This is a genomic window from Vibrio sp. L5-1 (genome assembly GCF_021728315.1).
Classification (GTDB): Bacteria; Pseudomonadota; Gammaproteobacteria; order Enterobacterales; family Vibrionaceae; genus Vibrio; species Vibrio splendidus_K.
The window spans coordinates 5343-120164 of record NZ_JAKKCQ010000004.1; the positions used below are offsets into that span (position 1 = coordinate 5343).

At 44.8% G+C, this 114822-nt stretch carries 107 protein-coding genes, 13 tRNA genes and 1 other RNA gene; 73 read left to right on the top strand and 48 right to left on the bottom strand.

All coding sequences use genetic code 11. From position 1 onward, the window contains the following. Positions 1-37: 37 nt before the first annotated feature. The 8 genes from L3V35_RS16230 to mutY all read right to left on the bottom strand — a co-directional run bounded on the left by L3V35_RS16230 (position 38) and on the right by mutY (position 3293). Positions 38-113 (bottom strand) — tRNA-Thr (locus L3V35_RS16230). A 70-nt stretch (positions 114-183) separates the two neighbouring features. Continuing rightward, positions 184-259: transfer RNA gene (locus L3V35_RS16235), tRNA-Asn, on the bottom strand. A 56-nt stretch (positions 260-315) separates the two neighbouring features. Continuing rightward, a tRNA-Phe gene (locus L3V35_RS16240) sits at positions 316-391 on the bottom strand. A gap of 7 nt (positions 392-398) precedes the next feature. Then, positions 399-474 (bottom strand) — tRNA-Thr (locus L3V35_RS16245). Positions 475-548: 74 nt separating this feature from the next. Next, positions 549-624, bottom strand: a tRNA-Phe gene (locus tag L3V35_RS16250). Positions 625-727: 103 nt separating this feature from the next. Continuing rightward, positions 728-1861, bottom strand: coding sequence for a membrane-bound lytic murein transglycosylase MltC (gene mltC / locus L3V35_RS16255; protein ID WP_017084369.1), 1134 nt, complete (start codon positions 1859-1861; stop codon positions 728-730). Positions 1862-1930: 69 nt separating this feature from the next. Then, complete coding sequence (locus tag L3V35_RS16260) at positions 1931-2203, bottom strand: oxidative damage protection protein (RefSeq protein WP_004735465.1); 273 nt, start codon at positions 2201-2203, stop codon at positions 1931-1933. Positions 2204-2231: 28 nt separating this feature from the next. Continuing rightward, complete coding sequence (gene mutY / locus L3V35_RS16265) at positions 2232-3293, bottom strand: A/G-specific adenine glycosylase (protein ID WP_237300291.1); 1062 nt, start codon at positions 3291-3293, stop codon at positions 2232-2234. Between the two features lie 165 nt (positions 3294-3458). Here mutY and trmB point away from each other — a divergent pair, with 165 nt between their 5' ends. Both trmB and glsB read left to right on the top strand, forming a co-directional pair. Continuing rightward, positions 3459-4178, top strand: a complete 720-nt coding sequence (gene trmB, locus L3V35_RS16270) for a tRNA (guanosine(46)-N7)-methyltransferase TrmB (protein ID WP_004735468.1) — start codon at positions 3459-3461, stop codon at positions 4176-4178. Positions 4179-4365: 187 nt separating this feature from the next. Beyond that, the gene (gene glsB / locus L3V35_RS16275; protein WP_004735469.1) at positions 4366-5286 is read left to right on the top strand and encodes a glutaminase B; all 921 of its coding nucleotides are present in this window, start codon (positions 4366-4368) and stop codon (positions 5284-5286) included. Positions 5287-5409: 123 nt separating this feature from the next. Here the strand turns inward: glsB and hemW are convergent, their stop codons facing one another. The 7 genes from hemW to L3V35_RS16310 form a co-directional block, all read right to left on the bottom strand. After that, positions 5410-6597: a radical SAM family heme chaperone HemW gene (gene hemW / locus L3V35_RS16280; protein ID WP_237300292.1), complete on the bottom strand. Its 1188-nt coding sequence runs from the start codon at positions 6595-6597 to the stop codon at positions 5410-5412. Further along, a complete protein-coding gene (locus L3V35_RS16285; RefSeq protein WP_237300293.1) occupies positions 6597-7196 on the bottom strand; it encodes an XTP/dITP diphosphatase in 600 nt (199 codons plus the stop codon). Before L3V35_RS16285 ends, hemW begins: the two co-directional genes overlap by 1 nt. A 48-nt stretch (positions 7197-7244) precedes the next feature. Continuing rightward, positions 7245-7676 (bottom strand): DUF4426 domain-containing protein, encoded by a 432-nt coding sequence (locus L3V35_RS16290; RefSeq protein WP_004735472.1) that lies wholly within the window; start codon positions 7674-7676, stop codon positions 7245-7247. 28 nt (positions 7677-7704) lie between these two features. Further along, entirely contained in the window at positions 7705-7995 is a 291-nt protein-coding gene (yggU, locus tag L3V35_RS16295; RefSeq protein ID WP_009847703.1) for a DUF167 family protein YggU, read from the bottom strand. A gap of 29 nt (positions 7996-8024) precedes the next feature. Next, positions 8025-8582, bottom strand: coding sequence for a YggT family protein (locus tag L3V35_RS16300; protein ID WP_004735475.1), 558 nt, complete (start codon positions 8580-8582; stop codon positions 8025-8027). 75 nt (positions 8583-8657) lie between these two features. After that, positions 8658-9476: a pyrroline-5-carboxylate reductase gene (proC, locus tag L3V35_RS16305; RefSeq protein ID WP_237300294.1), complete on the bottom strand. Its 819-nt coding sequence runs from the start codon at positions 9474-9476 to the stop codon at positions 8658-8660. A gap of 84 nt (positions 9477-9560) precedes the next feature. After that, positions 9561-10265: a YggS family pyridoxal phosphate-dependent enzyme gene (locus L3V35_RS16310; RefSeq protein WP_017077775.1), complete on the bottom strand. Its 705-nt coding sequence runs from the start codon at positions 10263-10265 to the stop codon at positions 9561-9563. A gap of 26 nt (positions 10266-10291) precedes the next feature. On the opposite strand from L3V35_RS16310, the gene L3V35_RS16315 reads away from it, so the two are divergent. Further along, positions 10292-11329 (top strand): type IV pilus twitching motility protein PilT, encoded by a 1038-nt coding sequence (locus tag L3V35_RS16315; RefSeq protein ID WP_004735478.1) that lies wholly within the window; start codon positions 10292-10294, stop codon positions 11327-11329. Positions 11330-11343: 14 nt separating this feature from the next. Then, entirely contained in the window at positions 11344-12453 is a 1110-nt protein-coding gene (locus L3V35_RS16320) for a PilT/PilU family type 4a pilus ATPase (RefSeq protein WP_237300295.1), read from the top strand. A 76-nt stretch (positions 12454-12529) separates the two neighbouring features. On the opposite strand, the gene L3V35_RS16325 is transcribed toward L3V35_RS16320, so the two are convergent. From L3V35_RS16325 to metK, 9 genes are all read right to left on the bottom strand, one after another. Continuing rightward, positions 12530-12700: a hypothetical protein gene (locus tag L3V35_RS16325; protein WP_237300296.1), complete on the bottom strand. Its 171-nt coding sequence runs from the start codon at positions 12698-12700 to the stop codon at positions 12530-12532. Positions 12701-12799: 99 nt separating this feature from the next. After that, positions 12800-13222: a Holliday junction resolvase RuvX gene (gene ruvX, locus L3V35_RS16330; RefSeq protein ID WP_237300297.1), complete on the bottom strand. Its 423-nt coding sequence runs from the start codon at positions 13220-13222 to the stop codon at positions 12800-12802. A 60-nt stretch (positions 13223-13282) separates the two neighbouring features. Beyond that, positions 13283-13846 carry a YqgE/AlgH family protein gene (locus L3V35_RS16335; protein ID WP_054547449.1) on the bottom strand — a complete coding sequence of 188 codons (564 nt, stop codon included), beginning with the start codon at positions 13844-13846 and terminating at the stop codon, positions 13283-13285. 116 nt (positions 13847-13962) lie between these two features. Then, the gene (gshB, locus tag L3V35_RS16340) at positions 13963-14913 is read right to left on the bottom strand and encodes a glutathione synthase (protein WP_004735482.1); all 951 of its coding nucleotides are present in this window, start codon (positions 14911-14913) and stop codon (positions 13963-13965) included. Between the two features lie 9 nt (positions 14914-14922). After that, the gene (rsmE, locus tag L3V35_RS16345) at positions 14923-15654 is read right to left on the bottom strand and encodes a 16S rRNA (uracil(1498)-N(3))-methyltransferase (protein WP_237300298.1); all 732 of its coding nucleotides are present in this window, start codon (positions 15652-15654) and stop codon (positions 14923-14925) included. Between the two features lie 159 nt (positions 15655-15813). Further along, positions 15814-16545: an endonuclease gene (locus tag L3V35_RS16350; protein WP_054547452.1), complete on the bottom strand. Its 732-nt coding sequence runs from the start codon at positions 16543-16545 to the stop codon at positions 15814-15816. 97 nt (positions 16546-16642) lie between these two features. Continuing rightward, positions 16643-17143, bottom strand: a complete 501-nt coding sequence (locus L3V35_RS16355) for a SprT family zinc-dependent metalloprotease (RefSeq protein ID WP_004735485.1) — start codon at positions 17141-17143, stop codon at positions 16643-16645. 79 nt (positions 17144-17222) lie between these two features. Further along, complete coding sequence (locus L3V35_RS16360; RefSeq protein ID WP_054547453.1) at positions 17223-18020, bottom strand: DUF2189 domain-containing protein; 798 nt, start codon at positions 18018-18020, stop codon at positions 17223-17225. A 368-nt stretch (positions 18021-18388) separates the two neighbouring features. Then, positions 18389-19543 (bottom strand): methionine adenosyltransferase, encoded by a 1155-nt coding sequence (metK, locus tag L3V35_RS16365; protein ID WP_004735487.1) that lies wholly within the window; start codon positions 19541-19543, stop codon positions 18389-18391. Between the two features lie 377 nt (positions 19544-19920). Here metK and tkt point away from each other — a divergent pair, with 377 nt between their 5' ends. The 5 genes from tkt to mscS all read left to right on the top strand — a co-directional run bounded on the left by tkt (position 19921) and on the right by mscS (position 26987). Beyond that, the gene (gene tkt, locus L3V35_RS16370; protein WP_237300299.1) at positions 19921-21915 is read left to right on the top strand and encodes a transketolase; all 1995 of its coding nucleotides are present in this window, start codon (positions 19921-19923) and stop codon (positions 21913-21915) included. A gap of 215 nt (positions 21916-22130) precedes the next feature. Further along, positions 22131-23180 (top strand): erythrose-4-phosphate dehydrogenase, encoded by a 1050-nt coding sequence (epd, locus tag L3V35_RS16375; protein ID WP_032545991.1) that lies wholly within the window; start codon positions 22131-22133, stop codon positions 23178-23180. Between the two features lie 166 nt (positions 23181-23346). Then, on the top strand, positions 23347-24510 hold the full coding sequence (locus L3V35_RS16380) for a phosphoglycerate kinase (protein WP_004735491.1): 1164 nt from the start codon (positions 23347-23349) through the stop codon (positions 24508-24510). A gap of 155 nt (positions 24511-24665) precedes the next feature. Further along, the gene (gene fbaA / locus L3V35_RS16385) at positions 24666-25742 is read left to right on the top strand and encodes a class II fructose-bisphosphate aldolase (protein ID WP_004735492.1); all 1077 of its coding nucleotides are present in this window, start codon (positions 24666-24668) and stop codon (positions 25740-25742) included. A 378-nt stretch (positions 25743-26120) separates the two neighbouring features. Beyond that, complete coding sequence (gene mscS / locus L3V35_RS16390) at positions 26121-26987, top strand: small-conductance mechanosensitive channel MscS (RefSeq protein ID WP_054547455.1); 867 nt, start codon at positions 26121-26123, stop codon at positions 26985-26987. A gap of 111 nt (positions 26988-27098) precedes the next feature. Here the strand turns inward: mscS and L3V35_RS16395 are convergent, their stop codons facing one another. After that, positions 27099-27728 (bottom strand): LysE/ArgO family amino acid transporter, encoded by a 630-nt coding sequence (locus L3V35_RS16395; RefSeq protein ID WP_054547456.1) that lies wholly within the window; start codon positions 27726-27728, stop codon positions 27099-27101. A 142-nt stretch (positions 27729-27870) separates the two neighbouring features. Here L3V35_RS16395 and L3V35_RS16400 point away from each other — a divergent pair, with 142 nt between their 5' ends. Together L3V35_RS16400 and L3V35_RS16405 are read left to right on the top strand one after the other, a co-directional pair. Then, positions 27871-28767 carry a LysR family transcriptional regulator ArgP gene (locus tag L3V35_RS16400; protein WP_054547457.1) on the top strand — a complete coding sequence of 299 codons (897 nt, stop codon included), beginning with the start codon at positions 27871-27873 and terminating at the stop codon, positions 28765-28767. Positions 28768-28877: 110 nt separating this feature from the next. After that, positions 28878-29591: an oxidative stress defense protein gene (locus tag L3V35_RS16405; RefSeq protein ID WP_054547458.1), complete on the top strand. Its 714-nt coding sequence runs from the start codon at positions 28878-28880 to the stop codon at positions 29589-29591. A 120-nt stretch (positions 29592-29711) separates the two neighbouring features. Here L3V35_RS16405 and serA read toward each other — a convergent pair whose 3' ends face one another. From serA to zapA, 5 genes are all read right to left on the bottom strand, one after another. Then, on the bottom strand, positions 29712-30941 hold the full coding sequence (gene serA, locus L3V35_RS16410; protein ID WP_017077788.1) for a phosphoglycerate dehydrogenase: 1230 nt from the start codon (positions 30939-30941) through the stop codon (positions 29712-29714). Positions 30942-31202: 261 nt separating this feature from the next. After that, a complete protein-coding gene (rpiA, locus tag L3V35_RS16415) occupies positions 31203-31859 on the bottom strand; it encodes a ribose-5-phosphate isomerase RpiA (RefSeq protein WP_237300300.1) in 657 nt (218 codons plus the stop codon). Between the two features lie 102 nt (positions 31860-31961). Next, positions 31962-32561: a 5-formyltetrahydrofolate cyclo-ligase gene (locus tag L3V35_RS16420; protein ID WP_108111742.1), complete on the bottom strand. Its 600-nt coding sequence runs from the start codon at positions 32559-32561 to the stop codon at positions 31962-31964. Between the two features lie 6 nt (positions 32562-32567). After that, positions 32568-32750, bottom strand: a non-coding RNA gene (ssrS, locus tag L3V35_RS16425) — 6S RNA. 11 nt (positions 32751-32761) lie between these two features. Further along, positions 32762-33070: a cell division protein ZapA gene (zapA, locus tag L3V35_RS16430; RefSeq protein WP_004735366.1), complete on the bottom strand. Its 309-nt coding sequence runs from the start codon at positions 33068-33070 to the stop codon at positions 32762-32764. 307 nt (positions 33071-33377) lie between these two features. Between zapA and L3V35_RS16435 the strand changes: the two genes are divergently transcribed. From L3V35_RS16435 to L3V35_RS16445, 3 genes are read left to right on the top strand one after another with little or no spacing between them, the layout of a single operon-like run. After that, positions 33378-33953, top strand: coding sequence for a YecA family protein (locus tag L3V35_RS16435; protein WP_054547461.1), 576 nt, complete (start codon positions 33378-33380; stop codon positions 33951-33953). Positions 33954-33977: 24 nt separating this feature from the next. After that, complete coding sequence (ubiH, locus tag L3V35_RS16440) at positions 33978-35156, top strand: 2-octaprenyl-6-methoxyphenyl hydroxylase (protein WP_237300301.1); 1179 nt, start codon at positions 33978-33980, stop codon at positions 35154-35156. 12 nt (positions 35157-35168) lie between these two features. Next, a complete protein-coding gene (locus L3V35_RS16445; protein WP_171313214.1) occupies positions 35169-36392 on the top strand; it encodes an FAD-dependent 2-octaprenylphenol hydroxylase in 1224 nt (407 codons plus the stop codon). A gap of 141 nt (positions 36393-36533) precedes the next feature. On the opposite strand, the gene L3V35_RS16450 is transcribed toward L3V35_RS16445, so the two are convergent. From L3V35_RS16450 to ygfZ, 3 genes are all read right to left on the bottom strand, one after another. Beyond that, positions 36534-36740, bottom strand: coding sequence for a DUF1107 domain-containing protein (locus L3V35_RS16450; protein WP_004735370.1), 207 nt, complete (start codon positions 36738-36740; stop codon positions 36534-36536). A 561-nt stretch (positions 36741-37301) separates the two neighbouring features. Beyond that, positions 37302-37763: a YbaK/EbsC family protein gene (locus L3V35_RS16455; protein WP_054547646.1), complete on the bottom strand. Its 462-nt coding sequence runs from the start codon at positions 37761-37763 to the stop codon at positions 37302-37304. 4 nt (positions 37764-37767) lie between these two features. Next, positions 37768-38739, bottom strand: coding sequence for a tRNA-modifying protein YgfZ (gene ygfZ, locus L3V35_RS16460; protein ID WP_054547464.1), 972 nt, complete (start codon positions 38737-38739; stop codon positions 37768-37770). A 167-nt stretch (positions 38740-38906) separates the two neighbouring features. Here ygfZ and L3V35_RS16465 point away from each other — a divergent pair, with 167 nt between their 5' ends. Continuing rightward, positions 38907-39167: a succinate dehydrogenase assembly factor 2 gene (locus tag L3V35_RS16465; RefSeq protein WP_004735374.1), complete on the top strand. Its 261-nt coding sequence runs from the start codon at positions 38907-38909 to the stop codon at positions 39165-39167. Beyond that, a complete protein-coding gene (locus tag L3V35_RS25550) occupies positions 39115-39555 on the top strand; it encodes a protein YgfX (protein WP_327196887.1) in 441 nt (146 codons plus the stop codon). Before L3V35_RS16465 ends, L3V35_RS25550 begins: the two co-directional genes overlap by 53 nt. A gap of 73 nt (positions 39556-39628) precedes the next feature. Here the strand turns inward: L3V35_RS25550 and nadB are convergent, their stop codons facing one another. Further along, complete coding sequence (nadB, locus tag L3V35_RS16470; RefSeq protein WP_017084322.1) at positions 39629-41245, bottom strand: L-aspartate oxidase; 1617 nt, start codon at positions 41243-41245, stop codon at positions 39629-39631. Between the two features lie 389 nt (positions 41246-41634). On the opposite strand from nadB, the gene rpoE reads away from it, so the two are divergent. The 11 genes from rpoE to acpS all read left to right on the top strand — a co-directional run bounded on the left by rpoE (position 41635) and on the right by acpS (position 50923). Then, positions 41635-42213: an RNA polymerase sigma factor RpoE gene (rpoE, locus tag L3V35_RS16475; RefSeq protein ID WP_004735377.1), complete on the top strand. Its 579-nt coding sequence runs from the start codon at positions 41635-41637 to the stop codon at positions 42211-42213. 26 nt (positions 42214-42239) lie between these two features. Continuing rightward, positions 42240-42863, top strand: a complete 624-nt coding sequence (locus L3V35_RS16480) for a sigma-E factor negative regulatory protein (RefSeq protein ID WP_114634015.1) — start codon at positions 42240-42242, stop codon at positions 42861-42863. Then, positions 42860-43822, top strand: a complete 963-nt coding sequence (gene rseB / locus L3V35_RS16485) for a sigma-E factor regulatory protein RseB (protein ID WP_114634014.1) — start codon at positions 42860-42862, stop codon at positions 43820-43822. Before L3V35_RS16480 ends, rseB begins: the two co-directional genes overlap by 4 nt. Further along, positions 43819-44289: a SoxR reducing system RseC family protein gene (locus L3V35_RS16490; RefSeq protein WP_017084321.1), complete on the top strand. Its 471-nt coding sequence runs from the start codon at positions 43819-43821 to the stop codon at positions 44287-44289. The genes rseB and L3V35_RS16490 overlap by 4 nt, the downstream gene beginning before the upstream one ends. A 137-nt stretch (positions 44290-44426) precedes the next feature. Continuing rightward, a complete protein-coding gene (lepA, locus tag L3V35_RS16495) occupies positions 44427-46220 on the top strand; it encodes a translation elongation factor 4 (protein WP_171313216.1) in 1794 nt (597 codons plus the stop codon). A gap of 97 nt (positions 46221-46317) precedes the next feature. After that, positions 46318-47214, top strand: a complete 897-nt coding sequence (gene lepB / locus L3V35_RS16500; RefSeq protein WP_017077797.1) for a signal peptidase I — start codon at positions 46318-46320, stop codon at positions 47212-47214. A gap of 26 nt (positions 47215-47240) precedes the next feature. Next, complete coding sequence (gene rnc, locus L3V35_RS16505; RefSeq protein WP_004735383.1) at positions 47241-47918, top strand: ribonuclease III; 678 nt, start codon at positions 47241-47243, stop codon at positions 47916-47918. Then, positions 47911-48882, top strand: a complete 972-nt coding sequence (era, locus tag L3V35_RS16510) for a GTPase Era (RefSeq protein WP_004735384.1) — start codon at positions 47911-47913, stop codon at positions 48880-48882. Before rnc ends, era begins: the two co-directional genes overlap by 8 nt. Before the next feature lie 102 nt (positions 48883-48984). Further along, a complete protein-coding gene (recO, locus tag L3V35_RS16515; protein ID WP_012604785.1) occupies positions 48985-49713 on the top strand; it encodes a DNA repair protein RecO in 729 nt (242 codons plus the stop codon). Further along, the gene (gene pdxJ, locus L3V35_RS16520) at positions 49710-50447 is read left to right on the top strand and encodes a pyridoxine 5'-phosphate synthase (RefSeq protein ID WP_009847651.1); all 738 of its coding nucleotides are present in this window, start codon (positions 49710-49712) and stop codon (positions 50445-50447) included. Before recO ends, pdxJ begins: the two co-directional genes overlap by 4 nt. A gap of 95 nt (positions 50448-50542) precedes the next feature. Continuing rightward, on the top strand, positions 50543-50923 hold the full coding sequence (acpS, locus tag L3V35_RS16525) for a holo-ACP synthase (protein WP_017077798.1): 381 nt from the start codon (positions 50543-50545) through the stop codon (positions 50921-50923). 125 nt (positions 50924-51048) lie between these two features. Here acpS and barA read toward each other — a convergent pair whose 3' ends face one another. Next, the gene (barA, locus tag L3V35_RS16530) at positions 51049-53862 is read right to left on the bottom strand and encodes a two-component sensor histidine kinase BarA (RefSeq protein WP_237300302.1); all 2814 of its coding nucleotides are present in this window, start codon (positions 53860-53862) and stop codon (positions 51049-51051) included. Positions 53863-54027: 165 nt separating this feature from the next. On the opposite strand from barA, the gene rlmD reads away from it, so the two are divergent. The 13 genes from rlmD to rpoS all read left to right on the top strand — a co-directional run bounded on the left by rlmD (position 54028) and on the right by rpoS (position 68509). Next, complete coding sequence (gene rlmD, locus L3V35_RS16535; RefSeq protein WP_054547467.1) at positions 54028-55347, top strand: 23S rRNA (uracil(1939)-C(5))-methyltransferase RlmD; 1320 nt, start codon at positions 54028-54030, stop codon at positions 55345-55347. A gap of 136 nt (positions 55348-55483) precedes the next feature. Continuing rightward, entirely contained in the window at positions 55484-57709 is a 2226-nt protein-coding gene (gene relA / locus L3V35_RS16540) for a GTP diphosphokinase (RefSeq protein WP_004735390.1), read from the top strand. Between the two features lie 247 nt (positions 57710-57956). Further along, positions 57957-58772 (top strand): nucleoside triphosphate pyrophosphohydrolase, encoded by an 816-nt coding sequence (mazG, locus tag L3V35_RS16545; RefSeq protein WP_004735391.1) that lies wholly within the window; start codon positions 57957-57959, stop codon positions 58770-58772. 132 nt (positions 58773-58904) lie between these two features. Beyond that, positions 58905-60545, top strand: a complete 1641-nt coding sequence (locus L3V35_RS16550; RefSeq protein ID WP_017095250.1) for a CTP synthase — start codon at positions 58905-58907, stop codon at positions 60543-60545. A gap of 81 nt (positions 60546-60626) precedes the next feature. Beyond that, positions 60627-61925 carry a phosphopyruvate hydratase gene (gene eno, locus L3V35_RS16555; protein ID WP_029405988.1) on the top strand — a complete coding sequence of 433 codons (1299 nt, stop codon included), beginning with the start codon at positions 60627-60629 and terminating at the stop codon, positions 61923-61925. A gap of 575 nt (positions 61926-62500) precedes the next feature. Then, on the top strand, positions 62501-62782 hold the full coding sequence (gene ftsB / locus L3V35_RS16560; protein WP_004735394.1) for a cell division protein FtsB: 282 nt from the start codon (positions 62501-62503) through the stop codon (positions 62780-62782). After that, complete coding sequence (ispD, locus tag L3V35_RS16565; protein ID WP_017090808.1) at positions 62782-63483, top strand: 2-C-methyl-D-erythritol 4-phosphate cytidylyltransferase; 702 nt, start codon at positions 62782-62784, stop codon at positions 63481-63483. The genes ftsB and ispD overlap by 1 nt, the downstream gene beginning before the upstream one ends. 2 nt (positions 63484-63485) lie before the next feature. After that, positions 63486-63965, top strand: coding sequence for a 2-C-methyl-D-erythritol 2,4-cyclodiphosphate synthase (gene ispF / locus L3V35_RS16570; protein ID WP_004735397.1), 480 nt, complete (start codon positions 63486-63488; stop codon positions 63963-63965). A gap of 22 nt (positions 63966-63987) precedes the next feature. Continuing rightward, positions 63988-65034: a tRNA pseudouridine(13) synthase TruD gene (gene truD, locus L3V35_RS16575; protein ID WP_029405000.1), complete on the top strand. Its 1047-nt coding sequence runs from the start codon at positions 63988-63990 to the stop codon at positions 65032-65034. Positions 65035-65110: 76 nt separating this feature from the next. Then, entirely contained in the window at positions 65111-65854 is a 744-nt protein-coding gene (surE, locus tag L3V35_RS16580; protein WP_004735400.1) for a 5'/3'-nucleotidase SurE, read from the top strand. Further along, positions 65855-66481, top strand: a complete 627-nt coding sequence (locus L3V35_RS16585; protein ID WP_004735402.1) for a protein-L-isoaspartate(D-aspartate) O-methyltransferase — start codon at positions 65855-65857, stop codon at positions 66479-66481. 34 nt (positions 66482-66515) lie between these two features. Further along, positions 66516-67430 (top strand): murein hydrolase activator NlpD, encoded by a 915-nt coding sequence (gene nlpD / locus L3V35_RS16590; RefSeq protein ID WP_029222472.1) that lies wholly within the window; start codon positions 66516-66518, stop codon positions 67428-67430. A 98-nt stretch (positions 67431-67528) separates the two neighbouring features. Continuing rightward, positions 67529-68509 (top strand): RNA polymerase sigma factor RpoS, encoded by a 981-nt coding sequence (gene rpoS / locus L3V35_RS16595; RefSeq protein WP_004735404.1) that lies wholly within the window; start codon positions 67529-67531, stop codon positions 68507-68509. A 157-nt stretch (positions 68510-68666) separates the two neighbouring features. On the opposite strand, the gene mutS is transcribed toward rpoS, so the two are convergent. Beyond that, entirely contained in the window at positions 68667-71228 is a 2562-nt protein-coding gene (gene mutS / locus L3V35_RS16600; RefSeq protein WP_237300303.1) for a DNA mismatch repair protein MutS, read from the bottom strand. Between the two features lie 123 nt (positions 71229-71351). Here mutS and pncC point away from each other — a divergent pair, with 123 nt between their 5' ends. From pncC to luxS, 22 genes are all read left to right on the top strand, one after another. Next, positions 71352-71846 (top strand): nicotinamide-nucleotide amidase, encoded by a 495-nt coding sequence (gene pncC / locus L3V35_RS16605; protein ID WP_029222254.1) that lies wholly within the window; start codon positions 71352-71354, stop codon positions 71844-71846. Positions 71847-71985: 139 nt separating this feature from the next. Beyond that, positions 71986-73026 (top strand): recombinase RecA, encoded by a 1041-nt coding sequence (gene recA / locus L3V35_RS16610; protein WP_004735435.1) that lies wholly within the window; start codon positions 71986-71988, stop codon positions 73024-73026. A gap of 343 nt (positions 73027-73369) precedes the next feature. Further along, entirely contained in the window at positions 73370-75952 is a 2583-nt protein-coding gene (gene alaS, locus L3V35_RS16615) for an alanine--tRNA ligase (RefSeq protein WP_102504443.1), read from the top strand. Between the two features lie 220 nt (positions 75953-76172). Then, a complete protein-coding gene (locus L3V35_RS16620; protein ID WP_237300356.1) occupies positions 76173-77354 on the top strand; it encodes an aspartate kinase in 1182 nt (393 codons plus the stop codon). A 92-nt stretch (positions 77355-77446) separates the two neighbouring features. After that, positions 77447-77644: a carbon storage regulator CsrA gene (gene csrA / locus L3V35_RS16625; protein WP_004415691.1), complete on the top strand. Its 198-nt coding sequence runs from the start codon at positions 77447-77449 to the stop codon at positions 77642-77644. A gap of 477 nt (positions 77645-78121) precedes the next feature. Then, positions 78122-78214 (top strand) — tRNA-Ser (locus L3V35_RS16630). A 46-nt stretch (positions 78215-78260) separates the two neighbouring features. Beyond that, positions 78261-78337, top strand: a tRNA-Arg gene (locus L3V35_RS16635). Between the two features lie 48 nt (positions 78338-78385). Continuing rightward, positions 78386-78478, top strand: a tRNA-Ser gene (locus tag L3V35_RS16640). 85 nt (positions 78479-78563) lie between these two features. Continuing rightward, positions 78564-78640 (top strand) — tRNA-Arg (locus L3V35_RS16645). 101 nt (positions 78641-78741) lie between these two features. Further along, positions 78742-78818, top strand: a tRNA-Arg gene (locus L3V35_RS16650). 92 nt (positions 78819-78910) lie between these two features. Next, positions 78911-78987, top strand: a tRNA-Arg gene (locus L3V35_RS16655). A gap of 84 nt (positions 78988-79071) precedes the next feature. Beyond that, positions 79072-79148, top strand: a tRNA-Arg gene (locus L3V35_RS16660). 101 nt (positions 79149-79249) lie between these two features. After that, a tRNA-Arg gene (locus tag L3V35_RS16665) sits at positions 79250-79326 on the top strand. Positions 79327-79701: 375 nt separating this feature from the next. After that, positions 79702-79959, top strand: a complete 258-nt coding sequence (locus L3V35_RS16670) for an oxaloacetate decarboxylase subunit gamma (protein WP_010435831.1) — start codon at positions 79702-79704, stop codon at positions 79957-79959. A gap of 31 nt (positions 79960-79990) precedes the next feature. Next, a complete protein-coding gene (gene oadA / locus L3V35_RS16675; protein ID WP_237300304.1) occupies positions 79991-81772 on the top strand; it encodes a sodium-extruding oxaloacetate decarboxylase subunit alpha in 1782 nt (593 codons plus the stop codon). Positions 81773-81781: 9 nt separating this feature from the next. Then, positions 81782-82912, top strand: coding sequence for a sodium ion-translocating decarboxylase subunit beta (locus tag L3V35_RS16680; protein ID WP_004735495.1), 1131 nt, complete (start codon positions 81782-81784; stop codon positions 82910-82912). Positions 82913-83075: 163 nt separating this feature from the next. Continuing rightward, a complete protein-coding gene (locus L3V35_RS16685) occupies positions 83076-84029 on the top strand; it encodes an NADP-dependent oxidoreductase (protein WP_004735496.1) in 954 nt (317 codons plus the stop codon). A gap of 6 nt (positions 84030-84035) precedes the next feature. Next, positions 84036-84497, top strand: coding sequence for a YqaA family protein (locus tag L3V35_RS16690; RefSeq protein ID WP_004735497.1), 462 nt, complete (start codon positions 84036-84038; stop codon positions 84495-84497). A gap of 9 nt (positions 84498-84506) precedes the next feature. Next, positions 84507-87365, top strand: coding sequence for a pitrilysin family protein (locus L3V35_RS16695; protein ID WP_237300305.1), 2859 nt, complete (start codon positions 84507-84509; stop codon positions 87363-87365). Positions 87366-87463: 98 nt separating this feature from the next. After that, complete coding sequence (gene gshA, locus L3V35_RS16700) at positions 87464-89032, top strand: glutamate--cysteine ligase (RefSeq protein ID WP_102448381.1); 1569 nt, start codon at positions 87464-87466, stop codon at positions 89030-89032. 10 nt (positions 89033-89042) lie between these two features. Further along, positions 89043-89693, top strand: a complete 651-nt coding sequence (locus L3V35_RS16705) for a hypothetical protein (protein WP_054547482.1) — start codon at positions 89043-89045, stop codon at positions 89691-89693. A gap of 24 nt (positions 89694-89717) precedes the next feature. Next, complete coding sequence (gene luxS, locus L3V35_RS16710; RefSeq protein WP_017079953.1) at positions 89718-90236, top strand: S-ribosylhomocysteine lyase; 519 nt, start codon at positions 89718-89720, stop codon at positions 90234-90236. 188 nt (positions 90237-90424) lie between these two features. Here luxS and L3V35_RS16715 read toward each other — a convergent pair whose 3' ends face one another. Further along, positions 90425-91696 (bottom strand): CNNM domain-containing protein, encoded by a 1272-nt coding sequence (locus L3V35_RS16715; RefSeq protein ID WP_004735502.1) that lies wholly within the window; start codon positions 91694-91696, stop codon positions 90425-90427. Between the two features lie 127 nt (positions 91697-91823). Further along, positions 91824-92618, bottom strand: coding sequence for an inner membrane protein YpjD (locus L3V35_RS16720; protein ID WP_017079954.1), 795 nt, complete (start codon positions 92616-92618; stop codon positions 91824-91826). A 200-nt stretch (positions 92619-92818) separates the two neighbouring features. On the opposite strand from L3V35_RS16720, the gene ffh reads away from it, so the two are divergent. From ffh to rplS, 5 genes are all read left to right on the top strand, one after another. After that, a complete protein-coding gene (gene ffh / locus L3V35_RS16725; RefSeq protein ID WP_004735506.1) occupies positions 92819-94213 on the top strand; it encodes a signal recognition particle protein in 1395 nt (464 codons plus the stop codon). Positions 94214-94425: 212 nt separating this feature from the next. Next, positions 94426-94674 (top strand): 30S ribosomal protein S16, encoded by a 249-nt coding sequence (gene rpsP, locus L3V35_RS16730; RefSeq protein WP_004735508.1) that lies wholly within the window; start codon positions 94426-94428, stop codon positions 94672-94674. Positions 94675-94698: 24 nt separating this feature from the next. Further along, positions 94699-95253 carry a ribosome maturation factor RimM gene (rimM, locus tag L3V35_RS16735; RefSeq protein WP_004735510.1) on the top strand — a complete coding sequence of 185 codons (555 nt, stop codon included), beginning with the start codon at positions 94699-94701 and terminating at the stop codon, positions 95251-95253. 26 nt (positions 95254-95279) lie between these two features. Beyond that, positions 95280-96020 carry a tRNA (guanosine(37)-N1)-methyltransferase TrmD gene (gene trmD, locus L3V35_RS16740; protein ID WP_004735512.1) on the top strand — a complete coding sequence of 247 codons (741 nt, stop codon included), beginning with the start codon at positions 95280-95282 and terminating at the stop codon, positions 96018-96020. A 59-nt stretch (positions 96021-96079) separates the two neighbouring features. Then, complete coding sequence (gene rplS / locus L3V35_RS16745) at positions 96080-96433, top strand: 50S ribosomal protein L19 (protein WP_004735514.1); 354 nt, start codon at positions 96080-96082, stop codon at positions 96431-96433. A 332-nt stretch (positions 96434-96765) separates the two neighbouring features. Here rplS and yacG read toward each other — a convergent pair whose 3' ends face one another. The 8 genes from yacG to nadC all read right to left on the bottom strand — a co-directional run bounded on the left by yacG (position 96766) and on the right by nadC (position 103914). Continuing rightward, positions 96766-96963 carry a DNA gyrase inhibitor YacG gene (gene yacG / locus L3V35_RS16750; protein WP_004735515.1) on the bottom strand — a complete coding sequence of 66 codons (198 nt, stop codon included), beginning with the start codon at positions 96961-96963 and terminating at the stop codon, positions 96766-96768. Positions 96964-97044: 81 nt separating this feature from the next. Further along, entirely contained in the window at positions 97045-97785 is a 741-nt protein-coding gene (gene zapD / locus L3V35_RS16755) for a cell division protein ZapD (protein ID WP_017087400.1), read from the bottom strand. 26 nt (positions 97786-97811) lie between these two features. Further along, entirely contained in the window at positions 97812-98426 is a 615-nt protein-coding gene (coaE, locus tag L3V35_RS16760) for a dephospho-CoA kinase (protein WP_054547484.1), read from the bottom strand. 2 nt (positions 98427-98428) lie between these two features. Continuing rightward, entirely contained in the window at positions 98429-99298 is an 870-nt protein-coding gene (locus L3V35_RS16765; RefSeq protein WP_004735439.1) for an A24 family peptidase, read from the bottom strand. A 67-nt stretch (positions 99299-99365) separates the two neighbouring features. Beyond that, complete coding sequence (locus L3V35_RS16770) at positions 99366-100595, bottom strand: type II secretion system F family protein (protein WP_054547485.1); 1230 nt, start codon at positions 100593-100595, stop codon at positions 99366-99368. Between the two features lie 14 nt (positions 100596-100609). Further along, positions 100610-102295, bottom strand: a complete 1686-nt coding sequence (pilB, locus tag L3V35_RS16775) for a type IV-A pilus assembly ATPase PilB (RefSeq protein ID WP_237300306.1) — start codon at positions 102293-102295, stop codon at positions 100610-100612. Then, entirely contained in the window at positions 102295-102768 is a 474-nt protein-coding gene (locus L3V35_RS16780; protein ID WP_054547487.1) for a prepilin-type N-terminal cleavage/methylation domain-containing protein, read from the bottom strand. Before L3V35_RS16780 ends, pilB begins: the two co-directional genes overlap by 1 nt. Positions 102769-103023: 255 nt before the next feature. Beyond that, on the bottom strand, positions 103024-103914 hold the full coding sequence (nadC, locus tag L3V35_RS16785; RefSeq protein WP_114633999.1) for a carboxylating nicotinate-nucleotide diphosphorylase: 891 nt from the start codon (positions 103912-103914) through the stop codon (positions 103024-103026). 135 nt (positions 103915-104049) lie between these two features. On the opposite strand from nadC, the gene ampD reads away from it, so the two are divergent. The 5 genes from ampD (at position 104050) to lpdA (ending at position 112146) form a co-directional block, all read left to right on the top strand. Then, positions 104050-104598 carry a 1,6-anhydro-N-acetylmuramyl-L-alanine amidase AmpD gene (ampD, locus tag L3V35_RS16790; RefSeq protein ID WP_114633998.1) on the top strand — a complete coding sequence of 183 codons (549 nt, stop codon included), beginning with the start codon at positions 104050-104052 and terminating at the stop codon, positions 104596-104598. A gap of 480 nt (positions 104599-105078) precedes the next feature. Beyond that, positions 105079-105840, top strand: coding sequence for a pyruvate dehydrogenase complex transcriptional repressor PdhR (gene pdhR / locus L3V35_RS16795; protein WP_017629813.1), 762 nt, complete (start codon positions 105079-105081; stop codon positions 105838-105840). A 62-nt stretch (positions 105841-105902) separates the two neighbouring features. Beyond that, the gene (gene aceE, locus L3V35_RS16800) at positions 105903-108566 is read left to right on the top strand and encodes a pyruvate dehydrogenase (acetyl-transferring), homodimeric type (RefSeq protein WP_054547490.1); all 2664 of its coding nucleotides are present in this window, start codon (positions 105903-105905) and stop codon (positions 108564-108566) included. A gap of 26 nt (positions 108567-108592) precedes the next feature. Further along, on the top strand, positions 108593-110476 hold the full coding sequence (aceF, locus tag L3V35_RS16805) for a pyruvate dehydrogenase complex dihydrolipoyllysine-residue acetyltransferase (RefSeq protein WP_054547491.1): 1884 nt from the start codon (positions 108593-108595) through the stop codon (positions 110474-110476). 242 nt (positions 110477-110718) lie between these two features. Beyond that, complete coding sequence (gene lpdA, locus L3V35_RS16810) at positions 110719-112146, top strand: dihydrolipoyl dehydrogenase (protein ID WP_017106891.1); 1428 nt, start codon at positions 110719-110721, stop codon at positions 112144-112146. 190 nt (positions 112147-112336) lie between these two features. Here the strand turns inward: lpdA and L3V35_RS16815 are convergent, their stop codons facing one another. Then, positions 112337-112942, bottom strand: a complete 606-nt coding sequence (locus tag L3V35_RS16815) for a LuxR/HapR/OpaR family quorum-sensing transcriptional regulator (protein WP_054547492.1) — start codon at positions 112940-112942, stop codon at positions 112337-112339. Between the two features lie 337 nt (positions 112943-113279). Between L3V35_RS16815 and hpt the strand changes: the two genes are divergently transcribed. Then, on the top strand, positions 113280-113810 hold the full coding sequence (hpt, locus tag L3V35_RS16820; RefSeq protein WP_004735452.1) for a hypoxanthine phosphoribosyltransferase: 531 nt from the start codon (positions 113280-113282) through the stop codon (positions 113808-113810). Positions 113811-113939: 129 nt separating this feature from the next. Here hpt and can read toward each other — a convergent pair whose 3' ends face one another. Then, the gene (can, locus tag L3V35_RS16825) at positions 113940-114599 is read right to left on the bottom strand and encodes a carbonate dehydratase (RefSeq protein ID WP_004735453.1); all 660 of its coding nucleotides are present in this window, start codon (positions 114597-114599) and stop codon (positions 113940-113942) included. Between the last annotated feature and the right edge of the window lie 223 nt (positions 114600-114822).

The following is a 114822-nucleotide window of genomic DNA, read 5'->3' on the forward strand; positions in this document are numbered from 1 at the left end:
CCGCTGCTCTACCGACTGAGCTATCGAGGCAAAAGAATGGTGCCGACTACCGGAGTCGAACTGGTGACCTACTGATTACAAGTCAGTTGCTCTACCTACTGAGCTAAGTCGGCACACTAAATTCTTTGCTTTAGAGAGTTTACTCTCTAATTAAAACCTCACATAAAATGAAGTTCTTTAAAATGGCTCCCCTTGCAAGACTTGAACTTGCGACATACGGATTAACAGTCCGCCGTTCTACCAACTGAACTAAAGGGGAATTACTTGTCTCAACATCAGGTCTATAAAGACCATTATTTGTTAAGTACCAAATAATGGTGCCTCGAGGCGGAATCGAACCACCGACACGCGGATTTTCAATCCGCTGCTCTACCGACTGAGCTATCGAGGCAAAAGAATGGTGCCGACTACCGGAGTCGAACTGGTGACCTACTGATTACAAGTCAGTTGCTCTACCTACTGAGCTAAGTCGGCACACTAAATTCTTTATGCTTTTGTTCGTGTTGCTACTCCCTGTTAAAGAGTAATGACACCAACAAATCAAATTGTGGTGCCCGGAGGCGGAATCGAACCACCGACACGAGGATTTTCAATCCTCTGCTCTACCGACTGAGCTATCCGGGCAACGGAGCGCTATTAAACGGATTTTCTGCATAACCGTCAACACCTTTTTTGAAAATAATTAAAAAAAACGTTCGTTAGTTGTTTTTTTATTCAAAAGTGAGGCTTACGTTTTACCTTGGTTAAAATCTTTCTTGAATTTTGTTACTTTTTCTAAGTATCGACGCGACTCTTTGTTTGGGTGTTTCTTTGTCAGTGCCCAGTAAGCTTGACTAGGTTGCAATGAATTTAAGTCACGCATTGCTCGCTTTCGGTCTTTGCTGAAGGTATTTAGTACCCCACCAGTGCCACCGTTGTATGCTGAGATCATGCTGTACTCAAGCGTTGTTGGGTGCTGCACGTCCTTCAAATAACGATTTTTAAGGATGTAAAAGTACGCAGTGCCAGCATCAATGTTGTTTTCTGGATTGAATAAGTACTCAGGACTTGGTTCTCCAGGTTTCTTTTTGACAAGCTTAAAGACATCTCGACCTGCGGTTTTTGGGACTACCTGCATAAGACCATAAGCGTTCGCCCAACTCACAGCGTATGGGTTAAAACTACTCTCTGTTTTGATGATCGCGTAAATCAAGTCTTCAGGGATGTCATAACGTTGGGATGCGCGACGAACGATATCGGCGTACTTATAGCTTCTTTTGCTGGCGTGATCGGCCACCATTGGGATTTCGACGTAGTAAGCTTTTTTAAAGTCGACTTCCTTGGTTTTTAAGTTATTAGCGATCAAGTAATCGGCAAACTTGTTCGCGCGCCATGTCCATTGGATTGGCTTCTTATCTTGATCAACGACTTGGTTATAAAGGAAAGGTTGACCTTCTAACTTGATGCTTTTGGAAGAGAATAGATCGACATTCGCAGGATCATCTGGCGTCAAAAGTGTCGTCATTATTGCATTTTTGAGGTGCTTTTTAGGATCCGTTGAGGAGACGGTTTCAACTGTGATCAGGCCTTGGCTAAAGTTTACTTCTGAACGACTCAGGTAATTATCTATGTATTTCACATAGTTACTCTTACCTGCCATCTTTACTTCACTGCTGCCCCAACGTTTTTGGATATTGCCAGAAAAGCTATTAATTAAAGAATCTAACGCCCCAGTGTCTTTTTCAAATTGACCGGGTAGCTCCGCTAAATTACTGACAAATCGGTTGGTTGGTTCGTAATTAACATCATAAATGCTTTCGACAAATTCACGACTGCAGCCAGTTAACAACATGGCTGTTAGGAAGTAACTTAGCTTTTTCATAGTTCCTCATACAAAAATGACATCGCAGCGTTAACCATGATGTCATTAAAATTTGCTTAAATAAATGTCTTATTCGCTTGGTGGAGTGTAGCCATCAATAACGACATCTTTACCTTCGAAAAGGAAGTTAACCATCTCAGTTTCAAGAAGTTTACGATGTTCAGGATCCATCATATTTAGCTTCTTCTCATTGATAAGCATGGTTTGCTTGCTTTGCCATTGTCCCCAAGCTTCTTTAGAGATGTTGTCAAAGATACGCTTACCTAAGTCACCTGGGTAAAGTTGAAAATCTAGGCCTTCAGCATCTTTTTGAAGGCGAGCACAAAATACAGTGCGGCTCATAGTGGTTCCTCTTATCGCGTTCGTTGATTCAAACGTCGTCGTTCAGTTCAAAGGGTAGGCTCTCAATAAGCTGCTTTACAGGAGCGGCTAGGCCAATTTCTTCCGGTTTTGATAAGTTATACCAGAGACCTTTAGTCCCTTCCATTATCAAATCTGGTTGTTTATCTAATTTTACTAATACAGGTGTGATATCTAAGTGGTAGTGGCTGAAAGTATGTCGAAACGCAATCATGGTCTTGATCGAATCGGTTTCGTTGTCTTTGATCGAACGAAGATCTAATTGATGTTCGATCTCTGCGTTTTCATTTTGAGGGAAACAGAACAGTCCTCCCCAGATACCAGACTGAGGGCGTTGTTCGAGCCATACTTGATTATCGTGGTACAGAATCACAAACCATGTTTCTTTTATTGGCTTTTCTTTCTTAGGCTTTTTGCCAGGGAAATCGAGCTGTCTATCGAGTTTCTTAGCTTCGCATATGCTTTCAATCGGGCACAACGTACATTTGGGCTTGCTACGAGTACAAACCATCGCACCCATATCCATCATGGCTTGATTGTACTTATCAACATCTTGATTGGGAGTGTGTGTTTCTGCGTGTTCCCAAAGCTGGTTCTCGACTTTCTTTTGCCCCGGCCAACCTTCTACTGCAAAGCTTCTCGCCAAGGTGCGCTTGACGTTGCCATCAAGAATCGCATGAGGGAGTTTATGCACAGAGGACAGCACTGCAGCGGCAGTAGAGCGTCCAATACCCGGTAGCGCGTTCATTTCTTCGATAGAAAGCGGAAATTCACCACCGTATTGCTCGGCAACAATCTTGGCAGCCTTGTGCAAGTTACGAGCTCGCGCGTAATAGCCAAGCCCTGTCCATAAGTGCAGCACCTCATCTTGTTCGGCGTTCGCTAGGTCAATAACCGTTGGAAAGCGTTCTAAGAAGCGCTGGTAGTATGGAATCACCGTGGCGACTTGAGTCTGCTGAAGCATGATTTCAGATAGCCAAACGGTGTAGGCGGTTTTGTTTTGTTGCCAAGGTAATTCTTTACGCCCAAAGGCGTCATACCACTTTAATATGGCGGTTGCGAAAGGAGTCACGACATGCTCTATGCTTTGCTATTATTAGGAGTGAAATTGCACCACACTTACGGTTGGATGTAAAACAGACAAATTGTGTGGGAATTTATCCACGGAAAGACTTGCACCGGAGGCAATTCTTTGGATAATCCCCGCTTTGATTAATCAATGTGCAGGCAAAAATCAATGAGTGAAGTGACCACTAACGAATATACTGAAGACGGCAAACTGGTTCGTAAGATCCGTAGTTTTGTTCGCCGCGAAGGCCGCTTAACAAAAGGCCAAGAAAACGCGATGAACGAATGTTGGCCAACAATGGGTATCGACTACAACCCAGAACTTCTTAATTGGAAAGAAGTGTTTGGCAACGACAACCCTGTTGTACTAGAAATTGGCTTCGGTATGGGTGCATCACTGGTTGAAATGGCAAAGAATGCGCCTGAGAAAAACTTCTTAGGTATTGAAGTTCACAGCCCAGGTGTTGGTGCGTGTTTAGGTACAGCTCGCGATGCTGGCGTAACTAACCTGCGTGTAATGTGTCACGATGCAGTAGAAGTATTTGAACACATGATCCCAGACAGCAGCCTGCATACACTGCAACTGTTCTTCCCTGACCCATGGCATAAAGCTCGTCACCACAAACGTCGTATCGTTAAGGCTGAGTTTGCAGAGATGGTTCGCGGCAAGCTTCAACTTGATACTGGTATTTTCCACATGGCAACAGACTGGGAAAACTACGCAGAACATATGATTGAAGTGATGAACGTAGCTCCAGGTTTCGAGAATATCGCTGAAGATGGTGATTACATTCCTCGTCCAGACGAGCGTCCACTAACTAAGTTTGAAGCGCGTGGCCACCGTTTAGGTCATGGTGTTTGGGACATTAAGTTTAAGCGTACTAAGTAATTCTGAATCAAATTAAGTGAAGGTGAATCCGACTTAGGATTAAACCCTACACTTTATGGGATTGATTAAAGCCAACATTATTGTAATGTTGGCTTTTTTGCCCTTAGGCTTTTATTGCGATAAAGGTTTAAGGACAGAAAGTAATGTCACACCCCCTACAAAAATAACAATAAAGAAGTAAGCAAACATGAAACCAACTCAAGCTATTTTGGCCGAGATTTTAGATGAAGTTCGCCCTTTAATTGGTCAGGGAAAGGTCGCTGATTATATTCCTGCATTGGCTCGTGTATCTAATCAGAAACTGGCGATTGCGGTATACACCAATGAAGGTGAAGTTATTCAAGCTGGCGATGCCGATGAAGCCTTTTCTGTGCAATCAATCTCTAAAGCTTTAAGTCTGACGTTGGCGATGGTGTTGTATAAGCCTGAAGAGATTTGGCAACGCGTAGGCAAAGAGCCTTCCGGCCAAGCCTTTAACTCGATGATTCAGCTTGAGATGGAGCACGGCATCCCTCGTAACCCGTTTATTAATGCTGGCGCTATTATCGTTGCTGACTTATTGCAAAGCCGTCTATCTGCACCTAGACACCGTTTATTGGAGTTTGTGCGTCAGCTATCGGGCGATACTCATATTGTGTATGACAAGGTTGTGGCGGCTTCTGAGATGATGCACAGCGATCGCAACGCTGCCATCGCGTATTTGATGCGTTCATTTGGTAACTTTGAGAACGATGTTATCCCCGTACTCAACAATTACTTCCATGCTTGTGCGCTTAAAATGACGTGTGTTGATTTGGCAAAAACCTTTAGCTACTTGGCAAACAAAGGTGTGTCGGTTCAGACCAAGAAAGAGATCATCACGCCAGTTCAAACCAAACAGCTGAATGCTTTGCTTGCGACATGTGGTTTGTACGATGGGGCGGGAGAGTTTGCTTATCGTGTTGGTATGCCCGGAAAATCTGGTGTCGGTGGCGGGATTATTGCGATTGTTCCTGGCGAAATGACGATCGCGGTGTGGTCTCCGGAACTGGATGCGTCGGGTAATTCACTGGCGGGCACTCAGGCTTTAGAATTGCTCTCTGAGCGCATTGGTCGTTCTATTTTTTAGAAGAAAGATGCGAGATGCGAGCACGGACTTCGTCCTATAGAGCGCTTCGCTTCGAGAAAGGTTCTTACAATAAAAAGGGTGACCCTAAAGCCAACCCTTATGCAATACTTCTCGAATCTCGCTCTATTCGTCTTCTTCTGCCATAAAGGCTTCAAGCAGATCATTTAGGAACAGCTTTCCTTTTTCAGTGATCTGCCAATGGCTGTCGGTTTCATTAAGATAACCGAGCTCTTTGGCCCACTCTATCGTTGGCTGAATCGAATCAAACTCTAACCCAGTCGTATCAATGAAGTCTTGTTTTGGACACGCTTCCATTAGCCTGAAGCGGTTCATGAAGAACTCGAAAGGGCGGTCCTCATTAGGTACTTCAAGTTCATCCGACAAATAGGGTTTCACCAGATTCTGATACGCGGCTAGGTAGCCTCTAGGGTGTTTAACCTTAGTGGTGCGAACAATACGTCCATCTGCAAAGCTTAGCTTGCCATGAGAGCCACAGCCGATACCTAGGTAGTCACCAAAGCACCAGTAGTTGAGATTATGCTGACACTGATATCCCGGCTTGCTGTAGCCTGAAATTTCGTATTGTACATAACCTGCGTCTGCGAGCTTCTTATGGCCTAAGTCGAAGATATCCCAAAGGTCATCATCGTCAGGTAGCTTTGGCGTTTTGTAATAGAACATGGTGTTAGGTTCTATTGTTAGCTGATACCAAGACAAATGTGGAGGATTGAGCTCGATCGCTTTGTCCAAATCAGCCAAAGCCTGATCAATGCTTTGATCGGGCAAGCCGTGCATTAGATCTAGGTTGAAGCTATTCAATCCAATCTTATGCGCTAAATGAGCCGCATTCACTGCTTCATCTTGACCATGAATACGGCCAAGCCTTTCCAGTTTCTCTTGCTCAAAACTTTGTACGCCTACTGAGATTCGTGTGATGCCTGCCTTTTGGTAACCTGCGAAACGTTCAGCCTCTATGGTGCCTGGGTTGGCTTCCATGGTGATTTCTATTTCAGGTTTGAACGGGATGCGTTGTTCAATACCTTGTAGTAATCGACCTATTCCTTCTGGAGAAAATAGACTCGGCGTGCCGCCACCAATAAAGATCGAATGCAATGGGCGAGGTGCGCCATTGAGTTGGTATTTTTCGATATCGGTATCGAGATCCTCAAGCAGTGCATCGATGTACTCTTTTTCAGGAATCTCGGCTTTGAGAGCGTGAGAGTTAAAATCACAATACGGACACTTTTGTACACACCATGGGATGTGGACATAAAGGCTAAGTGCGGGTGGTATAAGCGCTGCATTGTGCATTACAGAGCTTGCTCCTTGAGAGTCTTAAATAATGACGTGAGGGCTTTACCACGGTGTGACAGTTGCTTCTTACGTGATGATTCAAGCTCTGCTGAGGCGCAGTTATCTTCTGGTACAAAGAACACAGGATCGTAGCCAAAGCCATTATCACCGTGTTCTTCAGTCAGAATACGACCTTCCCATTTACCGTGACACACCAATGGTGTTGGATCGTTTTCGTGACGCATTAGCACCAACACACAGTGGAAACGGGCGGTACGCTTTTCAGTAGCCACACCTTGCATGGCATCTAACAGCTTTTCGATGTTCTGCTTATCACTCGCCCCTTCACTAGAGTAACGCGCTGAGTAGATACCGGGTGCACCATTAAGGTAATCAACTTCTAAGCCAGAATCGTCAGCAATGGCTGGTAGCCCCGTTGCTTTCGCAGCGTGGCGAGCTTTGATGATGGCATTTTCAATGAAAGTTGTTCCCGTTTCAGCGACTTCTGAAACGTTAAACTCACTTTGCGCGACAACGTCGAAACCAAACTCAGACAGAATATCTGCCATCTCGCGAACTTTGCCTTGGTTGCCTGTTGCTAAAACAATCTTACTCATGGGGATGTGGCTCTAATAAGTTAATGACTAGAAAAGTGAGCTTTGAAGCTACTCTTCTATATAGAATTTTTGTGTGAAACGTAGTGGACCTGTGCCTTTCAAACCTGCGTTAACATCAATATTAAAAGTGATGTTTTCTTCGTGAGTGATAGGGAACTCTGCAAGGTAATAAATCGCATCGCCTTCCTTTATTTCACGGAAGTTAAGCGTGCGAGTGTTACCTACTAGGTTTCGTGCGGTTCCCGTAATTTTAGCCGTTGTTGCAGGCTTGCCTAGGGAAGCGTTGTCTAGCACGCTGATATTTAGAATCGCTGAGTATCCGTTTCGTTTCAGCTTATATTGCTTAGCAACCTGCGCAGTTAAAAACGTGGAATTGAAAGCCGAGTAATGAACCTCGACATCCTTGATACTTTTAAACTGTCCTGCCGAGCTTGGTAGGGCAATCAGAGCGGTGAGTAGTGCTGTTATCCATAGACGCATAATGACTCCAATAAATAGCAAAAAGCCATCATAGGATGGCTTTGACTTCAGTTGGGATCTGGCTTGGTGAGCATATTCGAACTTGTTTATGCCGACCGAGCTCTCCCTTTTCTATCTTAATTTGCCCTTTAGCGACCTTAAATTGTTTCGCAAGGTATTTCGCTAAGTGAGCATTTGCTTTGCCATCAACCGGTGGTGCAGTAATGGCAATTTTCAGTTCCTCTCCGTGCAAGCCGACAATCTTGTCTCGGCTTGCTTTGGGTTGGATATAGAGCCTAAGAAGAATATCGTCTTCTTCGGCCCAAACTGCTTTTGGCATCGTCAAAGTACCTGATGTTCGTACTTAAATTATAGCTGATACCAAATAGGACCGATCATGTCGCCCATTAGGAAGTTCGCAAATTGTAGAACAATGAACAGAACAAGCACACTTAGGTCGAAGCCACCCATATCAGGAAGGATACGGCGAATCGGCGTTAGCATTGGTTCTGTTAACTGGTGGAATACGTATTCGATTGGGCTACGGCCTTGGCTAACCCAGCTCAGGATTGCACGGATTAGCAGAACCCAGAAAATTAACCCACCAGCCGCTTTTAGCAGAGATAGTGCGCCAAAGATCAGGAAGCTGATATCAAATACAGCCGCACCGCCAGAGATAATCAAGTTTAGAGCGACGAACTTAAGTACACACAGCACATAAGCGAAAACAACTGTCGCCAGGTCAAGGCTGCCTATTGATGGAATCACTCGGCGTAGTGGGGCAACAACCGGTTGTGTCGCTTTTACGATAAATTGTGAGAATGGGTTGTAGAAATCTGCACGTGATGCTTGTAGCCAGATACGCAAGATCACAACCATGATGTAAAGATCAAAAACGGTCGAGATCAGAAAGCTCATCGAATTCATATTGTTTCCTTTTTCGGATTTACTTGCCGCTAGGTATAACCCGAACGGCACAATGCTTTTGTACTGTAACGAGTATTAAAACAGTTTTTCCATCTCTTCAGCTCGAGCAACCGCCGCTTGCATGGCTTTCGCTACGATGTCTGATAGTTGATGGTCGTTAAACGTGCGCAATGCTTCTGCGGTCGTTCCGCCTTTTGAAGTCACTTGCTCACGCAGTGTTGATAATTCAGTATTTGGATTTGCTACTACCATCTCTGCCGCGCCTAATGCAGATTGCTGCACTAATTTACGAGCGGTTTCTTGGTCAAAACCTTGGTTAATTGCTTCAGCTTGCATCGCTTCCATAAACAGGAAGAAGTAAGCCGGAGCACTCCCCGCCGCCGCAATGATGTTGTTGATGCCAGACTCTTGTTCAACCCAGCTTACCTCACCTACGGCTTGCATTAGCTGAGAAGCGAACTCTTTATCGCCCTGACTAACCGTTGAGTCAGCATAAAGGCCACTCATCCCTTTACCAAGCAGTGATGGCGTGTTTGGCATAACACGTACAAGGTTCAGTTGGCAGTTTAACATCTCATTGAGTCGATTCGCATTAATACCCGCTGCAATTGAGATAACCAGTTTGTTGCTAAAGTCGATGCTTTGTAAGGGTTTGCATACATCCGCCATCATTTGTGGCTTCACTGATAGCACCACAACGTCTGCTTGTTCTGTTGCGGCCAGATTATCGCTGGTGGTATTGATGCCGTACTCTTGCTCTAACGGCAGCCTTCTGGTGTCTGAAGGTGCTGTTGCAGTAATCTTTTGCGCTGGGTAACCACTCGCTACTAAGCCCGCTACAATCGAGCGAACCATGTTTCCCGCCCCAATAAAGGCGATGTTCTTATGTTCCATATATAAAATCCTGAGCGTGTCGCTGCGCAGTTAAAGCGAAGCGATATCAATACTTATCATCGACTTTTGGTCGCTAACTATTTGCTATTTCGCGTAATCACGAGCACCGAAAATAGCCGTTCCAATACGAACCATTGTGCTACCAGCCTCAACTGCTGCATCCATATCACCACTCATACCCATCGAAAGGGTATCGATGTTTGGATACTTCGCGGCTAGCTTGTCTTTAAGCTCTGCCAGTTGAGAAAATGCATTAAGCTGAGATTGATAGTCAGATACGTTTGCAGGAATCGACATCAATCCTCTTAACGTGAGGTTAGGAAGCGACGAAATCAACTCCGCGAGTGCAAAAACTGTTTCTTCTGACGTTCCAGACTTGGATTCTTCACCACTGGTGTTTACCTGAATCAAAACTTGCAAAGGTGGAAGTTCGCTTGGTCGTTGATCACTAAGTCTTTGTGCGATCTTATCGCGTTCAACAGAATGCACCCATTGGAAGCTTTCTGCGATTGGGCGGGTTTTATTGGATTGAATTGGGCCAATAAAATGCCACTCTAAATTTAGGTTAGAATGTTGTTCTGAAAAGTGTTTTACTTTATCAACACCTTCTTGAACATAGTTTTCACCAAAGGCAACTTGGCCTCCGAGTGCGGCTTCTAGAATCGCATCAATAGGTTTAGTTTTGCTGACGGCTAAAAGTTGCACGGACTCTGGAGCTCGTCCGCACTTTTGCTCAGCACTACGTATCTGTGAGGTGATTTGTTCGATATTTTGTTGAATACTACTCATAGCTGACTTTACTTAAGGGAAAATAAATGGATATCACTGAGTTACTAGATTTTAGTGTAAAGCATAACGCGTCAGATCTACATCTTTCTGCGGGTGTATCTCCAATGGTACGTATAGATGGTGAAGTAAGGAAGCTTGGAATACCAGCTTTGAGTCATGCCGATGTGCATCGTTTGGTTTTTGAGATCATGAGTGATTCACAACGTGGTGAGTTCGAAGAAAAACTGGAAGTCGACTTCTCTTTTGAATTACCCAATGTTGGTCGTTTCCGTGTTAATGCTTTTAACCAATCTCGTGGCTGCTCTGCTGTGTTTCGTACCATTCCAGTAGAGATTCCCACCCTTGAACAGCTAGGGGCTCCTGAGATATTTGAAAGAATATCTAATTACGAAAAAGGTCTAGTATTGGTCACTGGACCCACTGGTTCAGGTAAGTCGACAACTTTGGCTGCGATGGTGGACTATGTTAACCGTAACCATAATAAGCATATATTGACGATTGAAGATCCGATCGAATTTGTTCATACCAACAACAAATGCCTAATCAACCAACGAGAAGTGCACCGCGACACTCACAGCTTCAAAGCGGCGTTGCGTAGTGCGTTACGTGAAGATCCAGACGTAATCCTTGTTGGTGAGCTTCGTGACCAAGAGACGATCAGCTTAGCGTTAACCGCTGCAGAAACAGGTCACTTAGTTTTTGGTACCTTGCATACTAGCTCTGCTGCAAAAACCATAGATCGTATTATCGATGTATTCCCGGGTAGCGACAAAGATATGGTGCGTTCAATGCTGTCTGAATCGTTACGTTCAGTGATTGCTCAGAAGCTGTTAAAGCGTGTAGGTGGTGGTCGTGTGGCTTGTCATGAAATCATGATGGCGACACCTGCGATTAGAAACTTGATCCGCGAAGACAAGGTCGCGCAGATGTATTCGATAATTCAAACGGGCGCGGCACATGGTATGCAGACCATGGAGCAAAATGCGAAGCAGTTGATGGCTCAAGGCCTGGTTGATTCAGAAGAGGTCGAGAAAAAGATCGAAATTGAAACCTCAATGTTTTAATCAAGGTGAACAAAATGGAATTGAATCAAATCCTTGAGGGGATGCTTTCTCAAAAGGCTTCGGATCTTTATATCACTGTCGATGCTCCAATCCTGTTTCGTGTGGATGGTGAACTTCGCCCTCAAGGAGATAAGCTGAATTCGGCTCAGGTCGCACAGTTGCTTGACGCGATGATGGATCAAGACCGACGTGATGAATATCAGCAAACGCGTGAGGCTAATTTTGCCATCGTGCGTGATTTTGGCCGTTTTCGTGTTAGCGCATTCTTTCAACGAGAGCTACCAGGAGCGGTCATTCGTCGTATCGAGACTAACATCCCAACCTTTGAGCAATTAAAGCTTCCTGATGTACTGCAAGACCTGTCAATTGCAAAGCGTGGGCTTGTGCTGGTGGTTGGGGCGACGGGCTCTGGTAAATCAACCTCGATGGCTGCGATGACGGGTTATCGCAATACCAATCGTTCAGGGCATATTTTGACGGTTGAAGACCCGATTGAATTTGTTCACGAACATAAAAAGTGCATCGTGACTCAACGTGAGGTTGGGCTCGACACCGAGAGTTATGAAGTTGCGCTTAAGAACTCTTTGCGTCAAGCACCTGATATGATCTTGATTGGCGAAATCCGTAGCAGTGAAACCATGGAATACGCGATGACCTTTGCTGAAACGGGTCATTTGTGTATGGCAACCTTGCACGCCAATAACGCTAACCAAGCGTTAGAACGTATTCTCCACTTGGTGCCTAAAGAGCAGAAAGAACAGTTCTTGTTTGATCTGTCGATGAACCTACGTGGTGTGGTCGCTCAGCAATTAATCCGAGATAAGAATGGCAGCGGTCGTCATGGTGTGTTTGAGATTCTACTCAACAGCCCACGAGTGTCTGACTTGATTCGCCGTGGTGAGTTACATGAGCTAAAAGCAACGATGGCGAAATCGAAAGAGATTGGGATGCAGACCTTTGACCAAGCTTTGTATGATTTGGTGCTTGCAGGCAAGATTAGCGAAGAAGATGCGTTCCACAGTGCAGATTCAGCCAATGACTTGCGCTTGATGTTGAAAACAAGACGTGGCGATGATGACTACGGGACTGGCGCTTTGTCTGGTGTGCAGATAGATATGGGGTAGATCAGACTCGAGTTTGAATAAAAAAGCCAGAGCCCGCTTAAGCAGAGCTCTGGCATTGCATTGTTTAATACTTTTCTTAATTGTTACTCAAAGAGCCGTGATTTCTTCGGCTGTCGTCGTAATATATGTTGTCGCTGTTGAAGCTAGAATTAGTTTTACCATCATTCATGTAACTAGCGCTACTTGAGCCAGTAGAACTGCATGCTGAAATGGTTAGAGCGGCGAAGATTACTAGAAAAATTTTCATGTGAACTCCCACGTTCTTATTTTTGAATTGCATCGACATTACGATGTGAAATTCGAGTGGGATCACAAGTTAGCTTACATTTTGCTCACTTATTTTTCGTTATGAATATTGTGCTTCAAACCAGCTCTCTAAAATGACGACTGCAGACTGGTTATCGACATTACCTTTGCTTAGCGCTTTATAGCCACCCATTTCAAAAAGGTCGGCCCTTGCTTCTGTCGTAGAAAGTCTTTCATCATGCAGTTCAACCTCCACACCAAAGCGTCCTTTAAGACGGTTAGCGAACTTCTTCGCTCTGGGTGTAATGGCTGCTAGATCTTTACCATGAAGGTCGGTAGGAAGGCCAACCACAATAAGATTTGGCTGCCATTCCTTAATTTGCTTCTCGATATCGTCCCAGTTTGGGATGCCATCTTTGGCTTTAAAGGCTTTTAAAGGGCTTGCTGTACCTGTGATTTCTTGTCCTATCGCACTGCCGATACTTTTTGTACCGTAGTCAAATGCCATAATTGTTCGTGACATGGGGCTTCCAAATTAATCTGTGTTTGAGAGTGTCTGTTTATTCTATTGAGCTGAGTCGGGCTAGGCGTGGCCAGCGTCCGCTGAAAGCTGAGCCGCATTGATGCCTAACATTTGAACGGCGACTTTCCAGCGATCCGAAATTGGCGTGTCGAAGATAACCTTTGGATCGGCCTCAACGGTTAGCCATGAGTTTTCAGTCAGCTCGGTTTCCAGTTGTCCTGGTTCCCATCCTGCATAACCAAGTGCGACCAGATAATGCATAGGTTCATCTTCTGTACCTAACACCATCAGAATATCTTTCGAGGTTGTTACCGAGATTTGATCCGTCATGTTGATGCTGGATTGATAACTGCCTTTGGGTTTGTGCAAAATAAACCCACGGTCTTCTGCGACTGGCCCACCATTAAGTACTGGCTTATCAAGGCTTGCTTGGTTGGGTTTTGGCTGTTCAGAATCAACCTCAACTTGCTTAAGCATGCTGCCGACAGTGACATCGATAGGAGCGTTGATCATCAAACCCATCGCACCTTCGTCATTGTGCTCACAAAGATAGATCACCGAATTCTGAAAGTATGGGTCTTTCATTCCGGGCATAGCGACCAGAAAGTGGTTCGTTAAATTCATAGAGCCTCCTGCCAGTGTGTTCCCAGTAAAGGAAAAAGAGCGGCGTAAAGCCGCTCATTGTTCTTTGCCTAGATATTTTTGTGTTTTCGAATAGCTAAGGCTTTCTTTAGTTTAGGCTATTTAGCGTTAACGCGACGTTCGATTGCATCCATTAATTTACCCGTTACCGAAATATCAAAAGCAGCTTCAATTTCACGGATACAAGTAGGGCTTGTCACGTTGATTTCAGTCAGCTTGTCGCCGATAACATCAAGTCCTACAAAGATTAAGCCTTTCTCTTTTAGTGCAGGTGCAACCGCTCTTGCGATAGCCCAGTCTGTTTCACTCAGCGGGCGAGCTTCACCTGTACCGCCAGCAGCAAGGTTACCTCGAGTTTCCCCTTTTGCAGGAATACGCGCTAGACAGTAAGGCATTGGTTCACCGTCAACCACAAGAATACGCTTATCACCATTGCTGATGTCTGGAACAAAGGTTTGTGCCATTGCGTAGTTTTGACCATGGTTAGTCAATGTCTCAATGATCACTGATACGTTTGGATCGCCTTCTTTTACTCGGAAGATAGACGCGCCGCCCATGCCATCAAGTGGTTTTAGGATCACGTCACCGTGCTCTTCTCGGAACGCTTTAATCTTTTCAGCTTTACGAGTCACGATGGTGGTTGGTGTCAGTTCAGGGAACCAAGCCGTGAATAGCTTCTCGTTACAGTCACGTAAGCTTTGTGGCTTGTTAACGATCAGTGCACCGTTCTCTTCAGCACGCTCAAGAATGTAAGTTGCGTAGATGTACTCAGTATCAAACGGAGGATCTTTACGCATCAGTACCGCATCTAAATCGGATAGCGCGATAGTCTGTTCTGATTTGAACTCGTACCAACCGTTTGGATCTTCTTTTAGTTCAACAACCTTAGTGTCAGCAATGGCTACGCCTTGATCTAAATGTAGATCATCCATTTCCATGTAATGGATTTCGTAACCACGACGCTGAGCTTCAAGCATCATGGCAAAGCTAGAGTCTTTTTTGATGTTAATGGATGAAATTGGATCCATTACGATGCCAAGTTTGATCATTTTTTTCTCCTAGCCTAGATCGCCAAAACGGACTTGTAAGGCAGTAATTGCGGTTAGAGCTGCTGTCTCGGTACGAAGTACACGTGGGCCGAGTAGCGTCTCTTCAAATTTGTATTGTTCTGTCATGCCGATCTCTTCAGCTGACAAACCACCTTCAGGACCGATCAATAGGCGCACCTTACTGATGGGTTCTGGAAGGGTGTTAATTGAGTATTTTGCACGAGGATGCAGGTTTAGCTTTAACGCTTCACTTGGTTCGCTGCACCACTCTTCAAGTTGCATGATTGGGCGAATAACCGGAACCGTATTACGGCCAGACTGTTCACATGCTGCGATAGCAATCTTTTGCCACTGCGCGAGCTTTTTCTCGAAGCGTTTAATATCAAGCTTAACGCCACAGCGCTCTGAAATCAGCGGGGTAATGGTATTCACACCAAGCTCAACCGATTTCTGAATCGTGAATTCCATTTTGTCGCCACGTGAAATCACTTGGCCTAAATGTAAGTCTAACGGAGATTCGCTGCTACGCTCGATACGTTCAGTAACATTAACTGTGACGTTCTTTTTTGATACTTCAGCAATTGTCGCTGGGAATTCAGCGCCACTGCCATCAAATAGAAGAACATCTTGACCTTCTTTCATACGAAGGACTCGACCAACATGACCCGCGGCATCTTCGCCTAAAGCGAGTGAACCTAACTGATGAATGCATTCTGGGTGATGGATACGAGGGATTCTCATGCTGGTAAACCTATAAATAGTGTCATTTGGGTATTTTGTCTCTGCCTAACATGGATGCTTTTAGTTGAAAAAACAAGGGTAGAACAAGAGTTTCAGGGGCAATTCTGAAACTCTTGTTTGAGATGGAGGCAATTGGAGATGTTGGTTGCCTGAGTCGTGTTATTTACAAGCAGGGAAAACAAATGGGTTGTGATTCCCCTGGATGGCATAGATTCGCTCATCACGGGTACATTCCCACTTATCGACAGGGAATTGCTTGTTCCACGCCATCATCAGGTTAGTCTGCTGCTTAGATAGCTTGAAACCATACTCTTGGCTCATATAAAGATAAGTACGCGCGATAGAACCTTTTGCTCTGTCGGGTGGCATCACTTTACGTTGTTTGAAGTTGACCTGCATTTCACACTGACCATAGCTCACGCCATCCATTCCATTCCACTGACTGAAATTGTAATTGGAGCGATCACCGTTAACCTCACCAATTGCCGGAGTTAGATTATGAAGGTCGGCTTCCATCGATTTAAATATTTTGTCATTGCGAGTGCAGTTCTTACGTCCGCCATCTTGCCAGCACTGACGCTGGTGGCCAAATTGCCAAGCTGGAACTACGTGTTCCCACTCAATGCGGGAAGCGCGCTTTTGCTGTTTTCTCACTTGATAACCACAGCCGTCGAGGTCGGGGATACCTTTCTTTTTGTCTTTCCAAGTAATGTCACAACCACAATAAAATGAAGTCGGATGATCGAGATAAATCTTCACTGCTTCTTTTTTAGCTTTAGAGAATGAGCTTGGTGGAGCGGCGAAAACGCTTTGAGTTACCAGTAGGCCAAATACTATTGATAAGTAGAAAGGCACCGATAGGCCAAATGCTTTTTGAGTGGTTTTTTGCATGGAAAAAGACTGATGAAAGTATGATAAACAACAGTCTAGCACTCAAATGTTAGTTCTCTCTATTACATTTATTCGCGTTACCTTGTGAGATTAAGATTTAGCTCAATTGAAGGCCGGTAAAAGCTAAGGTTTGCTGACATTGTTGGCAACGATACGTTGATTGGTTACGGATGACTTTGTTGTGTCTTCTAATCGACAGGGGATAAGTAGTGCAATCACAGCGGTACTCAAAGGTTTTTCCCTGAACTGAGGTGATCTCCAAGCTGTGGGTGGTTCTGGCCGGTACATTGAATACCTTTTCCATCACGTATTTCCACTCATTCCCGTGGGGCCTAACTCGTCCGAAGACCTGATGTGTGATCAGATGTGCGAGTTCATGAGGCACGACTTCGCTAATAAAGGCGTCTTCATTTTCGCTGAATAGTACTTGGTTGAGTTTTATCTCGTTTAACTGGAGGTAGGCTTTTCCCGCTGCCTTTCCTCTTAACTTGTAAGTGACGGTTGGGCATGGAAATTCACGAGAAAAGTGTTGATTAGCAATAGCTAGGCATTCGCCCAGTTTCTTATTTACTCGATGTTGTTGCGGGGTGTAAGACAAGCGTTGTTAACTCCAAAAAAAAGCCTCAGCGTTTAAGCTAAGGCCTCATCATAACATTGCTCATCGATCGTGAAACGATTTAAGCGTGATGTTTCTTTTTGATGACTTCGTGGTAAGCATGCCATGTTCCGTAACCAAGTAATGGCATCGTTACAATCATACCGACACCGTAGGTCGCGAAGCCGACTAAGATACCTGTACCAATGATACCAGCCCAAACGACCATCGCAGGGATGTTTGATTTAACAGCGTTGAAGCTAGTAAAAATGGCACTCATTACATCTACACGTCTTTCCATCATTAATGGAATCGAAAATGCTGAGATGCTAAATATCAGGCTAGCGATAACCAACCCAATCACTGAACCCGTAATCAGGAATGGTGCAAACTCGCTTAATGGTGCTCCTTGTACGGAAGGGTAGAGCGCATGCAATAACGCAGCAATCCGCATCCAAAAGATCATTGCAACCATTAACACAATCGCAAAGGCCCATTGGTGGGTGGAGTTGCGAGTAATTGCTTTCATTGAGTGGAACAAACTTGGGGAATGTCCTTTCTCTCTTTCCCAGCTTGCGTCATATAGGCCTAGAGCAAGAAAGGGTCCTATCAACATATAGACTATCAAGCTTGGCATGACGACTAGGTGTGTTCCTTGCCATTGGACTAGTTGCACGATGGCGATGGCCGCAGCCATGAAACACAATCCGTAAAATGCGCTGATTATTGGCATTTTCACTAAGTCATGCAGTGCAAGCGATAACCAGTGGAATGGGGCGGATATGCTTACTTGGTTACAAGGAATGGTGCGAGCGTAATCCTGATCGCTGACCTTGTGTTTCTTATCGTTTAGTTCGGATGGGTGCACGGTACGAGGCATAGATCCCCCTAGTTAAATAACGTCCTAGTTATAATTCCACAAGGCTCTGAAGTATCTCTTACGAGAGCGTTATGGTGTTGAGCTAAACTGCTCTTTGTCATCCCAGTTATTGTTCTTGCGTACATTTAACGAGCGTTATCAGACTGAATTAATTTGAGTTAAATGTGAGCTTGATCGCCTAGGAGTTACCTTAACTATTGTCAGTAGTGCTAGAAAACACAAATTATCAGCGGATTTTTATACTAAGTGGTTAACGGTAAAGAAGACTTGGACAGGGTGTTCTAGCGGGGGAAGGTTTGGTAAGTACATAAAAATAAAGCCCTTACTAAGAAGTAAGGGCTTTAAAGAAACAAATCGCAGTGGCTAAATTATTTTAGGCCAGCGAAGTCCGCAAGGATTGCTGCTTTGTCCGTCGCTTCCCAAGGGAACTCTTCGCGACCGAAGTGACCGTATGCAGCCGTCTTTTTGTAGATAGGCTGAAGAAGGTTCAGCATCTCTTGAAGACCGTATGGACGTAGGTCGAAGTTTTGACGAACTGCTTCAATGATGATTTCGTGAGCTACTTTCTCAGTACCAAACGTTTCAACCATGATAGATGTTGGATCCGCAACACCGATAGCGTAAGACAGTTGAATCTCACAACGGTCAGCCATGCCAGCAGCAACGATGTTTTTCGCAACGTAACGCGCTGCGTAAGCTGCAGAACGGTCAACTTTTGATGGATCTTTACCAGAGAATGCACCGCCACCGTGACGAGCTGCGCCGCCGTAGGTATCAACGATGATCTTACGACCTGTTAGACCACAGTCACCCATTGGGCCACCGATTACGAAACGGCCGGTTGGGTTGATGAAAAAGTTAGTGTCTTTATTGATCCACTCAGCAGGAAGTACTGGCTTGATGATCTCTTCCATTACCGCTTCACGTAGGTCAGGTGTTGTTACTGAATCACAGTGTTGAGTTGAAAGAACAACTGCGTCGATACCAACAATCTTACCTTGGTCGTATTGGAACGTAACTTGAGATTTCGCATCTGGACGAAGGAAGTCAAGCTTGCCGCTCTTACGTACTTCAGCTTGCTTCTTAACAAGAAGGTGAGAGTAAGTAATTGGAGCTGGCATTAGGATTGGTGTTTCGTTAGTCGCGTAACCAAACATGATACCTTGGTCGCCTGCGCCTTGATCTTTAGGATCGGCTTTATCAACACCTTGGTTGATGTCTGGAGACTGCTTACCAATTGTGTTTAGTACAGCACAAGAGTCTGCGTCAAAGCCCATATCAGAATGAACGTAACCAATTTCACGAACTGTTTCACGAGTGATTTCTTCGATATCAACCCATGCAGACGTTGTTACTTCACCGCCAACCATAACCATGCCGGTTTTAACGTAAGTCTCACAAGCAACACGTGCTTTTGGATCTTGTTCCAAGATGGCATCAAGAACAGCATCAGAGATTTGGTCTGCAATTTTATCTGGATGGCCTTCTGAAACAGATTCAGAAGTGAATAGGTGCTTAGCCATGAGAGCTCCACTTTTAGTTTAGTTTTTAGTTGCAAATAGTTAAATGCAAATAATTTTAGGCGTCGCAAGCTAGGAAGCGCCGCCATTAAATACAGTATATTTTGTAGGTGTTTCTACATCTAGACGGCTATTCTAAATTCCAGCGGTCGAATTACAAGCTCTTTTTTATGATATGTCATAACTAATCGTTTGCGTATCGGTCGAGATAACACATTGCTAAGTGATGTAAATGTTCGAAAATTGCGAAAAGTGACCGTTAAAATGCCAGTAAAACGTTTGCAGTCGCTAAAGTCGTTTGAGAGAATACCCGCGCTAATAAAAATGAAAACTTTAGCATCAATCTATTTTTTAAATCGCTTATGTACTCAGGAGCAGACATGCCTTCTCGTAAAGATCTAGCCAATGCAATTCGCGCACTTAGCATGGATGGCGTTCAACAAGCAAATTCAGGCCACCCTGGCGCACCTATGGGTATGGCTGACATCGCTGAAGTTCTTTGGCGTGGTCACTTGAACCACAACCCAGCAAACCCAGAGTGGGCTGACCGCGACCGTTTTATTCTGTCTAACGGGCATGGTTCAATGTTGATTTACTCTCTGCTTCATCTTGCAGGTTACGAGCTTTCAATTGAAGACCTTAAGAACTTCCGTCAACTGCACTCTAAGACTCCTGGTCACCCAGAGTACGGTTACGCTCCTGGTATCGAAACAACGACTGGTCCTCTAGGTCAAGGCATCACTAACGCTGTTGGTATGGCGATGGCTGAGAAAGCATTGGCTGCACAGTTCAACAAAGAAGGCCACGACATCGTCGATCACTTCACTTATGCATTCATGGGTGATGGTTGTCTGATGGAAGGTATCTCTCACGAAGCATGTTCTTTAGCAGGTACGCTAGGTCTTGGTAAGCTGGTTGCTTTCTGGGATGACAACGGCATCTCTATCGATGGCGAAGTTGAAGGTTGGTTCTCTGACGATACACCTAAGCGTTTTGAAGCTTACGGCTGGCACGTAATCCCGGCCGTTGACGGTCACGACTCTGATGCTATCAACGCGGCTATCGAAGCAGCTAAAGCGGATCCTCGTCCAACGCTTATCTGTACTAAAACTATTATCGGTTTTGGTTCTCCAAACAAAGCGGGTACGCACGACTGTCACGGTGCTCCACTAGGCGCTGATGAAATCACAGCAACTAAAGCGGCACTTGGTTGGGAACACGGTCCTTTCGAAATTCCAGCTGATATCGCAGCTGAGTGGAATGCGAAAGAAGCGGGCGCAGCGAAAGAAGCGGCTTGGAATGCTAAGTTTGACGCATACGCAGCGGCTCACCCAGAGCTAGCAGCAGAATTTAAACGTCGTACTAACGGCGAGCTTCCAGCTGAATGGGAAGAGAAAGCAAACGCAATCATTGCTGACCTTCAAGCTAACCCAGCAAACATCGCATCACGTAAAGCATCTCAAAATGCGCTAGAAGCGTTCGGCGCTATGCTACCTGAATTCATGGGCGGCTCTGCTGACCTTGCGCCTTCTAACCTGACTATGTGGTCTGGTTCTAAGTCTCTTGAAGCGAACGATTTCTCAGGTAACTACATCCACTACGGTGTACGTGAATTCGGTATGACGGCTATCATGAACGGTATCGCTCTGCACGGTGGTTTCGTACCATACGGTGCAACGTTCTTAATGTTCATGGAATACGCGCGTAACGCAATGCGTATGGCGGCTCTGATGAAAATTCAGAACATTCAAGTTTACACGCACGATTCTATCGGCCTAGGCGAAGATGGTCCTACTCACCAACCGGTTGAGCAGATCGCATCTCTACGTCTGACTCCAAACATGAGCACATGGCGCCCATGTGACCAAGTTGAGTCTGCTGTTGCTTGGAAACTGGCAATCGAGCGTAAAGATGGTCCTTCTGCACTTATCTTCTCTCGTCAAAACCTTGCACAACAAGATCGTGACGCTGAGCAAGTAGCTAACATCGCTAAGGGTGGTTACATCCTGAAAGATTGTGCTGGTAAGCCAGAGCTAATCATCATTGCTACAGGTTCTGAAGTTGAGCTTGCTGTTGAAGCAGCAGCGCAACTAACAGCTGAAGGTAAAGCAGTACGCGTAGTCTCTATGCCTGCAACTGACGCGTTTGATAAGCAAGACGCTGAATACCGTGAATCTGTACTTCCATCTAACGTAACAGCACGTATCGCTGTAGAAGCTGGCATCGCTGACTTCTGGTACAAGTACGTTGGTTTCGGTGGCAAGATCATCGGTATGACAACGTTCGGCGAATCTGCACCCGCGGGTGAGCTATTCAAGATGTTCGGTTTCACTACTGAAAATGTAGTAAACACAGCGAAAGAGCTTCTTGCTTAATCATTGACTGATGGCCTTGTGCTAACAGTTAAATGAAGGAAAAAACCGAGCGCTGAGCTCGGTTTTTTTGTATCTGGGGTTTGTTATCACTTAGACTAAGGCTTACAAGCAACAGATCAATCTGTCATAAGTAAGCTGAGTTATTCAAGTAATGCCTTTTAGGTAGGATTCAGTTATCATCTGTTGCACGAAATTTTGGTTAGATGTACGGAACTATGCTAAAAGTCGCGATAAATGGATTTGGACGAATAGGGCGCAATGTATTGCGCGCTGTCTATGAAAGTGGCAAAAGCCAACAAATCAAAGTAGTAGCGGTCAATGAGCTTGCTCAGCCTGACGCTATGGCTCACCTATTGCAGTACGACACCAGTCACGGCCGCTTCGGCAAGAAAATCTCAAACGATCAAGAGCACATCTATGTTCATCATGGCATTGGTGCTGAAGATAAAGGAGAGTTTGATACCATTCGTATCTTACACTTGGCTGATATTGAACTGCTGCCTTGGCGTGACCTTGAAGTCGATATTGTTCTCGATTGTACCGGTGTTTACGGTTGCCGAGATGACGGCTTAGCACACATCGCTGCTGGAGCGAAAAAGGTGCTGTTCTCGCATCCTGGTGCTAATGACCTTGATAACACCATTATCTATGGTGTGAATCACGAGACTATCGAAGCCGATCATCGAATCGTTTCCAATGGTTCATGTACCACCAATTGTATTGTCCCTATCATCAAGGTGCTTGATGATGCCTTTGGTATTGAGTCCGGTACGATTACGACCATTCACTCTTCTATGAATGACCAGCAAGTGATCGATGCGTACCACAGCGACCTTCGTCGAACTCGAGCAGCAAGCCAATCAATCATTCCTGTCGATACCAAATTGCATAAAGGTATTGAAAGAATCTTCCCGAAATTTTCTAACAAATTTGAAGCGATATCTGTGCGTGTGCCAACGGTAAACGTCACTGCGATGGATTTAAGTGTCACAATTAATGCAAATGTGAAAGTTAATGACGTAAATCAAACCATTGTTAATGCATCCCAGTGTACATTACACAATATAGTTGACTATACTGAAGCGCCGCTCGTTTCCATCGACTTTAATCACGATCCCCATAGCGCAATTGTTGATGGTTCACAAACTCGAGTGAGCAACGGCCACTTAGTAAAAATGCTTGTGTGGTGTGACAATGAATGGGGCTTTGCGAACCGGATGCTGGATACGGTTCTTGCAATGCAAGCTTCTGAAGGCAAGAAGTAAGACCTAGAAGCAAATGTGTGGATTATTTATTTTTTAGCTTGAAATAAATGCTAAGTGTCCACATATTATGAGTAGTTAAAGAATTACCAGTTGAATAATTTATAGGCTTAGCAGGGTTGCTGAGTTTCCAAAACTTTATTTTTATTTAAATTTGAGAGGACAAATCATGTCTGTGATCAAGATGACTGACCTAGAACTTGCAGGTAAACGCGTATTCATCCGTGCTGACCTAAACGTACCAGTAAAAGACGGTAAAGTAACTTCAGATGCACGTATCCTTGCATCTCTACCAACTATCAAACTTTGCCTAGAAGCTGGCGCAAAAGTTATGGTTACTTCTCACCTTGGTCGTCCTACTGAAGGCGAATACAACGAAGAGTTCTCTCTAGCTCCTGTAGTTAACTACCTAAACGACGCACTAGACTGCGACGTTAAACTAGCGAAAGATTACGTAAATGGTCTTGAGCTAAACGCTGGTGAACTAACTGTTCTTGAAAACGTTCGCTTTAACAAAGGCGAGAAGAAGAACGAAGAAGCACTTTCTAAGCAATACGCTGCACTATGTGACATCTTCGTGATGGACGCATTCGGTACAGCTCACCGTGCTCAAGCTTCTACACACGGCGTTGGTACTTACGCTCCTGTAGCATGTGCTGGCCCTCTTCTAGCTGCTGAGCTTGAAGCTCTTGGTAAAGCAATGGACAACCCAGCTCGCCCACTAGTGGCTATCGTTGGTGGTTCTAAAGTTTCTACTAAACTAACCGTTCTAGAATCTCTTTCTAAAATCGCTGACCAACTTGTTGTTGGTGGTGGTATCGCGAACACGTTCATCGCTGCTGAAGGCCACAACGTAGGTAAGTCTCTATACGAAGCTGACCTAGTTGAAACGGCTAAGAAGCTAATGAAAGAGTGTGCTATCCCAGTAGCGACTGACGTTGCATGTGCTAAAGCATTCGACGAAAACGCAGAAGCTGAAATTAAGCACGTTTCTGAAGTTCAAGACGACGACATGATCTTCGACCTTGGCCCAGATTCAACTGCAGCTCTAGCTGAAATCATCGGCAACGCAAAAACGATTCTTTGGAACGGCCCTGTAGGCGTATTCGAATTCAAAAACTTCGAAGCGGGTACTGCTGGTATTTCTAAAGCAATCGCGGACTCTGAAGGTTTCTCTGTAGCAGGCGGTGGTGACACGCTAGCGGCTATCGACAAGTTCGGTATCAAAGCAGATGTTTCTTACATCTCTACTGGCGGCGGCGCTTTCCTTGAGTTTGTTGAAGGTAAAGTACTTCCTGCAGTAGCAATGCTTGAAGAGCGCGCTAAAGCGTAATTGATTTAGAAAGGCGAGATGTGAATCTCGCCTTTTAACGTTTGCTGCATATCACACTTTTTTGCTAGAATGGCATAAGTTGTGAGCAAACGATTGCAAATTTTTAAACTTAAGTTTTTTAATCTTAAAACGATAGAATAAATAGGACTATTTCCATGTCTAAGATCTTCGATTTTGTAAAACCTGGTGTGATTTCTGGCGATGACGTACAGAAAGTATTTGAAGTAGCAAAAGCAAACAAATTTGCTCTTCCTGCAGTAAACGTAATCAACACTGATACTATCAACGCTGTTCTTGAAGCTGCTGCTAAAGCAAAAGCTCCAGTTGTTGTTCAGTTCTCTAACGGCGGTGCTGGTTTCTTCGCTGGTAAAGGCGTTAAACTTGAAGGTCAAGGCGCACAAATTCTTGGCGCTGTAGCTGGTGCAAAATACGTTCACGCAGTAGCAGAATCTTACGGTGTTCCAGTTATTCTTCATACTGACCACGCTGCTAAGAAACTTCTTCCATGGATCGACGGTCTACTAGACGCTGGTGAAGAGTTCTTCGCACAAACTGGTAAGCCACTATTCTCTTCTCACATGCTAGACCTTTCTGAAGAGTCTCTAGAAGAGAACATCGAAACATGTGCAGCTTACCTAGCTCGCATGGCTAAACTAAACATGACAATCGAGATCGAACTTGGTTGTACTGGTGGTGAAGAAGACGGCGTTGATAACTCTGATATGGACGCATCTGAGCTTTACACTTCTCCTGAAGATGTTGCATACGCATACGAGAAACTAAACGCAGTTAGCCCACGTTTCACTATCGCAGCTTCTTTCGGTAACGTACACGGTGTTTACCAAGCTGGTAACGTTGTACTTACTCCAACTATCCTGCGTGACTCTCAAGCATACTGTGCTGAGAAGTTTGGCATTGCAGCTGACGCTCTTAACTTCGTATTCCACGGTGGTTCTGGTTCTTCTGAAGCAGAAATCCAAGAGTCTATCGGTTACGGCGTTATCAAAATGAACATCGATACTGATACTCAGTGGGCTTCATGGGATGGCGTTCGTACTTACGAAGCTGAGAACCGTGATTTCCTACAAGGTCAAATCGGTAACCCAACTGGCGAAGCTGCTCCAAACAAGAAGTTCTACGATCCACGCGTATGGCTACGTGCTGGTCAGTCTTCAATGGTTACTCGTCTTGAGAAAGCATTCGCTGACCTTAACGCTGTAGACGTACTATAATTCTTTGAATTAAGTACTCTTTAAGTTTTAAAAGCCCGCTCATTGAGCGGGTTTTTTTATGTCTGATAAAAACTTGTACTAAATATGTGAAAAACCTAGCGTGCGGTGAATAAATTTCGTAGTCTTTTAGTTATCGGTATTTGTGTTTATTGGTAAGTTTTATTAATTCAAAAGCTTACATAAATATGACTTTGCAATCTGTCAAAGATAGGATATCGTGCCGAAAAATTGAACTTGGTTCAGTTTATAAAAAAGGACTTGGCTTTAATTTACTTTTAACACAACGACTTAACGTGAAATATACGGTTTATTTTGTTGTTGGGTAAGTTTGGCTTAAGGCAGTTTAGCTCATAGCATATTATATAGAGGATGCACATTATGGCTGATAGTTCGACAGCGATTGAGACTCCACTTGTGGATGGTCTGTCTCACGCAGAACAGTGGTTAACAAATAACTCAGATCTGTTTATTCAATACGGTGTAAACATTATCTCAGCACTGATAATTCTATTTATTGGTAACCTTATTGTTAAAGCAGTAGCGAATAGCGTGTCTAAGGTTCTTCAGAAGAAGAAAATGGACCGAGCAGTTGTGGAGTTCGTCCATGGTTTAGTTCGTTACTTGTTGTTTGTTATTGTTTTAATTGCTGCACTTGGTCGTCTAGGCGTTCAAACTGCATCTGTGGTTGCTGTTATTGGTGCGGCTGGTTTAGCGGTAGGCTTAGCGTTACAAGGCTCACTATCTAACTTTGCAGCTGGTGTACTTATCGTTGCATTCCGTCCATTCAAGTCTGGTGACTACGTGGAAATTGGTGGTGTAGCAGGTTCGGTTGATTCAATTCAAATCTTCCAAACCGTTCTAACAACGCCAGACAACAAGATGGTTGTAGTACCGAACGGTAGCGTTATTGGTAGCCCAATTACTAACTACTCTCGTCATGATACGCGTCGTATTGATCTAATGATTGGTGTTTCTTACAACGCTGATCTTCAAAAGACAAAAGCGCTACTGACTAAGATCTGTGAATCTGATGAGCGTGTACTGAAAGAGCCTGGCGTTCAAGTTGGTGTTCACACACTAGCGGATTCCTCAGTTAACTTTGTCGTTCGTCCATGGGTTAGCACTGCAGAGTACTGGAATGTTTACTTCGACCTGATGCAAGCAATCAAAGAAGGCTTGGATAATGAAGGTATCGAAATCCCATTCCCGCAAGTGGATGTACACATGAATAAGGTAGAAGCTTAATTTCTAGTTAGTTTTTCTAGCTATAAGCTTTTATAAAGAAAGGCGGATAACTTAGGTTATCCGCCTTTTTTTTGATGAGTTAAGTTTGTGGATGACTCAATATGAACGGATTTAGCTGTACTGCTCAATGAGTCCATTGGCGAGTACAAGTGCAATCGCGAACATCATGGTTGCTACCGCGATATCGATGCCTTTCTTAACTTTGGGTTTCGATAGCGTTGGGCCTAGCTTTGCAGCGCCTAATGACAAAGAGTAAAACCATACGAATGAAGCTAAGATAGTCCCCATAGCAAAAGCTATTCTATCGTTGCCTTCAAACTGCCCGCCTATGGATCCAAGAATCACTACAGTATCTAAATAAAGATGCGGGTTTAATACGGTTACTGCCAATGCACCTAAAACAACGGTGCGCTTACCGCGAGCCAGTATCTCACCCTTTGATTCATCACTAGTACGTGTTTTGAACGCACTGCGCAGTGACAATAAACCATAAACGGTTAGGAATGCGATACCACCCAGTGTCACTGAGGTGAGCAGTAATTCATTTTGCGATAGGATCGCTCCGCCACCAAAGATACCCAATGAAATGAACAAGGTATCGAGTAGGCTACAAATCGTCGCTGTGGTTAGGTGGTGATTGCGTTTAATCCCTTGATTTAAGACGTACGCGTTCTGAGCGCCAATAGGGATGATCATGCTCGCCCCTAGACCAAAACCTTGTAATAAAACCCAAAAATTCATTTCAACCTCCACTTAATTAACGATATTTACGTGCTATATGGCGAAGATACTCTGACACTTTAAATAAGTATAATTAATGATTTTAATCTATTATTAGAGTTGCTAATGTTGGTGGTAGTTAGGTCAAAAAGGAAGCAAGTTGATGCGTGGATTGGATTATAAATGGATAGAAGCACTGGACGCGGTGGTGAAACAACGTAGTTTTGAAAGGGCAGCCGAGCAGTTATATATCTCCCAGTCTGCGGTGTCTCAACGCATCAAACAACTGGAAAAATGGTTAGCACAGCCTGCTCTGGTAAGAGAGAGCCCACCAAGGCCAACACCAGCAGGAAAAAAACTGTTGGGTTTGTATCGTCGTGTTCGCTTGTTAGAGCACGAGCTTGTCCCAGAGTTAATGAACGAAGAGGGAGCTCAACCTCTTTCTCTGTCTATTGCGACCAATGCTGATAGCTTGGCGACATGGTTGCTTCCTGCGTTATCTGATGTGATGAATTCACGTCAAGTTGAGTTGAACCTCGCGATTCATGGTGAATCAAGAACCATTGAGAAGATTAAAAGTGGTGAGGTTGCTGGGGCAATCAGCCTCGAACCTCAACCTATTCCGGGTTGCAGTGCGGACTATCTTGGAAGAATGGATTATGTGTGTGTGGCGAACCCTAGCTTCCATCAACGCTACTTCTCTGATGGAGTGAACTATTCGACACTAACCAAAGCCCCTGCGGTTTCGTACGACCAATACGATGATCTGCATAAGAAATTTTTGCATGATCATTTTAACGTCCCGAGAGATAGCGTGATCAATCATACTGTCGGCAGTTCAGAAGCATTTGTACGCTTGGCATTGTCGGGTGTTGCCTACTGTTTGATTCCTCGATTGCAGATTATCGAGGAGCTAGAGTCTGGTGCTTTGATTGATATTACGCCTGGCTTTTTATTGTCTTACCGAATCTATTGGCACCATTGGCAATTAGAAAGCGGGGTACTGAAAGAGATCTCTCAAGCGATATTAAATTATGCCCACAACCACTTACCTCAGTAAACTGTTGGTTTTTGCAGCGTCAAAGTTGTGTTAGAAGTCCTGTCGCGGGATTGGTTATGTGACAAATTGCTCTATGATAAAAGAACATTTGTTCAGCATAGGTCTACCTAATGAAGTTTGTACCAAAGATGTTAGCAACGTCTCTTACTCTTACTGCAGCATTGAGTGCTGTGAGTTTTCCATCATTGGCTGACTCGCCATCTTTTCCGCATATTTCAACGACAGGCTATGGTGAAGTGATCGCGACACCAGACATGGCGACATTTTCAGTTAGAGTCGTGGAATCGACGATGACTGCTGAGCAGGCTAAAAATACCGTTGATAAAGTGGTGACTGGCTTTCTAAATAAGCTACATCAAGCGGGTGTTGATGAGGCGAGTGTACACAGCTCTAACCTGTATTTATCTCCTCAATATCATTACCCGAAAAATGGTAAACCTGAACTGGTTGGTTACCGTGCGTCACGTAATGTGACCGTTCAAGTGAATGAGCTAGCCAACTTAAATGACTACATGGATATTGCCATCGGGCAGGGTATTAACCAGATCGATAATATCCAACTTCAGGTTCGTGACCAAGCTAAGTATCAGGAGCAAGCGCGCTTGGAGGCCATTAAAGATGCGACATCAAAAGCTAAATCATTAGCGAGCGGTTTTGAGCGCGAGTTAGGTGATGTCTGGCGCATAGATTACAACGCACAATCTTCTCAGCCTGTATTGATGCGTTCAATGGCAATGGATGCGAGAACCGAGTCGAATTCTTATGAAGATTCAACGATCACTATTCGTGATCGAGTGAATGTGATCTACCAACTAGAAGAGTAGTGAACATACCTCTGGAAGGGATTAGATCATCATGATCTATTTACCTACAGTAGGCCAAATACTAAAAAGGCTCTCATTACGAGAGCCTTTTCTATTTTTACTTATGATCTAATTCGATGATTAGTGAAGTAGACGAGCACGAATTGTGCCTTCGATCTCTTTCAGTTTAAGCAGAGCTTCTTCTGAACGATTCGCTTCCACGTCGATAACCACATAACCCATATCTGCTGCAGTTTGTAAGTACTGACCTGCGATGTTAATCCCTTCCTCTGCGAAGATGGTGTTAATTTGAGTTAGGATACCCGGACGGTTTTCGTGAATGTGCAGCAGGCGAGAAGCACCTGTATGCAATGGTAATGATACTTCAGGGAAGTTAACACTTGATAGCGTTGAGCCATTATCAGAGTATTTTGCAAGCTTACCTGCTACTTCAACACCGATGTTCTCTTGTGCTTCCTGAGTTGAACCACCCACGTGAGGCGTTAGGATCACGTTATCGAACTGCATCAATGGTGACTCAAATGGGTCAGCATTGGTTTTAGGTTCTGTTGGGAATACATCGATTGCTGCACCTGAAAGGTGACCAGAATCTAGAGCGCCGCACAGAGCTGGGATATCTACTACCGTGCCACGTGCTGCATTGATAAAGATAGAACCAGGCTTCATGCGCTCGAACTCTTCTTTACCCATCATGTTCTTCGTTTCATTGGTTTCAGGTACGTGCAAAGAGATCACGTCACACTTGTTCAGCAAGTCAGTCATGGTATGAACTTGAGTTGCGTTACCCAAAGACAGTTTGTTTTCGATATCGTAAAAGTAAACTCGCATACCCAGGTTTTCAGCAATAATACCTAGCTGAGTACCAATGTGACCGTAGCCAATAATACCTAAACGCTTACCACGAGCTTCGTAAGAGTTGTCAGCACTCTTTTTCCAGATACCACGGTGAGCAAGAGCATTCTTCTCTGGGATACCGCGTAGTAGCAATAGAACTTGACCAAGAACTAGCTCAGCAACGCTTCGAGTATTTGAGAACGGTGCATTGAAAACAGGTATACCGCGTTTTGCTGCCGCTTGAAGGTTAACCTGGTTAGTACCAATACAGAAACAACCGACTGCAACTAGCTTTTCAGCTGCATCAATAACTTCTTGGGAGATGTTGGTGCGAGAACGGATACCAATGAAATGAGCATCTTTCACTGCTTCAAGAAGTTCATCTTCAGGTAGTGAGCCTTTATGGTACTCAATGTTTGTGTAACCAGCGGCTTGCAGTACTTCTACAGAAGAAGGGTGAAGACCCTCTAGAAGTAGAATTTTAATTTTTTCTTTTTCCAGTGAAACTTTGGCCATTGTTCTCGTCCTTAAAATGGAAAGGTTGGGCAAATGCGGCGCACGTGCTACAAAACGGCTAAAAGAGGAACTTATTCACCATTTTGTCAGGAGACAAACGTTTTCCCTGTGCGTCTTCTGAACAATAAAGTAACAAAAAAAAAATGTTTTGGGTAAGAAAATTACGGAATAAGACATAATTTTACGGGCGAAAAGCAAAAAAAACGGCGCCCTTGGGCACCGTATGTAATGAAGTAACAGAAAAACTCAATCTTCTATTATTTATTCTTCAATTTTTGCACCTTCAGGTGTGCCTGTGATAACCACATCAGCACCACGGTGAGCAAATAGACCAACCGTAACCACACCAGCGATACCGTTGATGATATCTTCTAATTGTTTCGGGTTTTCGATCGCCATGCCGTATACATCTAGGATCACGTTGCCATTATCAGTGGTGCAACCTTCGCGGTAAACTGGGTCACCACCAAGCTTTACTAGTTCACGTGCAACATATGAACGTGCCATCGGGATAACTTCAACAGGCAATGGGAATTTACCCAACACATCAACGGCTTTAGTACCGTCAACAATACAAATAAACTTATCAGAGATAGCCGCTACGATTTTTTCACGAGTCAAAGCAGCACCGCCGCCTTTGATCATGTCGCGTGAATCGTTGATCTCATCTGCGCCATCAACATAGATGTCTAACTTGAATACGTCATTACACTCAAATACTTTGATTTCTAGCGCTTCTAGTTTTTCAGTAGAGGCTACAGAGCTTGAAACCGCACCTTTGATTTTTTCTTTCATTGTGCCTAGTGCGTCGATGAAGTGATTTACTGTAGAGCCAGTACCTACACCTACAATGCTGCCTTCTTCAACATATTGAAGTGCTGCCCAGCCAGCTGCTTTTTTCATTTCATCTTGAGTCATGCCATTCTCCTGAATAAGGTCTTGCGCTTTGAATTAATCGTTCGCGTATTGAAGTTAACGTTTGGATATCGAGGTTAACGTTTGCGGCGCGATTATAGCGCTTTAATGGCTGTTTTCCCATTGCCAAGTCTTACTCGGAGTCACGATTTTAGGTAACGGAATGTCCCATTCTTCAATTGGCAGTGTATCGACATGCTGGCAATCATGAGCCAAACCAATTGGCGTTGCGCCTTCACCAGTCTCAAACCATCGAGCCAAGGTACGATCGTAATATCCGCCGCCCATGCCTAAGCGATGCCCTTGAGAGTCAAAGCCCACTAATGGTGTGAGAATAAGATCGAGTTGTTGGCATGGTTTGACGAGTAATTGATTCATCTGAGGTTCAACGATTCCGTACTTATTCAAAACCGTCGGTGTGCTTAGCGAGTAGTGCAGAAACAGCAGGTGTCCGGCCGAGAAGGGGTGCAATACTGGTAAATAAGTTTGCTTGCCTTGCGCCCATAACCATTCAATTAAAGGCTGGGTATCGAGTTCGCCATCAATGGAAATATAGAGGGCGATATGTTGAGCTGACTGAATCTCATCAAGCTGAGAGCACTGCTTAACTAAGTCTATACCGGATTGAGTTTGTTGGTCGCCAGATAAGGCATTGCGTTTGATACGGATCTGTTTGCGAAATTCGCTGCGTGTGAGCGTCTTCATAAGAAGGGATACCCCAAAGTGCCGTTGAGAATAGATGGCCCTTGAACCAGCGAGTTCAAGGCGGATCAGCAATGATTACCGTAGGCTTCTCGGCGGACCGAGCATGCTCAATAGCACTCAAGTACTAACCCTTAGGGATTGCTTATCGGCTCGGGGACGTGAATCCTCTGACAAACACTCCAGGGTAAATTTTGTGTACGCTATTGCTGTCCGTGCTTAACTTTACTGAGGACATCTGAAAGTGATGTCGTGAGCTGTTCCATTCGCTCGGTCAGTGCGTTTTGTTCATCATTTGCTTCAAACTTCTTGGTTTGTAATTCATAGCAAATGTTCAGAGCTGCGATCGTTAGCAGCTTCACTTCATTGGTTACCTTAGTACGTTCAGCCATCTCTTTCAATCGATTATCAAGATCGGCCGCCGCTGCAATCAATGACTCTTCTTGCCCTGGGGGACAATTCACTCGAGTCAGTTTTCCTAATATTTCAACGTCTACCGCTTGATTACTCATGATGGATGAACTCTTTAACGCACTATTTAAGGCTGTTGCCCTTTATCATATTTTTACAAAGAAAAAGTGCAAGTACCGATGAGGAAGCAATCTCCTCTGAGGGAGAAACTATAGGTAAACCGCTATTAAGATTCAAGCTTTTCAGAGTGACTGTTTGTAAATGAGAGCTTGAGCACACAGTAATTCAGCAAATTGAACAATTGGTAGTCAGTCATCCTTCAATTGCTCAGGATCGATACTTATCAGAATTGGGGTGAAGTGGTACGATTATACTATCGATATAAAGAATAACTGAGCGAGCTATCTGATGAGCGAAACTACTTTACCTGATTACCTAACGGTTGCGACTGAACTTCAATCGGCAAGCCTAGCCGTAAACCCTGCTGAGATGCATGGTTTATTAACGGGTATGTTGAGCGGAGGCTTAAACCTGGCAGATAAAAGCTGGCAACCACTGATCTTTGATTACACCAATGAAGGTATGGGCTGGCCAGATCGCGCATTAACGCTAGCGGAAGCGACATTAAAAGTAACGACCAGCGAAATCACAGGTTCAGGCATGGAGCTGTCTATGTTGTTGCCGGACGAAGACGCAAGCGCAAGCCTGTTTGATCTTGCTGACGGTGTGTCTGATTGGATTAACCACTTTATTTCTGGTTTAGGCTTAGTTGGCGCTAAATTGAATAAAGCGTCTGACGGTACCAAAGAAGCTTTGACTGATCTTGAAGAGATGGCAAAGCTGGGTATCGATGAAGAAGATGATATGGAAGAGCAAGCGCAGCTTCTAGAGCACGTTATTGAACACGTAAAAGCGTGTGCACTAACCATTCATGCTGAATTCGGTGCTCGCCCATCTGAAGATGCGGCTCCAACCATTCATTAATCCGCTTGTCGGTTTGAGGTTATAATGGCTCAGTATGATGTTGTAATTGCTGGTGGCGCAATGGCAGGGGCGACCTTAGCCCTTGCTCTGAATCACCTTAGTCAAGGTTCACTGTCGATCGCGGTAGTAGAGCCTTATCAGGTTGATCATCAAGCTCACCCTGGTTTTGATTCTCGTTCGATCGCTTTGTCTTATGGCACGGTACAGATCCTTGATTCTTTGCATTTGTGGCAATCTATCGCACCGGTAGCAACCCCGATTAAAGATATTCATGTATCGGATAGAGGGCATGCCGGAATGACGGACATCTACAGTGAAGAGCTTGCTGTTGATGCGCTTGGCTACGTGGTGGAGTTGGCGGATGTGGGGCGAATCTATCAGCAGAAGCTTGAGTCCGAAGCTGCAATTACGATGCTTTGCCCTGAGTCTGTCAGTAAAGTCGAACGTGAAGAGTTGCAAACGACGATTGAACTGACAAGTGGGCAAACAGTAACAACTAAGTTATTGGTTGCAGCTGACGGTGCTATCTCAACCTGTTGTCAGCAACTCAATATCTCATTGAGTGAGCATGACTTTGAACAAGTTGCGGTGATTGCCAATATCGTGGCGAGCGAACCTCATCAAGGTCGAGCATTTGAGCGTTTTACTCATCATGGGCCAGTCGCTCTCTTACCGATGAGTGACAACCGTTTGTCGCTGGTTTGGTGTTTGTCACCGGAGCAAGCGCAAAAAGTGGTGACGCTAAACGACAACGAATTTATTGAGCAGTTGCAGAGTGACTTTGGTTGGCGACTTGGCCGACTCGAGAAGGTAGGCAAGCGTGCCAGTTACCCACTGATTCTTCGTCATCGTCAGCAAAATATCTCTCATCGATTTGCGATTATTGGTAATGCCGCTCAAACGCTTCACCCAATTGCAGGACAAGGTTTTAATCTTGGCATCCGTGATGTGGCTTCCTTGGCGGAAGAGTTGTGTACCCAACTCGATGATGTTGGGCGTTACAATGGTCTTGTTAACTTTAGAAAGCGTAGAGAACAAGATAGAGACACGACGATTACGCTGACATCAAGCCTAGTTCATTTATTCTCAAACGATTTTTTGACCGCTCGCATTGGGCGTAATCTTGGGTTAGCCGTAATTGATAACCTTCCACCACTTAAAGGTCCACTTTTGCGTCATACGCTTGGCCTAGTAGAAAGATAAGGTAGAAAAATAATGATGCAAAGTGTTGATATCGCGATTGTTGGTGGAGGCATGGTTGGCCTAGCGCTTGCTGCTGCGTTGAAAGACAGTGACCTAAGAATTGCCGTCATTGAAGGCAGGGCACCCAGTGAAGGGCTTAGCGAATTGCCTGATGTGCGTGTGTCGGCATTGAGCCGCTCTAGTGAAGTGATTCTTCGTAACTTAGGCGCATGGCAAGGCATTGAACAAAGACGTGCTGCACCTTACCAAGCGATGGAGGTGTGGGAACAAGATAGCTTTGCTCGTATTGAGTTTGACTCGACACGTTTGGCTCAGCCGAATCTCGGTCATATTGTTGAGAACCGTGTGATTCAACTCGCACTGCTTGATCAGGTGAAGAAGCAAGATAATGTCAGCCTGTACATGCCCGCGACGTGCAAAACGATGGCGATTGGTGAAAGCGAAGCATGGCTAACGCTAGATAATGGCCAAGCACTGACCGCTAAGTTGGTTGTTGGAGCGGACGGCGCAAACTCTTGGGTTCGCAAACAACAAGATATTCCATTAACACATTGGGATTACGGACACAGCGCGATTGTCGCGAATATCAAGACCACAGAGCAACACCACAGCGTTGCTCGTCAGATATTCACACCACAAGGGCCATTGGCATTCCTACCAATGCAGCCAAGCCACATGAGTTCGATAGTTTGGTCTACGGAGCCTAATCGTGCCGAGAAGCTTGTATCCATGTCGGATGCTGATTTTAATAAGCAGCTAACGGCAGAGTTCGACTCAAAGCTTGGATTATGCGAAGTGGTTGGTGACCGTTTTGCCTTCCCACTGCGCATGCGCTATGCACGTGACTTTGCGGTGGAGCGTGTGGCTTTGGTTGGTGATGCTGCTCATACGATTCATCCGTTAGCAGGGCAAGGCGTGAACCTTGGCCTATTAGACGCAGCAAGCTTAGCGCAAGAGCTGTTAACGCTATGGGCTGCTGGCGAGGACATTGGTACTAAACGTAACCTTCGTGGCTATGAACGCTGGAGAAAAGCTGAGGCGGCGAAGATGATTGCTTCAATGCAGGGCTTTAAAGATCTGTTTGAAGGCGATAACCCAGCCAAGAAGCTGATTCGTGGCATCGGTATGAAGCTCGCGGGCCAATTACCGGGGGCGAAAGATGAGATCATGAAGCGAGCACTGGGTTTGTCAGGCAATCTTCCTGATCTAGCCAAGCGTCCAGTTACGCACCAATAATCGTGAATCAACAATCGCGCACGGGTGAGCCGTTGTTGATGGTCAGCAGCTGGATCTGATTGCCATTGACTCAATCTGAACACGAAAAAAGGGTTGGCATTATGCCAACCCTTTTTGTTTTTAATTCTGTAGAGAATCAGGTCATGCGTATGCGCAGCGCAGTTTCATGATTTCACTATTTATTTCTTTTACCGTTTGAAAGTGACGCCTTTCTGCTCGGTCTGGCAGCACGAGTTTACCGTTATCAAACTCAAATTTGCCTACGCCGTAAATGTAGATTCGTCCTTTGAAAAGTCGACTTACATGTTTAGCAATCATACTCGGTGTATAGCGCTTAAACAGTCTCATTTTAATTATCCTTATATTTACCTAGCCTGCATATTATAGAAAAACTCCGAGATAATAATTGTGATAAGCATGGAGTAATATGCAGTAGAGTTGACGTGAATTAGATATTTGTGCTGTTCTAAGCACTTTCTTCAGTAAATATCTATTTTTACGTGAGCTCCTCCCCAAAATAATACTGAGTAGTGAACTGCTGTGAACTTTCCTGTTCGGTATTAAGCAGTGATAATGTTACAAGTATAAGAATAGGCGGGATTTTTTTGTTTGTGTAATCAAATTGTAAATTTTTGACAAAAAAAAGCCCGTCTAAAACGGGCGAATAGTCACAGATGCATTACACAAAAGTGGATACTGATGTTACTCAGTGGATTCACTTGTACTGATTTGCTTAAAAGCGAGTCAGTAAATTTACAATAACGTAAATTCGCCCTTGTGACTACTTATGCTTTTATTTTGAGTAACTATTTATTATTGGTATGTTCTTCTTATGACGAACTTCACACTAAAAATGTATTCAATGAAAATTTGTACTTAAGTTTGCGAACGATGACTCGATCGAAAAGGTCATCGACTGATGTCAGCAACGATTGGTGCGCAAAGGGTCATAAGATCATTGGGATCCAGCGCAATACCAGCCATTCGATCACCCGAGCTAATAGTAACCGTCGAGTTTTTTTGAATTGAAGGATCAAAAATGATCGGCATGTATCTCTTTAGAGCAAGAGGGCCAACACATCCAGCCTTAAAGCCTGTGATCGTTTCAACATCAGCGAGTGATACACAGGTCATTCGACGGCAATTCAGTACCGAGCGTACTTTCTTGGGGTCGACAGAGCGATCTCCAGCAGTACAGGCCAACGCATATTGGTTGCCCATATCCTTGAGCAGGATACACTTCACCATTTGAGAGGCGTCGATGCCTCGCTCTTGAGCTGTCTCTTCGATGCTGGTGGTTGGTTTACTTTGCATCAGCAGGCGATAGTTCACCTGCTGTTGATCCAGCCATCGTGTAATCAGTGTTTCCACGTGGTTACTCGTCGTCAAGGCTGTAAGGCAGTGGCAGGATATTCCATGTTTGATCAGGTTGCGCGGTCAGTCGAAGCTGAACATCGTCATCAAGGTTGTTTGGCAGTACCATCAAACCAATCGCTTGGTTATTAGCAAATTGATAGACGTTTAATAGTCGGCCTGCACCACGCCAGTTTTCACCCACGCTGCGTTCTAGTTCAATCGTATTTTCAAGAGACAGTACATCTGAAGTCGTTCCAGAGACAATGCGCATCTCACGCTTGTTCATGCCACGGTACTTGGCACGAGCAACCGTTTCTTGACCTGTGTAGCATCCCTTTGAAAAGCTGATACCGCCAATCGCTTGTAGGTTAAGAGCTTGAGGGATGTGCTCGTTTTGATCTGCTTTTGATAGGTTAGGCTGAGCATCAAGAATTTCATGATACTGCCAAAGCGCTTCTGATACTTTTTCAGCTGAGCTGCTTGATACCAAGGCTTCTGCTGCTTCTTGAGTAACAAGTAGAGCCCAACGGTTGTCTGAGACTTGAACGGCTGTACCACCAGAGATAGCACGCACTTTACCTTGACCCTCTGCAATCGAATCAACGTATTGGTTCGCTGAAGTACCCATGATTCCGATAACAACGTCAGACGTCTGCTCGATATCAATTTTAGAGAACACGGCGTATTTCTTGATTTCAACTAACTCGACTTCAATTGCCGATTTAGGCTGCATAAGAGCGTAACCACCATTGTGGTGGAACAAACGAAAGATACTCCAAACCTTTCCTTTCGCATCACAATGCGCGCCTAATGTAGAATCATCATTAGGAAGAGTGACGACATCGCACGTTACTTGACCTTGTAGGTACGACTTTTTGTCATCGCCTATCATGGTGATTGCGCTCCAGTCTGACACGTGTGTGATCATCAGTTCTGGAAGCGATTCATTTTGCGTATGAGCGAGCGGCTGAAATGTGTTTTTCCAATCCATTTTATCTTTCCTAAGAATTTTATTTGGCTCTATGTTAATCCGGTTCTGTTTCTTTGTCAGCCTAGGTTTTTTTGTGAGCTTAGATAGGGACTGTGACTCACATAGTAGTTGCAGAGCGTATGACTTGTTACACTCCGAGAAAGAAAAATTATAGGTGAGGATAGCCAATGTACACTGCAGAGCAGAAAGCACGAATTAAATGGGGTTGCCGTCGTGGCATGTTAGAACTTGATGTAGTCATCATGCCATTTTTTGAAGAGTGTTTTGATTCATTGCAAGAGCAGGAACAGCGTGAGTTTGTTTCTCTACTTGAGTGTGATGACCCAGATTTGTTTACTTGGGTTATGGGACATGGGCGCAGTGAAAATCTAGGCCATGCTTCAATGGTTGATAAAATTGTCGCGCATAACCTCAGCAAGGTTCGTTAAGCTTCAGCTTAAACCTTCATATTCCGCATTATTTGCAAAAGGCACTGTTTTTGGGTGCCTTTTGTTTTTCATTGTCTTTTCTTCTATCCCACTCGTTGTTGCCCTCTATTGTTTAGCTCTAATGTTCCGTTTGTTTAAAGCCAATCATGTAATCTTGAATACAGCACATGGATGCTTTGATTATAAAGAAGATGGCGAGATTCGATTCAATGACCAATCCTACACACTTAAGTCCGTTGATAAGATCTGGGCACAGTTTTTCGTCAAACTAAAATTCGAATGTGGGCATTCGGTAATACTTTGGCGTGATAGTTGTCGTGAGCGTGAATATCGCCACTTTCTGGCGAACTTACAACGATCGCACGAGGTAAATGAGGACGCGAGATAAAAGAAAAAGGAGCACTAGGCTCCTTTTCGTTTGATTGCGTTTAGTTGATTAGCTAATAGCTTTCAAATAATGATTACGACTGGTTTCTCTCTGGCGTCAGAATCGTTGGGCCACTGTCTTTTGCAAGTTCTGGGTAATCCAACGTGTAGTGTAAGCCGCGGCTCTCTTTACGTTGCATCGCACAGCGAACCATTAGCTCAGCCACTTGTAGCAAGTTACGCAGTTCTAATAGGTTGTTCGAAACCTTAAAGTAGCTGTAGTACTCATGAGTTTCTTGCTGCAGCATCTGAATACGGCGCATTGCACGTTCTAGACGTTTATCCGTTCGAACAATACCCATGTAATCCCACATGAACAGTCTTAGCTCGTGCCAGTTGTGCTGAATGATCACTTCTTCATCACTGTTGGTGACTTGGCTTTCGTCCCATGCAGGCAGTTCGGCGCACAGTTGAGATTGGTCGATGTTTTCAACGATATCTTTTGCTGCTGCCCAAGCATACACTACACATTCAAGCAGTGAGTTTGACGCCATGCGGTTCGCACCGTGTAAGCCGGTGTAACTCACTTCACCAATCGCATATAAGTTAGTTAAGTCGGTTTGACCTTGCTTATTCACCATCACACCACCGCAGGTATAGTGCGCAGCTGGTACGATAGGGATTGGCTCTTTGGTCATATCAATCCCTAAATCCATCAAACGAGTATGGATCATTGGGAAATGCGTTGTGATGAATTCTTCAGGCTTGTGGCTGATATCAACATACATGCAGTCAGCACCTAGGCGCTTCATTTCGAAGTCAATCGCACGAGCAACCACATCACGCGGAGCCAGTTCACCGCGCTCATCGAAGTCCTTCATGAAGCGAGAACCGTCTGGACGACGCAGGTAGGCACCTTCACCACGTAGTGCTTCCGTCAGTAGGAAGTTACGCGCTTCTGGGTGGAACAAGCAAGTCGGGTGGAACTGGTTGAACTCAAGGTTGGCTACACGGCAACCCGCACGCCAAGCAATAGCAATACCATCACCTGAAGAGACATCTGGGTTAGAGGTGTATTGGTAAACCTTTGAAGCGCCGCCTGTTGCTAACACAACAAATTTAGCACGCACGGTTTCAACGTGTTCTTGGTTACGGTTCCAAATGTAGGCACCGATAACTTTGTCTTTCGAACCACCAACCTTATCTTCTGTGATCAAATCTAGCGCATTGTGGCGCTCGAAGATCTCGATGTTGGGGTGATTGTTGACGTTATCTTGCAGTGAGGTTTGCATTGCCATGCCAGTTGCATCGGCAGCGTGCAGAATTCGGCGGTGGCTGTGGCCACCCTCACGAGTGAGGTGATATTTTGGTTGGCCTTCCGTGCTGTTCTCATCTTTATCAAATGGAACACCACCATCAATCAGCCATTGCACACACTCTTTAGCATTTTCAGCAATGAATTGAACTGTATCTTCTTCGCATAACCCAGCCCCAGCAATTTGAGTATCTTCTACATGAGACTCAATACTGTCCGACTCATCGAACACCGCGGCGATACCACCTTGTGCGTAATACGTCGATCCTTCGCTGCGTGGTCCTTTGCTTAATACAATTACTTTTGCATGTTCTGCTACACGTAAGGCTAATGACAAGCCTGCCGCACCACTTCCTACCACTAATACATCACACTGATGTTCACGGTTTGCGTTCATAAAACTTATTAAATCCCGGGCTATAGTCGAGTTGTCCACTCTCAATTGACGTTGTCTTGTTTTAGGAGTTTGGCTAAGACTGTTATAATCTTTCCAAAGTCATCCTAAAACGCTACACAAAATCAATGTACAGACAGCTATCTAGAAATATTTAATTGCTCAATACCATTGCTTTTGCTCAAGTTTCCCCAAATTGATAGGGATAGCTATTTTTATTACATCACATTGTGAAACAATAATGGCAAATAATTTTAAGAAAGTTGGAACTTTCGGTATTTGGCTTAGTCACAATAGTGCTCTTGTAGACGGTGGTGTCAATACTACATTTCGCATAATTAGTACCCATATCTGTGAAGGTAAGGGTTATAACAATAGGAGTACCCGCTCGAATGAACGAGCAGCTAACCGATCAAGTGTTGATTGAGCGAGTTCAGAGTGGAGATAAGCAGGCTTTTAACTTACTAGTGGTTAAGTACCAAAATAAAGTTTGTAATCTTATCTCTCGATACGTGAATAATTCCGGTGATGTACCTGACGTAGCACAAGAAGCTTTTATTAAAGCTTACCGCGCGATACCTAACTTTCGTGGCGAGAGTGCCTTCTATACATGGTTGTACCGAATTGCCGTGAACACCGCTAAAAATCATATCGTTGCCCAGAGCCGTAGGCCGCCAGCAACAGATGTAGATGCAGAAGATGCAGAATATTACGAAACAGGCAGCGCGTTAAAAGAAATATCGAACCCTGAGAACTTAACGCTGTCAAACGAATTGAAACAAGTTGTTTTTGGAGCGATTGAAGCGCTACCAGAAGACTTAAAAACTGCAATGACGTTGCGTGAGCTCGAAGGTTTGAGCTACGAAGAGATTGCAGAAGTAATGGATTGCCCTGTAGGAACCGTACGTTCGCGTATTTTCCGAGCTCGTGAAGCGGTGGAAAAGAAAATTAAGCCTCTTTTGCAACGCTAGAACTTGTAATAATTATGGTGAAAATAATGGCTGATAAAGAAAAGCTTTCGGCACTCATGGATGGTGAAACGATCGATAAAGCTCTCATTGTAGATCTCGAATCTGATCAAGAAAGCATGGATACCTGGCAGAGTTACCATCTAATTGGTGATGTTATGCGTGGGGATGCGCCAGAAACTCCAGAGTGGAACATTGCTAACAGTGTTGCGGCAGCGCTTGATAATGAGCCTGCACATAGTGTAATGCCGAACCTGCATCAAGTGCGTGTTGAACCAACTGTTGCTCCAATTGAAGAGCAGCCTAAACCTCAGCAAGCGAAGCGTCAGCTTCCTGCGTGGTTACAACAGTTTGGACAAGTTGCCGTGGCAGCGTGTGTCTCACTCGTCGTTGTACTAGGTGTTCAACAATATGGTGGCAGCGATCCTGCTGCGCCAGAGCAGTTGCCTGTACTCCAGACGATTCCATTTGCGGGTTCTGCGGAACCAGTAAGTTTAACGCGTGACTCTGTTGAAAAGCCAGCATCTGAAGCTAACTTGCAAGAGCAGCGCAAACGCGTTCATGCAATGCTAGAAGATTATGAGCTGCAGCTAAGATTAAACAGTGATGCATCGCCAATGCAAGATGCACATCTAGAATCGGACATTGAATGAAGAAAATCCTGGTCAGTGCACTGACACTGTTCAGCTTGATGTCTCCAACAGCCTTTGCAGAGGAACCCACTGCAAAGGCGTTGTTACATCAGATGAACGAGGCCAGTCAGCATCTAAATTACGAACTCTCCTACATTTTGATCAAGAAGAGCAGTATTGAACCTCTTGTTTATCGCCATGCGGTTAACGACGACCAACAACTCGCGCACCTTGTTTACTTGAGCGGGCCTATCCGTGAAGTTATTCGACGTGGTGATGAAGTCAGTTATATTGAACCGGGCACAGAACCGTTTACCATTCAATCTGGCAGTATGGTTGCCCCTGTTATTCCGATGATTAATCGAGATATTGACGCGCTCAACGACTATTACGATTTCGTTAAAGTTGGTCGTGCTCGTGAAGCTGGAAGTACTACGCAAGTATTGCGCGTGGTGCCGAAAGATGGCCTTCGTTACTCTTACGTCGTTTGGGTAGACGAAAAAACGAGTCTTCCTTTGCGTGCCGATCTGTTGGATCGTGATGGCGAAGTGCTTGAACAGTATCGTACTATCTCTTTCGTGGTGAACGATAAGATTGCTGAGGCAATGGGGGGCTTGAATAGCGCTCAACTGCCGAAAGTCTTATCACTGCCGGAAGGCTTAGTGAGTGAAACTAACTGGCAAGCCTCTTGGATTCCTGAAGGATTTAAGTCAAAAGAGCTTAGTCGTTATCCAATGGCTGCGACCGATAAAATGGTTGAAAGCCAACTTTTCAGTGATGGGTTGTTTAGCTTTTCAGTTTATATCGCCGATAAAGACGAACATTCATTGAAAGGGCAGTTGGTACGCCAAGGACGCAGAACCTTACACAGCTTAGTGATTGGTGACAAAGAGATCTCTGTGGTGGGTGATATTCCACCAGCAACGGCCAAACGTATTGCGCAATCAGTTACGTTCAATAAACCGGTACCAGCGCAATGATGACGGCGCTGGCAACCGTTAGCTCGGTTGAACAAAGCGGTCAACAATACTTTGTTCAACTGAGCTGCGAACAACAAACCAGTTGCAGCAGCTGCTCATCTCAAAAAAGCTGCGGAACGGGTATTGTTACCAAGGCTGTTGGTAATAAATCCTTGTTTTGGCAGCTTAAAACCAAAAGTTTAGTTAAAGCCGGACAGATCGTGGAAATTGGCTTTCCAGAAAAAAGCCTACTGCAGTCTGCGGCTATTGTTTACCTCATTCCACTTTTCATGTTGATGATTGGTGCTGGTTTTGGACAACTCTTGTTGCAACCCTTACTCCAAGGGGGCGAGGGCATTGTTATCTTAAGCGCTGCTCTGTTTACTGCTGGTGGCATTGCCTTAGCTAAGCGGTTAGCCAAACCTATGGAAGACAAATCCAAGCAAGAAGTCGTCTTGATTCGAATCCTAGGCGAGCCTCTCGTCTAATTTATGATGCTTCTTGCCCTTAAATTGGGTAGAATCTGCCAACTTGATTGAAATGCCGCCACCAATGCTGACTGTAGATTGGACGCGTCGCGGCTTTCTTATTATCCCTATTCAAAGAGTTTAGTCACACCAAGCCTATGAAGCACATTCGTAATTTTTCGATTATCGCCCACATCGACCACGGTAAGTCGACCCTTTCTGACCGCTTAATCCAAGTTTGTGGAGGGTTAAGTGAACGTGAGATGGCAGCTCAAGTCCTCGATTCTATGGATATAGAACGCGAGCGTGGTATTACAATTAAAGCGCAGAGTGTGACTTTAGATTACAAAGCGAAAGATGGTGAAACTTACCAACTTAACTTTATCGACACTCCAGGACACGTAGATTTCTCTTACGAAGTATCTCGTTCTCTAGCCGCTTGTGAAGGCGCGCTATTGGTTGTGGATGCTGGTCAAGGTGTTGAAGCACAAACTCTAGCAAACTGTTACACCGCGATCGAAATGGAACTGGAAGTAGTGCCAATCTTGAACAAGATTGACTTACCTGCTGCTGAACCTGAGCGTGTTGCTGAAGAAATCGAAGAGATCGTTGGTATCGATGCGATGGAAGCGACGCGTTGTTCTGCAAAAACCGGTATCGGTGTTGACGACGTTCTTGAAAACATCGTAACAGCTATCCCACCACCGGAAGGTGATCCAGACGCGCCACTACAAGCGTTGATCATCGACTCTTGGTTCGATAACTACTTAGGCGTTGTTTCTTTGGTTCGTATCAAGAACGGTAAGCTGAAGAAGAACGACAAGATTAAAGTAATGTCGACAGACCAAGTTTGGGGTGTTGACCGTCTAGGTATCTTCACACCTAAGCAAATCGACACAACAGAGCTAAATACTGGCGAAGTTGGTTGGGTTGTTTGTGGTATTAAAGACATCCTTGGCGCACCTGTTGGTGATACGTTGACGCTTGCAAAAGGCGGTAGCACAGAACGTCTGCCTGGTTTCCAAAAAGTGAAGCCTCAGGTATACGCAGGTCTATTCCCAGTATCGTCTGATGACTACGAAAACTTCCGTGACGCACTAGGCAAACTAAGCCTGAACGATGCATCACTGTTTTACGAACCAGAAAGTTCAGCAGCACTTGGCTTTGGTTTCCGTTGTGGCTTCTTAGGAATGCTTCACATGGAGATCATCCAAGAGCGTTTAGAGCGTGAATACGACCTAGACCTAATCACAACGGCACCAACCGTAGTGTACGAAGTTGTAAAAACAGATGGCACAATTCTTTACGTCGATAGCCCGGCTAAACTGCCTGCGACTAATGATGTAGAAGAGATTCGTGAGCCTATCGCTCGTTGTAATATCCTTGTTCCGTCGGAATACCTAGGTAACGTAATTACCTTATGTGTAGAAAAACGTGGCGTGCAAGTTGATATGGTTTATCACGGTAAGCAAGTTGCTGTGACGTACGACCTGCCAATGGCAGAAGTGGTTCTAGACTTCTTCGACCGTTTGAAATCAACATCTCGTGGCTATGCGTCACTGGATTACAACTTCCAACGTTTTGAAATGTCGAACATGGTTCGTGTTGACGTATTGCTTAATGGCGAAACGGTTGATGCACTGGCTATCATTACGCACAAAGACATTGCTCAGTCTCGTGGTCGTCTACTGGTTGAGAAGATGAAAGAATTCATCCCTCGTCAGATGTTCGATATCGCGATTCAAGCAGCGATTGGTAACCACATCATTGCTCGTTCTACAGTGAAACAACTGCGTAAGAACGTAATCGCAAAATGTTACGGTGGTGATATCAGTCGTAAGAAGAAACTTCTTAAGAAACAAAAAGAAGGTAAGAAGCGTATGAAGCAGATCGGTAACGTTGAACTGCCTCAAGAAGCATTCTTAGCGATTCTTCATGTTGGTAAAGACTAACTTTATCCAGCATTAAACGAATAATTGAAAGTGGAAGAGTAGCTCGCTATTCTTTCACTTTCGTTATTTTTAAAGAAATGAAATTTAAGGGATATCAATGGCTAATACATTTTCGCTTATTTTAGTGATCGTAACTCTAGTGACCGGCATTGTATGGGCGTTGGAAAAGTTTGTGTGGGCGAAGAAACGCCAGCAAAAGCTTGCTGACGTTGAAGCACAATCGAATGGCCTAGACGCTGCAACCAGCGCAAAAGTTACGGCTCAGCCTTGGTGGGTTGAGAACAGTGTGTCCATTTTCCCTGTAATTGCATTTGTTTTGGTTTTGCGTTCATTTATTTATGAACCGTTTCAAATTCCATCTGGTTCGATGATGCCAACACTATTGGTTGGTGATTTCATCTTAGTAGAGAAGTACGCATACGGTCTAAAAGACCCGGTATGGCGCACTCAACTAGTCGAAACGGGCAAACCAGAACGTGGTGATTCAATCGTATTCAAATACCCACCTCAGCCGAATATCGACTACATCAAGCGTGTTGTTGGTATGCCGGGTGATACCATTCGCTACAGCAGCAATAAAGAAGTCTGCATTCAAGCGAAGGGTGGCAGTAGCTGTAAACCAGTGAAGTTAAGTAACGTTGAAGAAAGCCAATTTATTCAAGATGGTGTGCCTCTGATTCAGTTGAATGAACAACTGGGTGACGTGGAGCACCAAATCTTAGTTAACCCATTACGTCGTGATCGTGTGCAAGCATATCAACCTCGCAATGGTGTTAACGAGTGGATCGTTCCAGAAGGCCAATACTTTGTTATGGGTGATAACCGTGACAACAGTGCTGACAGCCGTTACTGGGGCTTTGTCCCTGAAGCAAACCTTGTTGGTAAGGCCGTTGCTATTTGGATCAGCTTCGAATTCGAACGCGGTTCAGACAGTGTACTTCCAACATGGATTCCTACTGGTGTGCGTTTTAATCGCATCGGTGGGATTCACTAATCGATCACATAACACATCGAGAGAGCATGAATTCTCCAATTGATAAACTAGAGAGAAAGATTGGCTATCAGTTTAATGATGCCGATCTTATCCATTTGGCGCTGACTCACCGTAGCGCCGCAGGTAAACACAACGAACGTCTTGAGTTTCTGGGCGATTCAATTTTAAGTTTTGTTATCGCTGATGATCTTTACCACCGTTTCCCTAAGGTAAACGAAGGTGATATGAGCCGCATGCGCGCAACATTAGTACGTGGTCATACATTGGCAGAACTAGGTCGTGAATTCGAACTAGGAGATTACTTAAAATTAGGTCCAGGTGAGTTGAAGAGTGGCGGTTTCCGTCGTGATTCTATTCTAGCGGATGCAGTAGAAGCGATCATCGGTGCTGTCTATTTAGATAGTGATACCGAGGTTGTTCGCCGCATTATTTTAAGCTGGTACCAATCTCGCCTAGAGTCTATTCAGCCTGGTGTATCTCAAAAAGATCCGAAAACTCGCTTACAAGAGTTTTTACAAGGTCGAAGAAATCCCCTACCTGTCTACACAGTGACTAATATTAAAGGTGAAGCACACAACCAAGAGTTTACGGTTGAGTGTGAAGTGGCAGGTGTGGATAAACCTGTTATCGGTAAAGGCACTAGCCGCCGCAAGGCAGAGCAAGCGGCTGCTGAAACAGCATTAGAGCAACTAAGCAATGTCTGATAACAATCAAGATTTCGATATCGATGCATTCTTTTCATCTGATAGCAAAAAAACGGGCCTACCGGAAAACCAACACTGTGGCTTCATCGCTATCGTGGGTCGACCAAACGTAGGTAAATCGACGCTTCTGAACCATATTTTAGGCCAGAAAATCTCGATCACATCACGTAAACCTCAAACGACACGTCACCGTATTATGGGCGTAGAAACTGAAGGTGATTACCAAGCGATCTACGTTGATACTCCTGGACTTCATATTGAAGAAAAGCGTGCAATCAACCGTTTGATGAACCGTGCGGCGAACAGCTCACTGAGCGATGTGAACCTAGTATTCTTCCTTGTTGACGGTACTCACTGGACTGACGACGATGAAATGGTACTGAACAAGCTGAGAAAAACAGATTTCCCAGTCGTCCTTTGTATTAACAAAGTAGACAACGTTCAAGACCGTACAGACGTGATGCAACATATGATGGAAGTGTCTAAGAAGATGGACTTCCTTGATGTTGTGCCAATCTCAGCGAAGCAAGGTAAGAATATTGATGTACTGCGTAAGCACGTTCGTAACTCTTTACCAAAAGCGACGCACCACTTCCCTGAAGAGTACGTAACGGATCGCTCACAGCGCTTTATGGCCTCTGAAATCATCCGTGAAAAACTGATGCGATTCACAGGCGAAGAGCTACCTTACTCAGTAACGGTTGAAATCGAGCGTTTCGATTACAACCCTGATAACGATGGCTTCCACATCAATGCTTTGATTCTTGTTGAACGTACTGGTCAGAAGAAGATGGTGATTGGTAAAGCGGGCGAGAAGATCAAAACGATTGGTCGTGAAGCTCGTATCGATATGGAAGAACTGTTCGGTCGTAAGGTTTACCTAGAGACTTGGGTTAAAGTTAAGTCTGGTTGGGCTGATGATGAGCGTGCACTTCGCTCGTTAGGCTACATCGACGATCTATAATATATTGAACGTCACTTTCTGAGATTAAGAAAGTTGAACTGAATATAATTTCAAGAGAGAGTGCGAACTCTCTCTTTTTGTATCTGTAAGAAGGGTAAGTGATTGAGCGAAGGGTTACAGCGATGCTTTGTGTTGCACCGTCGACCATATAGTGAGTCGAGCCTAATTCTGGACGTCTTCAGTGAAGAGTACGGAAGGGTGACGTTGATGTCTAAAGGTGCAAGGAGTAAGCGTTCTAATTTGAAAGGTGCATTGCAACCTTTTACGCCTCTGCTGCTTAAGTGGTCTGGCAATGGTTCAATGAAAACGTTACGCCAAGCCGAACCCATCAGCTTGGGGCTTCCTCTTGCCGGTATTAATCTGTATTCCGCTATGTATGTCAATGAGCTAGTTGGCCGTGTGTTGATGGCCGAAGTGGCCATGCCCGCATTTTTTCACGACTATCTTCATGCTTTAACAGAACTCGCTCATAATGAGAACCCTGAGCCAGCACTACGTCGTTTTGAATTGGCTCTACTTTCTGCTATGGGGTATGGCGTCGATTTTTTGCATTGTGCTGGTACTGGTGAAGCGATCGATCCAAGCATGACTTATCGCTATCGAGAGCAGAAAGGTTTCATCGCTTCTGTACGTCGAGATAACCTGACATTTATGGGCGATGAACTTATCGCAATTAGTGAACGTAGGTTTATCACTAAAGAGCAGTTAAAAGCAGCAAAACGCTTTACACGCATAGCCTTAAAGCCGTATCTTGGCGGCAAACCATTAAAAAGTAGAGAGCTATTTATGCCAACAATAGCCCTCTCTAGAGCACGGAGTATTGGAAAATGAGCTCAATCCTTTTAGGCGTTAATATCGACCATATTGCTACACTACGTAATGCACGTGGTACTAAATACCCAGATCCAGTACACGCAGCTGAAATTGCTGAACGTGCGGGTGCTGACGGCATTACCATTCACCTGCGCGAAGATCGCCGTCATATTGTTGATCGCGATGTACGTATTCTTGCTGAGACAATCCAGACTCGCATGAACTTAGAGATGGCAGTGACGGACGAGATGGTTCAAATTGCACTCGATACTAATCCTGAGTTCGTTTGTCTGGTTCCAGAAAAGCGCGAAGAGCTGACGACGGAAGGCGGCTTGGACGTGGTTGGTCAACTTGAAAAGATCAAAGCAGCGACGGAAAAACTGTCGGCTGCGGGTATCAAAGTATCTCTGTTTATCGATGCAGATCGTGAGCAAATCGACGCAGCAAAAGCGTGTGGCGCACCGTTCATTGAGCTTCATACTGGTCATTACGCTGATGCGAAAACAGAAGAAGATCAGCAAGATGAGCTTAAAAAGATTGCTGCAGGCGCAAGCTACGCAGACGATCTTGGTATCACAGTGAATGCTGGTCATGGTCTGACTTATCATAACGTAGCGCCGATTGCGGCACTTCCTGAGATTTACGAGTTGAACATCGGTCACTCGATCATGGGACGCGCAGTATTTGATGGTTTGAATAAAGCCGTTGCAGACATGAAAGCCGTGATGGAAACAGCACGCAACAACGCTTAGTTCTTTAACTCGTCATTAGTTTAGTAGTAAGCGTTAAGCGGTTAATCAGTAGAATCGATAAAGTTAATAGATAGAAGTTTGGTAGTAGGGTAAACATGGCTGTTGTTGGATTAGGTACAGATATCGCAGAAATCGAACGTGTTGAAAAGGCACTGTCACGAAGTGGCGACGCTTTTGCTCAGCGTATTTTGACCGACTCTGAGTTTGAAGTATTTCAGCAACTGAAGCAAAAAGGACGTTACCTTGCAAAACGCTTTGCTGCAAAAGAAGCGGCATCTAAGGCGTTGGGCACGGGTATCGCGCTTGGTGTGACCTTTCACGATTTCGAGATTTCAAACGATGAGCATGGCAAGCCAGTTCTAAGCCTACATAAAAAGGCGCGTGAAATCGCAGAAGCGAGTGGTACAAAGTCGATTCATCTGACTATCTCAGATGAGCGCCATTATGCGGTGGCGACGGTACTACTCGAGTCGTAAATAGATTACCGTTACTCTATATCTAGTGCCCGAGGTTCTAGACAGAAAAAAGCAGAGCTCATGAGCTCTGCTTTTTTATTGGCTGGTAAACCGTTTAACGAATATTTGTGAGTAAGAAATGTTCGCTAGGTCTTGGCTGGTTTCAAATAATGAATCGCGGTTGCTTGAACCTTATCTAATTCATCCTGAAGTTCAAAAAGTTCAGGTTCAATATCTTCAACGGAAGTGCCGGAACGCAGCTCTTTCTCTATCGTCGCACACACCGACTTCAGCCTTGGTACACCGCTGTATGAGCTGCTGCCATGCATCTTGTGGATGATGTGTGTCAGCGCTTCAACGGGGTAGTCACTGTCTTCTATCGCTTTCTCTGCGGCTTCATAAACCTCAGGAATGAAGTCGACTAGCATTTGCAGCATATCGCGTGCGAGGTCTTCTTTGTTGGCGGCTTGCTTCATAGCTGCTTGCCAATCAATGATGATATTCTTATGCACGCTAGCCTCAGAATCTGAAACTGAGCTATTGTCTACTTCCGCAGAGACTGCTGGGTGGGCGGGGTCTATTTTTTCAATGTGCTCAACCTCAGAGGTAGGGCTCCAATGAATCAGAACCTGCTGTAACACGTGCTCTTCAATCGGTTTGGTTAGGTAGTCATCCATGCCGGCTTCAAGCAGACGGTCACGTTCGCCAACCATCGCGTGTGCTGTGACGGCAATGACGGGGGTATTCGCATTATTCGCTAGCTCTTTTATATTCTTACAGGCCGTCACACCATCCATTTGCGGCATTTGGATATCCATGAAGATGATATCAAATGGGGTCTCCTTCGCCTTGTCTATGGCCTTCTGTCCGCTGGTGCAACTGATGACCGTCTCTACACGCTCTTTTAGTAGCGCGGTGATCAATTTAAGGTTTGCTGGGTTGTCGTCGACCGCCAATACAGTGAGCGGTAGCTTCTCTTCTGAGTGTGTTTCAATCGCGGGTGCAATCAAGGTTGGCGCCTGATTTGATACCAGAGTTTGCAGTAACTTCTTGCGAGAAAGAGGTTTGGTGATGCATTGAACATCGACCTCTTTCATTAGTTGCTCACCCAACGCTAGCTCAGTACTCGGCGTACCAATAATTACGTTCTGAGCGATTTTCTTCGCACCAATAGCCCAACCACTCACGGTATCAAATTGATACTCTTGGTTTGCAGCTAGGTTCAACAGTACGTAGTCATACGAGGTGCTCTCGTCTGGCATAACCGAACGATACGTTACCACTAAGCCTTCTTGAGTTAAGATTTGCTGGGTAATCGACGCCGCTTGCATGTTTGGCTCGATAAGCAGCAGCTGCTTGTCTTGCAGACACTGAGTCTCAATCAGCTCAGTCATCGGCATATCAGTCGTTGATAGTCTCAAAGTAAACCAGAAGGTTGAACCTTGGTGTAGGCGACTGGTTAGGCTGATCTCACCGCCCATTTGGCTGACCAGTTTTTGGGTGATAACTAGGCCTAGCCCCGTACCGCCATAACGACGAGAGATGCTTGCGTCGGCTTGGCTGAAGGCTTGGAATAGCTGAGCTTGTTGACGCTCAGAGATACCAATACCTGTATCGCGAACCATGAATTGCAACTCGATGCTGTCTTCGCTTTGTGAACGAAGTTCAACACTGATATCAATGTTGCCACGTTCAGTAAACTTGATTGAGTTACCAACAAGGTTGGTTAGGATCTGCTGAATACGCAGCGGGTCACCAACAACGCCTGGTGGCACTTTCGGGTCTATCTTAAGTGTTAGCTCTAGGCCTTTCTCATGGGCGTTGGTCGCTTGAAGGTTCACAACCTCTTCAAGGCTGGCTTGGAACTCGAATGGGATGTTCTCGAGCGCTAATTTACCGGCTTCCAGTTTCGAGAAATCAAGAATATCGTTGATGATACTGAGTAGGTTATTTGCTGAACGTTCAATGGTTTGCAAGTAATCGGTTTGACTGGTCGATAGATGGGTTTTAAGCATTTGACGAGTAAAGCCAATCACACCGTTAAGCGGTGTTCTCAATTCGTGAGACATGTTAGCCAAGAACTCAGATTTAACACGAGCCGCTTCTTGAGCGCGTTTTTTCGCAATGTCTAACTCAACGTTTTGAATCTCTAATTGCTCTAGGGTTTCACGCAGATCAGACGTAGCCTGGTCGATACTGTGCTGCATCTCGACGTGATATTCTGATAGCGATACCGCCATCGCGTTGATACCGTTTTTCAGTGAGTCTAGCTCACCGTGCATTTTGCCTTCGATACGCACATCGAGATGACCACGACGAATTCGGTCGACCATGTTTTTCATGTGTGTGATCGGTTGGGTGACGTCATGCATCAAGCGAAAAGCAAATACACCAGAAAGTCCCAGCCCCAAAATCAACACCAAGAAGGCAGAGAACACTTCTTGATACTGCTGCAATCGAAGTGACGACAAGTCTAACTCTATCGCGATATAGCCGATCGCTTGGTTGGCTTGAGACTGCCCATTGGCTGAATTGATGTATTGACCTTCAGCGATGATGGGTGTCCGAAGAATTAGCGTATTATCGAGCAGGTTCGATGAGCTTAAATGCGGGATGGGTTTATCTTTCGGATAGGTCAGGCTTTCAAAATCAGGGTGGAAGTTTGAGGTTACAAACAACTCATGACGTTCATCAAACACCGCGATACTGCGCACCAGCTTAGAGTTTTTTCGATGCGCATAGCTAATAAGCTGACGAACAGACTCTCGACTTTCGAGCTTCATGCCTGACTCACTAGCAATTGCCAGCGGTTCAATGATGCTAGTACCAGTATTAACCACTTGGCCCTCAAGGTCTTGATAGCGGTTAAATGAGAAAAATGCACTCAATAGCAACCCAATAATCAAGGTTGGAGCTAGAGTTAAGGTAATTACACGGGCTCTTAAGCCATATCTGGTCATGTTCTTTAATTACATCGAGGTCTGGATATGGGAAAATAACGCACACAATGGCGGTTAAGTGAACGGTAAGCTTAATCAAAGCCGTGACGTTCGACAATGATTCCAAGACATAATAGTGAGTCCTGGATACCAATTACTTATTAAAAGATACATTAGGCACAAGCAATGGCACGTTTTTTCCAACCAAAAAAGAAAACTCAACTCGAGACCAAGCATCAATCGGTTTTGGTTGAACGAATGGATCACAATGGCGCTGGCATCGCTTATCAGAAGAATAAACCTGTTTTCATTGATGGCGCATTGCCCGGTGAGCAGGTGGTTATTCAACTTACTGAGAGCAAAAGTAAGTTTTCGCGAGCAAAACTCATCAAATTACTTAAACCGAGTGAGCTGCGTTTAAAGCCATTCTGTAAGCACTTTAATCAGTGTGGTGGCTGTCACCTTCAACATCTTAGTTACGCTTCTCAGGTTGAGCATAAATCGCAATCTTTGACGCACCTGATGAGTCAATACCAAACGGCTAACACCGAAGTTGTTGAGCCGATTGTGGGTGATGAAACCGGTTATCGACGTCGCGCGCGTATCAGCCTGTTTGTTGATAAGAAGACACAGCAGCTTCAGTTCGGTTTCCGTAAGAAACAAAGTAAGCAGATTGAAAATATCACCGATTGTGCCGTGCTGGATCCTCGCCTTAATGTATTGCTGCCAAAACTGAAAAGTTTACTCAATACTTTCAGCAACCTTACGTCTTTAGGACACGTTGAATTGGTGTTGGGCGATACTGGCCCGGTGATGGTGCTGCGTCACCTTAAGCCTTTGGTTGAGAAAGATGAGCAAGCATTGATTGCACTCGCTAAAGCGGAAGGTGCCACGTTGTATACTATGCCTGAAACGGACAAGCTCGTTCGTTTAGTCGGTGATGCGCCAGCTTATAGCGAAACAGGCGTGACTTTACCTTTTGAGCCAAACCACTTTATCCAAGTTAACCAGAAAGTGAATCAGCAAATGGTTGCTCAAACGATTGAGTGGCTAGAGCCTCAAGCTGATGAGCGAGTGCTCGATCTGTTTTGTGGTTTAGGGAACTTTAGTTTGCCTATTGCCCAACAATCTGCGTTTGTAGTGGGTGTTGAAGGTGTCGATGAAATGGTTCAACAGGCCACGTCTAACGCAACTTTGAATCAATTGAGTAATACAGAATTCTACCAAGCGAACCTTGAAGAAGAGTTGTCTTCACAGCCTTGGGCAAAAGAAAGGTTTGATAAAATCTTACTTGATCCAGCACGTGCTGGAGCGAGTGGGATCGTTGATCAAATTTCAGGGTTAGGTGCGAAGCGTGTGGTTTATGTTTCGTGTAATCCTGCTACTCTAGCTAGAGATTCAGAGAGCTTAGAAAAACAAGGCTATCAATTAGCCAAGCTGGGTATGTTGGACATGTTCCCACACACCAGTCATCTAGAATCGATGGCTCTCTTTATCAAGGCTTAGAGGCCCTTAAACAAGGCTTGAAAATGAATCACAAAGGTGTAGGGAAGCCTGCGCTGATATCAATATGAGTCGAACTAACTTGGAATCAGTTAGTCATATTGAATTGGGTATAAAACATAATAACTAGGAAGGCATGATGGTTGCGGTACGAAGCGCACATTTAAACCCAAGCGAACAGTTTGAGCTAGATAATTGGATTGCGTCACTGAATCAAGACGCAAAAACCTCGAATAAACTGACCAAAGTTTATCGTCACTGTGAAGAGCTATTAAAAGATCACGAGCAAGGCGAGCTTTTGCTTTGGCGTGGGCGCGAGATGATCGAGATCTTGGTCACCTTGTCTATGGATCGCGCAACTTTAGTGGCAGCGCAACTCTTCCCTGTCGTATCAAGCGGTGTTTTTGAGCGTGAAGCGTTTGAAGAAAGTTACGGAAAGGAAACCGTAAAACTGATTGATGGCGTGGAAGAAATGGCGGCTTTGGGCCAGCTAAACGTCACCCTTGAAGGCAGTGCTGCCTCGGGTCAAGTCGATAATGTTCGACGAATGCTGCTTGCGATGGTGGATGACTTCCGCTGCGTCGTCATCAAACTAGCAGAGCGAATTTGTAACCTAATAGAAGTAAAAAAGGCCCCTGATGCTGTGCGCCGTGCGGCAGCAAAAGAGTGTGCCAACATTTATGCACCTCTAGCAAACCGTTTAGGTATTGGTCAGCTAAAGTGGGAAATTGAAGATTACGCTTTCCGCTACCAACAACCCGATATCTATAAGCAGATTGCTAAACAGCTGTCTGAGCGCCGTATCGTGCGCGAACAATACATCACTGACTTTGTTGACGATTTAACGTCAGAAATGAACCGCTCAAGCATCAATGCTGAAGTCAGCGGTCGACCAAAACACATCTACAGTATTTGGCGTAAAATGCAGAAAAAAGGCTTAGAGTTTGATGAGCTTTTTGACGTGCGTGCGGTGCGTATTATCGCAGACCAACTGCAAGACTGTTATGCCGGTTTAGGTGTGGTTCACACCAAATATAAACACCTCCCAAGTGAATTTGATGACTATGTGGCGAACCCTAAACCCAACGGTTATCAATCGATTCATACCGTAGTTCTTGGTCCTGAAGGCAAGACCATTGAAATTCAGATCCGTACCAAGCAGATGCATGAAGACTCTGAATTGGGCGTTGCTGCGCACTGGAAGTACAAAGAAGGTGCTTCAAGCGGCGTACGCAGTGGCTACGATGAGAAAATCACCTGGCTTCGTAAGCTTATCGACTGGCAAGAAGAGATGTCGGATTCTGGTGAAATGCTGGATGAAGTGCGTAGCCAAGTCTTTGATGACCGTGTTTATGCCTTTACACCTCGTGGTGATGTGGTCGATTTACCAATGGGTGCAACACCGTTGGATTTTGCGTACCACATCCACTCGATGGTTGGACACCGTTGTATCGGTGCCAAAGTAGCCGGTCGAATCGTCCCGTTTACTCATAAGCTAGCGATGGGCGATCAAGTTGAGATCATCACTCAAAAAGAACCGAACCCATCACGTGATTGGTTAAACCCGACCACAGGCTTTGTTCACTCAAGTCGAGCACGTGCAAAAATTAACGCATGGTTCCGCGCTCAGAGTCGTGAGAAAAACCTTGAAGCTGGACGAGATATTCTAGAAGTCGAGCTAGGCAGAGTCGGAGCGACGCTGAAAGATGCCGAGCAATACGCGCTGAAACGATTCAACGTCAATACTCCAGATGAACTATATGCGGGTATTGGTAGCGGCGATATGCGTATCAACCAAGTCGTTAATCACATCAATGCTTTGGTCAACAAGCCGACAGCGGAAGAAGAAGATAAAAAAGCGCTCGAAAAGTTGCTTGAGTCTGACAATAAGCCCGCTCATCAGAGTCGTCCGAAAAAGGATGCCGTCGTCGTTGAAGGTGTCGATAACCTAATGACGCACTTAGCTCGTTGTTGCCAGCCAATCCCAGGCGATGTGATCAAAGGTTACATAACTCAAGGTCGCGGTATTTCAGTGCACCGTAGCGATTGCGAACAGTTAAGTGAACTTAACCTACATGCCCCCGAGCGTATCATCGATACTGTGTGGGGCGATGGTTTCGTAGGCTCGTATATCTTAACGCTGCGTGTAGAGGCGCTAGAACGTACCGGCTTGTTGAAAGACATCACATCCCTGTTCTTGAACGAAAAAGTCAGTGTAACGACAATGAAGAGCCGTATTGACTATAAACGTCAACTGTCGGTGATGGATTTTGATTTGGAAGTGACCAATATTGAGATTCTGAGTCGAGTGACCAGCCGAGTAGAACAGATCAAAGATGTCATGAGTGTAAAACGCCTCGGCTAACTTTCACGTTGCATTAGTCACTTTTACTGCGTTAACTGCGCTTTCTTGTTCCATCACATAGGCGAGCTATGCTCAGGAATCGCGAAAGCTTGTTGCCTTGTTAAAGTAACAACTGCTTAGTGAAAGATGCGTAATTTAGAGAATTAGACAGTATCAACAAAGGTGAGTGGTTTTGGCTGCTCACCTTTTTTAGTTTTAGAAGACGTTATAAATTTAAAAATCAAAGACAGTGAATAGGAAGAAAACGATGAATCACCCGATTGAACAACTTGAACAGATTATGGCTAAGCTGCGCGATCCTGAAGGTGGCTGTCCTTGGGATTTGAAACAAAATTTTGAAACAATTGTGCCTCATACTATCGAAGAGACGTATGAGGTGGTGGACGCGATTCACAACAAAGATTGGCCGAATCTACAAGAAGAGTTGGGCGACCTGCTGTTTCAGGTGATCTTCTACAGCCAACTGGCGAAAGAGCAGGGCTTGTTTGAGTTCTCTGATGTGGTCGACGGTATCAATGAGAAGCTAACGCGCCGCCATCCGCATGTGTTCTCTGATACTGAGTTTGCCAGTGATGAAGAAATTAATGCGAACTGGGAAGCTGAAAAAGCCAAAGAAAAAGCACAGGCAGGCAAAACTCAAGAAAGTATTCTAGACTCAATACCAAACTCTCTACCTGCACTTTCGCGTGCTACAAAGATTCAAAAGCAAGTCGCGAAATTTGGCTTTGATTGGGACTCTATCGGCCCGGTCGCTGATAAGGTTTTAGAGGAAGTTGATGAGGTGCTAGAAGAAGCACTTCAAGTAACGCCAAACGAAGATTTAGTTGAAGAAGAACTGGGTGATTTGTTGTTTGCTACCGTCAATTTAGTGCGACATTTGGGTAAAAATCCAGAAACGGCTCTCAATAAAGCCAATCTGAAATTTTCACGCCGCTTTAAAGGTGTGGAACAAAAAGTTCGTCAGCAAGATAAAATTTTGACCGATTTTTCTCTACAACAGCTTGATTCCATGTGGGATGAAGTCAAAGTGGCGGAGAAAAGATCATCAAAGCTTTTATCATGAATTGATTTGAAGCAAAAAATAAAAAATTGCAGTGTGATAGATTTCACGTTGTGGCGATAAGGGGCTTCTGGTATATTTTCATCCCGTCCAGAAGTAATCCATTTCCCTCATTCAACCAATTTCAGGTTAAACATGACGACAAATTACATTTTTGTTACTGGCGGGGTTGTATCCTCTCTAGGTAAAGGTATTGCAGCAGCATCTCTTGCGGCTATTTTAGAAGCTCGTGGTCTTAAAGTGACTATGATGAAGCTTGACCCTTACATCAACGTTGATCCAGGCACTATGAGCCCGACTCAACACGGTGAAGTGTTCGTTACGGAAGATGGCGCTGAAACTGACCTTGACCTTGGTCACTATGAGCGATTCATTCGCACCAAGATGACTAAGCGTAACAACTTCACAGCAGGTCGTGTTTATGCTGACGTTCTACGTAATGAACGTCGTGGTGACTACCTAGGTGCAACAATCCAGGTTATTCCTCACATTACTAACTCTATCAAAGAACGCGTAATCTCTGGCGCTAAAGGCCACGATATCGCGCTTGTTGAGGTTGGTGGTACTGTTGGTGATATCGAATCTCTACCATTCATGGAAGCGATTCGTCAGTTAGCTGTAGAACTAGGTCGTGAACGCGCGATGTTCATGCACTTAACTCTCGTTCCTTATTTAGGTGCAGCGGGTGAGCTTAAAACTAAGCCAACGCAACACTCTGTAAAAGAACTACTGTCTATCGGTATCCAACCTGACATTCTAGTTTGTCGTTCAGATCGTGTTATCCCAGCAAACGAACGTAAGAAAATTGCTCTTTTCTGTAATGTACAAGAAAAAGCAGTTATCTCTATGAAAGACGTAGATTCAATCTACAAGATCCCACAGTTAATCCGTGCACAGGGTACTGATGATCTTGTATGTAAGCGTTTCGGTATCGATGCTCCAGAAGCTGATCTGTCTGAATGGGAACAAGTAATTTACGAAGAAGCTAACCCAACGGGTGAAGTAACGATTGGTATGGTTGGTAAGTACATTGAACTGCCAGATGCATACAAATCAGTAAATGAAGCGCTGAAGCACGCAGGCTTGAAAAACCGCCTAAGTGTCACAATTAAATATGTAGATTCACAAGATGTTGAATCTAAAGGCACAGAAATTCTACAAGGCCTAGATGCAATCCTAGTTCCTGGTGGCTTTGGCGATCGTGGTGTTGAAGGTAAGATCCTTGCTGCACAATACGCTCGTGAAAACAAAGTACCTTACTTAGGTATCTGTCTAGGTATGCAAGTTGCTCTTATTGAGTACGCTCGTAACGTTGCGAAGATGGAAGGTGCACACTCTTCTGAATTCTGCAAAGAAACTAAATACCCTGTTGTTGGCCTAATCACTGAGTGGATTGACGGCGAAGGTAAAGTTGAAGAGCGTACTGAAAAATCTGACCTAGGCGGCACAATGCGTCTTGGTTCACAGCTTTGTCACCTAGCGAAAGGGACGAAAGCTTACGAATTATACGGTAGCGCGACGATCCATGAACGTCACCGTCACCGTTACGAAGTGAACAACAATCTTCGTCCACAAATCGAAAAAGCGGGCCTAAAAGTATCGGGTCTATCTGCGGACAAGAAACTGGTTGAAGTTATTGAGAACCCGAACCACCCATGGTTCGTTGCTGCTCAGTTCCACCCAGAGTTCACTTCAACACCTCGCGATGGTCACCCATTGTTTGCAGGTTTCGTTAAAGCGGCTGGCGAATTCCAGCGCGGCGAATTAGAAAAGTAAAAAGGAATCCAGGTAGCTGCGTAAGTTGTGCTGCTACCTTTAAATTTGACATTTATATATTCAACGAGAAGGAAACATTCAATGTCTAAGATCGTTAAAGTTCTAGGTCGTGAAATCATCGATTCACGTGGTAACCCAACTGTAGAAGCTGAAGTACACCTAGAAGGCGGTTTCGTAGGTATGGCTGCTGCTCCATCTGGCGCATCTACTGGTTCTCGCGAAGCTCTTGAGCTACGTGACGGCGACAAATCACGTTTCCTAGGTAAAGGTGTTCTTAAAGCAATTGAAGCTGTAAACGGCCCAATCGCTGACGCTCTAGTTGGTAAAGACGCTAAAGCACAAGCTGACGTTGACCAAGTTATGATTGACCTAGACGGAACAGAGAACAAATCTCAGTTCGGTGCTAACGCTATCCTTGCTGTTTCTCTAGCGAACGCTAAAGCTGCTGCTGCTGCGAAAGGCATGCCTCTATACGAGCACATTGCTGAGCTAAACGGTACTGCTGGTCAGTTCTCTATGCCTCTACCTATGATGAACATCATCAACGGTGGCGAGCACGCTGATAACAACGTTGACATCCAAGAGTTCATGATCCAACCAGTTGGCGCTAAAACTCTTAAAGAAGGTCTGCGTATCGGCGCTGAAGTATTCCACAACCTAGCTAAAGTTCTTAAGTCTAAAGGCTACAGCACTGCAGTTGGTGATGAAGGTGGTTTCGCTCCTAACCTTAAATCTAACGCTGAAGCTCTAGAAGTTATCGCAGAAGCTGTTGCAGCTGCTGGTTACGAACTAGGTAAAGACGTTACTCTTGCTATGGACTGTGCAGCATCTGAGTTCTTCGACAAAGAAGCTGGCATCTACAACATGAAGGGCGAAGGTAAAACTTTCACTTCTGAAGAGTTCAACCACTACCTAGCTGAACTAGCGAACAACTTCCCAATCGTTTCTATTGAAGACGGTCTTGACGAGTCAGATTGGGATGGTTTCAAGCACCAAACTGAACTTCTAGGCGACAAGCTTCAAATCGTTGGTGACGATCTGTTCGTTACAAACACTAAGATTCTTGCTGAAGGTATCGAGAAAGGCGTAGCTAACTCTATCCTTATCAAGTTCAACCAAATCGGTTCTCTAACAGAGACTCTAGCTGCTATCAAAATGGCTAAAGACGCTGGCTACACTGCAGTAATCTCTCACCGTTCTGGCGAAACTGAAGATGCAACTATCGCTGATCTAGCGGTAGGTACAGCTGCAGGTCAAATCAAAACTGGTTCTATGAGCCGTTCTGACCGTGTTGCTAAGTACAACCAACTTATCCGTATCGAAGAAGCTCTAGGTTCTAAAGCTCCTTTCAACGGTCTTAAAGAAGTTAAAGGTCAATAATTCACTCTGAATTATTAGCTTAAAGCTTTTGAAAAACGCTCTACTTCGGTAGGGCGTTTTTTTTGCCTAAAATACGTCATTCCCTAGACTGACGAAGGAAGGCATAGGGAATCTCTTGTTTACGTTAAGCGTGATAGATTCCCAACTCAGTCGTTCCTCCTTCTTGGGAATGACGGGTCACATGACTTAAGAAAGACGTTCTGTCTTTGGTTCTTTCGTTTGCAGTAGTTTGTATCATTCGTCATTCCCTAGACTGACGAAGGAGGGCATAGGGAATCTCTTGTTTACGTTAAGAGTGATAGATTCCCAATTCAGTCGTTTCTCCTTCTTGAGGATGACGAGAGCATGTGTCATAGGTAAGGTGGTGCGTTGCCTTCTTTTGTCTGTATTTTTATAGAATCGGTCATTCTTCAGACCGACGGACGAGGGCGTCGGGAATCTCATCACAAGTTTCGAACAACAATAATTCCCCGACTTATTGATTCCCTGACACCACATATCTCGCACCAATAAGCTCATTATGGTATATATGTGCCTTATTCTAGTTCCTTCTTTTTCAACCGGCGAAAGGTGTTATGCGAATTTTTGCTTTAGTACTGCTCATAGTGTTTGGCTGGCTACAACACACACTGTGGCTCGGTAAAAATGGTATTTCTGATTACTACGGTGTGAACAACGAAATCCAAGTTCAGCAGCAAGTAAATGAAAAGCTTCATCTTCGCAATGCTGAGATGTTTGCGGAAATCGACGATCTACGCCAAGGTTTAGACGCGATAGAAGAGCGCGCACGTCATGAGCTGGGAATGGTGAAAGAAGGCGAAACGTTTTATCGTATTATTGGTGAGGAATCTCATTAATGTCGAACCAACTTCAAAGCGTTATTGCAGTGGTCCCCGCAGCGGGCGTCGGCAGCCGAATGAAGGCAGACCGTCCCAAGCAATATCTTCAAATTCACGGTAAAACGATTTTAGAGCACACGGTTGAGAAACTGTTGTCTCACCCTCAAGTGTCTAAAATTGTGGTAGCGGTCAGCGACGATGATCCTTACTACCCTGAATTACCGCTTAACCTTAATCCACAGGTGATCAGAGTTTCCGGCGGAACGGAAAGAGCCGATTCAGTGCTTTCTGCTCTGGACTATATTGCCCAACAGCAACTCAGTGATTGGGTGATGGTGCATGATGCCGCTAGGCCTTGTATCCAATTGAGCGATATCGACAAACTGATCTCTGGTGCTATGACCCATGATGTTGGCGCGATTTTAGCTGCGCCGGTTCGCGATACAATGAAGCGTGGTGCTCAAGGACAAATTGAACACACGGTCGATCGCGTCGATCTTTGGCATGCGCTTACCCCTCAGATGTTTCGATCTAAGCCTTTACGGAAAGTCTTGAGTGAGGCCTTGCAACAAGGCGTTTCGATTACCGATGAGGCCTCTGCGTTTGAGTGGAAAGGTTTATCACCAGCATTGATTGCTGGGCGTTCAGATAATTTTAAGATTACTCAGCCTGAAGATTTGGCTTTGGCTGAGTTCTATTTAAGTCAGAATAAGGAATAATGATGATTCGTATTGGCCATGGCTTTGATGTACACAAATTTGGTGGTGAAGGCCCGGTAATTATTGGTGGCGTGAGTGTCCCTTATGAACAGGGTCTTATCGCCCACTCAGACGGTGATGTTGCCCTGCACGCATTATGCGATGCTTTACTGGGTTCCATTGCAGCCGGTGATATTGGTCGTCATTTCCCTGATACGGATGATGAGTGGAAAGGCGCAGATAGCCGCGAATTACTGAAAGATGTTTACCGTCGAGTAAAAGAGCAAGGTTATGTGATTGGTAATGCGGATATTACTATCATGGCGCAAGCTCCAAAGATGGCTCCTCATATAGACTCTATGTGCCAAGCCATTGCTCAAGATTTAGAAACAAGCATTAGCAATGTGAATGTAAAAGCCACGACTACCGAGCGTTTAGGTTTTACAGGTCGCAAAGAGGGCATCGCATGTGAAGCGGTGGTCCTAATTACTAAAAGTGCGTAAGCACCAACACGAAAAGAACAGCATGTCAGATATTTTATCTTCATTGGCTTACCTAAACGGTAAACCAACTGCGAAAGCAAAACTAAAAGCAAAAGCCGAACACTTTGTCGTTAATGAAGACTTGGGTTTTGAGTTTACTGGTGAAGGCGAGCACTTAATGGTGCGTATTCGTAAAACTGGTGAGAACACGAGCTTCGTAGCAAACGAACTGGCTAAAGCGTGTGGTGTTAAGTCGAAAGACGTGAGCTGGGCTGGTTTGAAAGACCGTCATGCTGTGACAGAACAGTGGTTAAGCGTGCATCTGCCAAAAGGTGAACCTGACTTTTCTGCTTTTCTCGCACAATACCCAAGCATTGAGATCTTGGCGACAGCACGTCACAACAAAAAGTTACGTCCAGGCGATTTAGTTGGCAACCAATTCGAGCTAACTTTGTCTGAAGTAACGGATTGTGATGATGTGGTAAAGCGTTTAGAAAAAGTCGCTCAAGTGGGCGTGCCAAATTACTTCGGTGCTCAGCGCTTTGGTAATGAAGGTAACAACTTATCTGAAGCTCGTCGTTGGGGTCGTGAAAACGTTCGTACGCGTAATCAGAATAAGCGCAGCTTGTATCTTTCTGCGGCTCGTTCTTGGATTTACAACTTAATTCTTTCTGACCGTATTGAGCAAGATGCGTTTGCGTCGGCATTGGTTGGCGATATTGTCGTGAAAGACGGCGCTCAATTAGCGGTAACAGCGGATAACATCGAAGCGGTAAACCAAGACATCGCGAACGGCTCTGCGTTTATTACTGTTGCTTTAGCAGGAGATAATGCGTTACCGACGACGGATGCCTCTCAAGCTTTAGAGCAGAAGCACCTTGATGCTGAACCGGATCTAATGGCTCTTATTTGTGGCAACCGTATGCGCCATGATCGCCGCGAAGCTTCGCTGAAGCCGATGGGTTTAGCGTGGGAAGTGAACGAAGACAATGTCACTCTTAAGTTCTCTCTCGATGCAGGTTGTTTCGCAACCGCTATTGTTCGTGAATTGGTTGAAGAAGTTCACGTAGAGAGAAGCTACGAGCAATAACGATTCTGCTTGGAGCGAAGTCACTTGATATCGGAAATTAAGTGACTTGGCATTGGAACAAAAGAAAGGATACAAGATGAAGATTTTACTCAGCAACGATGATGGTGTGCACGCTCAAGGTATTCATGAGCTGGCCAATGAATTACGTGATCTTGCTGAAATTATCATTGTGGCACCTGACCGTAATCGCTCGGGTGCTTCAAATTCATTAACTTTAGAACAGCCTCTACGTGTTCAAGAAATTACCGAAAATACATATTCGGTACAAGGGACACCGACCGACTGTGTACATTTTGCGTTAAATGAACTGCTAAAGAATGATATGCCTGATCTGGTATTAACGGGTATTAATCATGGTGCTAACTTGGGTGACGATGTGCTTTATTCAGGTACAGTGGCAGCCGCAATGGAAGGGCACTTTTTAGGCGTTCAATCGGTGGCGTTTTCTCTGGTGGGTAAAAAACATTTTAAGACAGCGGCGGCCATTGCTCGTCGTATCGTCGAACAACATTTAGCAAACCCAATCCCAACCAATCGCCTGTTAAACGTCAATATCCCTGATTTAGCGTTAGAGCAGTTGTCTGGTACTCAGGTGACACGCTTAGGTGCTCGTCATCATGCTGAAGATATGATTAAGCAAAAAGACCCACGAGGTCATGATATCTACTGGCTTGGTCCTCCGGGAAAAGAGCAAGATGCCGGTGAAGGCACGGATTTTTACGCTATCGAGCATGGCTTTGTATCGGTAACACCATTACAAGTTGACCTGACTGCGCACGAGTCGTTGGGTGCGATGACAACTTGGTTAGAGGAGAAGTAAGTGAGTAATCCGCATGCAGAGCGCTTAATTACTTTTCTGATTGAAAATGGTATTCAGGATCAAAAGGTTCTTGATGCTATTTATCAACTGCCGAGAGAGAGCTTTTTATCACAGGCGATGTATCATCAAGCTTATGATAATAATGCGCTTCCTATCGGACAGGGCCAGACGATTTCTCAGCCGTACATTGTTGCTAAGATGACAGAGTTGCTAGAATTACAGCAAGATAGCCGTGTTTTAGAAATCGGAACTGGCTCAGGTTATCAAACGGCGGTCTTGGCTCAACTGGTTGATCATGTGTATTCGGTTGAAAGAATTAAATCATTGCAATGGGATGCCAAGCGTCGTCTTAAACAGCTCGATTTCTACAATATTTCAACCAAGCACGGTGATGGCTGGCAAGGATGGTCTTCGAAAGCCCCTTTTGATGCGATTATCGTAACTGCTGCCGCAGAGTCGATTCCTCAAGCGCTTTTGCAACAGCTGAAAGATGGTGGTCGCTTATTGATTCCTGTTGGTGATGACGAACAGCAATTGTTGAAGATTGTTCGCCATGGTGACGAGTTTTTATCGAGTGTTATCGAGATGGTGAGATTTGTACCTCTCGTCCCTGGTGAGCTAGCTTAATAAAAGACTAATGGTGTAGGTGGATAGAGAGTCGATGCGTTCGAAGTTGTTAAAAGGAAGTACTTTATTGCTTAGTTGTGCACTTGTTGGGTGTGCGGCGAATTCACCTGCGCCCGTTTCAAGCCTAAACAAGAATTACTCATCGATTGATCGTGGTAGTTATCGCGGCAGTTACTATGAAGTAAAAAAAGGCGACACCCTTTACTTCATTGCTTATGTCACCAATAAAGACGTTAAAGACCTCATCGGTTATAACAAACTCGCTGCTCCTTACACTATCCACCCGGGGCAGAAGCTTAAGTTGTGGCGCCCGAGTTACAATGCGCCAGCGTATGGTAAATCAACAGTAGCGGTTGCAGCCGTTGCTGCGCCTGTCGCGGCATCCACAACTTCATCTGCGGCAAGTAAACCGAAAACTACGCCACAGAAGAGTAAAAACTCTAAACCTGCTCCAGCTCAAACTACCACCAAAGTGGTGAAAAAAGATCCACCAAAGAAGGTTGAACAATCCAAATCAAAGGAGTATGTTGGTTCTAAAGGTAAACAGAATGTTACACCGTCCACCAAACCAACAAGTGATAAAGTATCCAAATGGTTATGGCCAACTAAAGGGAGAGTAATCAAGAATTTCTCTGTAGGCGAACAAGGAAATAAAGGCATCGACATAGCAGGACAGCGAGGTCAGCCAATAGTATCTACTGCAGGGGGAACGGTTGTTTATTCGGGTAATGCACTACGAGGCTACGGCAATCTAGTGATTGTGAAGCACAATGATAATTACTTAAGTGCATACGCGCATAACGACCGACTATTAGTATCTGAAGGGCAAAGTGTGAAACCAGGGCAGAAGATTGCAACTATGGGAAGCTCTGGAGCCAGCAGTGTTAGGCTGCACTTTGAGATTCGTTACCAAGGTAAATCGGTTAATCCAAAACGATATTTACCTTAAATACAATATGCAAAAATTACGTATTGTATGGAGTGACATAGTCATTTAGCGACATATCAAGTTGTGATGTCATGCTAATTTCGCCAGGGGGAGGCGTTATGAGTATAAGCAATGCAGTAACCAAAGAAGAGTTCGATCTTAACCAAGCAACCACGGAACCGGAAGCTCTTGGAAAAGCAAAACGAACAGTCAAAAAGAAAACCGAAGCGAAAGAAGAAGTTGAAGTTACGTCTAAAAGTTTAGATGCTACTCAGCTTTATCTAGGCGAAATCGGTTTCTCACCACTACTAACCGCTGAAGAAGAAGTGCTTTATGCACGACGAGCTCTGCGCGGTGATGAAGCAGCACGTAAACGCATGATCGAAAGTAACCTGCGTTTAGTGGTAAAAATTTCACGTCGTTATAGTAACCGTGGTCTTGCACTTCTTGATCTTATTGAAGAAGGCAACCTAGGTTTGATTCGCGCCGTAGAGAAATTTGACCCAGAACGTGGTTTCCGCTTCTCAACTTACGCGACATGGTGGATTCGTCAAACCATTGAACGTGCGCTAATGAATCAGACTCGCACTATCCGTTTGCCAATCCATGTTGTGAAAGAGCTGAACATCTACCTGCGTACCGCAAGAGAGCTATCACAAAAACTTGATCATGAACCAACGGCAGAAGAAATTGCTTCTAAGCTAGATAAGCCTGTTGGTGATGTGAGTAAGATGCTTCGTCTAAACGAAAGAGTGAGCTCTGTTGATACGCCAATTGGTGGTGACGGTGAGAAAGCACTGTTGGATATTATTCCAGACATCAACAATTCAGATCCTGAGGTTTCAACTCAAGATAGCGATATCAAGAACTCATTGATTTTCTGGCTTGATGAACTGAATCCTAAGCAGAAAGAGGTGCTTGCACGTCGCTTTGGACTACTTGGTTACGAACCGTCAACACTAGAAGAAGTAGGCCGTGAAATTAGCCTGACTCGTGAACGTGTTCGTCAAATCCAAGTTGAAGGTCTTCGCCGTCTACGTGAGATTCTTATCAAGCAAGGTCTGAATATGGAAAATCTGTTCAATGTAGAAAATGACTAAATGAACTGATGATGTTTCTTTGAATAGAAGACAAATAAAAACGCTGACTCTAAGTCAGCGTTTTTTTGTTTGTGGCTTTTTTATCTGATGCTGCCTATTTAAGTGACAGTACAAAACGACAATAGCAAGCGACAATAACAAGCTACTTGGAAAGAGACTAAAGCAACTTCTTCAAACGATAGAGTTCTTCTAACGCTTGGCGAGGAGTTAAATCATCAGGGTCAACATTCGCTAGTGCTTGTTCTACTTCACTCGGTTCAGGTATCAGGCTCAGTTGGTTAGCGATATCAACGCCGCTTGGCTTTGATGTTGGAGAGTCGATACTCAATGCCTCTAACTGAGTCAGCTTCGCGCGTGCATTTTTGATTACCGCTTTAGGTACACCAGCCAATCCAGCTACCGCGAGGCCGTAAGATTTACTTGCTGCACCTTCTTGAACTGCGTGCATAAAGGCAATGCTGTCACCGTGTTCAACCGCATCTAAGTGTACGTTCGCTAAGGTTGGTATTTGGTTTGGTAGTTCAGTTAGCTCAAAGTAGTGCGTTGCAAATAGTGTCATCGCATTGATTTGATTAGCTAGCCATTCAGCACTTGCCCAAGCCAGAGACAGACCATCGTAAGTACTGGTACCACGACCGATTTCATCCATTAACACAAGGCTATTTGGTGTCGCGTTGTGCAGAATATTCGCGGTCTCTGTCATCTCAACCATGAAGGTTGAACGACCCGAAGCTAAGTCATCGGATGCGCCAATACGCGTAAAGATACGGTCGATAGAACCAATCGTCGCGCTTTCTGCTGGAACATAACAACCGATATGAGCCATCAGCGCAATGAGTGCGGTCTGACGCATGTAGGTCGACTTACCACCCATGTTTGGACCTGTAATGATTAGCATCTTACGTTGATCGTTGAGGTCGATAGGGTTAGCAATAAAGGGTTCGTCCATCACTTGTTCAACTACGGGGTGACGACCAGCCTGAATTTGTACACCAGCAGACTCTGTCATTGTTGGACGACAGTAATCAAGGGTGTCTGCACGTTCAGCTAAGTTTTGTAGAACATCAAGCTGAGACACTGAAGATGCAATGTTTTGTAGTCGCTCTAGATAAGGCAGTAACAAATCAAACAACTCTTCCCACAACTGCTTCTCGATAGCTAGGGCTTTCGATTTAGAGCTGAGAACTTTGTCTTCGTGCTCTTTCAGCTCAGGAATAATGTAACGTTCTGCATTTTTAAGCGTTTGGCGGCGAACATAGTGTGGTGGCACAAGGTGGCTTTGTCCGCGGCTTACCTGAATGAAGAAACCGTGGACGTTGTTGTAGCCAACTTTAAGCGTGTCGATACCGTGACGTTCACGTTCTTCTTGTTCAAGCTTATCCAGAAACTCGGTTGCACCCGCCGCAAGGTCGCGCCATTCATCAAGTTCTGCGTTGTAGCCTTCAGCTATCACGCCACCATCGCGGATCACCACCGGTGGGTTCTCTTTTATCGCACGCTCAAGCAGCTCTGACACTTCATCGACAGGGGATGCATACTGAGCAAGCTGAGTCAGGTATGGGTGCTTAAGTTGCGTCAGCGTTTCTGCAAGCTCTGGTAAGTATTCCATTGCTTGGCGGAGTCGTACCATATCACGTGGACGAGCAGAACGAAGTGCAAGACGCGCAAGAATACGCTCGATATCACCGATCTGTTTCAGCGTTGGTTGTAACTCAGTAAACAGAGCCAGATCTTTCATCTCACCAATCGCATCTAGGCGTTGATCAAGAGCTGAAATATTACGCATGGGTTGATGTAACCAACGCTTAAGCATACGACTACCCATAGCCGTCGCGGTGTGGTCAAGCACTTCAGATAGGGTGTTATCAGTGCCGCCACTAAGATTTTGGGTGATTTCTAAATTACGGCGAGTAGCCGTATCAAGGATCACGGAATGATCTTGCTTATCCATTGTGAGTGAACGGATATGCGGAAGGGCAGTACGTTGCGTATCTTTAACGTATTGGATCAGACAACCCGCAGCGCATAAACCTAGTTTTGCGCTTTCAACACCAAAGCCAACTAAGTCACGAGTACCAAATTGTTGATTCAGTTGCTGCTTCGCTGTATCTAATTCAAATTCCCATACAGGGCGACGGCGATTGCCATTACGACTTGCCATCAAATTTACAGGTTCGAAATCTTCAGGGAATAGCAGTTCACGTGGTGACGTTCTTTGTAGCTCTGCCGCCATTGCTTCTTCGGTTTCCGGCTCACATAGCTGGAATCGGCCAGAAGTAATATCAAGCGTCGCGTAGCCGAATTTACCATTGTGGTGGTAAATGGATGCAATCAGGTTATCAACACGCTCAGAAAGCAATGCTTCGTCGGTTACGGTTCCCGGAGTCACAATTCTTACGACAGCGCGATCAACCGGGCCCTTTGAAGTTGCTGGATTACCAATCTGCTCACAAATCGCTACGGACTCGCCCAACTGCACTAACTTCGCAAGGTAACCTTCCACGGCATGGTATGGAACGCCCGCCATAGGGATAGGCTCACCGTTTGAGGAGCCACGCTTAGTTAGTGAAATATCGAGGAGTTGAGAGGCTTTCTTAGCGTCATCGTAGAAAAGCTCGTAGAAATCTCCCATGCGGTAGAACAGCAAAATTTCTGGATTTTCTGCTTTTAGTTTTAGGTACTGCTGCATCATAGGAGTATGTTTTTGATCGGCTTTCACAGTTAACTTCTTTCGTTTATTTCTATTGCGGCTTAGGATACGTGAAAGCGTTTCGTGCGAAAAGCGACACATGCGAAAAGATGCAAATCCAAATGATATACATCTAGATAAGGGAAGCCAAAGATGCAGACGACTCAAGCTCTTAGTGAAAAACTCGGACACTTACTTGCGAAGCATAAACATGTATTAGTGACGGCTGAATCTTGCACTGGCGGTGGCGTTGCTAGCGCGGTAACCGATATTGCTGGCAGCTCGGCTTGGTTTGACCGTGCTTTCGTGACCTACAGTAATGAAGCAAAACAAGAGATGATCGGTGTTCAGCTTGAAACCTTAGTTGAATTTGGCGCCGTAAGTGAGCCGGTGGTTATAGAAATGGCTCACGGGGCACTACAACATTCAAACGGCACTATTTCTGTGTCTATCAGCGGTATTGCTGGCCCGGGCGGCGGCACGGAAGAGAAACCGGTAGGGACTGTGTGTTTTGCTTGGAAAGCAGTAAATGGGTGGAACAAAGTAGGAACGCATGTATTTACAGGCGATAGATCACAAGTACGCCAACAAGCTACGCACCATGCCTTACAAGTTATTTATGATTACCTATCAATGGAAGACAAGTAACATTTGTACAAATTATTTTCATACAGGTATGGACACTGTATGAATCAACAGTATAATAAAAGCCAATTAGTCACCCCTTTGTGGGTTAGAAATAGATTCTAAGTCGCTTGTTGAGACAACCGATTATGTGGAGATAGAAATGGACGAGAATAAACAAAAAGCGTTAGCTGCAGCCCTTGGTCAGATTGAAAAGCAATTTGGTAAAGGTTCTATCATGCGTCTTGGTGATAACCGCACAATGGACGTAGAAACTATTTCTACAGGTTCTCTATCTCTAGATATCGCACTAGGTGCTGGTGGCTTACCGATGGGACGTATCGTTGAAGTTTACGGTCCAGAATCATCAGGTAAAACAACGCTAACGCTTGAGCTTATTGCAGCAGCGCAGAGAGTGGGTAAAACATGTGCATTCGTGGATGCGGAACACGCACTTGACCCTATCTACGCTCAAAAGTTGGGTGTTGATATCGATGCTTTGCTTGTATCTCAACCAGATACCGGTGAACAAGCTCTAGAAATCTGTGATGCACTGGCTCGTTCAGGTGCTATCGATGTTCTTGTTATTGACTCGGTTGCTGCACTAACACCTAAAGCAGAGATCGAAGGCGAAATGGGCGATAGCCACATGGGTCTTCAAGCGCGTATGCTTTCTCAAGCAATGCGTAAGCTGACAGGTAACCTTAAACAGTCTAACTGTATGGCTATCTTCATTAACCAAATTCGTATGAAAATTGGTGTAATGTTCGGTAACCCAGAAACAACAACAGGTGGTAATGCACTTAAGTTCTACGCATCTGTTCGTCTTGATATTCGCCGTACTGGTGCAATCAAAGATGGTGATGAAGTTGTTGGTAACGAGACTCGTATCAAGGTTGTTAAGAACAAGATTGCTGCACCATTCAAACAAGCTGAAACTCAAATCCTTTACGGCAAAGGCTTCAACCGCGAAGGTGAGCTTATCGATTTAGGTGTTAAGAATAAGCTAGTAGAGAAAGCGGGCGCTTGGTACAGCTACAAAGGCGACAAGATCGGCCAAGGTAAATCGAACTCTTGTAAGCACCTACGTGAAAACCCAGAGATCGCTCTGGAACTTGACACTAAGCTTCGTGAATTGCTACTGACTCCTGCTGTTCTTGAAGAGAAAGGCGCAGAGAAAGAAGAAGAAAACGAAGAGCTATAAGCTAACGGTTTATAGAGCGGGTGTTTGAAAGGAACATCCGCTTTGAAAGAATAGGAAGCCTCGCATATTTTATGCGGGGCTTTTTTTGTCAACGTATTTTAGGACGAGACAAAGTATCTGTCCCCATCCTTGCTGCGCCTTGCTAGATCTATTTGGTTGTTTGAGGTAGCTTGCCAATTTTTTGTTTGTTCCCTATCTGAGCTAGTGGAATATTCTTCATTTTATCGATTTCCAACTAAAATCCTGCCCAAGGGTGTCTTTTCTACAAGAAAACTAGTCGAAGCCTTAACCATGATCTACAATACGGCAAAATTCTAACTCGACTATTTTCAGGAAGAGCTGCATGTACATGAGCACTGATGAGGTTCGCAACGCGTTCCTTAAGTTCTTTGAGAGCAAAGAACACCAAATCGTAGACAGTTCATCGTTAGTTCCACATAACGATCCAACCCTGCTGTTCACTAACGCAGGTATGAACCAATTCAAAGATTGCTTCCTAGGCGCCGAAAAGCGTGCCTACACTCGAGCAACTACGGCTCAGCGTTGTGTACGTGCGGGTGGTAAACACAATGACCTTGAAAACGTAGGTTTCACGGCTCGTCACCACACATTCTTCGAAATGCTAGGTAACTTCAGCTTTGGCGATTACTTCAAAGAAGAAGCGATTGGATTTGCTTGGGAATTCCTGACTGAAACACTAGGTCTGCCAAAAGATCGCCTGTTAGTAACGGTTTACGAGACAGATGACGAAGCATTCGAAATCTGGAACAAGAAAGTGGGCATCCCAGCTGACAAGATTGTTCGCATCGGCGACAAAGAAGGCGGCAAGAAGTTTGAGTCTGATAACTTCTGGACAATGGGTGACACAGGTCCTTGTGGTCCATGTACTGAAATCTTCTACGATCACGGTGAGCACATCTGGGGCGGTCGTCCTGGTACACCTGAAGAAGATGGTGACCGTTTCATCGAGATTTGGAACAACGTATTCATGCAGTTCAACCGTCACGCTGACGGCACTATGGAACCGCTACCTAAGCCAGCTGTAGATACTGGTATGGGTATTGAGCGTATCTCTGCAATCATGCAGGGCGTTCACTCTAACTACGAAATTGATGTATTCCAAAAGCTAATCAAAGCGACAGCAGAAGTGGTTGGTCACGACGACCTATCTAACCAATCGCTGCGCGTTATTGCTGACCACATCCGTTCTTGTTCATTCCTAATCGCTGATGGCGTAATGCCTTCAAACGAAGGTCGTGGCTACGTTCTACGTCGTATTATTCGTCGTGCAGTTCGTCACGGTAACAAGATTGGTGCACAAGGCGTGTTCTTCCACAAACTTGTGGGTGTACTGGCTGAAGTGATGGGCTCTGCAGCTGAAGAACTTAAGAAACAACAAGAGCTTGTTGAAAAAGTACTTCGCATCGAAGAAGAGAACTTTGGTCGCACGCTAGAGCGCGGCATGGTTATCCTAAACGACGCATTAGACGCACTTGAAGGCAAAGAGCTTGACGGTGAAACAGTATTCAAACTTTACGATACATACGGCTTCCCTGCTGACCTTACTAACGATGTAGCTCGTGAACGCGACTTTACTATCGATGAAGAAGGCTTTGAGAAGGCGATGGAAGCACAGCGTAAGCGTGCACGTGAAGCAGGCCAATTCGGTACTGATTACAACGCGACGATCAAAGTAGACACGAACACTGAGTTCTGTGGTTACACAGCGACTGAAGGCGCTGGTGAAATCTCTGCGCTATTTGTTGACGGCGAAGAAGTATCTTCACTATCGGCTGGCGACAAAGCAATCATCATCCTTGAAGAGACACCATTCTACGCTGAGTCAGGCGGTCAATGTGGTGACGCTGGTACGTTAAAAACAGCATCTGGTCTATTCAAAGTACAAGACACTCAGAAGCTAGGTAACGCATTTGCGCACCACGGTGAGCTAGTTGAAGGTGTATTTGCTCAAGGCGATAAAGTAGAAGCAACGGTTGACGCTGAGCGTCGTGCTGCTATCTCATTAAACCACTCTGCAACTCACTTACTTCACTCTGCACTGCGCGAAGTTCTAGGTGAGCACGTTGCTCAAAAAGGTTCTTTAGTTAAGCCAGACAACCTACGTTTTGACTTTTCTAACCTTGAAGCGGTAACGCCGGCACAGATTAAAGAAGTAGAGCGTTTGGTTAACGCACAAGTTCGTAAGAACCACGTGATTGAAACCAACATCATGGATATCGAGTCAGCGAAAGAAAAAGGTGCAATGGCACTGTTTGGCGAGAAGTACGATGATGAAGTTCGCGTTCTGTCGATGGGCGATTTCTCTACTGAGCTTTGTGGTGGTATCCACGCAAGCAATACGGGTGATATCGGCCTATTCAAGATCACATCTGAAGGTGGTATCGCTGCAGGTATTCGTCGTATCGAAGCGGTAACGGGTGAAGCTGCTCTAGATGCAGTAGAAGCTCAGGCTAACGCTTACGAAGAGAAATTGGCTGAATCAGCTAAGAAAGCGAAATCGCTAGAGAAAGAAATCCAACTGCTTAAAGAAAAGATGGCTGCTGCAGAAAGCGCAAATATCATGGGTAAAGTAGAAGACATCTCTGGTACTAAAGTTTTGGTTGCTGCAATTGAAGGCGCAGACAACAAGAACCTACGTACTATGGTTGATAACGCTAAAAACCAAGTAGGTAGCGGCATCATCCTGATTGCGAATATCGCAGACGGTAAAGTTGGCTTGATTGCTGGCGTAACCAAAGACCTTATCGGCAAAGTAAAAGCGGGTGACCTCGTTAAGATGGTTGCTGAGCAAGTTGGCGGTAAAGGCGGCGGTCGTCCAGATATGGCTCAAGCGGGTGGTACAGACGTTGAAGCGCTGCCTGAAGCGCTTAAATCTGTGCGTACTTGGCTAGAAGAGCGTCTTTAAGCTTAAGTAATTGATACAAAGATGCCCAATCAGTTGATTGGGCATCTTTTATTTTGCCTATTGGAAGCGTGATTAAACAAGGTTTGATTGAGATTAACCAAGAAGTCCAATGGAAACGTTAGACTCCTTGGTTAATTTTTTATTGCTTCGCTCTGACGCGGAGTATGTGTTTTTTTGTCATATATAGACATTGGTCTTGGGAAGGTGAGGACGGGTGAAAATGCCTCTTATCGTGCAGAAATTTGGTGGAACGTCGGTGGGTTCAATAGAGCGGATCCATCATGTAGCAGAAAAAATCATTGAAGCGAAAAATGAAGGGAACCAGATCTTGGTTGTCGTTTCTGCTATGTCAGGTGAAACAAATCGGTTAGTTAACTTAGCCACGCAAGTTGATAGTGTCCCAAATGCTAGAGAGTTGGATGTGTTGTTAACTGCTGGAGAACAAGTTTCCATGGCTTTGTTGGCGATGACGTTGCACAAGTTGGGTTATGAAGCGACATCGATGACCGGCTATCAAGCCAAGATACACACCGATTCTAATCATAATAATGCGACGATTGAGCGTATTGATACCGCACCTATTAGAGCGCTGTTAGATGATGACAAGATTGTCATTGTTGCAGGTTTTCAAGGCGTTAATGCGAAAGGTGACATCACAACCTTAGGGCGAGGTGGTTCAGATACTACGGCCGTTGCATTAGCGGGCGCGCTTCAAGCTAAAGAGTGTCAGATCTATACCGACGTTGATGGCGTATATTCCTGCGACCCTAGAGTGGTTAAGCAATCTAAAAAATTAGATACCTTAGACTTTCCCTCTATGGAAGAAATGGCTCGCAGAGGCGCGAAGGTTTTGCACCTGCCATGTGTTCAGCATGCGTGGCGACACAATGTACCACTGAGAGTACTTTCGAGTTTTGAAGAAGGCGAGGGCACTCTCATCGCGGGTAATGATTGTTTGAATGATATTGCTGGAATAGCCATTCAAAGAGATATGGTTCGCATCGAATGTTTGAATCAAGATTTACCGTCTCTCATGTCGCATTGCCAGTTGTTAGGGATCGAAGTCTGTAGTGTGATCGAGGAAACAGAACGGGCAGCGCTCATTATCAAACCGGACATAAGTGCTAAATTAAAACTAGTTTTTGCTGAAAAAATCCGTAATAGTGAATATGTTAGTTTGTTAACTGTGGTAGGAAGCCGAACGCAAGAAATTGTGGTCAGTTCACATGGATTGTTGTCTGAAGGCGAAATTGATGTACAACATCACTTATTGCAGCAGCAGTCTTTAACTTTGGTGATATCACCAACGCAAGTCGATATAGCTGCTAACATATTACACAATGCATACATCGTAGCGCGTGAAACACAGGGTTATCTTAAAAAAGAAGTGCATTTTGGTTAAATAAACTCAATCGATAGTTTACGAAAATATAACTTTTGTTGGATAATGCTCTCGTAGCTAGATAAATTTAGAGATTACTCAAGGAGCAAAGAATGCTAATTTTGACTCGCCGTGTTGGCGAAACACTGATGATTGGTGATGAAGTAACAGTTACTGTACTAGGCGTTAAAGGTAACCAAGTACGTATTGGTGTTAACGCACCTAAAGAAGTATCTGTTCACCGTGAAGAGATCTACATGCGCATTCAAGCTGAAAAAGGTAATGGTAACGTTGCATCTGGCAACTACTAATACTTTTGCGTAGAAGAGGGGCTAGCATTGTTGCTAGCCTTTTTTGATCTTGGGGTGCACATAATCACAACTTAGCAATAGGTTGATTCACTAGCGGGCTTAGTTATAGATGCTGGATGGAGTGCTTGATATAGAAAAGCCACGCCACCAGAGTTAACTCTTATTGAAGCACCGTGATATTTGTTTGCCATAGTTCAAGTTTTACTGACTTACCCTATGGCGAAATCGAGCATCCCGTAGTATGGTGCAATCAGCAGTGACACTTACTGCGAGATAAATTAGATAATTGTTTTCCGCTGTTAATTATTGCCAATCTTTCACCTTAATTTTTAAGGGAAAAAGCGCTAATTGGATGTTATAAGTTCAATTTGCAAGCGCTTTGATTAAATTGCAAACGGTTGAATGTTTTTGTCCGGTTTTTTTCAATAAAGTGTTTGACATATTTTCGGTAAAACGTAATATGTGCCTCCGCAAGACGGTGAGGTGGCCGAGAGGCCGAAGGCGCTCCCCTGCTAAGGGAGTATGTGGTTTATAGCCGCATCGAGGGTTCGAATCCCTCCCTCACCGCCATTTCTTGCACGTTTGAATTTGCAAGCAAACACAGAAGTAACAATGTGCGCCCTTAGCTCAGCTGGATAGAGTACCTGGCTACGAACCAGGCGGTCGGAGGTTCGAATCCTCCAGGGCGCACCATTCTTTAGATTACTTTGTTAATAAGTAATGGATAAGAATAATGAATTTGGTGAGGTGGCCGAGTGGCCGAAGGCGCTCCCCTGCTAAGGGAGTATGTGGTTTGTAGCCGCATCGAGGGTTCGAATCCCTCCCTCACCGCCATTCATTACAGGCCTATGGCCTTTTTTTTGTTTCGTAGAAACAAGAATGTGATATATTTCACAACTTCTTCACTTGAAGATACCGTGCGCCCTTAGCTCAGCTGGATAGAGTACCTGGCTACGAACCAGGCGGTCGGAGGTTCGAATCCTCCAGGGCGCACCACTATTTAGGGTTTTCATTAATCCTGATGTTGAACGTTTAGTTTTGCTTTATTGCCTTAACTGCTTTATTGCTTTAACTAACAGCTTAATATCGAAACCGTTGCGCCCTTAGCTCAGCTGGATAGAGTACCTGGCTACGAACCAGGCGGTCGGAGGTTCGAATCCTCCAGGGCGCACCACTTTTAGGGTTTTCACTAATCCTGATGTTGAACGTTTAGTTTTGCTTTATTGCCTTAATTGCTTTAACTAACAGCTTAATATCGAAATCGTTGCGCCCTTAGCTCAGCTGGATAGAGTACCTGGCTACGAACCAGGCGGTCGGAGGTTCGAATCCTCCAGGGCGCACCACTATTTAGGGTTTTTATTAACCCTGATGTTGAACGTTTAGTTTTGCTTTATTGCCTTAGCTAAAAGCTTAATATCGAAACCGTTGCGCCCTTAGCTCAGCTGGATAGAGTACCTGGCTACGAACCAGGCGGTCGGAGGTTCGAATCCTCCAGGGCGCACCACTATTTAGGGTTTTCACTAATCCTGATGTTGAATGTTTAGTTTTGCTTTATAGTCTTAACTGCTTTATTGCCTTAACTAACAATTTAATATCGAAACCGTTGCGCCCTTAGCTCAGCTGGATAGAGTACCTGGCTACGAACCAGGCGGTCGGAGGTTCGAATCCTCCAGGGCGCACCACCTTATTAAAGAAAGCCTCGTTTATACGAGGCTTTTTTTATGTCTGCTGTAAATTTGTTGCGATAATGTTAAATTTTGTCGTTATTTAACTTGTTGTATTTAAAGTAATTCTTGATTGCTTCTTTGTTATTCCACCTTTCTCATATCATTTCTAAGAAAAGCCCCGTTTAAGTCACAGTTTAAATATCTATAAATGACGTATTTGACAGATTTATGTGATCTGATAGGCGAATAATTAACCTTATGTGTGCGTTATCCGTAACAGAACCTTAAACAAAATTGACAAACTTTTACCAATCGAGATAATCCATGGGTCGGGATCACTATTCGCTGAAATCCTGCACGTATGTCAGGATGACGAAGAAAGGAAGCAACATGACTAATATTGGAAGCCTGCTAGGAGATGCGGCGACTCTAATGATAACGGGGATGTCCGTTGTCTTTATTTTCCTAACTATTCTAGTTTACCTCGTTCGGTTGATGTCAAAACTGGTACCAGAAGAAGTACCAGAGCCGATCGCAGCACCTAAAAAAATTAAAAAATCACAATCAAACCCTTCAGCTGTTAGTCCACAGGTAGTGGCAGCAATTTCGGCCGCGGTTCATCAATACCGTGCGTCTACTGCTAAGTAGCATTTAAAGGATTAAAAAGGAGTTTATGAGCATGTCTAAACCACTAGCTATCACAGATGTGGTACTTCGTGACGCGCACCAGTCACTATTTGCTACTCGTATGCGTATCGAAGATATGCTGCCAATTGCGGCAGAACTGGATAAAGTCGGTTACTGGTCTTTAGAGACTTGGGGCGGCGCAACGTTTGATTCGTGTATTCGTTTTCTAGGAGAAGATCCGTGGGAGCGTTTGCGTGAGCTGAAAAAAGCGATGCCAAACACACCAATGCAGATGCTACTGCGTGGTCAAAATTTATTGGGTTACCGTCACTACGCGGATGATGTAGTAGAGAAATTTGTTGAACGTGCCCATAAGAACGGCATGGACGTATTCCGTATTTTTGATGCGATGAATGACGTACGTAACTTTGAAACAGCAGTGAAAGCAACGATTGATGTTGGTGGTCACGCTCAAGGTACGTTGTCTTACACAACCAGTCCGGTTCACAACTCAGATACTTGGGTTGATTTGGCTAAACGCCTAGAGGATCTAGGTTGTCACTCACTATGTATCAAAGATATGTCAGGTTTATTAAAGCCGTATGAAGCGGAAGAGCTGATTACACGTATCAAAGCATCGTGTGACGTTCCTCTAGCGTTGCATAGCCACGCGACAACCGGTCTATCGACAGCAACAGCGGTTAAAGCCGTTGAAGCGGGTATCGATATTCTAGACACCGCTATTTCTTCAATGAGCTGTACTTACGGTCACACGCCAACCGAAACGGTTGTTGCGATGTTAGAAGGTACAGAGCGTGATACCAATCTTAAGCTTGATCAGATCGAACCCATCGCGGCTTACTTCCGTGATGTACGTAAAAAGTACGCGAAATGGGAAGGTCAGCTAAAAGGTGTTGATTCACGTATCTTGATTGCTCAGGTTCCTGGCGGCATGTTAACCAACATGGAAGGTCAGCTTAAAGAGCAAGGCGCAGCCGATCGTATGGACGAAGTGCTCGAAGAGATCCCTCGTGTACGCAAAGAGCTGGGTTACATTCCTTTGGTAACACCTACTTCTCAGATTGTTGGTACTCAAGCGGTTATCAACGTTCTAACGGGTGAGCGCTACAAGAGCATCACTAAAGAGACTGCTGGTCTACTGAAAGGTGAATATGGTCAAGCGCCTGCTGAGGTTGATGCTGAACTGCAAGCGAAAGTGTTAGATGGTGCAGAGCCAATCACGTGTCGTCCTGCTGATTTACTTAAGTCTGAAATGGATACGTTAACGACAGACCTTTTAGAAAAAGCGAAATCAGATGGCATTTCACTCGCTGAAGATACCGTTGATGATGTACTGACATACGCACTTTTCCCACAAGTCGGCCTTAAGTTCCTTAAGAACCGTCGTAACCCTGAAGCATTTGAACCTGCACCAACTGCAGAAACGGCAGCTCCTGTTGCGGCACCACAGCCTGTTGCAGGCAGCATTGAAAGCTACAGCGTGAAGGTTGATGGTCAAGTTTATGATGTTGAAGTCGGGCCACAAGGCGAACTCACATCAGTATCTCCATCAGCTAAGCCAGCACAAGGGGCTCAAGCTGCACCTGCAGCGGCTTCTGATGCAGAAGCAGTTCCAGCTCCATTAGCAGGCAACATCTTTAAAGTTATCGTTCAGCCAGGTGTTGAAGTGGCTGAAGGCGATGTGCTACTGATCTTGGAAGCGATGAAGATGGAAACGGAAGTTCGTGCTGCTCGTGGTGGTATCGTTCAGGAATTGAATGTTAAAGAAGGCGATGCAGTTACTGTAGGCGCTCCACTACTAAGCTTAGCGTAAGGGAGTACCATGGAAGGATTGATGACCTTATGGTCTGAAACAGGGATTGCTAACTTTGAGTTCGGCCAGATTTGTATGATGCTGGTCGGTTGCTTATTGTTGTTTTTGGCAATTCGTAAAGGGTTTGAACCGTTACTTTTATTACCGATTGGTTTTGGTGCTGTATTAGCAAATATTCCAAATGCTGGGTTTACTGATCCCGGTGGTTTGCTTTACTACGTTTACTACATTGGTATTGAAACGGGTATTTTCCCACTGCTGATCTTTATGGGTGTTGGTGCAATGACGGACTTCGGTGCGTTGATTGCTAACCCTAAAACGTTATGGCTAGGGGCTGCGGCTCAGTTTGGTATCTTCGCAACGCTATTTGGTGCGATCTTGCTGAACTATGTTCCAGGAATGGAATTCTCAATGGCAGATGCTTCGTCAATTGCGATCATTGGTGGTGCCGATGGCCCAACCGCGATCTTCTTGGCGAGTAAGTTATCTCCTGACCTACTAGGTGCCATTGCAGTTGCGGCTTACAGCTACATGGCTTTAGTTCCTATTATTCAGCCACCTATCATGAAAGCACTAACGACGCCGGAAGAACGCAAGATTAAGATGGCGCAGTTACGTCACGTTGGTAAAGCCGAGAAGATCCTTTTCCCGCTTGCTGTACTACTGATGACGATTCTGTTCCTACCTTCAGCAACACCTCTAGTAGGTATGTTCTGCTTGGGTAACTTAATGCGTGAAGCGGGTGTGGTTGATCGCCTTTCAAAAACAGCTCAAAACGAATTGATTAACGTCGTAACTATTTTCCTAGGCCTAGGTGTTGGTTCTAAGCTTCAAGCGGACACGTTCTTGAACTTAGAGACGCTGGGTATTTTAGGTTTAGGTGCGGTGGCGTTCAGTATTGGTACGGCGGGTGGCGTGTTAATGGCGAAGTTGCTTAATCGCTTCTCTAAAGAAGACATCAACCCATTGATTGGCGCGGCCGGTGTATCAGCGGTTCCGATGGCGGCTCGTGTTGTAAACAAGGTTGGTCTTGAGGCAAACCCTCAAAACTTCTTGTTGATGCATGCGATGGGCCCGAACGTGGCAGGTGTACTTGGTAGTGCGGTTGCGGCGGGTATTCTATTAGCTCTAGTGGGTTAGTAGGTCACGTATCGTTACGTTAATTGGTCGTCAATTTACGAATGAGCGGTTAACTTAGCCTTATTAAATGGTTTATAGTCAAAGGGATGCTTTCGCATCCCTTTCTTTTTATCAATTAGGGTGCTTGCTCATTAGGGCTTTTATCAATCAAGGAAATGTGGAAATGGAAAATAAACAGATAGCGATTACTCAATTCGGCGGTGTCGAAAACCTCAGTATTCAAACCCGTGCTATTCCTGAGCCTAAGGCTGGAGAAGTGGTGGTTAAAGTTTCCTTTTCGGGCATTAATCCGATTGATGTTAAAACCCGTGCAGGTCTAGGTTGGGCTGCAGCCCAGAATAAAGATAACCTGCCTTGGGTTCCAGGTTATGACATTTCAGGGCAAATTGTCACCCTAGGCGAACAGGCAGAGCGTTTTACTGTTGGTGATAACGTTGCCGGCTTTATTGGTTTCCCACTGCAAGGTGGCGGTTACAGCCAATATGTGTGTGTCCCAGAAGCGGCATTAAGCATGGTTCCTGATTCGGTGACTCTAGAAGCGGCTGCGGCATTACCATTAGCCAGTCAAACAGCAGCCCAAGCGCTCAACAAAGCTGAAGTGAAAGAGGGCGATCGCGTACTTATCTTGGCGGGCGCAGGCGGCGTTGGTCATCTAGCGGTTCAAATCGCCGTGGCAGCGAAAGCCGAGGTTTACACAACTTGTAGTGAAGCGAATCTTGATTACTTAGCAACGTTAGGCGCTCATGCGATTAACTATAAATTTGCGCCAGCATCGGAAAGAGTCTCTGATGTCGATGTGCTGATTGATTTGGTTGGTGGCGATACCGCTCTCGATGCGTTGAAGTGCCTAAAAGATGGCGCAAGAGTGGTGACAGTCCCAACTTTATCTGCTGAATTGATCTGCGAAAAAGCAACATTATTAGGCTTTACTGCATCAGGCATGCTGGTTGAACCAAACCCAGAGCAAATGGACACTATGTTGTACATGGTCAGTGTCGGATTGCTCAAAACAGAAATTCAAGGTATCTACCAGTTAGACGAAGCGCAGTCAGCTCATTTACAGGTTGAAACCGGACATACCAGAGGCAAGGTACTACTTAAAATGCAAGAAGGTTGATATGCAGTGCTAGAGTTTTTTAATTCTCTGTTTGAAAACATAGCGCTGTGGTTCTCTGACTCGGCGCTGTGGGTACTCTTTATTAGTGGCTTCTTGAGTGCCACGTTGCTGCCCGGCGGTTCAGAAGCAAGTCTGGTTGCTGCATTGAGCTTAGATCAGTTCTCAACATCATCGATCATTTTGCTGGCGACACTTGGTAATACCTTAGGTGGCCTGACCAACTATTGGATTGGTTTGTGGTTGCCTAATCGAACTCAATCTGAAAAGCATGGTCATAAGGCTATGGCTTGGCTGAGCCGTTATGGTTACTGGACATTGTTATTCAGTTGGTTACCGATCATTGGTGATCCTTTATGTCTGGCTGCGGGTTGGCTGAGAATGAAATTTATCCCTAGCGTTATTTTGATAGCGATTGGCAAAGCCGCTCGCTACAGCTTACTTGCTGCTATCTACTTCGGTTTTTTCTAAGGAGAACCTATGAAAAAGGTTTTACTTGGTACATTTTCTCTTATCGCCATCGCTGGCTGTTCTTACAATGTACCTAGCTCAACACCCTTCTTTTCCTCGTTACCGGAAGGCGTCACTCTGTTAGAAGAGGTTAAGCCTTCTAAAGATAAAGTCGTGATTCCTTATGCGAAGTATCAGCTTGAAAACGGCTTGACCGTTATTCTTTCTCCTGATGATTCTGATCCACTTGTTCATGTTGATGTGACCTATCATGTGGGTTCTGCTCGTGAACAGATTGGCAAATCAGGCTTTGCTCACTTCTTTGAACACATGATGTTCCAAGGCTCAGAGAACGTCGGTGATCAACAGCACTTCAAGATTATTACCGAAGCGGGTGGTTCGTTAAATGGCACCACCAACCGTGACCGAACTAATTACTTTGAAACCGTTCCTTCTAACCAACTCGAAAAAATGTTGTGGTTAGAATCGGACAGAATGGGTTTCTTGTTAGATGCGGTTTCTCAGAAGAAATTTGAAGTGCAAAGAGGTACGGTTAAGAACGAGCGAGCGCAAAGCTACGAAAATCGTCCTTATGGCTTAATGTGGGAACGCATGGGTGAAGCGCTTTACCCTGAAGGTCACCCGTACTCGTGGCAACCAATTGGTTATGTGGAAGACTTAGACCGTGTTGATGTGAATGATCTTAAGGCATTTTTCTTACGTTGGTATGGTCCAAACAATGCCGTGTTAACGATCGGTGGTGATATCGACGTTGATGACACGCTAGAGTGGGTTAACAAGTACTTTGGCCCTATCCCTCAAGGACCTGAAGTTAAGGCGGCAGAGAAGCAACCTGCAGTGCTGACTGAAGACAAGTACATCACCTTAAAAGATAATATTCGTCAGCCGATGGTGCTAGTTGGATGGCCAACAACGTATCGTGGTGAAGAGACGCAGGTTTCATTGAATGCACTGTCCAACGTGTTAGGTTCTGGCACCAACAGTTACCTGTATCAAAACCTCGTAAAAACGCAAAAAGCGGTGAGCGCAGGATCTTTCCATGATTGTGCTGAGCTTGCATGTACCATGTATGTGTATGCGATGGGTAATTCAGGTGAAAAAGGTGATTTGACGGTTCTAAACAAAGAGCTGATGGATACCTTAGATCAATTCTCGAAAGAGGGCGTTGAACAAGCGCGTTTAGACCAGATCACTGGTATGGCAGAAGCGGATGCAGTTTTTGCACTACAAAGTGTTAAAGGCAAGGTTTCGCAGCTCGCGTCTAACCAAACCTTCTATGGTCAGCCGGATCGCATTGAGTCACAACTCGATCAAATTCGAGCGGTTACTCCAGAAAGCGTAAGCAAGGCATACCAAGATTTCATCGAAGGCAAGCACAAGGTTACCTTGAGTGTGGTTCCTAAGAAAAAACTCGATTTAGCGGTTCGTGAGGCCACCTTTACCACACCTGTACGTACCCTTCCTGAATACAGCAAGGTGACGGAAGACCAACTGGATTTCAGAAAGGCGCCAAACACATTTGATCGCAGCGTGATGCCAGAAGTGAACTTTGGTGTTGAAGCGACCATGCCTGAGTTGTATCGCATGCACTTTACGAACGGTACTGACTTGATTGGTACCGTGACCAGTGAAACGCCGACAGTACAGCTACAAATTCAACTGCCTGCAGGCGAACGCTATGTTCGTAAAGGGCAAGAAGGCTTAGCGAACCTAACGGCTTCGATGATGGAAGAGGGGTCGACTAAACGAACGGTTGAAGAACTACAGGCGACCTTAGATAAGCTTGGCAGTAGCGTTAGCATTGGCGCAGGTAGTTATACCACGGATATCTCGGTTTCAACGCTAGAGAAAAACCTGCCTCAAACCTTAGCGATCGTACAAGAGGTTTTGTTTGAGCCTAAGTTTGATGAGCAAGACTTCGAACGCGTGAAGAAGCAGATGCTTGAAGGTGTTGTTTATCAGCATCAACAACCAAGCTGGATGGCTTCTCAAGCCACACGTGAAGTTTTGTTTGGCAACAGCATCTTTGGTCGAGCGAGTGATGGTACTAAGGCCTCTTTAGAATCGTTAACCTTAGACGATGTAAAACTGTTTTACAGTCAGCACTATACTCCTGAGGGGGCTAATATTGTTATTGTAGGCGACATCTCGAAGAAAGAGGTCAGCAAGCAGCTTCAATTCTTCGAACAATGGCAAGGCGATGCGGCACCACTAACGCGTCCGCAGATCATCAAAGAGCTTTCAGGGCAACGTTTGTACCTAGTGGATAAGCCAGGAGCACCACAGAGCATCGTTCGTTTAGTGCGTAAAGGTTTACCTTTCGACGCGACTGGTGAGTTGTATTTGAGCCAGTTGGCTAACTTTAATTTAGCGGGTAACTTCAATAGCCGTATCAACCAGAATTTACGTGAAGATAAAGCCTACACTTACGGTGCGAGCGGTTACTTCGCCAGCACGCGTGAAACTGGTGCGGTAGTATTTAGTGCTCAAGTGAGAGCCAATGCGACGGTTCCATCGATTCAAGAGTTTATCGCCGAGCTAAATGAATTTAGTCAGAGTGGATTAACTGACGAAGAGGTGAAATTTATGCGCCTTGCCGTCGGTCAACAAGATGCGCTTAAATACGAAACACCAAGTCAAAAGGCTGGTTTGTTGAGTAATATTGTCGCATTGAGCCTAGATGAAGATTACCTACAACAACGTAATCAGATAGTTGAAACCGTCTCAAAAGAGACCTTAAACGAGCTATCGAAGAAATGGTTTGACCCGAATGATTATCAAATAATCGTTGTTGGCGATGCGACTTCGCTTCGTCCTCAATTAGAAAAGTTAGATATTCCAATAGAAGAGCTTGAAATCATTCGTTAGAGTACACATTAAAGGGGAGGGAATAGACTCTACTTTTCTCCTCCAACCTAATTTATGATAGTTCTAATCAGAACGATATAAGATAAGTGAACTGAATTTTGACTGATTTTGCTGCGCGACTAAAGCAAGTTGCAACCAACCCTAAGACCTTCTCTCAATTTGGTCGTGGTGTTGAAAGGGAAACGTTACGCTACACGGAAGATGGGCATCTTGCGACTGGGCCGCACCCAAAGGCTTTGGGATCTGCGTTGATGAACGGATGGGTAACGACCGATTTTTCTGAGTCGCTACTGGAGTTTATTACGCCTGTTTCTAACGACGTTCCGACGCTTTTGAATCAGTTGTCTGATATCCACCATTTCACTCAAACCAAGTTAGATGGCGAAAAGATGTGGCCGCTTTCTATGCCTTGTTACGTAGGCAGTGAAGATTACATTCAGCTAGCGCAATACGGCACCTCTAACAACGGCAAAATGAAGACGCTATATCGTGAAGGCCTAAAGCGCCGTTACGGTAGCCTGATGCAGATTATTTCTGGTGTTCACTTCAACTTCTCTTTCCCAGAAAGTTTTTGGGATAGCCTGTTTGGAGAGCAAACAGAAGAAACGCGTTGTGAAGCTAAGTCAGATGCGTACTTTGGTTTGATTCGTAATTATTACCGTTTTGGTTGGTTAATCCCATATTTCTTCGGTGCTTCACCTGCACTATGTCCTTCTTTTATCAAAGGAAGAGAGACAAAGCTACCTTTTGAAAAGGTTGGCGAGACACTGTATCTGCCAAAAGCAACGGCACTTCGCCTGAGTGATCTTGGCTACACCAATAGTGCTCAAAGCGTATTAAAGATTGGCTTCAACAGCCTAGACCAGTACCTTGAAGGTCTGAACCAAGCGATTCGCACGCCATCAGAAGAGTTTGCTGAGATTGGCACTAAGGTTGATGGTGAATACCGTCAATTGAATAGTAACGTTCTTCAAATCGAGAACGAGCTTTATGCGCCAATTCGTCCTAAGCGCGTGGCGAAAAGTGGTGAAAAACCATCGGAAGCACTGGCTCGTGCTGGTGTTGAGTACATTGAGGTTCGTTCTTTGGACGTAAACCCATTCAGCTCAATTGGTATCAATGAGCAACAAGTTCGCTTCCTCGATCTATTCTTAACTTGGAGTGTTCTATCTGACTCTGCTGAGATGGATAACTGCGAACTTGAATGCTGGCGCGATAACTGGAACAAGGTGATCTTAGAAGGTCGTCAGGTTGGTTTAGAACTCAAGATTGGTTGTGATGGCGAGAGACTGTCTCTGCAAGATTGGGCTAAACGCGTATTCAAAGATCTTCGTGTTATCGCTGAGTTGATGGATGCTGAGCAAGGTGGTCGTGCATACCAAGAAACGTGCGATACGCTTGAAACTTGGATCGATAACCCAGAGCTGACTATTTCTGGCCAGTTGCTAGAAGAGACCAAAAAATTAGGTGGCTTGGGTAAAGTAGGTTGTGCGTTAGGAAAAACGTACGCTCAGCAACACAAAGCACACCAATATAAAGTTTACTCAGCTGAGTTGATGGAAGCGGAAGTTCAACGCTCTGTGATTGCTCAGCAACAAAGTGAAGAAGCAAGCACTCAAGATTTTGACAGCTTCTTAACGGATTATTTTTCGTATTTAAAAGCATAGCGAGACTTTGGTGGAAAGGAAGCAAGCCTTATTAGGCCAGCCTAAACGCGTAAGTGGAAAATGGTTGCCAGTAGTGACTGTTGGTGTTGTCTCTAGCCTATTGGTTGGATGTGCAACGCCACCGCCAAAGCAGCAAGATAACTTGTGTAGCATCTTCAGAGAACACCCGTCGTGGTATGAAGATGCTCTCGATATGCAAGAAGAGTGGGGCACGCCGATCAATGTAGCGATGGCTTTTGTGAAACAAGAGAGTAGCTATCGTCATGATGCACGCCCACCTAAAGATTACATTCTTGGCTTTATTCCGTGGGGACGCGTGAGCAGTGCCTACGGATATGCACAAGCTCAAGACCCTGCTTGGGAAGACTTCCAAAAGGCGACCAATAACGGTGGTTCAAGAACCAACTTTGATGATGCATTGATGTTCATCGGTTGGTACACCAGCGAGACGCGTCGTCAGTTAGGGGTTTCACTTTGGGACCCATATAACCAGTACTTGGCTTATCATGAAGGTCGTGGTGGTTATAAGCGCAAGTCATACAATAGCAAACCATCGTTGATTAAGGTGGCGCGCAAAGTCGAACAGCAAGCAAAAGATTATGGATGGCAGCTTAAACAGTGTCGTAAAGAACTAGAAGACAATAGAAGTTGGTTTTTCTAAAGCCAACCGTCACGGAGAAGAGCAATGCCTTTATTAGATAGTTTCACTGTTGATCACACGCGCATGAACGCACCTGCAGTTCGTGTAGCTAAAACAATGCAAACCCCAAAAGGGGATACCATCACTGTGTTTGACCTGCGTTTTACTGCGCCAAACAAAGACATCCTATCTGAGAAAGGGATCCATACTCTAGAGCACTTATACGCAGGATTTATGCGTAATCAATTGAACGGTTCGGATGTGGAGATCATCGATATTTCACCGATGGGCTGTCGTACTGGTTTCTACATGAGCCTAATTGGTACGCCTTCAGAGCAGCAAGTGGCAGACGGTTGGTTGGCTGCAATGCAAGATGTGCTGAAAGTTGAGAATCAAAATAAGATCCCTGAGCTGAACGAGTATCAATGTGGTACTGCGGCAATGCACTCTTTGGATGAAGCTAAAGATATCGCTAATGCGATCATCGCTGCCGGTATCTCTGTAAACAAAAATGATGAACTGGCATTGCCAGAGTCGATGCTTCAAGAGCTTAAGATCGACTAGTCATTGTTAGTTCACCTTGAATACGCTTTACTCTAGATACATTTCACTCTAGAGACAGAGCGAGTTAGATACTAAAAGGCCCGGTTCAATGAACCGGGCCTTTTTCGTCAACGTATTTTAGAGCTAGGCAGTTGTCGCATGTGAGCTTGTGATTACTCACTTAGTTATCCCAGTCCTGCAAACCACTTTTATCCGTTAACGATCTGCGGGAACACGCGAACGAGCTTGATACGGTTCTCTTCGAGTTCAACAATTTCCATTGGATGACTCGCAACCTGAACACTCAGGTGACTCTCAGGAATGTCTTCAAGGTGTTCCAGTATTAAACCATTAAGTGTTCTTGGGCCATTTGTAGGTAGTGTCCACTGCAAGCCTTTGTTTATGTCACGGATATTGGCGCTGCCTTCAATCAAGAAGCTGCCATCGCTTTGCGGTGTGATCTCTTCAGATAAGCTTGGTGCAATTGAGGTCGTAAACTCACCAACGATTTCTTCTAGAATATCTTCAAGGGTAACCAAGCCGTTGATATCGCCATACTCATCCACAATCAAACCGATGCGCTGTTTATTGCGCTGAAACTTAAGTAGTTGAATATTGAGTGGTGTCGCTTCAGGAATAAAGTAGATCTCATCCGCAGCACGCAGCAGTGTCTCTTTATTGAATTCGTTCTTTTCAAGCATCAAGCGGTAAGCTTCTCGTAACCTAAGCATACCAACCACTTCATCTATCTGGTCACGATATAACACAATACGACCATGAGGCGAGTGAGTTAATTGGCGAACGATAGATTTCCAGTCATCATTGATGTCGATGCCAGTGATTTCATTTCGAGGCACCATGATGTCGTTCACGGTCACGTGTTCTAAATCTAAAATAGACACCAACATATCTTGGTGGCGCTGAGGTATCAGGCTTCCCGCTTCATTTACCACGGTTCTCAGCTCTTCAGAGCTTAAGTGGTCGGTCGCATCGTGGCGGGCTTTGACGCCTAAGATACGAATAAAACCGTTGGTAATGAAGTTCACCAATATCACCAATGGTGACAGTACCTTCATCAGTATCATCAAAAGGATACTACTGGCGTAAGAGACACGTTCTGGAAACAGAGAAGCGATGGTTTTTGGGGTTACTTCGGCAAACACGAGGATCACGAGAGTCAGGACACCGGTAGCAATCGCTACGCCGATATCCCCGTAGATGCGCATACCAAGAATAGTCGCGATCGCAGACGCAAGAATATTGACGAGATTGTTGCCGATGAGAATAAGGCCGATCAATCTGTCTGGGCGGTTCAGAAGTTTTTCTACGCGTTTGGCACCTTTATGACCCGTATTGGCCAAGTGCTTTAAACGGTAGCGGTTCAAGGACATCATGCCCGTTTCGGAACCAGAGAAATAACCAGAAATTACAATGAGACACGCGAGTAGCGCAAATAAGATACCCGTTGATATGTCGTCCAAAACTATTCTTTTCCTATTTGTGTATCTTGATTAATTTATGACCGAACATGGTCGAGATGTCAATTGAATCTAACGGACTCAATATTTTAAAGGCAAGGTGTGTGAGACCTTGCCTTCATATTACAGACTAATTCAGGATGATTTCCTGAACGAAGCGGCTACCGAAGTAGGCTAGTGTGAGCATGCTGGCACCGGCAAGTGCGAACCAAGTGACTTTTTGTCCACGCCAACCTTTCTGATAGTGACCCCATAGAAGGATGGAGTAGATAACCCAAGCAATAAAAGACAATACAGCCTTGTGTGCTTTTCCTTGAGCAAACATATCTTGTACGAAGATAAGGCCTGTCAATAAAGTACCTGTTAATAAGCCATTACCGATCAGAATGATCTTGAAAAGCTGTCTTTCCACCATCATTAAAGGAGGTAGGTTCGGGTTTATCACTAACGCTTTTTTCTTTTTAAGTTTGTGATCTAGCCACGCAAGTTGCAGGGCGTATAGCGCACCGATAGTCAACGTCGCGTATGAGAACAAAGCCAAAGAGATGTGCAGTAGCAGCTTTGGGTCATTCTCTAGATGTTTAATGAACGTGCTTGAAAGAAAAGTGGCAGCCATTAGATTTAGAGCAGCGAAGCTATAAACAACCGGCAAGATGAACCACAAACGGGTTTTGAGCATCGCACCGCTCATGACCAAAGAGATGATTAAACTGATCAATGAAGCAACGTTCAAGATACTGAGGTTTTGGCCACTGGCATTAAAAATTAAATCGCCAAGCAACCAAGCATGGAAAGCTAAAGCAAGTAATGCGCTGATAAACACCGTTTTTACGCGGATTCCTGTTTGGTGCACGAGACCTGGAATGATCGTGGAAATCGCCATTGTATAAAGAAAGGCTGCTGCGATCGCAATAAGACTGTCCATGGTATCCATTTAAATGATTACTAATTGGCGAATTATACCTCGCATCGCTCTTTGGGGCTATGGTGAACCTCATTCAATTCCAAGTGAATAATGTCTCACATCACAAGCGTGGATGATTAACGCTCTACAACGGGTATGACTCTAATCCGCGCTAATGTATACTCACAGTAATAGTCGCAGTTTTGAGCGAAGAGAAAACTATGTTTGATAATTTAACGGATCGTCTATCCAAAACGCTGAAGAACATCAGCGGTAAAGGTCGTCTGACCGAAGACAATATAAAAGAGACGCTGCGTGAAGTACGTATGGCGCTACTTGAAGCCGACGTTGCACTGCCCGTTGTCCGCGATTTTGTTAAGCGCGTAAAAGAAGGCGCTGTGGGTGTTGAGGTTTCTAAATCTCTAACACCTGGTCAAGAATTTATTAAGATCGTTCAAGCTGAACTTGAAGCGGTGATGGGTGAGTCTAACGAGGCTCTTGACTTAGCAGCACAGCCGCCAGCCGTTATTTTAATGGCAGGTCTACAAGGTGCGGGTAAAACCACATCTGTAGGTAAGCTATCTAAGCTCCTGACTGAGCGTGACAAGAAGAAAGTTTTGGTTGTGTCTGCCGACGTTTACCGTCCAGCGGCGATCAAACAGCTTGAAACGTTAGCAAGCGATGTTGGCGTCGACTTCTTCCCATCTTCAGCTGATCAAAAGCCTCTTGATATTGCAAACGCTGCAATCGACCATGCGAAGAAGAAATTCTACGACGTGCTAATTGTCGATACTGCTGGTCGTTTGGCTATCGATGAAGAGATGATGGGCGAGATCAAAGAGCTTCATACTGCCATTAAACCAGTAGAGACTCTGTTCGTTGTTGATGCAATGACTGGTCAAGATGCTGCGAACACTGCAAAAGCTTTTGGTGATACGCTACCACTAACCGGTGTTATCTTGACGAAAGTTGATGGTGATGCGCGAGGTGGTGCTGCACTGTCTGTTCGTCATATCACTGGCAAGCCGATTAAATTCTTAGGTGTTGGTGAAAAGACTGACGCACTAGAACCATTCCACCCAGATCGTGTTGCTTCTCGTATCTTAGGTATGGGCGACGTACTGTCTCTTATTGAAGACCTACAGAAAAACGTTGATACCGAGAAAGCAGAGAAACTGGCTAAGAAGTTCAAAGAGAAGAAAGGCTTTGACCTTGAAGACTTCCGTGAGCAGCTTGGTCAGATGAAAAACATGGGCGGCATGATGGGCATGATGGATAAGCTTCCAGGTATGTCTCAGCTACCAGACAACGTTAAAGATAAAGTTGATGACAAGATGTTCAAGCAAATGGAAGCGATCATCAACTCTATGACAATGAAAGAACGCCAGCGTCCAGACCTAATCAAAGGCTCACGCAAAAAGCGTATTGCTGCAGGTTCTGGTACGCAGGTACAAGATGTAAACCGTATGCTTAAACAGTTCACTCAAATGCAGAAGATGATGAAGAAAATGCAGAAAGGTGGAATGAAAGGCATGATGCGCAACATGCAAGGCATGATGGGCGGCGGTGGAGGTATGGGCGGAATGGGTGGTGGTTTTAACCCGTTTGGTCGATAATTTACAAATGTAAGCTTTAGCTACGTTACTTTTCATAGTGTTAGCCGTGTCACAGAAAGTGTCCGGTTGCTATGTTGGTGAAAAAATAGCTAAAGCCCTTGCATTGCACCGGAATAAGAGTAAAATTCCGGGGCTTTAATTTGGCACGAGACCCCAAGCTATTTACTTATACTTGGGGTTAATTATTTTATTAAGAAAGCAAAGAGGACGACATGGTAACCATTCGTTTGGCACGTCACGGTGCAAAGAAGCGCCCATTTTATCAAATCGTAGTTGCGGATAGCCGTAACTCTGTAACTGGCCGTTTCATCGAGAAAGTAGGTTTCTTTAACCCTACTGCTCAAGGTCAAGAAGAAGGTCTACGTTTAGACCTAGATCGTGTTAACCACTGGGTTGGTCAAGGCGCATCTCTATCTGATCGTGTAGCTAAGCTAGTTAAAGACGCTCAAAAAGCGGCTTAATTCTTTTTTAAAGAGAAATAGCTTATGTCGATGAAGGGTAAAGAAACGATGAGCGAGCAAAATAATAGAATTGTCATGGGTAAACTTGGGTCTACCTATGGTATTCGTGGCTGGCTTAAAGTGTTCTCCTACACAGACAATGCTGAAAGCATATTTGATTACAGCCCTTGGTATTTAAACCAAAAGGGTAAGTGGGTTGAGTACAAAGTTGAGAGCTGGAAACGTCATGGCCAAGGTTATGTATGTAAGCTAGCGGGATTAGATGTTCGTGAAGACGCGCAACTGATGACTAACTTTGAAATTGCTATTGACCCTGCTTCGTTACCTGAATTGTCAGAAGATGAATTCTACTGGCGCGAATTGTTCGGTATGCAAGTTTTTACCACTAAAGGTTACGACCTTGGTGAGGTCACTGACCTATTAGAAACTGGCTCGAACGATGTTCTAGTAATTAAAGCAAATCTTAAAGATGCTTTTGGCCAAAAGGAACGGTTAGTACCGTACCTTGAAGAGCAAGTGATCAAGAAAGTTGATCGCGAAGCTCGCCGGATCGAAGTTGACTGGGATCCTGGATTCTAACTCCAAATTACAGAGCGAGAGAACACATGTGGGTTGGCATTATTAGCCTGTTTCCTGAAATGTTCCGTTCTGTTACTGATTTTGGAGTAACAGGTCAAGCGGTTAAAAAAGGTCTTTTATCTATTGAGACATGGAATCCTCGCGATTTCACTCATGATAAACATCGCACTGTTGATGATAGACCTTACGGTGGTGGTCCTGGCATGTTAATGATGGTTCAGCCTTTGCGCGATGCTATCCAAACTGCCAAGCAAGCAGCACCGGGAAAGACGAAAGTAATCTATCTTTCACCTCAAGGTCGTAAACTCGACCAGAAAGGTGTTGAAGAGTTGGCAACAAACGAGAACTTGCTTCTTATTTGTGGTCGCTATGAAGGGGTAGATGAGCGCATTATTCAATCTGAAGTCGACGAAGAATGGTCGATTGGAGATTTTGTGATGACGGGTGGCGAACTGCCAGCCATGACGTTGATTGATTCAGTCTCTCGGTTTGTTCCGGGTGTACTTGGAGATTTCGCTTCAGCAGAAGAAGATTCTTTTGCAAATGGTTTGCTAGATTGTCCCCATTATACGCGCCCTGAGGTGCTAGACGATAAAGATGTACCATCGGTACTCAAGTCTGGAAACCATAAGGACATTCGTCGCTGGCGATTAAAACAATCGTTGGGCCGAACTTGGCTAAGAAGACCAGAGCTCCTGGAAAACCTAGCTCTGACTGACGAACAGGAACAATTACTGGCTGAATTCATTAAAGAGCAACGCTCTTAAAGAAAAGCAAGCAGTAACCTATTAAATTTAGTATCAGTTTATTCTAGGAATTTATACAAATGAGCAACATCATCAAGGCTCTTGAAGAAGAGCAACTAAAATCAGACCTTCCTAAGTTCGCACCAGGTGACACTGTTGTAGTTCAGGTTAAGGTAAAAGAAGGTGACCGTGAGCGTCTACAGGCTTTCGAAGGCGTTGTAATCGCTATTCGTAACCGTGGTCTACACTCTGCATTCACAGTTCGTAAGATCTCGAACGGTGAAGGCGTAGAGCGTGCGTTCCAAACTCACTCTCCAATGGTTGATAGCATCGAAGTTAAACGCCGTGGTGCAGTACGTCGTGCCAAGTTGTACTACCTACGTGAGCGTTCTGGTAAGTCAGCTCGTATTAAAGAGAAGCTTACTAAGAAGTAATTCTTTTTGCATTCTATCGATAAAAGCGGAGCCATTTGGCTCCGCTTTTTTGTGTCTGCTATTTAGAGCTGAGTAGGAAGAAGAGCCTCAATTTGCTCGTTCCTCGCACTTGAGGATGACGGACTAAAACGAAACTCACATTTAACCGTCATTCCCTAGACTGACGAAGGAAGGAGTAGGGAATCTCTACTCATACCATTTACTGGCAATAAAAAAGGATTGACGTAAAACGTCAACCCTTCAAAATTTACTCGCTACTCGCTACTCGCTACTCGCTACTCGCTACTCGCTACTCGCTACTCGCTACTCGCTACTCGCTACTCGCTACTCGCTTAGTGCGGATCTTCCGACCAACCATCGCTATCTGACATGTCTGGTGCGCCAGCAATGCTGTTCTCTTCGTCTGCCCATTCACCGAAATCAATCATCTGACATTGCTTACTGCAAAACGGGCGGTGTGGGCTTTGTTCGCCCCATTCAACGTCGGCATTACATTGAGGGCATTTAACGATGGTGATTTTTTTCGACATAGTGATTCTTAATTAGAGGGTATTGTAAGAAAGAGTTTAGGCTCGAGTGAAGGCTCAAGCCAAACTATAAAAGGAAATTAATTAGCTGCAGACAGCCAATTCAAATTCGATGTCTTGAGTACAGGCTTGTCCTGTTTCAAAGCTCATGAACTTAACGGCAAAACGGTTTTTATGCCCGGAGATCATCGGGTAGGCACCGTATTGCATTGGAATAGAAAGGCGAAGGATATTCGCTTCATCAGCATCGCTCTGGAAGAAGCCAGCGCGAGCAATTTGCTCTTTAAAGTGACCAGTCTCTCTAGTGAGCTTTAACCATAGTGTTAGCGCTTCATACAAAGGCTGTAGGCTATCCATCCAAGCTTTGGCATCTCGCATTCTCTTATCGAGAGGAAGATGCAGCCAATAGTGCAGTGCGGGTAAATCAAAGCAGCATGAGCCACCTGGTAAGTTAAAGCGTTGACGTATAGCACTCAAGAAGCGATCTTCTTTAAGTGACTGCCCAAAACGCTCCGCCTGCATCAGTTCACGATAGATGTTGCTAATATCGTTGAGTAATGAAGTCAGCATCTCTTGATCGACACCTTCAACATCTAACCAGCTTTTGTAGGTTACACGCTGCTTCTCAATATCTTTTGCGAGTTCACTCTTGAGTTGGATCTGTTCAAAGATTTCAATCAGATCAAAGATGGAACGGAAAAAGAGTTGATACTGTTGAGCATCGGAAAATGTAGAAGACAAGTGCAGCTGCCTCAAGAGTGATTCAACTCTTAAGTAGATGCGTGTTTTCTCATTTAGAGGATGTTCAAATTTGTGGGTGATCATCGAGCAAACCTTCATTCAACATTATTCTATTCTGACCCATCTACAGTACTGATTGCCAGATACTTTTGATGTAAATCTGTGATTTGAGGCAAAAGTTCTTGGTTTTTAGTATGGTTTTTAATCACGTCATCTGCAACTGCTAAGCGTTGTTCTCTTGAAGCCTGTGATTTTAAAATTGATGCAACCTGTTCCTTAGAAACATTATCACGACTCATCGTACGCTCTATTTGCACTTCTGTTGGCACATCAACGATTAATACGCGATCGGCCATGCTTTGCATTTGGTTTTCAACCAATAGCGGTGCGACTAATAAACCATAAGGGGATGTGACTTTAGACAGGTCACTGTCAATTTTGTTACGGATCATGGGATGAAGCAGGTCATTGAGCCATTGTTTCTCTGTGGGATCCGAGAAGATTAACTCACGCAGCTTACTTCGGTTGAGTGCTCCATCTTCAAGTAAGATAGCCTCACCAAAATGGTCGGTAATCTGCTTTAAGCCGTCACTACCTACTGCGACGACTTCGCGTGCAACGATATCAGCATCGACAATATCAATATTAAAATGCTCATTGAAGAGGTTAGCAACGGTGGTTTTTCCACTAGCGATACCACCGCTTAATCCGATAATGATTGCCATGGTTAAATTCCTAGTACAGAAGTGAAATACCAACCCATGATGTCGTTACCCCACATCAAACTCACCCAACCCGCAATTGCAAGGTAAGGTCCAAATGGAAAGGCTTTATCTATGCCTTGTTGTTTCAAGCGAAGTTGAATCAATCCGAAAACTAAACCGACCAGCGACGACAAAAGAATGATCATTGGTAGGTGCTGCCAGCCAAGCCACGCGCCAAGTGCAGCCAGAAGTTTGAAGTCGCCGTAACCCATGCCTTCTTTGCCTGTTAACAGCTTGAACAGCCAATAAACCGACCAAAGTGCTAGGTAGCCTGCCATTGCGCCAATCACTGAATCTTGAAGCGATACAGGGCTGATATTAAACAGAGCTAACGCGATACCAGACCAAACTAAAGGCAAGGTAATTTGATCAGGCAACAGCATAGTATCGAGATCGATAAAGGTTGCGGTAATCAAGGCAAACGTGAAAAAAATCAGAGCGATGGCGTAGTAACTGAAACCAAAGTGGCTCGCGACTACGGTACAAAGTATCGCCGTAAGCAGTTCGACCAATGGATAACGAGCGCTGATTGGGTTAGCACAGCTATGGCACTTGCCCTTTAAGAACAACCAACTTAATACTGGAATATTGTCGATGATTCTTAATTGGGTTTTACATTTCGGGCAGGTAGAACGAGGGATACTGAGATTGAACTTTCCCTCTGGTGCTGGAATTTTATATTGAGAGAAATACTCCGAGCACTCTTGTTGCCACTCTCGTTCCATCATTATCGGTAAACGGTGTATGACTACGTTGAGGAAGCTGCCGATAAGAAGGCTAAAAATGAAAGCTAATACGGGGAATAGCCAAGGATAGTAGTGAAATACTTCCATAGTGTCCTTTACCACTTAATCAAGGTGAGCAGAGGTTGGCTGCTCATGGGTGTTTAGTTGCTTTTAACTATCCTAACACACTCATAAGATTAAAGATCGGTAAGTACATCGCGACAACAAGTCCACCAACTACGGTGCCTAAAAATACGATGATCAGTGGCTCTAGAATCTTGCCTAGGTTATCGACGGTGTTGTCTACTTCGAACTCGTAAATGGAAGCGACTTTATTGAGCATATCATCAAGATTTCCGGACTCTTCACCAATCATCACCATCTGCAAAACCATCTCCGGGAAGGCATTGGTATTGCGCATTGCAATGTACATCGGCATGCCAGCAGCAGTCTCACGGTGAACCTCGATGATGGCCGATTCATAATGTAGATTACCCGCCGTTTTAGCCGTTGTTTTAAGGCTGGTTAAGATAGGAATCCCAGAACTAAAACTGGTTGATAGCGTTCGGCTGAACTTTGCAATTGATGCCTTAGTGATGACAGCACCCAAGATAGGGAAGCGTAAACCAAGACGACTGGTTGAAAGTCGAATCGAGTAAGATCGCTGACGCAGCTGCTGAAAAGACAGAATTAATAAACCAACACCGATGGCACTATAGAAACTATAAGCCTGCATCCAATGGGAAAGATAAAGCACTTGCTGGGTGAACCAAGGTAAGTCTGCTCCGAAACCAGAAAACATCGATTCAAATTCAGGGATGACCATGGTCAGCATTAAATAGGAAACGGTAAGGGCGACCGCTACAACCATTGCTGGGTAGATGAGCGCCTTTATAACCTTGGATTTTAGTTGCTCGCTCTTTTCTCGATAGGTCGCCAAGCGTTCAAATACTTGTGCAAGGTTGCCGGAGAGTTCGCCTGTCGCGACCAAGTCGGTATAGAGGTCATCAAAGTGGCGGCTTGCGGTTCGCATCGCTTTTGAGATTGGCGTGCCGGCTTCTACACCTTTGCAGATGTGCGATAAAATCGATTTCATTTCTGCTTTGCGGTGATTGTCTGACACTAGCTTGATGGCTTGTACGATGGGCACACCAGTAGCCAACATGGTAGCCAGTTGGCGAGTCAAAATAGTGATATCTTTGGCTTTGACTCGATGGGTTAAACGAGTGATTGCTGAGATGCTTTTCTTTTTGATTTTCTTAATCTGAATGTGCTGTTCTTTGAGCTTCTCTCGCACTTCTAATTCGGTGAGCGCTAAGCTCTGCCCTGATACTTTCTTGCCTGAACTATTGATTCCCTTCCAATGGTAGTTTTTTAGTTGTGATTGTTTGCTTTTACTACTCATTTTCGCTCCGTGAATTATAGGTATAGAACACGTTGTAGCTCTTGATAGCTGGTGGTGCCTTCAAGCAGTTTATCTAGCCCTGATTCTTGTAAAGTTCTCATGCCTTCTCGGTGTGCCAAGTTTTCAATGGCTAACGCGTTCGGCTTGTCTATCAGGCTATTTTTCAATTGGTCGCTAAAAGGCATGACTTCATAGATACCGACTCGCCCCGAGTATCCCTGATTACACTCATTGCATCCTTGTGGATTGGCTTTGTAGATCGTTTGATTGTTAGGGATAGAGTGACGCAGAAATATGTCCGGAGAGTCGTCAGCGGCTTTACAGTGATTGCACAATCGTCTTGCCAGTCGTTGGGCGATAATCAGGCTTAATGATGAAGCGAGGTTAAAAGGTTCTATCCCCATATGAGAGAGGCGAGTCACGGTTTCTGCTGCAGAATTGGTGTGTAGTGTCGAAAGCACTAAGTGGCCTGTTTGTGAGGCTTTGATCGCGATCTCTGCGGTTTCCAAGTCGCGGATCTCTCCAACCATCACCACATCAGGATCTTGTCGTAAAAATGATCGCAGCGCCTCAGCAAATCCAAAGCCGATCTTAGGCGTCACTTGTACCTGATTGATGCCACACAGGTTAATCTCCACAGGATCTTCGGCTGTTGAGATGTTGCGTTCAGTGGTGTTGAGCACTCGAAGGCCAGTATAGAGAGAGACGGTTTTGCCACTGCCGGTTGGCCCGGTCATTAAGATCATCCCTTGCGGGCGTTTCAATGCATTAAGGTAGAGTGCTTTTTGATCCTCGCTGTAACCGAGCTTATCGATATCGAGATTGGCAGCGCTGCTGTCTAAGAGACGCAGAACGATCTTTTCTCCCCATAATGTTGGCAGCGTCGATACCCGCATATCAATCGCCAGTTCGTCATTTAAACGTAATTTAATACGACCATCTTGAGGCAAGCGCCGTTCAGCGATATCAAGTTTGGCGAGGATCTTCAAGCGCGCCGATAGACGACGACTTAAGTGAGAAGCGGGCTGCTGTATCTCAACAAGAATACCATCACAGCGCAGTCGTACACGATAGTGCTCTTCGTAAGGTTCGAAGTGGATATCAGAAGCGCCTTTACGTACCGCATCGACTAGTATCTGGTTGATAAAGCGGCTAACCGGGGAGTCGTCTTGGCTGAGGTCTTCAATGGACGTTATCTCGTCGTCAGATATCTCAACAAGGTTGGCTAGCTCATCTTGGGTGATCTCTTTGCGCTTGGAATCTTGCCCGGAAATAGAACGGCCATACAGCTTTCGTATTGCGCCTTCTAATTCAGAGTAATTAGCGACAACCAATTCAATCTGCAATCCTGTCGCGAATCGAAAGTCGTCTTCAGCTTGTAAGTCGGTCGGATCAGCCGAGGCGAGCGTAAGAGTAGAACTAGAAACTGAAATCGGGATTGCTCGATATTTGGTGATCAGCTCACGAAGCCCCAATTGCTCACACAAGGTTTCGTAGTCAGTACTGGCTAGTTGCACTAACGGTAAGCCGAAGATGGTTTTGATATTGTTTGCTAAGGAATCGCCGGTGAAGAAATCAAGAACGAGTAAAGCTTCAGGTGTAGAAACACCTGAAACTTGCACATGTTCCGCAACGGCCTGTTCTTGAGTTAGGCTAAGTAGATCAGCCTGACGTAGAACGGTTGGAAGGTTGGTTAGCATTATGGGCAATAAGTATCTTGTGTATTAGCAAGTGCGGCATCGGTGTAACATTTAGTTGCCCAAGTAATACCTACAGCAGCATAAGTTGCTGTCATAACATAGGTCTCGCCAGTTTTTATAGGTCCTTTGGTTGCCGATGCTTTTATGCGAACATCGACAGCACCAGAAGCGCTCCCACCGATAGCTTTAATTTCCATGTTGTTAAGTGTTAGCACATTCGGGACGCCATTATTGTTAGAGATACAGCTAGTTTTAAATGTCGCAGCATCGGAAGCACTTTCATGAGCACACAATTCAACAGCCATTTTTACAGCAGCGGCGGCTTTTGGAAATTCAGATAGAGTCGCTTTTTTTGTGTAATCTTGATAAGCAGGCACAGCAAATGCCGATAAGATCCCAATAATCGCCACCACAATCATCAATTCAATTAACGTAAAACCTTTCTGATTTGTTCTTTTATTTTTGTTATTCATTGTTCTATTCCATTATTTAGTTTGTTTCAGCGCAAGCACTGGTTGATGGAAAGAATAGAAGTCGAGATGGGGAAGTGGAATGGTGTTCAGGTTTGGCCGCGAGTGGTTTCGTGTTTATTAGTGTGGTGTTTCATATGGCGCGCAAAATTATGCGACCAACTTAAATAAGTGATTGAAATATTGATAATTTAGGTAATAAAAAAGGCACTGTTATCAACAATGCCTTTGACGGAAATATATTTATTATTCAGTTGATTACGCTTTAAATCTCATGGATAGGTCCATCGCTTTTAGATGCTTAGTCAGTGCACCAACAGAGATGTAATCAACACCCGTTTCAGCGAACTCTGCGATAGTGTCGAGAGTGACGTTACCTGAGTTTTCTAATGCAGCGCGGCCCGCATTGATTTTAACCGCTTCACGCATCATGTCTGTGGTGAAGTTGTCTAGCATGATGATGTCTGCGCCAGCGCTGATCGCTTGCTCTAGCTCTTCTAGGCTTTCCGTTTCAACTTCCACAGCTTTACCCGGGTTAAGCTCTTTTGCTGTCGAGATAGCTTTTTCAATACCACCACAGGCGATGATGTGGTTTTCTTTAATTAGGTAGGCATCGAAAACACCGATACGGTGGTTGAAACCGCCACCACAAGCGACAGCGTATTTTAGTGCGCTGCGAAGGCCAGGAATTGTTTTGCGAGTGTCTAACAGGCGGCATTCTGTGTGCTTAACTTTATCTGCGTAGATCGCTGTTGTTGTCGCACAGCCAGATAGCGTTTGAATGAAGTTCATTGCATTACGCTCACCGGTTAATAGCGCACGTGCTGGGCCAGTTAAGCTACAAAGCGTTTGGTTTGGTTCAACCTTGTCGCCATCTTCTACGTTCCACTCGATAGTCACCTCACCGCCCAATTGCTTAAACACTTCATCAGCCCAAGCTTTACCACAGAACACACCGTGCTCACGGGTAATGATGGTCGCGCTGTTGATTGCGTCTGCTGGGATTAGACTTGCCGTAATATCAGCCGCTGGATCTAACGTTCCGCCTAGATCTTCTTTGATGGTCTCAGCCACTGAGCGAGTGATCTCGAGAGGCAGTTGCTCTTTTAAGTAATCAAGGCGTTGGTGGCTGTTATGTGTGTTTTTCATCGCAAATCTAATCTTGAAAGGGAGTGGGAATGGAATGATACTCTTGCTTAACTTCAAATTAAAGAGGCTAGCGTGACTGCTCTATGGGTAAGGTCACAATCTTATTGTGCTAGCAGAAAAAAAAGTGAGACCAAGATGACGATCAGCTTCAACGGATGGTATGACAACGCTCGGCATGTTCCTTCCCCGTATTTTGATGTTAGACCTAGCGTCGACGATATCTCTCTGCTGGTGGTTCACAACATTAGTTTACCTCCGGGGAAATTTGGTGGGCCTTACATCGAACAGTTTTTTACGGGCAAACTTGACCCAGAAGAACACCCGTTTTTTCAAGTGATTCACCAAATGGGTGTTTCTGCACACTGCTTGATTCGTCGTGATGGTGAGGTTGTGCAGTTTGTTTCGTTCCTTGATAGAGCTTGGCACGCTGGCCAGTCCAGCTTTGCCGGCCGTGAAAGGTGTAATGATTACTCGATTGGTATTGAACTGGAAGGTAGTGACTTTGTGGCTTACACCGAGCAGCAGTATCAAGCGCTTACCCAATTAACGGAAACACTGGTATCGAGTTTCCCTCAAATTACCACTGAACGAATCACAGGCCACCAATATATTGCGCCTCTGCGCAAAACCGATCCTGGCTTGGTTTTCGACTGGCAGAAATTTAAAGAAAAGCTCAAGGGCTAAGCCTCAACTTTAGATAGCCTTACTGCTGTTAGGCGCTGAATAGTCAACGCCTGGCATAATGACTTGTGAATTTTTGTTGTTGCTATGTAAAGAAAGTGGTGGAGAGGAGAGCATCAATAAATCGAGAGTGTGACGAGCTTATCAAACGCTAATTTATTAAAACTTATGAACAGAATTTCCATCCTAAATGTGCGCTTGGTTTGATTTTTAAACAAGTGGCACTAATCTTTCTGAAACAATTCATTTTTATCCTGAAACTTTCTAGCACGAAACCTCCCCAAAAGTATTACCCCTGTAAATGGTAAGACCAATTTAGTTGCTGTTTTAAATTTCATTTGTTAAATCATGGTTAATTCATGCTGTGTTCTATGATGCAGGTCAATTTTGCACTGGACAGTGGCGTTTTAATTATGTTAATTTCTGCCCAACTTAAAATTGGTATTACCAATTGTCAGCGAAGAAAAAGAAGAACAACAAACTATGGCTTATCAAAGGATTCGTCAGCCAAAACTCTCGGACGTTATCGAACAAGAGTTAGAAAGGTTGATAGTGGAAGGAACACTGGCTCCAGGGCAGCAGTTGCCGCCTGAGCGCGAACTAGCGAAACAGTTCGATGTGTCTCGTCCTTCAATCCGAGAAGCGATACAACGTTTAGAAGCAAAACGCTTGCTTACTCGCCGTCAAGGTGGAGGTACGTTTGTTAGCGAAAATATCTGGAAAAGCTTTTCAGATCCTTTGCTTAATTTGTTGTCGTCCCATTCTGAAACCCAACTAGACTTGTTGGAATCGCGTCATGCGATGGAAGGGATTTCGGCTTACTTCGCGGCATTGCGTGGTACTGATGAAGACTTTGCTCGAATTCAAGCATGCCAAGATAAGATTCATGGTGCGCAAGATAAAGGTGATATTGAAGCCGAATCTGCAGCGGTGATGGCTTTTCTTATTGCTTTAACAGAGGCAGCGCACAATGTGGTGTTATTGCACATTGTTCGTAGTTTGGCTCCGTTACTCGAACAAAACGTCTTAGAAAATTTAAAGCTGTTGCATCGTCGTAAAGACGTTGTGGAGAAAGTGAGTATACATCGAGCTAACATTGTAGATGCGATCGTTTCAGGGCAGCCAGAACAGGCACGTGAAATGTCACATTCTCATTTAGCTTACATCGAAGAAACATTGCTGGATTTGACCAAAGAAGAATCGCGCCGCGAACGTTCCTTACGTCGAATTCAACAGGGTAAATAGCCGTAATACTTCGGCTTTTTACGTGTTTAGTAGAATCCAACTAACAAAAAGGATAGATCGCCATGTCTGACATGAAGCATGACGTTGATGCTCTGGAAACTCAAGATTGGTTAGAAGCTCTTGAGTCAGTAGTACGTGAAGAAGGTGTAGAACGTGCACAGTATTTACTAGAACAAGTTCTAGATAAAGCGCGTTTAGATGGTGTTGATATGGCTACAGGCATCAACACAAACTACATCAACACAATTCCAGCAGCACAAGAGCCAGCTTACCCTGGTGACGTAACTCTTGAGCGTCGTATTCGTTCGATTATTCGCTGGAACGCAATCATGATTGTATTGCGTGCTTCTAAGAAAGACCTAGACCTTGGTGGTCACATGGCTTCTTACCAGTCAGCTGCAGCGTTCTACGAAGTATGTTTCAACCACTTCTTCCGTGCTCCAAATGAGACGGACGGTGGCGATCTAGTTTACTACCAAGGTCACATCTCTCCAGGTATCTACTCTCGTGCATTCGTTGAAGGTCGTCTAACTGAAGAACAGCTAGATAACTTCCGTCAAGAAGTTGATGGTAAAGGTATCCCTTCTTACCCGCACCCGAAACTGATGCCTGAGTTCTGGCAGTTCCCTACTGTATCTATGGGTCTTGGTCCGATCTCTGCGATCTACCAAGCGCGCTTCCTTAAGTACCTTGATGGCCGTGGCCTGAAAGAAACGTCAGCGCAACGCGTATACGCGTTCCTAGGTGACGGTGAGATGGATGAGCCAGAATCACGTGGTGCTATCTCTTTCGCTGCGCGTGAGAAGCTAGACAACCTATGTTTCCTAATCAACTGTAACCTACAGCGTCTAGACGGCCCTGTAATGGGTAACGGTAGCATCATCCAAGAACTTGAAGGCCTATTTAAAGGCGCAGGTTGGAACGTTGTTAAAGTTATCTGGGGTAGCAACTGGGATTCACTACTGGCTAAAGACACGACAGGTAAGCTTCTTCAACTGATGAATGAAACTATCGATGGTGACTACCAGACATTCAAATCTAAAGATGGCGCATACGTACGTGAGCACTTCTTTGGTAAGTACCCAGAAACAGCTGCACTAGTTGCAGACATGACTGATGACGAAATCTTCGCTCTTAAGCGTGGTGGCCACGATTCTTCTAAACTGTTTGCTGCATTCAACAATGCAAAAGAGACAAACGGTAAGCCAACTGTAATCCTAGCTAAGACTGTTAAAGGTTACGGCATGGGTGATGCAGCTGAAGGTAAGAACATTGCACACGGTGTTAAGAAAATGGACATGACTCATGTTCAACACCTACGTGATCGTCTAGGTCTAGAAGACATTCTTTCTGATGAGAAAATCACAGAGCTTCCTTACCTGAAACTAGAAGAAGGTACGCCTGAGTACGAATACATGCACGCTCGTCGTAACGCTCTTCACGGTTACACGCCTGCACGTCTTCCTAAGTTTACTCAAGAGTTCAAGGTTCCTGAGCTAGACGCATTCGCTCCTCTACTAGGTGAGCAGAAGCGTGATATCTCTACAACTATGGCTTATGTACGTACGCTAAACATCCTTCTTAAAGATAAGAACATTGGTAAGAACATTGTTCCTATCATCTGTGATGAAGCTCGTACATTCGGTATGGAAGGTCTATTCCGTCAGGTTGGTATCTACAACCCACACGGTCAAGAATACACACCTGAAGATAAAGGCATCGTTTCTTACTACAAAGAAGCAACGTCTGGTCAAGTTCTTCAAGAAGGTATCAACGAACTAGGTTCTATGGCTTCATGGGTTGCTGCAGCAACTTCATACAGCACAAACGATCTACCGATGATCCCGTTCTACATCTACTACTCAATGTTCGGTTTCCAACGTATTGGCGACATGGCTTGGTTAGCAGGCGACCAACAAGCTCGTGGCTTCCTACTAGGTGCTACTGCAGGTCGTACAACACTGAATGGTGAAGGTCTACAGCACGAAGATGGTCACTCGCACATTCAAGCGAACACGATCCCTAACTGTATCTCTTACGACCCAACGTTTGCTTACGAGCTAGCGGTTATCATGCAAGACGGTATCCGTCGCATGTACGGTGAGAACCAAGAGAACGTTTACTACTACCTAACAGTAATGAACGAGAACTACGCAATGCCAGCAATGCCAGAAGGCGCTGAAGAAGGCATTCGTAAGGGTATCTACAAGCTTGAATCTCACGCTGGTGCTAAGGGCAAAGTTCAACTAATGAGCTCTGGTACTATCATGAACGAAGCGCGTAAAGCGGCTGAAATTCTAAGCGAAGAGTACGGCGTAGCCTCTGACGTATTCTCTGTAACGTCGTTCAACGAACTAACTCGTGACGGCCAAGCGGTAGAGCGTGACAACATGCTTCACCCAGAAGCTGAAGAGAAAGTACCGTACATCACGACTGTTCTTGGTAAAGAACCTGCAATCGCAGTGACTGACTACATGAAGAACTACGCTGAGCAAGTACGTGCGTACATGCCAACTGAGTCTTACAAAGTACTTGGTACAGATGGTTTCGGCCGCTCTGACAGCCGTGCAAACCTACGTCGTCACTTCGAAGTTAACGCTGGCTACATCGTAGTTGCAGCTCTAACTGAACTGGCTAAACGTGGTGATATCGAGAAGTCTGTAGTTGCACAAGCAATTGCTAAGTTCGATATCGACACTGAAAAAACTAACCCGCAATACGCATAAGACTGGCATTAAGGTAGGTAAATACAATGACAATCGAAATTAATGTACCAGACATCGGTGCTGACGAGGTTGAAGTAACTGAGATTCTTGTAAACGTTGGCGACAAGGTTGAAGAAGAGCAGTCACTGATCACTGTTGAAGGCGACAAAGCTTCAATGGAAGTTCCTGCGTCTCAAGCGGGTATCGTTAAAGAAATCAAGATTTCAGAAGGTGATTCTGTTTCTACTGGTTCTCTTATCATGATCTTCGAAGCGGAAGGTGCTGCAGCAGCACCGGCTGCTCCAGCAGTTGAAGCGGCGGCACCAGTTGCAGCTGCTCCTGCAGCAGCTGAGCTTAAAGAAGTTCACGTTCCTGATATCGGCGGTGATGAAGTTGAAGTAACTGAAATCATGGTAGCTATCGGTGACGCAGTAGAAGAAGAGCAATCTCTTCTTACTGTTGAAGGTGACAAGGCTTCAATGGAAGTACCTGCACCATTCGCTGGTATCGTTAAAGAAATCAAGATCGCTTCTGGTGATTCAGTATCTACTGGTTCTCTAGTAATGGTATTTGAAGTGGCAGGTTCTGGCGCACCAGTTGCAGCAGCTCCTGCTCCAGCGGCGGCACCAGTTGCAGCTGCTCCAGCAGCATCTGCTGAGAAAGAAGTGAACGTTCCTGATATCGGTGGCGACGAAGTAGAAGTTACTGAAATCATGGTAGCGGTTGGCGATACAGTAGAAGAAGAGCAATCTCTAATTACTGTTGAAGGCGACAAAGCTTCAATGGAAGTGCCTGCACCATTCGCTGGTACAGTAAAAGAGATCAAGATTGCAGCTGGTGACAAAGTGTCAACAGGCTCTTCAATCATGACTTTCGTTGTTGAAGGCGCAGCTCCAGTAGCAGTAGCGGCTCCAGCACAAGCAGCAGCTCCGGCAGCAGCGCCTGCACCTAAAGCAGAAGCAGTAGCTCCAGCAGCTGGCGACTTCCAAGAGAACGGTGACTACGCGCACGCTTCTCCAGTTGTTCGTCGTCTTGCTCGCGAATTTGGCGTTAACCTTTCTAAGGTTAAAGGTACTGGTCGTAAGAGCCGTATCCTTAAAGAAGACGTTCAGTCTTACGTTAAAGATGCACTTAAGCGTCTAGAGTCTGGTGCTGCGGCATCTGGCAAAGGCGGCGACGGTTCTGCTCTTGGTCTACTACCATGGCCAAAAGTTGACTTCAGCAAGTTCGGCGAAACTGAAGTTCAGAAGCTTTCTAAGATTAAGAAGATCTCTGGCGCTAACCTGCACCGTAACTGGGTAATGATCCCGCACGTTACACAGTGGGACAACGCAGACATCACTGAGCTAGAAGCATTCCGTAAAGAACAGAACGCAATCGAAGCGAAGAAAGACACTGGCATGAAGATCACTCCACTTGTGTTCATCATGAAAGCTGTTGCTAAAGCGCTAGAAGCATTCCCTGCATTCAACTCGTCTCTTTCTGACGATGGCGAAAGCATCATTCTTAAGAAGTACGTAAACGTGGGTATCGCAGTTGATACACCAAACGGCCTAGTTGTTCCTGTTTTCAAAGACGTGAACAAGAAAGGTATTTACGAGCTATCTGAAGAACTAATGGTTGTTTCTAAGAAAGCACGTTCTGGTAAGCTAACAGCGGCAGACATGCAAGGCGGTTGTTTCACAATCTCTAGCCTTGGTGGTATTGGCGGTACTGCATTTACTCCAATCGTAAATGCTCCAGAAGTAGGTATCCTAGGTGTATCTAAGTCTGAGATTAAGCCAGTTTGGAATGGTAAAGAGTTCCAACCACGTCTACAGCTTCCACTGTCTCTATCATACGATCACCGCGTGATCGATGGTGCTGAAGGTGCACGCTTCATTACTTTCCTAAACAGCGCACTATCTGACATTCGTCGTCTAGTACTGTAATTGAGAAAGTAATTATTAAGGTGACTTTCGGGTCACCTTAATTCTTTATATAAAGACTATTTTTAGAGAACAGTTTCCGGCATTTCTCATAAACTGCGGGGGAATTGTTGTCTAGCTCACAGGCTAACTTAAAGCTACTTTCACACTGTTAACATCTCTGTAAAATGTTTCCTGTTTGAAAGCCCAATAATTTTAAGAACATCTACTCAGCCTGTTAGGGATAATGACTACAAGAGGTCACAATGAGCAAAGAAATTAAAGCCCAAGTTGTTGTACTTGGTTCAGGTCCTGCTGGCTACTCAGCGGCATTCCGTTGTGCGGATTTAGGTCTAGAAACAGTACTAGTTGAACGTTACAGCACTCTTGGTGGTGTATGTCTAAACGTTGGTTGTATTCCATCAAAAGCACTTCTTCACGTATCTAAAGTAATTGAAGAAGCAAAAGCGATGGCAGAGCACGGCGTTGTATTCGGCGAGCCACAAACGGACATCAACAAAGTTCGTATCTGGAAAGACAAAGTAGTTGATCAACTGACTGGCGGTCTTGGCGGTATGGCTAAGATGCGTAATGTTACTGTTGTTAACGGTTTCGGTAAGTTTACTGGTCCTAACAGCATCGAGGTTGTTGGCGAAGAAACGACAACAATTAACTTTGATAATGCAATCATTGCAGCGGGTTCTCGCCCAATCAAACTTCCGTTCATCCCACATGAAGACCCACGTATCTGGGATTCCACGGATGCACTAGAACTAAACGAAGTACCAGAAAAACTGCTTATCATGGGCGGCGGTATCATCGGTCTTGAGATGGGTACGGTTTACCACTCTCTAGGTTCTAAAGTTGAAGTTGTTGAGATGTTCGATCAAGTTATCCCTGCTGCGGATAAAGACATCGTTAAAGTCTTCACTAAACGCATCAAGAACAAGTTCAAGCTAATGCTTGAAACTAAAGTGACTGCTGTTGAAGCGAAAGAAGATGGTATCTACGTTTCAATGGAAGGCAAAAAAGCACCAGCTGAAGCTGAGCGCTACGATGCTGTTCTTGTTGCTATCGGTCGTGTTCCAAACGGTGCACTTATCGACGCTGAAAAAGCGGGTATCGAAGTTGATGAGCGTGGCTTCATCAATGTTGATAAGCAAATGCGTACTAACGTTCCTCACATCCACGCGATCGGTGACGTTGTTGGTCAACCAATGCTTGCTCACAAAGGTGTGCACGAAGGTCACGTAGCTGCTGAAGTTATCTCTGGTAAGAAGCACTACTTCGATCCTAAAGTAATCCCATCAATTGCGTACACTGAGCCAGAAGTTGCTTGGGTAGGTAAGACTGAGAAAGAAGCGAAAGCGGAAGGCCTGAACTACGAAGTTGCTACTTTCCCTTGGGCTGCTTCTGGTCGTGCAATCGCTTCTGACTGTGCAGACGGTATGACTAAGATGATCTTTGATAAAGAGACTCATCGCGTAATCGGTGGTGCTGTTGTTGGTACTAACGGTGGTGAACTTCTTGGTGAAATCGGCCTAGCAATCGAAATGGGTTGTGATGCAGAAGATATCGCTCTTACTATCCACGCTCACCCAACTCTACACGAGTCTGTTGGTCTAGCTGCGGAAGTATTCGAAGGTTCAATCACTGACCTTCCAAACAAAAAAGCAGTAAAAAAGAAGAAGTAATTCTTTCTTAGTCACTCGCTAATATTTTTAAAAACCGCTGATTCGTCAGCGGTTTTTTTATGTCTGAAGAAAAGAGCAGAAATATTCTATTCGAGATGCGAGTATGTTGCGCTCGGGATGCGAAGAACGATTACACTCGACAAAAAAAGGGTTGACCGATTAGGCCAACCCTTAAGTTATTTACTCGAATCTACTTATAAATGCACAGCATGTTCAAGTAGCTATCCGTCAAGGTCGAAAGTTCTTCTTGAGTATCTACACGTTTCGCTTGGATGAACAACGAGTAGCAAATGCCGTGGAATAGGTTCGCTAGATGTTTAGGGTCGTGATCGTCGCAAACTTCGCCGCGTTCAATCGCTTTACTAAACATGTTTTGTACTAACATCTGGTTAGTGCGGTTAGTGGTTACAAACAGAGGCCACACTTCATCACGAGTCGAAGCACTCCATTCAAACCATACGTTCAACCAATGGCTATCGTGAGCCACTAACGTCACCATTTCAGTCGCAATATTATGTAGGTTTTGTTTTGCGTGAATATCCAGATCGATATTGTCTGAAAGGAAGTTAGAGAATTGGCGTACAACATGATTAAGCACTTCATCAACCAGATCTTCACGGGTAGGGAAGTAATTAAATACCGTTGCTACAGACACCTGAGCGATGTCTGCAATATCAGCGTGTCCACCACGACCAATACCGCGGCGAGAGAATACCTCAAGAGCGATTTCCATCAATTGAAGTTTTCTTTTTAAAGGTGAAAGCCTAGTTCTAGGTCTCTTAGATATTGAGTCCATTTTATTTTCCTTGCCAACGAAATTTTTATATTAATGATTTTATTATTATTTAAGCCAAGATGAGTGTAATGGTGCATATGCGAATGGTCAATCCTTTGAGCTTGTTTTATAGGCAGTTACATCAAACTAGATCCATAAAGCGTGATCAGGATTGATGTGAAAGCAAGCGAGTATTGGATAGGGCATCAGCGCACATTTAATTGAGAATCTCACAGTAAATTAGAACCATAAGGTGGTGTGGGTATTTGAGCAGTGCTAGACTTACCCACAAAATTGAGCGACACAACTGACGAAACTGTCAACATTCGTCGCAATCACCAAATAAAATGAGAGCAGTATGAAGCATACAGTTGAAGTCATGATCTCTGAGCAAGAAGTTCAGGATCGAGTGAACGTATTAGGCAAGCAGATCACGGAGCACTACAAAGGCAGTGAAGATCTCGTTTTAGTTGGCTTATTACGTGGATCTTTTGTCTTTATGGCGGATCTTGCTCGTGCTATCGATTTAACTCACCAAGTTGATTTCATGACCGCGTCTAGCTACGGCAACGGCATGGAAAGCTCACGTGACGTTCGTATTTTGAAAGACCTTGATGATGATATCCAAGGTAAAGATGTTCTGCTTGTAGAAGACATTATCGATACAGGTAACACACTGACTAAAGTGAAAGAGATTTTGAGCCTACGTGGCCCTAAATCTATCGAAATCTGTACGTTATTAGACAAGCCTTCTCGCCGCGAAGTGATTGTTGATACAAAGTGGATTGGTTTTGAGATTCCTGATGAGTTCGTTGTTGGTGTTGGTATCGACTACGCACAAAAATATCGTCACCTACCGTACATCGGTAAAGTAGTACCTCAAGAGTAATCACTGCTCTATGAAGAAAAACAAAAAAGGCTCGTACAATGCGAGCCTTTCTTATATCTATTCTTTCTTATATCAACGGGTTAGACGTTAAAGGTTAAAGGTTAAAGGTTAAAGGTTAAAGGTTAAAGGTTAACCAAGAGTGGGAGACGATAGGATTTTTTCAAGCGCTTCTAAGTGGCTATTTTCTAGCGTGTCATTACTTGAACAACGAACGCCAAGGTCTTGTAGTTTGCCGTTACCAATACCATAAACTACGCCGTGGATTTCAATATCTTGTCCACGTTCCCATGCGGTTTGCATGATGGTTGAGTTACCAAGGTTGTAGACTTGCTCTGCAACGTTAATTTCGCACAACTTGTCACCCCATTGTTCACGAGGTAGAGATTCAATTTGCTTACGGTACTTAAGGTAGTTATCGCGAATGTGGAGTAGCCAGTTGTTGATAAGGCCAAGTTTAGGGTTATCAATCGCTGCATTAACACCACCACAACCATAGTGACCGCATACAATGATGTGTTTAACTTTGAGTACGTCAACGGCGTATTGTACAACGGATAAGCAGTTGAGATCGGTATGAACCACTTGGTTTGCTACATTTCGATGAACAAACAGTTCGCCAGAATACAAACCAGTGAGACGCTCGGCCGGTACTCGGCTATCAGAGCAGCCAATCCATAGAAAGCCAGGGCTTTGCCCTTCTTCAAGCGTTGTAAAATACTCAGGTCTTTGAGATCGAATTTCTTCAGACCATTTAGAGTTGTTTTCAAAAAGCTGTTTAATCTCTGGCATTTTGCGTCTTACATCCCTTCATTAAGAATTGTAACTATACACAATGTTACAAATTCAATCCCGTAAAAACTGCGTCAACACGTACTCATCTGACGTGTTCTAGTCGTTAAGATCATTAACTTAGCACAGAAACTACCATCTGGTTATAAGTCATGAATAATGTGATTGAATTAACACTTTCTGTCTGATTAACTCATTTGTTAAAGTGATAAGGTTTGTCATT

What these genes read in the sequence shown, in the direction of transcription:
- L3V35_RS16620 (WP_237300356.1), top strand. Translation starts at nt 76,173, where the DNA reads ATGCCTCTTATCGTGCAGAAATTTGGTGGAACGTCGGTGGGTTCAATA.
- ubiH (WP_237300301.1), top strand. Translation starts at nt 33,978, where the DNA reads ATGGCTCAGTATGATGTTGTAATTGCTGGTGGCGCAATGGCAGGGGCG.
- L3V35_RS16490 (WP_017084321.1), top strand. Translation starts at nt 43,819, where the DNA reads ATGATGACGGCGCTGGCAACCGTTAGCTCGGTTGAACAAAGCGGTCAA.
- L3V35_RS16300 (WP_004735475.1), bottom strand. Translation starts at nt 8,582, where the DNA reads ATGAATTCGATGAGCTTTCTGATCTCGACCGTTTTTGATCTTTACATC.
- ftsB (WP_004735394.1), top strand. Translation starts at nt 62,501, where the DNA reads ATGCGAATTTTTGCTTTAGTACTGCTCATAGTGTTTGGCTGGCTACAA.
- pncC (WP_029222254.1), top strand. Translation starts at nt 71,352, where the DNA reads ATGCAGACGACTCAAGCTCTTAGTGAAAAACTCGGACACTTACTTGCG.
- L3V35_RS16405 (WP_054547458.1), top strand. Translation starts at nt 28,878, where the DNA reads ATGAAGTTTGTACCAAAGATGTTAGCAACGTCTCTTACTCTTACTGCA.
- lepA (WP_171313216.1), top strand. Translation starts at nt 44,427, where the DNA reads ATGAAGCACATTCGTAATTTTTCGATTATCGCCCACATCGACCACGGT.
- nadB (WP_017084322.1), bottom strand. Translation starts at nt 41,245, where the DNA reads ATGAACGCAAACCGTGAACATCAGTGTGATGTATTAGTGGTAGGAAGT.
- L3V35_RS16680 (WP_004735495.1), top strand. Translation starts at nt 81,782, where the DNA reads ATGGAAGGATTGATGACCTTATGGTCTGAAACAGGGATTGCTAACTTT.
- L3V35_RS16720 (WP_017079954.1), bottom strand. Translation starts at nt 92,618, where the DNA reads ATGGACAGTCTTATTGCGATCGCAGCAGCCTTTCTTTATACAATGGCG.
- rimM (WP_004735510.1), top strand. Translation starts at nt 94,699, where the DNA reads ATGTCGATGAAGGGTAAAGAAACGATGAGCGAGCAAAATAATAGAATT.
- ampD (WP_114633998.1), top strand. Translation starts at nt 104,050, where the DNA reads ATGACGATCAGCTTCAACGGATGGTATGACAACGCTCGGCATGTTCCT.
- ruvX (WP_237300297.1), bottom strand. Translation starts at nt 13,222, where the DNA reads ATGTCACGAACAATTATGGCATTTGACTACGGTACAAAAAGTATCGGC.
- L3V35_RS16765 (WP_004735439.1), bottom strand. Translation starts at nt 99,298, where the DNA reads ATGGAAGTATTTCACTACTATCCTTGGCTATTCCCCGTATTAGCTTTC.
- L3V35_RS16325 (WP_237300296.1), bottom strand. Translation starts at nt 12,700, where the DNA reads ATGAAAATTTTTCTAGTAATCTTCGCCGCTCTAACCATTTCAGCATGC.
- barA (WP_237300302.1), bottom strand. Translation starts at nt 53,862, where the DNA reads ATGACCAGATATGGCTTAAGAGCCCGTGTAATTACCTTAACTCTAGCT.
- L3V35_RS16315 (WP_004735478.1), top strand. Translation starts at nt 10,292, where the DNA reads ATGGATATCACTGAGTTACTAGATTTTAGTGTAAAGCATAACGCGTCA.
- ispF (WP_004735397.1), top strand. Translation starts at nt 63,486, where the DNA reads ATGATTCGTATTGGCCATGGCTTTGATGTACACAAATTTGGTGGTGAA.
- lepB (WP_017077797.1), top strand. Translation starts at nt 46,318, where the DNA reads ATGGCTAATACATTTTCGCTTATTTTAGTGATCGTAACTCTAGTGACC.
- pdxJ (WP_009847651.1), top strand. Translation starts at nt 49,710, where the DNA reads ATGAGCTCAATCCTTTTAGGCGTTAATATCGACCATATTGCTACACTA.
- L3V35_RS16815 (WP_054547492.1), bottom strand. Translation starts at nt 112,942, where the DNA reads ATGGACTCAATATCTAAGAGACCTAGAACTAGGCTTTCACCTTTAAAA.
- rsmE (WP_237300298.1), bottom strand. Translation starts at nt 15,654, where the DNA reads ATGAGAATCCCTCGTATCCATCACCCAGAATGCATTCATCAGTTAGGT.
- eno (WP_029405988.1), top strand. Translation starts at nt 60,627, where the DNA reads ATGTCTAAGATCGTTAAAGTTCTAGGTCGTGAAATCATCGATTCACGT.
- L3V35_RS16465 (WP_004735374.1), top strand. Translation starts at nt 38,907, where the DNA reads ATGTACACTGCAGAGCAGAAAGCACGAATTAAATGGGGTTGCCGTCGT.
- metK (WP_004735487.1), bottom strand. Translation starts at nt 19,543, where the DNA reads ATGGCTAAGCACCTATTCACTTCTGAATCTGTTTCAGAAGGCCATCCA.
- nadC (WP_114633999.1), bottom strand. Translation starts at nt 103,914, where the DNA reads ATGAAAAACACACATAACAGCCACCAACGCCTTGATTACTTAAAAGAG.
- mltC (WP_017084369.1), bottom strand. Translation starts at nt 1,861, where the DNA reads ATGAAAAAGCTAAGTTACTTCCTAACAGCCATGTTGTTAACTGGCTGC.
- epd (WP_032545991.1), top strand. Translation starts at nt 22,131, where the DNA reads ATGCTAAAAGTCGCGATAAATGGATTTGGACGAATAGGGCGCAATGTA.
- proC (WP_237300294.1), bottom strand. Translation starts at nt 9,476, where the DNA reads ATGGAACATAAGAACATCGCCTTTATTGGGGCGGGAAACATGGTTCGC.
- L3V35_RS16380 (WP_004735491.1), top strand. Translation starts at nt 23,347, where the DNA reads ATGTCTGTGATCAAGATGACTGACCTAGAACTTGCAGGTAAACGCGTA.
- csrA (WP_004415691.1), top strand. Translation starts at nt 77,447, where the DNA reads ATGCTAATTTTGACTCGCCGTGTTGGCGAAACACTGATGATTGGTGAT.
- L3V35_RS16670 (WP_010435831.1), top strand. Translation starts at nt 79,702, where the DNA reads ATGACTAATATTGGAAGCCTGCTAGGAGATGCGGCGACTCTAATGATA.
- rplS (WP_004735514.1), top strand. Translation starts at nt 96,080, where the DNA reads ATGAGCAACATCATCAAGGCTCTTGAAGAAGAGCAACTAAAATCAGAC.
- recA (WP_004735435.1), top strand. Translation starts at nt 71,986, where the DNA reads ATGGACGAGAATAAACAAAAAGCGTTAGCTGCAGCCCTTGGTCAGATT.
- mscS (WP_054547455.1), top strand. Translation starts at nt 26,121, where the DNA reads ATGGCTGATAGTTCGACAGCGATTGAGACTCCACTTGTGGATGGTCTG.
- L3V35_RS16350 (WP_054547452.1), bottom strand. Translation starts at nt 16,545, where the DNA reads ATGCAAAAAACCACTCAAAAAGCATTTGGCCTATCGGTGCCTTTCTAC.
- glsB (WP_004735469.1), top strand. Translation starts at nt 4,366, where the DNA reads ATGAAACCAACTCAAGCTATTTTGGCCGAGATTTTAGATGAAGTTCGC.
- L3V35_RS16695 (WP_237300305.1), top strand. Translation starts at nt 84,507, where the DNA reads ATGAAAAAGGTTTTACTTGGTACATTTTCTCTTATCGCCATCGCTGGC.
- L3V35_RS16420 (WP_108111742.1), bottom strand. Translation starts at nt 32,561, where the DNA reads ATGAAGACGCTCACACGCAGCGAATTTCGCAAACAGATCCGTATCAAA.
- truD (WP_029405000.1), top strand. Translation starts at nt 63,988, where the DNA reads ATGTCAGATATTTTATCTTCATTGGCTTACCTAAACGGTAAACCAACT.
- rnc (WP_004735383.1), top strand. Translation starts at nt 47,241, where the DNA reads ATGAATTCTCCAATTGATAAACTAGAGAGAAAGATTGGCTATCAGTTT.
- ffh (WP_004735506.1), top strand. Translation starts at nt 92,819, where the DNA reads ATGTTTGATAATTTAACGGATCGTCTATCCAAAACGCTGAAGAACATC.
- surE (WP_004735400.1), top strand. Translation starts at nt 65,111, where the DNA reads ATGAAGATTTTACTCAGCAACGATGATGGTGTGCACGCTCAAGGTATT.
- can (WP_004735453.1), bottom strand. Translation starts at nt 114,599, where the DNA reads ATGCCAGAGATTAAACAGCTTTTTGAAAACAACTCTAAATGGTCTGAA.
- hpt (WP_004735452.1), top strand. Translation starts at nt 113,280, where the DNA reads ATGAAGCATACAGTTGAAGTCATGATCTCTGAGCAAGAAGTTCAGGAT.
- luxS (WP_017079953.1), top strand. Translation starts at nt 89,718, where the DNA reads ATGCCTTTATTAGATAGTTTCACTGTTGATCACACGCGCATGAACGCA.
- L3V35_RS16285 (WP_237300293.1), bottom strand. Translation starts at nt 7,196, where the DNA reads ATGAGTAAGATTGTTTTAGCAACAGGCAACCAAGGCAAAGTTCGCGAG.
- acpS (WP_017077798.1), top strand. Translation starts at nt 50,543, where the DNA reads ATGGCTGTTGTTGGATTAGGTACAGATATCGCAGAAATCGAACGTGTT.
- L3V35_RS16310 (WP_017077775.1), bottom strand. Translation starts at nt 10,265, where the DNA reads ATGAGTAGTATTCAACAAAATATCGAACAAATCACCTCACAGATACGT.
- ispD (WP_017090808.1), top strand. Translation starts at nt 62,782, where the DNA reads ATGTCGAACCAACTTCAAAGCGTTATTGCAGTGGTCCCCGCAGCGGGC.
- ygfZ (WP_054547464.1), bottom strand. Translation starts at nt 38,739, where the DNA reads ATGGATTGGAAAAACACATTTCAGCCGCTCGCTCATACGCAAAATGAA.
- yggU (WP_009847703.1), bottom strand. Translation starts at nt 7,995, where the DNA reads ATGCCAAAAGCAGTTTGGGCCGAAGAAGACGATATTCTTCTTAGGCTC.
- zapD (WP_017087400.1), bottom strand. Translation starts at nt 97,785, where the DNA reads ATGATCACCCACAAATTTGAACATCCTCTAAATGAGAAAACACGCATC.
- hemW (WP_237300292.1), bottom strand. Translation starts at nt 6,597, where the DNA reads ATGCACAATGCAGCGCTTATACCACCCGCACTTAGCCTTTATGTCCAC.
- zapA (WP_004735366.1), bottom strand. Translation starts at nt 33,070, where the DNA reads ATGAGTAATCAAGCGGTAGACGTTGAAATATTAGGAAAACTGACTCGA.
- trmB (WP_004735468.1), top strand. Translation starts at nt 3,459, where the DNA reads ATGAGTGAAGTGACCACTAACGAATATACTGAAGACGGCAAACTGGTT.
- L3V35_RS16550 (WP_017095250.1), top strand. Translation starts at nt 58,905, where the DNA reads ATGACGACAAATTACATTTTTGTTACTGGCGGGGTTGTATCCTCTCTA.
- rseB (WP_114634014.1), top strand. Translation starts at nt 42,860, where the DNA reads ATGAAGAAAATCCTGGTCAGTGCACTGACACTGTTCAGCTTGATGTCT.
- L3V35_RS16360 (WP_054547453.1), bottom strand. Translation starts at nt 18,020, where the DNA reads ATGCCTCGTACCGTGCACCCATCCGAACTAAACGATAAGAAACACAAG.
- fbaA (WP_004735492.1), top strand. Translation starts at nt 24,666, where the DNA reads ATGTCTAAGATCTTCGATTTTGTAAAACCTGGTGTGATTTCTGGCGAT.
- yacG (WP_004735515.1), bottom strand. Translation starts at nt 96,963, where the DNA reads ATGTCGAAAAAAATCACCATCGTTAAATGCCCTCAATGTAATGCCGAC.
- L3V35_RS25550 (WP_327196887.1), top strand. Translation starts at nt 39,115, where the DNA reads ATGCTTCAATGGTTGATAAAATTGTCGCGCATAACCTCAGCAAGGTTC.
- mazG (WP_004735391.1), top strand. Translation starts at nt 57,957, where the DNA reads ATGAATCACCCGATTGAACAACTTGAACAGATTATGGCTAAGCTGCGC.
- era (WP_004735384.1), top strand. Translation starts at nt 47,911, where the DNA reads ATGTCTGATAACAATCAAGATTTCGATATCGATGCATTCTTTTCATCT.
- alaS (WP_102504443.1), top strand. Translation starts at nt 73,370, where the DNA reads ATGTACATGAGCACTGATGAGGTTCGCAACGCGTTCCTTAAGTTCTTT.
- tkt (WP_237300299.1), top strand. Translation starts at nt 19,921, where the DNA reads ATGCCTTCTCGTAAAGATCTAGCCAATGCAATTCGCGCACTTAGCATG.
- L3V35_RS16445 (WP_171313214.1), top strand. Translation starts at nt 35,169, where the DNA reads ATGATGCAAAGTGTTGATATCGCGATTGTTGGTGGAGGCATGGTTGGC.
- trmD (WP_004735512.1), top strand. Translation starts at nt 95,280, where the DNA reads ATGTGGGTTGGCATTATTAGCCTGTTTCCTGAAATGTTCCGTTCTGTT.
- L3V35_RS16335 (WP_054547449.1), bottom strand. Translation starts at nt 13,846, where the DNA reads ATGAATTTAACGAACCACTTTCTGGTCGCTATGCCCGGAATGAAAGAC.
- gshB (WP_004735482.1), bottom strand. Translation starts at nt 14,913, where the DNA reads ATGATCAAACTTGGCATCGTAATGGATCCAATTTCATCCATTAACATC.
- aceF (WP_054547491.1), top strand. Translation starts at nt 108,593, where the DNA reads ATGACAATCGAAATTAATGTACCAGACATCGGTGCTGACGAGGTTGAA.
- rlmD (WP_054547467.1), top strand. Translation starts at nt 54,028, where the DNA reads ATGGCACGTTTTTTCCAACCAAAAAAGAAAACTCAACTCGAGACCAAG.
- lpdA (WP_017106891.1), top strand. Translation starts at nt 110,719, where the DNA reads ATGAGCAAAGAAATTAAAGCCCAAGTTGTTGTACTTGGTTCAGGTCCT.
- nlpD (WP_029222472.1), top strand. Translation starts at nt 66,516, where the DNA reads ATGCGTTCGAAGTTGTTAAAAGGAAGTACTTTATTGCTTAGTTGTGCA.
- L3V35_RS16450 (WP_004735370.1), bottom strand. Translation starts at nt 36,740, where the DNA reads ATGAGACTGTTTAAGCGCTATACACCGAGTATGATTGCTAAACATGTA.
- L3V35_RS16685 (WP_004735496.1), top strand. Translation starts at nt 83,076, where the DNA reads ATGGAAAATAAACAGATAGCGATTACTCAATTCGGCGGTGTCGAAAAC.
- L3V35_RS16480 (WP_114634015.1), top strand. Translation starts at nt 42,240, where the DNA reads ATGGCTGATAAAGAAAAGCTTTCGGCACTCATGGATGGTGAAACGATC.
- oadA (WP_237300304.1), top strand. Translation starts at nt 79,991, where the DNA reads ATGTCTAAACCACTAGCTATCACAGATGTGGTACTTCGTGACGCGCAC.
- L3V35_RS16780 (WP_054547487.1), bottom strand. Translation starts at nt 102,768, where the DNA reads ATGAATAACAAAAATAAAAGAACAAATCAGAAAGGTTTTACGTTAATT.
- serA (WP_017077788.1), bottom strand. Translation starts at nt 30,941, where the DNA reads ATGGCCAAAGTTTCACTGGAAAAAGAAAAAATTAAAATTCTACTTCTA.
- rpoE (WP_004735377.1), top strand. Translation starts at nt 41,635, where the DNA reads ATGAACGAGCAGCTAACCGATCAAGTGTTGATTGAGCGAGTTCAGAGT.
- L3V35_RS16435 (WP_054547461.1), top strand. Translation starts at nt 33,378, where the DNA reads ATGAGCGAAACTACTTTACCTGATTACCTAACGGTTGCGACTGAACTT.
- L3V35_RS16400 (WP_054547457.1), top strand. Translation starts at nt 27,871, where the DNA reads ATGCGTGGATTGGATTATAAATGGATAGAAGCACTGGACGCGGTGGTG.
- pilB (WP_237300306.1), bottom strand. Translation starts at nt 102,295, where the DNA reads ATGCTAACCAACCTTCCAACCGTTCTACGTCAGGCTGATCTACTTAGC.
- coaE (WP_054547484.1), bottom strand. Translation starts at nt 98,426, where the DNA reads ATGGCAATCATTATCGGATTAAGCGGTGGTATCGCTAGTGGAAAAACC.
- L3V35_RS16395 (WP_054547456.1), bottom strand. Translation starts at nt 27,728, where the DNA reads ATGAATTTTTGGGTTTTATTACAAGGTTTTGGTCTAGGGGCGAGCATG.
- L3V35_RS16290 (WP_004735472.1), bottom strand. Translation starts at nt 7,676, where the DNA reads ATGCGTCTATGGATAACAGCACTACTCACCGCTCTGATTGCCCTACCA.
- aceE (WP_054547490.1), top strand. Translation starts at nt 105,903, where the DNA reads ATGTCTGACATGAAGCATGACGTTGATGCTCTGGAAACTCAAGATTGG.
- relA (WP_004735390.1), top strand. Translation starts at nt 55,484, where the DNA reads ATGGTTGCGGTACGAAGCGCACATTTAAACCCAAGCGAACAGTTTGAG.
- L3V35_RS16260 (WP_004735465.1), bottom strand. Translation starts at nt 2,203, where the DNA reads ATGAGCCGCACTGTATTTTGTGCTCGCCTTCAAAAAGATGCTGAAGGC.
- rpiA (WP_237300300.1), bottom strand. Translation starts at nt 31,859, where the DNA reads ATGACTCAAGATGAAATGAAAAAAGCAGCTGGCTGGGCAGCACTTCAA.
- rpsP (WP_004735508.1), top strand. Translation starts at nt 94,426, where the DNA reads ATGGTAACCATTCGTTTGGCACGTCACGGTGCAAAGAAGCGCCCATTT.
- L3V35_RS16770 (WP_054547485.1), bottom strand. Translation starts at nt 100,595, where the DNA reads ATGAGTAGTAAAAGCAAACAATCACAACTAAAAAACTACCATTGGAAG.
- L3V35_RS16320 (WP_237300295.1), top strand. Translation starts at nt 11,344, where the DNA reads ATGGAATTGAATCAAATCCTTGAGGGGATGCTTTCTCAAAAGGCTTCG.
- pdhR (WP_017629813.1), top strand. Translation starts at nt 105,079, where the DNA reads ATGGCTTATCAAAGGATTCGTCAGCCAAAACTCTCGGACGTTATCGAA.
- rpoS (WP_004735404.1), top strand. Translation starts at nt 67,529, where the DNA reads ATGAGTATAAGCAATGCAGTAACCAAAGAAGAGTTCGATCTTAACCAA.